The organism is Bradyrhizobium sp. (assembly GCF_047605465.1).
Lineage (GTDB): Bacteria > Pseudomonadota > Alphaproteobacteria > Rhizobiales > Xanthobacteraceae > Bradyrhizobium.
In genome coordinates, this window is sequence record NZ_JASGFS010000006.1 from 114,673 (window position 1) to 197,853 (window position 83,181).

General features: G+C 64.9%; 71 protein-coding genes (1 of these 71 only partly in view). 41 read left to right on the forward strand and 30 right to left on the reverse strand.

Annotated elements, in window-relative coordinates:
• The 3 genes from QM712_RS08735 to QM712_RS08745 all read right to left on the reverse strand — a co-directional run.
• On the reverse strand, positions 1-367 hold the 5' portion of the coding sequence (locus QM712_RS08735; RefSeq protein WP_415022673.1) for a polysaccharide biosynthesis/export family protein. It extends 335 nt beyond the left edge of the window; only the first 367 of its 702 coding nucleotides appear in the window; its start codon is at positions 365-367; its stop codon lies off the left edge, out of view.
• A gap of 359 nt (positions 368-726) precedes the next feature.
• Positions 727-1,383 carry a peptide-methionine (S)-S-oxide reductase MsrA gene (gene msrA, locus QM712_RS08740; RefSeq protein WP_415022674.1) on the reverse strand — a complete coding sequence of 219 codons (657 nt, stop codon included), beginning with the start codon at positions 1,381-1,383 and terminating at the stop codon, positions 727-729.
• A gap of 227 nt (positions 1,384-1,610) precedes the next feature.
• On the reverse strand, positions 1,611-1,928 hold the full coding sequence (locus QM712_RS08745; protein ID WP_415022675.1) for a hypothetical protein: 318 nt from the start codon (positions 1,926-1,928) through the stop codon (positions 1,611-1,613).
• Between the two features lie 384 nt (positions 1,929-2,312).
• Between QM712_RS08745 and rpsT the strand changes: the two genes are divergently transcribed.
• The 12 genes from rpsT (at position 2,313) to QM712_RS08805 (ending at position 19,220) form a co-directional block, all read left to right on the forward strand.
• Entirely contained in the window at positions 2,313-2,579 is a 267-nt protein-coding gene (rpsT, locus tag QM712_RS08750) for a 30S ribosomal protein S20 (protein WP_415022676.1), read from the forward strand.
• 1,301 nt (positions 2,580-3,880) lie between these two features.
• Complete coding sequence (gene dnaA / locus QM712_RS08755) at positions 3,881-5,293, forward strand: chromosomal replication initiator protein DnaA (protein ID WP_415022677.1); 1,413 nt, start codon at positions 3,881-3,883, stop codon at positions 5,291-5,293.
• Positions 5,294-5,549: 256 nt separating this feature from the next.
• The gene (gene dnaN, locus QM712_RS08760; RefSeq protein ID WP_415022678.1) at positions 5,550-6,668 is read left to right on the forward strand and encodes a DNA polymerase III subunit beta; all 1,119 of its coding nucleotides are present in this window, start codon (positions 5,550-5,552) and stop codon (positions 6,666-6,668) included.
• Positions 6,669-6,916: 248 nt separating this feature from the next.
• Positions 6,917-7,282, forward strand: coding sequence for an endonuclease domain-containing protein (locus QM712_RS08765; protein ID WP_415022679.1), 366 nt, complete (start codon positions 6,917-6,919; stop codon positions 7,280-7,282).
• 89 nt (positions 7,283-7,371) lie between these two features.
• Complete coding sequence (recF, locus tag QM712_RS08770) at positions 7,372-8,508, forward strand: DNA replication/repair protein RecF (protein WP_415022680.1); 1,137 nt, start codon at positions 7,372-7,374, stop codon at positions 8,506-8,508.
• A gap of 252 nt (positions 8,509-8,760) precedes the next feature.
• The gene (gene gyrB / locus QM712_RS08775) at positions 8,761-11,196 is read left to right on the forward strand and encodes a DNA topoisomerase (ATP-hydrolyzing) subunit B (protein ID WP_415022681.1); all 2,436 of its coding nucleotides are present in this window, start codon (positions 8,761-8,763) and stop codon (positions 11,194-11,196) included.
• Between the two features lie 235 nt (positions 11,197-11,431).
• Entirely contained in the window at positions 11,432-12,727 is a 1,296-nt protein-coding gene (murA, locus tag QM712_RS08780; RefSeq protein WP_415022682.1) for a UDP-N-acetylglucosamine 1-carboxyvinyltransferase, read from the forward strand.
• 271 nt (positions 12,728-12,998) lie between these two features.
• A complete protein-coding gene (locus tag QM712_RS08785; protein ID WP_415022683.1) occupies positions 12,999-14,393 on the forward strand; it encodes an MATE family efflux transporter in 1,395 nt (464 codons plus the stop codon).
• Complete coding sequence (locus QM712_RS08790) at positions 14,390-14,878, forward strand: DUF2867 domain-containing protein (protein ID WP_415022684.1); 489 nt, start codon at positions 14,390-14,392, stop codon at positions 14,876-14,878. The genes QM712_RS08785 and QM712_RS08790 overlap by 4 nt, the downstream gene beginning before the upstream one ends.
• Positions 14,875-15,525: a 2-hydroxychromene-2-carboxylate isomerase gene (locus tag QM712_RS08795; protein WP_415022685.1), complete on the forward strand. Its 651-nt coding sequence runs from the start codon at positions 14,875-14,877 to the stop codon at positions 15,523-15,525. Before QM712_RS08790 ends, QM712_RS08795 begins: the two co-directional genes overlap by 4 nt.
• A gap of 330 nt (positions 15,526-15,855) precedes the next feature.
• Complete coding sequence (locus QM712_RS08800) at positions 15,856-17,094, forward strand: acyltransferase family protein (protein ID WP_415022686.1); 1,239 nt, start codon at positions 15,856-15,858, stop codon at positions 17,092-17,094.
• Between the two features lie 173 nt (positions 17,095-17,267).
• A complete protein-coding gene (locus tag QM712_RS08805) occupies positions 17,268-19,220 on the forward strand; it encodes a hypothetical protein (protein ID WP_415022687.1) in 1,953 nt (650 codons plus the stop codon).
• A 46-nt stretch (positions 19,221-19,266) separates the two neighbouring features.
• Here the strand turns inward: QM712_RS08805 and QM712_RS08810 are convergent, their stop codons facing one another.
• Positions 19,267-20,382 carry an FUSC family protein gene (locus QM712_RS08810; protein ID WP_415022688.1) on the reverse strand — a complete coding sequence of 372 codons (1,116 nt, stop codon included), beginning with the start codon at positions 20,380-20,382 and terminating at the stop codon, positions 19,267-19,269.
• Positions 20,383-20,504: 122 nt separating this feature from the next.
• Here QM712_RS08810 and QM712_RS08815 point away from each other — a divergent pair, with 122 nt between their 5' ends.
• The gene (locus QM712_RS08815; protein ID WP_415022689.1) at positions 20,505-21,875 is read left to right on the forward strand and encodes an MmgE/PrpD family protein; all 1,371 of its coding nucleotides are present in this window, start codon (positions 20,505-20,507) and stop codon (positions 21,873-21,875) included.
• A 104-nt stretch (positions 21,876-21,979) separates the two neighbouring features.
• On the opposite strand, the gene QM712_RS08820 is transcribed toward QM712_RS08815, so the two are convergent.
• Together QM712_RS08820 and QM712_RS08825 are read right to left on the reverse strand one after the other, a co-directional pair.
• A complete protein-coding gene (locus QM712_RS08820) occupies positions 21,980-23,407 on the reverse strand; it encodes a serine hydrolase domain-containing protein (protein ID WP_415022690.1) in 1,428 nt (475 codons plus the stop codon).
• 452 nt (positions 23,408-23,859) lie between these two features.
• Positions 23,860-24,921, reverse strand: coding sequence for a helix-turn-helix domain-containing protein (locus QM712_RS08825; RefSeq protein ID WP_415022691.1), 1,062 nt, complete (start codon positions 24,919-24,921; stop codon positions 23,860-23,862).
• Positions 24,922-25,179: 258 nt separating this feature from the next.
• On the opposite strand from QM712_RS08825, the gene QM712_RS08830 reads away from it, so the two are divergent.
• From QM712_RS08830 to QM712_RS08840, 3 genes are all read left to right on the forward strand, one after another.
• On the forward strand, positions 25,180-26,097 hold the full coding sequence (locus tag QM712_RS08830) for a pirin family protein (RefSeq protein WP_415022692.1): 918 nt from the start codon (positions 25,180-25,182) through the stop codon (positions 26,095-26,097).
• A 63-nt stretch (positions 26,098-26,160) separates the two neighbouring features.
• Positions 26,161-27,075, forward strand: coding sequence for a phosphoribosylaminoimidazolesuccinocarboxamide synthase (locus tag QM712_RS08835; RefSeq protein ID WP_415022693.1), 915 nt, complete (start codon positions 26,161-26,163; stop codon positions 27,073-27,075).
• A gap of 353 nt (positions 27,076-27,428) precedes the next feature.
• Positions 27,429-29,645 (forward strand): SLC26A/SulP transporter family protein, encoded by a 2,217-nt coding sequence (locus tag QM712_RS08840; protein WP_415022694.1) that lies wholly within the window; start codon positions 27,429-27,431, stop codon positions 29,643-29,645.
• Between the two features lie 76 nt (positions 29,646-29,721).
• Here QM712_RS08840 and QM712_RS08845 read toward each other — a convergent pair whose 3' ends face one another.
• The 8 genes from QM712_RS08845 to QM712_RS08880 form a co-directional block, all read right to left on the reverse strand.
• Positions 29,722-30,492 (reverse strand): aldolase/citrate lyase family protein, encoded by a 771-nt coding sequence (locus QM712_RS08845; protein ID WP_415022695.1) that lies wholly within the window; start codon positions 30,490-30,492, stop codon positions 29,722-29,724.
• Positions 30,493-30,519: 27 nt separating this feature from the next.
• Positions 30,520-31,494: a Bug family tripartite tricarboxylate transporter substrate binding protein gene (locus tag QM712_RS08850; protein ID WP_415022696.1), complete on the reverse strand. Its 975-nt coding sequence runs from the start codon at positions 31,492-31,494 to the stop codon at positions 30,520-30,522.
• A 179-nt stretch (positions 31,495-31,673) separates the two neighbouring features.
• Complete coding sequence (locus QM712_RS08855; RefSeq protein ID WP_415022697.1) at positions 31,674-31,925, reverse strand: hypothetical protein; 252 nt, start codon at positions 31,923-31,925, stop codon at positions 31,674-31,676.
• A gap of 30 nt (positions 31,926-31,955) precedes the next feature.
• On the reverse strand, positions 31,956-32,930 hold the full coding sequence (locus QM712_RS08860) for a dipeptidase (RefSeq protein ID WP_415022698.1): 975 nt from the start codon (positions 32,928-32,930) through the stop codon (positions 31,956-31,958).
• Positions 32,931-32,988: 58 nt separating this feature from the next.
• Positions 32,989-34,062, reverse strand: a complete 1,074-nt coding sequence (locus tag QM712_RS08865) for an ABC transporter ATP-binding protein (RefSeq protein ID WP_415022699.1) — start codon at positions 34,060-34,062, stop codon at positions 32,989-32,991.
• A 45-nt stretch (positions 34,063-34,107) separates the two neighbouring features.
• Complete coding sequence (locus tag QM712_RS08870) at positions 34,108-34,926, reverse strand: ABC transporter permease (RefSeq protein WP_415022700.1); 819 nt, start codon at positions 34,924-34,926, stop codon at positions 34,108-34,110.
• The gene (locus QM712_RS08875) at positions 34,923-35,798 is read right to left on the reverse strand and encodes an ABC transporter permease (protein WP_415022701.1); all 876 of its coding nucleotides are present in this window, start codon (positions 35,796-35,798) and stop codon (positions 34,923-34,925) included. Before QM712_RS08875 ends, QM712_RS08870 begins: the two co-directional genes overlap by 4 nt.
• 55 nt (positions 35,799-35,853) lie before the next feature.
• Positions 35,854-36,903: an ABC transporter substrate-binding protein gene (locus QM712_RS08880; RefSeq protein WP_415022702.1), complete on the reverse strand. Its 1,050-nt coding sequence runs from the start codon at positions 36,901-36,903 to the stop codon at positions 35,854-35,856.
• 364 nt (positions 36,904-37,267) lie between these two features.
• Here QM712_RS08880 and QM712_RS08885 point away from each other — a divergent pair, with 364 nt between their 5' ends.
• Positions 37,268-37,750: a GNAT family N-acetyltransferase gene (locus QM712_RS08885; RefSeq protein ID WP_415022742.1), complete on the forward strand. Its 483-nt coding sequence runs from the start codon at positions 37,268-37,270 to the stop codon at positions 37,748-37,750.
• 7 nt (positions 37,751-37,757) lie between these two features.
• Here QM712_RS08885 and QM712_RS08890 read toward each other — a convergent pair whose 3' ends face one another.
• Positions 37,758-38,486, reverse strand: a complete 729-nt coding sequence (locus QM712_RS08890) for an isochorismatase family protein (RefSeq protein WP_415022703.1) — start codon at positions 38,484-38,486, stop codon at positions 37,758-37,760.
• A gap of 145 nt (positions 38,487-38,631) precedes the next feature.
• Between QM712_RS08890 and QM712_RS08895 the strand changes: the two genes are divergently transcribed.
• The gene (locus tag QM712_RS08895) at positions 38,632-39,552 is read left to right on the forward strand and encodes a LysR family transcriptional regulator (protein WP_415022704.1); all 921 of its coding nucleotides are present in this window, start codon (positions 38,632-38,634) and stop codon (positions 39,550-39,552) included.
• On the opposite strand, the gene QM712_RS08900 is transcribed toward QM712_RS08895, so the two are convergent.
• From QM712_RS08900 to QM712_RS08945, 10 genes are all read right to left on the reverse strand, one after another.
• Complete coding sequence (locus QM712_RS08900) at positions 39,534-41,402, reverse strand: gamma-glutamyltransferase family protein (protein WP_415022705.1); 1,869 nt, start codon at positions 41,400-41,402, stop codon at positions 39,534-39,536. The genes QM712_RS08895 and QM712_RS08900 overlap by 19 nt on opposite strands.
• A 54-nt stretch (positions 41,403-41,456) precedes the next feature.
• Complete coding sequence (locus QM712_RS08905; RefSeq protein ID WP_415022743.1) at positions 41,457-41,861, reverse strand: dihydroneopterin aldolase; 405 nt, start codon at positions 41,859-41,861, stop codon at positions 41,457-41,459.
• A gap of 29 nt (positions 41,862-41,890) precedes the next feature.
• Positions 41,891-43,186, reverse strand: coding sequence for a serine hydroxymethyltransferase (gene glyA, locus QM712_RS08910; RefSeq protein ID WP_415022706.1), 1,296 nt, complete (start codon positions 43,184-43,186; stop codon positions 41,891-41,893).
• A 10-nt stretch (positions 43,187-43,196) separates the two neighbouring features.
• Positions 43,197-44,570: an L-serine ammonia-lyase gene (locus QM712_RS08915; RefSeq protein ID WP_415022707.1), complete on the reverse strand. Its 1,374-nt coding sequence runs from the start codon at positions 44,568-44,570 to the stop codon at positions 43,197-43,199.
• A gap of 13 nt (positions 44,571-44,583) precedes the next feature.
• Positions 44,584-45,171 carry a sarcosine oxidase subunit gamma gene (locus QM712_RS08920; RefSeq protein WP_415022708.1) on the reverse strand — a complete coding sequence of 196 codons (588 nt, stop codon included), beginning with the start codon at positions 45,169-45,171 and terminating at the stop codon, positions 44,584-44,586.
• Entirely contained in the window at positions 45,164-48,148 is a 2,985-nt protein-coding gene (locus QM712_RS08925) for a sarcosine oxidase subunit alpha (protein ID WP_415022709.1), read from the reverse strand. The genes QM712_RS08920 and QM712_RS08925 overlap by 8 nt, the downstream gene beginning before the upstream one ends.
• Positions 48,145-48,462 carry a sarcosine oxidase subunit delta gene (locus QM712_RS08930; protein WP_415022710.1) on the reverse strand — a complete coding sequence of 106 codons (318 nt, stop codon included), beginning with the start codon at positions 48,460-48,462 and terminating at the stop codon, positions 48,145-48,147. Before QM712_RS08930 ends, QM712_RS08925 begins: the two co-directional genes overlap by 4 nt.
• Positions 48,463-48,480: 18 nt before the next feature.
• The gene (locus QM712_RS08935; protein ID WP_415022711.1) at positions 48,481-49,734 is read right to left on the reverse strand and encodes a sarcosine oxidase subunit beta family protein; all 1,254 of its coding nucleotides are present in this window, start codon (positions 49,732-49,734) and stop codon (positions 48,481-48,483) included.
• Positions 49,735-49,911: 177 nt separating this feature from the next.
• Positions 49,912-50,943: a CobW family GTP-binding protein gene (locus tag QM712_RS08940; RefSeq protein ID WP_415022712.1), complete on the reverse strand. Its 1,032-nt coding sequence runs from the start codon at positions 50,941-50,943 to the stop codon at positions 49,912-49,914.
• The gene (locus tag QM712_RS08945) at positions 50,940-52,598 is read right to left on the reverse strand and encodes an amidohydrolase (protein WP_415022713.1); all 1,659 of its coding nucleotides are present in this window, start codon (positions 52,596-52,598) and stop codon (positions 50,940-50,942) included. The genes QM712_RS08940 and QM712_RS08945 overlap by 4 nt, the downstream gene beginning before the upstream one ends.
• A 227-nt stretch (positions 52,599-52,825) precedes the next feature.
• On the opposite strand from QM712_RS08945, the gene QM712_RS08950 reads away from it, so the two are divergent.
• The 3 genes from QM712_RS08950 to QM712_RS08960 all read left to right on the forward strand — a co-directional run bounded on the left by QM712_RS08950 (position 52,826) and on the right by QM712_RS08960 (position 56,504).
• Entirely contained in the window at positions 52,826-54,652 is a 1,827-nt protein-coding gene (locus QM712_RS08950; protein WP_415022714.1) for a CocE/NonD family hydrolase, read from the forward strand.
• 15 nt (positions 54,653-54,667) lie between these two features.
• Positions 54,668-55,177, forward strand: coding sequence for a prolyl-tRNA synthetase associated domain-containing protein (locus QM712_RS08955; protein WP_415022715.1), 510 nt, complete (start codon positions 54,668-54,670; stop codon positions 55,175-55,177).
• A gap of 301 nt (positions 55,178-55,478) precedes the next feature.
• Positions 55,479-56,504 carry a GlxA family transcriptional regulator gene (locus tag QM712_RS08960; RefSeq protein ID WP_415022716.1) on the forward strand — a complete coding sequence of 342 codons (1,026 nt, stop codon included), beginning with the start codon at positions 55,479-55,481 and terminating at the stop codon, positions 56,502-56,504.
• 152 nt (positions 56,505-56,656) lie between these two features.
• Here the strand turns inward: QM712_RS08960 and QM712_RS08965 are convergent, their stop codons facing one another.
• Both QM712_RS08965 and QM712_RS08970 read right to left on the reverse strand, forming a co-directional pair.
• Positions 56,657-58,150: an NAD-dependent succinate-semialdehyde dehydrogenase gene (locus tag QM712_RS08965; RefSeq protein ID WP_415022717.1), complete on the reverse strand. Its 1,494-nt coding sequence runs from the start codon at positions 58,148-58,150 to the stop codon at positions 56,657-56,659.
• 221 nt (positions 58,151-58,371) lie between these two features.
• On the reverse strand, positions 58,372-58,692 hold the full coding sequence (locus tag QM712_RS08970; RefSeq protein WP_194478636.1) for a hypothetical protein: 321 nt from the start codon (positions 58,690-58,692) through the stop codon (positions 58,372-58,374).
• A gap of 344 nt (positions 58,693-59,036) precedes the next feature.
• Here QM712_RS08970 and QM712_RS08975 point away from each other — a divergent pair, with 344 nt between their 5' ends.
• Both QM712_RS08975 and QM712_RS08980 read left to right on the forward strand, forming a co-directional pair.
• Positions 59,037-60,230: a serine hydrolase domain-containing protein gene (locus QM712_RS08975; RefSeq protein WP_415022718.1), complete on the forward strand. Its 1,194-nt coding sequence runs from the start codon at positions 59,037-59,039 to the stop codon at positions 60,228-60,230.
• Positions 60,231-60,373: 143 nt separating this feature from the next.
• Positions 60,374-62,068 carry an AMP-binding protein gene (locus QM712_RS08980; RefSeq protein WP_415022719.1) on the forward strand — a complete coding sequence of 565 codons (1,695 nt, stop codon included), beginning with the start codon at positions 60,374-60,376 and terminating at the stop codon, positions 62,066-62,068.
• Positions 62,069-62,220: 152 nt separating this feature from the next.
• On the opposite strand, the gene QM712_RS08985 is transcribed toward QM712_RS08980, so the two are convergent.
• Positions 62,221-63,222 (reverse strand): adenosine kinase, encoded by a 1,002-nt coding sequence (locus QM712_RS08985; RefSeq protein ID WP_415022720.1) that lies wholly within the window; start codon positions 63,220-63,222, stop codon positions 62,221-62,223.
• Positions 63,223-63,405: 183 nt separating this feature from the next.
• Between QM712_RS08985 and murJ the strand changes: the two genes are divergently transcribed.
• The 4 genes from murJ (at position 63,406) to QM712_RS09005 (ending at position 67,455) form a co-directional block, all read left to right on the forward strand.
• Positions 63,406-64,938 carry a murein biosynthesis integral membrane protein MurJ gene (gene murJ / locus QM712_RS08990; RefSeq protein WP_415022721.1) on the forward strand — a complete coding sequence of 511 codons (1,533 nt, stop codon included), beginning with the start codon at positions 63,406-63,408 and terminating at the stop codon, positions 64,936-64,938.
• Between the two features lie 104 nt (positions 64,939-65,042).
• Positions 65,043-66,095: a tryptophan--tRNA ligase gene (gene trpS, locus QM712_RS08995; RefSeq protein ID WP_415022722.1), complete on the forward strand. Its 1,053-nt coding sequence runs from the start codon at positions 65,043-65,045 to the stop codon at positions 66,093-66,095.
• Positions 66,096-66,202: 107 nt separating this feature from the next.
• Positions 66,203-66,697 carry a universal stress protein gene (locus tag QM712_RS09000; protein ID WP_415022723.1) on the forward strand — a complete coding sequence of 165 codons (495 nt, stop codon included), beginning with the start codon at positions 66,203-66,205 and terminating at the stop codon, positions 66,695-66,697.
• Positions 66,698-66,885: 188 nt separating this feature from the next.
• Complete coding sequence (locus tag QM712_RS09005; RefSeq protein WP_415022724.1) at positions 66,886-67,455, forward strand: NifU family protein; 570 nt, start codon at positions 66,886-66,888, stop codon at positions 67,453-67,455.
• Between the two features lie 95 nt (positions 67,456-67,550).
• Here the strand turns inward: QM712_RS09005 and QM712_RS09010 are convergent, their stop codons facing one another.
• Entirely contained in the window at positions 67,551-69,236 is a 1,686-nt protein-coding gene (locus QM712_RS09010; RefSeq protein WP_415022744.1) for a methyl-accepting chemotaxis protein, read from the reverse strand.
• A 325-nt stretch (positions 69,237-69,561) separates the two neighbouring features.
• On the opposite strand from QM712_RS09010, the gene tsaB reads away from it, so the two are divergent.
• The 12 genes from tsaB (at position 69,562) to QM712_RS09070 (ending at position 80,531) form a co-directional block, all read left to right on the forward strand.
• Entirely contained in the window at positions 69,562-70,257 is a 696-nt protein-coding gene (tsaB, locus tag QM712_RS09015; RefSeq protein ID WP_415022725.1) for a tRNA (adenosine(37)-N6)-threonylcarbamoyltransferase complex dimerization subunit type 1 TsaB, read from the forward strand.
• Positions 70,254-70,739 (forward strand): ribosomal protein S18-alanine N-acetyltransferase, encoded by a 486-nt coding sequence (gene rimI, locus QM712_RS09020; protein ID WP_415022726.1) that lies wholly within the window; start codon positions 70,254-70,256, stop codon positions 70,737-70,739. The genes tsaB and rimI overlap by 4 nt, the downstream gene beginning before the upstream one ends.
• 38 nt (positions 70,740-70,777) lie before the next feature.
• On the forward strand, positions 70,778-71,233 hold the full coding sequence (locus QM712_RS09025) for a Fur family transcriptional regulator (RefSeq protein WP_415022727.1): 456 nt from the start codon (positions 70,778-70,780) through the stop codon (positions 71,231-71,233).
• Positions 71,234-71,312: 79 nt separating this feature from the next.
• The gene (locus tag QM712_RS09030) at positions 71,313-71,993 is read left to right on the forward strand and encodes an HAD family hydrolase (protein WP_415022728.1); all 681 of its coding nucleotides are present in this window, start codon (positions 71,313-71,315) and stop codon (positions 71,991-71,993) included.
• Positions 71,994-72,189: 196 nt separating this feature from the next.
• Positions 72,190-73,587 (forward strand): tRNA (N6-isopentenyl adenosine(37)-C2)-methylthiotransferase MiaB, encoded by a 1,398-nt coding sequence (gene miaB / locus QM712_RS09035; RefSeq protein WP_415022729.1) that lies wholly within the window; start codon positions 72,190-72,192, stop codon positions 73,585-73,587.
• 64 nt (positions 73,588-73,651) lie between these two features.
• On the forward strand, positions 73,652-74,647 hold the full coding sequence (locus QM712_RS09040) for a PhoH family protein (protein ID WP_415022730.1): 996 nt from the start codon (positions 73,652-73,654) through the stop codon (positions 74,645-74,647).
• A gap of 57 nt (positions 74,648-74,704) precedes the next feature.
• Positions 74,705-75,214 (forward strand): rRNA maturation RNase YbeY, encoded by a 510-nt coding sequence (gene ybeY, locus QM712_RS09045; RefSeq protein ID WP_415022745.1) that lies wholly within the window; start codon positions 74,705-74,707, stop codon positions 75,212-75,214.
• 1 nt (position 75,215) lies between these two features.
• Positions 75,216-76,334, forward strand: coding sequence for a hemolysin family protein (locus tag QM712_RS09050; protein WP_415022731.1), 1,119 nt, complete (start codon positions 75,216-75,218; stop codon positions 76,332-76,334).
• The gene (gene lnt, locus QM712_RS09055; protein WP_415022732.1) at positions 76,331-77,944 is read left to right on the forward strand and encodes an apolipoprotein N-acyltransferase; all 1,614 of its coding nucleotides are present in this window, start codon (positions 76,331-76,333) and stop codon (positions 77,942-77,944) included. The genes QM712_RS09050 and lnt overlap by 4 nt, the downstream gene beginning before the upstream one ends.
• A 223-nt stretch (positions 77,945-78,167) precedes the next feature.
• Positions 78,168-78,581, forward strand: coding sequence for a helix-turn-helix domain-containing protein (locus QM712_RS09060; protein WP_415022733.1), 414 nt, complete (start codon positions 78,168-78,170; stop codon positions 78,579-78,581).
• A 115-nt stretch (positions 78,582-78,696) separates the two neighbouring features.
• Positions 78,697-79,824 carry a M20 family metallopeptidase gene (locus tag QM712_RS09065; protein WP_415022734.1) on the forward strand — a complete coding sequence of 376 codons (1,128 nt, stop codon included), beginning with the start codon at positions 78,697-78,699 and terminating at the stop codon, positions 79,822-79,824.
• Positions 79,821-80,531: a tRNA (guanine(46)-N(7))-methyltransferase TrmB gene (locus tag QM712_RS09070; RefSeq protein ID WP_415022735.1), complete on the forward strand. Its 711-nt coding sequence runs from the start codon at positions 79,821-79,823 to the stop codon at positions 80,529-80,531. The genes QM712_RS09065 and QM712_RS09070 overlap by 4 nt, the downstream gene beginning before the upstream one ends.
• A gap of 64 nt (positions 80,532-80,595) precedes the next feature.
• On the opposite strand, the gene QM712_RS09075 is transcribed toward QM712_RS09070, so the two are convergent.
• Positions 80,596-81,678 (reverse strand): DUF2336 domain-containing protein, encoded by a 1,083-nt coding sequence (locus QM712_RS09075; protein WP_415022736.1) that lies wholly within the window; start codon positions 81,676-81,678, stop codon positions 80,596-80,598.
• Between the two features lie 371 nt (positions 81,679-82,049).
• Between QM712_RS09075 and rimP the strand changes: the two genes are divergently transcribed.
• Positions 82,050-82,805, forward strand: a complete 756-nt coding sequence (gene rimP, locus QM712_RS09080; protein ID WP_415022737.1) for a ribosome maturation factor RimP — start codon at positions 82,050-82,052, stop codon at positions 82,803-82,805.
• A gap of 2 nt (positions 82,806-82,807) precedes the next feature.
• On the forward strand, positions 82,808-83,181 hold a 374-nt coding region (locus tag QM712_RS09085; protein WP_415022738.1), incomplete at its 3' end, for a NusA N-terminal domain-containing protein.

Here is an 83,181-nt window from a genome sequence, read left to right on the forward strand (position 1 = left end):
GCACCGCGCCGATCAGCGGCATGGTGATGGCGCCGCCGGCGTCGATCGCGTAGCTGTTGGTGAGACCTTCCTGGCCATAGACCACGACGCGCAGCTTGTCGCCGGCATCGAGATGATAGGAGGCATTGTAGCGGACAGGCGCAGCCATCGGCGCGGAATAGCCGACCGGCACGGGCGCGGGAGCGAAGGAATTGCGCAGCGCGCCGATGGCGCCGCCGCCGTTGTCGGCAACCACGACCGGCTGCGGACCCGGATAGGGCTGGCCATAGGCGATGGCGTCGAGATCGCCGCCCGGCTGCGCGATCGCAATGGGACCGGCGGTCTGCATGCAGCCGCCAAGGGCGAGCGCCGCAGCCGCAGCCAACATCGACAATCGAGACGCGCGCGCAACCCGCACCAGAACCATCCCTCGAAACGAGACAGCTTCAGTCTTGCACCGGGTATGGTTAACAAACGGTTTCGGGAGGCTGCGCCCTTGCCTCGGGCAAGCACAGCCATCGCATATGAGTCGAATGGTTGCCGAACGCGCTCGGCCTGCATGGTTCGAGACGCCCGCCTATGGCGGGCTCCTCACCATGAGGTTTGATACCTCACCGCAGAGCCGGGCCTCATCCGTGAGCGCCCGCCATAGGCGGGCGTCTCGAAGGATGGCCGCAGGGGGATTTTCCCGCCCCGCTTTCCGTCATATGCGATGGTCAGTGACGTGCACCGTCGCGGCGCTTGCGCCTACGCGCTCACGCCGACGCCGATCGGGCAGGACACGCCGGTGCCGCCGAGACCGCAATAGCCGGCCGGATTCTTGGCGAGATATTGCTGGTGATAGTCCTCGGCGAAGTAGAATTCACCCGCGGGCGCGATTTCGGTGGTGATGGTGCCGAGACCCTTGGCCGCGAGCGCCTTCTGATAGACCGCCCTGGATTCGTCGGCCGCCTTCTTCTGCGCATCGCTGTAAGTGTAGATCGCGCTTCTGTACTGCGTGCCGACGTCGTTGCCCTGGCGCATGCCCTGCGTCGGGTTGTGGTTCTCCCAGAACGCCTTCAGCAGCTTCTCGTAGGAGATCTTCTTCGGATCGAACGCCACCAGCACCACTTCGGTGTGGCCGGTTCGGCCGGAGCAGACCTCTTCATAGGTCGGGTTCGGCGTGTGGCCGCCGGCATAGCCGACAGCGGTGACATAAACGCCGTCGCCGAGCTCCCAGAACTTTCGCTCGGCACCCCAGAAGCAGCCGAGCCCGAACACGGCCTGCTCGAGACCGGCCGGATACGGCGGCTTGAGCTGGTGGCCGTTGACGAAATGCGTGGTCGCGGTGGGAATGGCTTGCGCACGGCCCGGCAGCGCTTCGGTGGCGCTCGGCAATGCGGTGGTCTTGCGCATGAACAGCATGATCGGATCTCCGCAGCGAGCCGTCCGTCGCCCAAGTCGACGTGCTGGAGTCAACTACCCAAGCCAGGCGCTCGGGCGGCGTGCTCGCGATCGTGGGAATATAGGCATTTACGCGCGAAGGGGCAGCCCTGTTACGCCGCCGGCCGCGCGAAGTTTCGCCCGGAGCACGATCTCGCCGAACAGCCGCCCTGCACGTCGCGCGCGGCCCTTCGGGTCCGGACCCCGTTCTAGTCGCGCGAATAGCCGATCAAAGGCTTGCGCGGGCGGAACAGGATCATCAGCAGGATGCCGACGACGCCGAGAACGGCGAAAACCGGCTGATCCAGCACGAGGCGGATCACCGAGGTCCAGAGCCAGGGCGCCTTGGCCTCGACCCAGGTGCGGAAGGCCTGCTGGCTCGCCTGGTTGATATCGTTCCAGAACTGGCCGAACCGGGTGAACCGGAGGCTCTGGTCGGCCACCCAGCGGGCGCCGTCATAGACCATGAAGATGAAACCGCCGGCCAGCAGCAACAGCCCAATCAGTCGGAAAAAGCCGCGGATCATGCCTCACCTTCTATGGCCGTGCGGCCCAAAGGCCCTTAAAACGAAGCCAGCCAATACCCGGCTGACGGCAGAAATTCAACCTCATCAGGGCGTTAGGGCTCGGGCCCGGGGCGTCCAAAGCGCGTTTTCCAGCCCGGAAAGCGTTTGACGCTGCCTCAGGCCCCCTCTATAAGGGCGCCAACTGGCGGCGGGCGCAATCCTGCCGCCGCTGTTCTTTGAGCAGTTGCAGGCGATGTCCAGGGCTCAGTGCCACGAGGCCGTCGCTCATGTTCGGGGAACGGCCTTGCACCGAACACCCTAAATCCGAGCGTCGATTACGCGGTCCAGCTGCCGGCGCCACCCGATCAAGACGCGACCGGTCTACCGCAGAGGATATTTGAGACCATGGCCAACACTACTTCCGCCAAGAAGGCGACGCGCAAGATCGCCCGCCGTACCGCCGTCAACAAGTCGCGCCGCACCCAGATGCGTGGTGTCGTCCGCACCGTCGAAGAAGCCATCAAGACCGGCGACCACGGCGCCGCGCTGAAGGCGATGGCCAACGCCGAGCCCGCGCTGATGCGCGCCGCCCAGCGCAACATCATTCACAAGAACAATGCCAGCCGCAAAGTCTCGCGGCTCACCGCGCAGATCGCCAAGCTCGCCAAGTAAGCCCGACCGATCTTCGCGTGCGTCAATCAGCCCGGCATCTCGCCGGGCTTTTTTGTTGTCCATCACATTCGCCGCGACCATCACATTCGCGGATGACATCATCGCCGCTGCGGCCGATTGTCGTCGGCAGGCTCCGATCGACGTCACACAACTTTCCAGCAATTCTCATCAGCTGCGTGAGCTGCGAGCCTGGCGCGCATTTTCAGCCTGCGTTTTCGGGCTGCGTTTTTGCCACAGCGGAAACTTTCACCGCGTTGCGAAAAGGCACTGCGGGACGGGCACAAATGAAATCCCGGCGCAAGCCAGTTGTTCTCACCGTAGATTCACCGGACGGTGCGCCGCGGTGGAGTTACCCTGCGAAACGAGACTCGAAAAACGGAGTTTCGATAATCACTTATCCACATAGCGACGACAAGCATTTGGAAAATGAGCTCGCGCGGCACTCGCGTGAAGGTTTTGTAAAATATTTTTGGCCGCCGTTCGAGATTTGTCACATATCGCGTTTCGTGTTCGATTCTCCACGCGGATTCAAAAACTTGGTCTCGGGCCTGTGAACAAGTCGCGTGCGGCGTTAACGCAGATCAAGTTTTTAGGCGCCTCAAGTGTGAATCAATTTCGTTGCGAGTCTTAGCGCATCGTGTATTTCTTAAGTCGTTCGCGGCGCCCACGATCTTCAGACCAGCGCGGTTTAGGAAACGGGGCGAGCGTGCAAATCGGCGGCGGTCTGCACGTTGGCGGCGCTTTACCAAGCGATTGTCGGTACAAAACCCATAGCGATATGGGAACGGTAGTTCATTGCCTGAATGTCTCCAAGCGAGACCTGTGCGTCTCGTTCGCGTCAAACGCAAAGCGAGACAGGCCAGGGGGCATATTGAAACTATCCGACACGCGCGAAAGCGACGCCGGGTGAACGGTTAGTACAGACGGGCGAGGCGTCCGCGACCGGAGCAATTCCGACGCGGGAGTCTTTTAGACACGCAGGACCTTGCCGTGAGCGATCACGGCAGGACGGGGAGGTATCATGTCTCACGGACTCAACGCGGTATTGAATCACGTTTCCTATTCCAACGATGCCGTTCTAGGTCCGTCCGACCTCCAGCCTCCCGCGTGTGACGGAGCGCCGAGTACGCGCTGACCTCGCGACCCTTCCATCTCTTCTGACATCGCTGATCGGCCCGCGGCATTTCAGCCGAACGGCCGAGCCATGCCTTGAAGATGGACTCGCTTGAGGTCACGCCATGGCAGCAACCCTGCATGGCGCTCACAACGCAACCTTATCTCTCAAGAGAAGTTTTCTGACGATGACGACATTGGAACAGGATCGCTGGTCACGCGTGAAGGGTCGGCTGCGCTCGAGCGTTGGCGAAGACGTCTACACGAGCTGGTTTGCACGGATGGATCTGGAAGGTGTGCAGGACGAAAGCGTGCGGCTTTCGGTTCCGACACGCTTCCTGAAGAGCTGGATCCAGGCCCACTACGCCGAGCGCGTGCTGTCGTGCTGGCAGGCCGAAATGCCGGAAGTTCATCGCATCGACCTCACCGTCCGCTCCGCGGTGCGCCCGGTGGCGCAGCCGAAGGAAGCACCGGCTCCGGTCGAGGTGCGTCGTACGCCCGCACCCGAGTTGCGTTCGACCGCGACCGCGCCGGTCTCCGCCAATCACGACGCGCTCGGCGGCTCGCCGCTCGATCCGCGCCTGACCTTCGCGAGCTTCGTCGTCGGCCGCTCCAACACGCTGGCGCATGCGGCGGCACGCCAGGTCGCGGAAAGACGCCGCGGCGATCCCGTGATGTTCAACCCGCTCTACATCCATGCCGGCGTCGGCCTCGGCAAGACGCATCTTCTACAGGCGGTGACCTGGTCCGGCAATTCCGGCAGCGAGCGCAAGGTGCTCTATCTCACCGCGGAAAAATTCATGTACGGCTTCGTCGCCGCGCTGAAGACGCAGACCGCGCTCGCCTTCAAGGAAGCGCTGCGCGGCATCGACGTGCTCGTGATCGACGATCTGCAATTCCTGCAGGGCAAGTCGACGCAGGCCGAGTTCTGCCACACGCTGAACGCGCTGATCGACGCCGGCCGTCAGGTCGTGATCGCGGCGGACCGTCCGCCGTCCGATCTCGAGAGCCTGGACGACCGCGTCCGCTCGCGGCTTGCCGGCGGCCTCGTGGTCGAGATGGCCTCGCTCGGCGAAGATCTGCGGCACGGCATCCTCAAGTCGCGCGTCGCCGCGGCCCGCGCCCATCACGCCACTTTCGACGTGCCGGAAGAGGTGCTGCTTTATCTGGCGCGCACCATCACCCATAACGGCCGCGATCTCGAAGGCGCGATCAACCGGCTGCTCGCCCACTCCAAGCTCAACAACCAGCCGGTGACGCTGGAGATGGCCGAGCGCGAGGTGCGCGATCTGGTCCGGCCGCAGGAGCCCAAGCGGATCAAGATCGAGGACATCCAGCGCGTGGTGGCGCGACAATATAATGTCAGCCGCTCCGACCTCCTGTCCTCGCGCCGGACCGCCAACGTGGTCCGTCCGCGCCAGGTCGCGATGTACCTCGCCAAGACGCTGACCTTGCGCTCGCTGCCCGAGATCGGCCGCCGGTTCGGCGGACGCGACCACACCACGGTGCTGCATGCCGTGCGCAAGATCGAGGCACTGGTCGGCAAGGACACCGCGCTGTCGGAGGAAGTGGAATCGCTGAAGCGCCAGCTCCAGGAATAAACGCCTACCTGTTTCGCCGTTCTCCCGCCGCCCCGGCCATGCCAGGGCGGCGGGCTTCGTTTTTGCCTGTAAATCGTGGGGAACTGCCCCTCAATCCCTTGAAACGGATGGCTTTCCGCGCCACCTTGCGCGACCCTGGCGGCTTTGGTCATATCGGCTGGATGATCCGGCTTTCCGGGGTCTCGGTGCCGCGTCGTGCTTCCGGCCGCGCGGCTTTTCCATCGCTTTTCCACTTGGGGATCGGGCGGGTAGTGCAATGAAGGTTACGGTCGAACGCGCGCAGCTCCTGAAATCGCTGGGCCACGTCCATCGCGTCGTCGAGCGTCGCAACACGATTCCGATCCTCGGGAACGTGCTGGTGCGCGCCGAAAACGCCAAACTGTCGCTGAAGGCGACCGATCTCGACCTCGAGGTGACGGAGACGCTCGCGGCGGAAACCGCGACCGCCGGCTCCACCACCGTGCCCGCCCACATGTTCTACGACATCGTGCGCAAGCTGCCGGACGGCTCGCAGATCGTGCTGGAAGCCGACGGCGACCGCGCCGTGCTGGCCATCCGCGCCGGCCGTTCGCGCTTCACGCTGCAGACCCTGCCGGAGAATGATTTTCCGGATCTGGCCGCGGGCGATATGTCGCATTCCTTCAGCCTCGCCGCCAAGGACGTCAAGCGGCTGATCGACCGCACCCAGTTCGCGATCTCGACCGAGGAGACGCGCTATTACCTCAACGGCATCTATTTGCATGCCGCCGGCACTGCCAAGGCGGCGACCTTGCGCGGCGTCGCCACCGACGGCCACCGCCTCGCCCAGCTCGACCTGGTCCAGCCCAAGGGCGCCGAGGGCATGCCCGGCGTGATCGTGCCGCGCAAGACCGTCGGCGAGGTGCAGCGCCTGATCGAGGACACCGAGGCAGAGATGACGATCGAGCTGTCGCCGGCGAAGATCCGCTTCACCATCGGCAACGTCGTGCTGACGTCGAAGCTGATCGACGGCACCTTCCCCGACTATGGCCGCGTGATCCCGCAGAACAACGACAAGGAGCTCGTCGTCGCCAAGAAGGATTTCGAGAACGCGGTCGACCGCGTCTCGACCATCTCCAGCGAGCGCGGCCGCGCCGTGAAGCTCTCGCTGTCGGCGGGCAAGCTGGTGCTGTCGGTGACCAATCCGGATTCCGGCAGCGCGACCGAAGAGCTCGAGGTCGAATACGCCTCCGACGCGCTCGATATCGGCTTCAACTCGCGCTACCTGCTCGACATCGCCGCCCAGATCGAGGGCGAGGTCGCGACCCTCAGACTGGCCGACCCCGGCTCGCCCACTCTGGTCCAGGACCGCGACGACAAGAGCGCACTCTACGTGCTGATGCCAATGCGGGTGTGAGGGGCGTGCTGCCTCACCGGCACACACTGTCTTCAGAATCGAACACGATGCGCATTGCTGTGCCCTCTCCCCTTGCGGGAGAGGGCTACTCCGCTGTTGGCCCGGACCTCACTCGGGTGAGGGGTCCTCTCGCCGCATTCCCTATGCGGAGGCAACCCCTCATCCGGCCTCGCTCCGCGAAGCCACCCTCTCCCGGAAGGAGTGAGGGTGAAGGCAGTGCGCTCCAAAGACGTTCGGAATGAACGCCGATGCCGCAAGATCCGCACCATCGGCCAACTGCCAAACATATTCGCCAATTCGCGAAAAACATGCGTCACGATCCGACGGATGCCGAAGCAGCCATGTGGCGCCTGCTGAGGGATCGCCGTCTGTCAGACCACAAGTTTCGCCGACAGGTTCCGATCGAAAACTACATTCTCGATTTCGCATGCTTCGAGAAGCGTCTCGTAATCGAGATCGACGGCAGTCAGCACGCGGAATCGCAGCGTGACGCAACCCGGGATGCCATACTTTCCGCTAAAGGCTTCTCAATCGTCCGCTACTGGAACAATGACGTGCTCCAGCAGTCCACCTCCGTGCTGGAAGACATCCTTGCAAAGCTCGCCGCGCGGTAACATACCCCTCACCCGTCGCCTCACTTCGTGAGGCGCCACCCTCTCCCACAAGGGGAGAGGGGAAGAATGGCGTCCATGACGAACAATCGATGACCCCCTCCCGCATTCATCGCCTGACGCTGACGCATTTTCGCAATTACCGGGCGGCGGGGCTCGAGACGGCGGCCGACATGGTGGCGCTGGTCGGGCCCAATGGGGCGGGCAAGACCAATTGCATCGAGGCGATCTCGTTCCTGTCGCCGGGACGCGGCCTGCGGCGCGCGACGCTGGAAGACGTCGCCGACAATCAGGGCGACGGCTCCTGGGCGGTCTCGGCGCAGGTCGAGGGCGCGCTGGGGCTCGCCACGCTCGGCACCGGCATCGATGCGCCGCGCGCCGATGCCGCGGTCAGCCGGCGCTGCCGCATCGACCGCGAGCCGGTCGGCTCGGCCGCCAGCTTCGGCGACCACATCCGCATGGTCTGGCTGACGCCGGCGATGGACGGCTTGTTCATGGGCGCGGCCTCCGAGCGGCGGCGCTTCTTCGACCGCCTCGTGCTCGCCATCGACAACGAGCATTCCAGCCGCATCTCCGCGCTGGAACGTTCCCTGCGCTCGCGCAACCGCCTGCTGGAGACGCGCAATTACGACGACCATTGGTGTGATGCGATCGAGCGCGAGACCGCCGAGCTCGCGGTCGCGGTCGCGGCGACGCGCGGCCAGACCGCGGCACGCCTGACCGGCATGCTGAACGCGCGCGCCGAAGCCTCCGCCTTTCCGTCCGCCAGGATCGCGCTGGACGGCTGGATGGAGAATGCGCTGCTCGACGAAACCGCAACGTCGGTCGAGGACCGCTACCGCCAGATCCTGCGCGACAATCGCCCGCGCGATGCGATCGCCGGCCGCACCACCGACGGACCGCATCTCACCGACCTTCAGGTCGTCTATGCGCCCAAGAACATGCCGGCGCGCGACGCCTCCACCGGCGAGCAGAAGGCGCTGCTGATCGGCCTCGTGCTGGCGCACGCGACGCTGGTCGCCGAGATGACCGGAATCGTGCCGCTGTTGCTGCTCGACGAGGTGGTCGCGCATCTCGATCCGAACCGGCGCGCGGCGCTGTTCGAGGAACTGCGCAAGCTCGGCGCGCAGGTCTGGCTCACCGGCGCGGACCCCGCCGCTTTCGCCGAGATCGGCCCCGGCGGCGAGGTTTTCGACGTCGAGAGCGGGCGGGTTTCGGCCCGGCGCTAGAAGCCCCCGCGCACATTTCGACCCGCAGAAACGCGGGTCGCGGAGCGCGTCAAACGGGCTTTCGAATCGGGCTTTTCGCAGGCCCGGAAATCGGCCCTCGAACACCTTGAAACGCAGCCAAAAATCCCTATCTGCTCAAAGGGTTGCCCGAGGATACTTTGCGCTAGGCGCAAGCGGTCTTTCGTGGCACAAATGGCCTGCAAATCAGCACCCTTTGCGCCGCTGATTCGGGCGACATCTCGAAGGCCTCTCATGACAGAACCTGCTCGGCAGCCGCGTGCCGAAAACGAGCCCTCCAACGCGAGCGAATACGGCGCGGAATCGATCCGGGTGCTCAAAGGTCTCGATGCCGTCCGCAAGCGGCCGGGCATGTATATCGGCGACACCGACGACGGATCCGGCCTGCACCACATGGTGTACGAGGTCGTCGACAACGCGATCGACGAAGCGCTCGCGGGTCATGCCACGCGCGTCGACGTCGTGCTCAATGCCGACAATTCCGTCACCGTGCGCGACGACGGCCGCGGCATTCCGGTCGACATCCACAAGGGTGAAGGCATCTCGGCGGCCGAGGTCATCATGACCCAGCTCCATGCCGGCGGAAAGTTCGACCAGAATTCCTACAAGGTCTCCGGCGGTCTGCACGGCGTCGGCGTCTCCGTCGTCAACGCGCTGTCGAGCAAGCTGGGCTTGCGCATCTGGCGCGACGACAGGGAGCATTACATCGAGTTCGCCCATGGCGATGCGGTCGCACCGCTGCAGGTGGTCGGCGATGCGCCGGGTCGGCGCGGCACCGAGGTGACGTTCCTCGCCTCGACCGAGACGTTCAAGAACATCGAATATGATTTCGCCACGCTCGAGCATCGTCTGCGCGAGCTCGCCTTCCTCAATTCCGGCGTCAACATCATCCTCTCCGACATGCGTCACGCGGTCGAGAAGCGCGAGGAGATGCACTATTCCGGCGGTGTCGAGGAATTCGTCAAATATCTCGACCGCAACAAGAAGGCGATCGTGCCGGCACCGATCATGGTGCGCTCGGAAGCCAACGGCATCGGTGTCGAGGCCGCGCTGTGGTGGAACGACAGCTACCACGAGAACGTGCTGTGCTTCACCAACAACATCCCGCAGCGTGACGGCGGCACCCACCTCGCCGGTTTCCGCGGCGCGCTGACGCGCCAGGTCAACGGCTATGCCGAGGCCAATGCGAAGAAGGAAAAGATCGCGCTGACCGGCGACGACTGCCGCGAAGGCCTCACCGCCGTTTTGTCGGTGAAAGTGCCCGATCCGAAATTCTCGTCGCAGACCAAGGACAAGCTGGTCTCCTCGGAAGTGCGCCCCGTGGTCGAGAACGTCCTCAACGAGGCGCTCCAAGCCTGGTTCGAGGAGCACCCCTCGGAAGCCAAGATGATCGTCGGCAAGGTGATCCAGGCCGCCGCTGCCCGCGAGGCCGCGCGAAAGGCGCGCGAGCTGACCCGCAAGAGCCCGCTCTCGGTCTCCTCGCTGCCCGGCAAGCTCGCCGACTGCCAGGAAAAGGACCCGGCGAAGTCGGAACTCTTCATCGTCGAGGGTGACTCGGCAGGCGGCAGCGCCAAGCAGGGTCGCAACCGCGAATTCCAGGCGGTGCTGCCGTTGCGCGGCAAGATCCTCAACGTGGAGCGTGTCCGCCCCGACAAGATGCTGTCGTCGGAGCAGATCGGCACGCTGATCACCGCGCTCGGCACCGGCATCAGCGACGAGTTCTCGGTCGAGAAGCTGCGCTATCACAAGATCATCGTGATGACGGACGCCGACGTCGACGGCGCCCACATCCGCACCCTGCTGCTGACCTTCTTCTACCGGCAGATGCGCGACATCATCGACGGCGGCTATCTCTATATCGCCCAGCCGCCGCTCTATAAGGTTTCGCGCGGCAAGTCCGAGCAGTACCTGAAGGACGAGCGGGCGCTGGAGGACTACCTGATCGATGCCGGGCTCGACGACTGCGTGTACGTTCCCGGAAACGGCGGCGACCGCACCGGGCGCGACCTGCGCGCGCTGGTCGACGACGCCCGGGTGGTCCGCAGCATCCTGCGCAATCTGCACAGCCGCTACAATCGCAAGGTGATCGAGCAGGCCGCCATCACCGGCGTGCTGAACAAGTCGATCTACGGCAACCCCGAGAACGCCGCCGCAGCGGCGCAATACATCGCGAACCGGCTCGACAACCAGGCCGAGGAGGTCGAGCGCGGCTGGATCGGGCAATTTGTCGAAGGCCAGGGCTTCATGTTCGAGCGCACCGTGCGCGGCGTCAAGGAAGCAGCCCTGATCGACGATGCATTCCTGGGCTCGGTCGAGGCGCGCAAGCTCGACGAGTACACGACGAAGCTCCAGGACGTCTACGCCCGCTCCGGCAAGCTACGGCGCAAGGACAGCGAGCATATGGTCCACGGTCCGGTCGACCTGTTCGAGGCCGTCACCGAAGCCGGACGCAAGGGCATCACGCTGCAGCGCTACAAAGGCCTGGGCGAGATGAACCCGGAGCAGCTCTGGGAGACGACGCTCGACACCGACGTACGCTCGCTGCTGCAGGTGAAGGTCAAGGAGGTCGACGAGGCCGACGACATCTTCACAAAGCTGATGGGCGACGTGGTCGAGCCGCGCCGCGACTTCATCCAGGAACACTCGCTGAGCGCGACGATCGATATCTGAGGCTTGCATCCATCCTGATCCCGAGGAGCCCGCGTCGAGCGGGCGCCTCGAAGGATGGTCACGGACTCGAGGCGCGCGTTTCGCGCTCCTCATCATGAGGGTCTTGTGACACGGCAGGTCCGGAGGGCCCCGGGACGACGGGCGGTCCCGGCAAGCCCGAATTGCCCCCCCGCGCAATTCTCTGTATTTTCCGCCTTCGATAGCCGCCCCACCCAACAGGATAGCGAGAACCCATTTGGCGCCGATCCAATACATCGTCGAGGGCGGTCACCGGCTCTCGGGCTCGATCGAGCCGTCCGGCAACAAGAATTCGGCGCTGCCGATCATCGCGGCTGCGCTGCTCACCGAACACCCGGTGACGCTGCACAACGTTCCGCGCATCCGTGACACCGAAACGCTGGTGGAGCTGGTCCGCTCCGTCGGCGCGTCGGCCGAATGGACCGCGCGCAATACGCTGGTCATCCAGGCCAAGAGCATCCGCGCCGCCGATCTCGATCCCGATCTCTGCATCCGCATCCGCGCCTCGATCCTGCTCGCCGGCCCCCTGCTGGCCCGCTGCGGCGAAGTGATGCTGCCGCCGCCCGGCGGCGACGTCATCGGCCGGCGCCGGCTGGACACGCATGTGCTCGCGCTGGAGCAATTGGGCGCCAAGGTCACGGCGACCGACCGGCTCGAATTCCGCGCGCCCAAGCTCACCGGCGCGGACGTGTTCCTGGACGAGCCGAGCGTCACCGCGACCGAGAACGCGCTGGTCGCGGCCGTGGCCGCCGACGGCATCACCTATCTGCGCAACGCGGCCTCCGAGCCGCATGTGCAGGACCTCGCCAATTTCCTGGTCGCGCTCGGCGCCAGGATCGAGGGCATCGGCACCAACACCATGATCATCCACGGTCCGGCGACGCTGGGATCCGCGACCTATTCGATCCAGCCCGACCATATCGAGGTTGGGTCGCTGATCGGCCTCGCCGCCGTGACACGCTCTCCGCTGCGCATCGTGCGCGCCGGCGTCGAGCACCTGCGCTCGATCCGGATGGGCTTCGAGCGGCTCGGCATCGTCTGCCGCGTCGAAGGCGACGACCTCATCGTGCCCTCGAACCAGACCATGAAGATCCAGGACGATTTCGGCGGCCATGTGCCCAAGCTGGAGGACCAGCCCTGGCCCGCCTTCCCGGCCGACCTGATGTCGATCGCGATCGTCACCGCCACGCAGTGCGAAGGCGTGATCCTGATGTTCGAGAAGATGTTCGAATCCCGGATGTTCTTCGTCGACAAGCTGATCGCGATGGGCGCGCGCATCGTGCTGTGCGACCCGCACCGCGCCATCATCGCCGGCCCGAGCCGCCTGCGCGGCGCATCGATGATCTCGCCCGATATCCGCGCCGGCATGGCGATGCTGCTCGCGGCGGTCTGCGCCGAGGGCACCTCGACGATCAACAATGCGGACCAGATCGAGCGCGGCTATGAGCGCATCGACGAGCGGCTGAACGCGCTGGGCGCGAAGATCAAGCGCGTGCCGGAGCGGAAGAGCTAAGGCAGTCTTCCTTCTCCCCTTGCGGGAGAAGGTGGCGCGAAGCGCCGAATGAGCGGTTCTCTCCGCGAATTCAATTCTCATTCGAACGCGCGGAGAGAACCCCTCACCCGTCTCGCCGCCGCGCGGCGAGCCACCCTCTCCCACAACGGGAGAGGGTGAGGAAACCCGCAAAGGGAAAGGGTGGGGAAACACACCGCGCCGCGCTTCGCGGCTGCGGGACAGTTGCGCGCAGGGCCATGTTTTCGACGTGTGCCTGTGCTATGGACCGGCCATGCTCGACACGATCCAGCCCCGTCCGCAGCCGCAAGCCGGCGTGCCGCAGAATCACCTCGCCGCAGAGTTCGTCGAGACGCTGCGGCTGGCTGTCCCGCTGATGCTGACGCAGCTCGGGCAGATCGCGATGATCACGAGCGATCTCGCGCTGATCGGCAGGCTCGGCGAGGATGCTGTTGCCGCGGCCGCGCTGGCGCACACGGTCTATTTCGTCAGCTTCACCTTCGGGCTCGGACTGGTGTCCGCGGTTTCGCCGCTGGCCGCGCAGGCGTTCGGCGCCGGCGATGTCGGCCGCCTCCGCCGCTCGCTGCGCGTCGGCCTGTGGGTCGCGCTGCTGATCTCGCTGCCGATGATGGCCTCGCCGCTTTATGGCGACCACATCCTGATTGCGCTGGGACAGGCCCCGCATTCGGCCGCGCTCGCCCAGCGCTATCTGAACGGACTGGCCTGGGGCATCGCGCCGGCGCTCGGCTTCATCGCCCTGCGCAGCATGATGAGCGCCGTGAACAGGCCGCAGGCGCCGCTCTGGATCACGCTCGCGGCGATCCCCGTCAACGTGGCGCTGGTCTATTGCCTGATCCACGGCCTGTTCGGCCTGCCGGAGCTCGGCCTGTTCGGAGCGGGTCTTGCGACCACGCTGGTCAATCTGGGCACTTTCATCGCCGCGCTCGCGATTGCGGCGTGGCGCAAGCCGTTCGCGGACTATCATCCGCTTGCCCATCTCTGGCAGATCGATTGGCCCCTGATGCGTCAATTGATCGCGATCGGCGCTCCGATCTCGTTCTCCCTGCTGCTGGAGTACGGCCTGTTTTCCTCGGCATCGCTGCTGATGGGATTGATCTCCACGACGGCGCTTGCCGCGCACCAGATCGCGCTCCAGATCACGGCCGTGCTGTTCATGGTTCCGCTCGGCGTCGGCATGGCCGCCACCGTGCGCGTCGGCCATGCCTTCGGTCGCAACGAGCCCGGAGGAGTGAGGCGCGCGGGTCTCGTGGCGACGCTGCTCGGGATCACGCTCGTCGCGGCGCTGACCGTCGCGATCATCCTCGGCCGCTACGAACTGGGACGACTGTTCTTCGGCAGCAGCGCGGCCAGCGCGCCGACCGTCGACCTGACCGCGACGCTGCTGCTGGTCGGCGCCACCTTCTTCATCGCCGATGCGCTGCAGACCATCATGGGCGGCGCACTGCGCGGCATCAATGACACCCGGATGACGCTGGTGTTCGCCGCGATCGGCTATTGGTGCGTCGGCTTCCCCGTCGCCTGGATGCTGGGCTTTCACACCAGCCTTGGCGCGGTCGGCATCTGGATAGGGTTGTCGATCGGATCGTTCGTCTATGCCGGCCTGCTGATCTTGCGCTTCAGGATGCTGACGCGCAGATTGGCGGGATGATCGGAACAGTCCGCGAAGTCGCACCCGAAATCGACGCCGGCACGCTTCTGGCCGGCGCGCAGTTCATCGACGCTTTCCGCGTCGGGATCGGCACCACGCCGCTGAACGCCCGCGAAGCCTGCGTCCGGATGGTGCTGCACGGGCCGCGCTGGATCGATGCGCTGCTGCGCCTGCGCAACATCGCGGTGACGCCGCTCGGGCTGAAGACCTCCGGCGAAGGCGCGCCGGCGCCGGGCGGGCTGATCGGCCTGTTTCCCGTGCTGAGCGAGACGCCGGAACGGCTGGTCGCGGGCTTCGACGATCATCACCTCGACTTCCGCGTCGTGATCGACGTGACCGGCCTCGCGGCGGACCGTCAGGTCACCTCGACCACGCTGGTGCGGACGCACAATCTCCTCGGCCGGACCTATCTCGCGCTGATCATGCCCTTCCACAAGCTCGTGGTCCGGAGCATGATGGGGAGCATCGTGGAGCCGGCGCGATGACCTTGTCCGTCGACCTCTTCTTTTCCTTCCGCAGCCCCTACAGCTATCTGGCCCTGCCGAAGACGCTCAGGCTCGTCGAGCAGTACGACCTCGCGGTGAATCTGCGACCGGTCTATCCGATCGCGGTGCGCGTCCCCGGCTTCTTCAAGAAAGCCAGCCCGCAATTCGCACGCTACATCGTGCTCGACTCCCGCCGCGTCGCCGAGCGCGAGGGCATTCCGTTCCGCTTTCCGCGGCCCGATCCGATCGTGCAGGACATGACGACGCTCGACGTCGCGGCCGAGCAGCCCTACATCCACCGCCTGACGCGGCTGGGCGCCATGGCACAGCTCGAGGGGCGCGCGCTGGCATTCGCCTGTGCGATCGCGCCCGTGCTGTGGGACGGTTCGGTCGCGGGCTGGAACGAGGGCGATCATCTCGCCCGCGCCGCCGGGCAGGCCGGCTTCGATCTCGCGGCGATGGATGCCGCCGTCACCGCCGATGCGGATCGCTACGAGCAGGTGATCGCGGACAACGAGAGAGACCACGCCGCCTCCGGCCATTGGGGCGTGCCGACCTTCGTGTTCGAGAAGGAGCCGTTCTTCGGCCAGGACCGCATCGACCTCCTGCTCTGGCGCCTGCAGGGCAAGGGCCTGAAGCGGCGTTAGCGCGTTCGTTCGCGCAGCGTCAGGTGCGTTTTGCTACTCAGACCGGCATCGATGCATGCCGCCCCTGCGCGAGATGCAGGCGTCCCGCGGTCAAAGGCCGCATGCGTTCCGGTATCCGGAACATCGCACCGGTCATGCCGCATAACAGGGACTGAGGACGTCATCAGGATTAATAAAGACTCCATCATCCGATGGCAGTTTTACAACACCCACAATCAGAATCTGCCGCTGCCGGGAAATTACCTCGAAGGCTGCGGAGCTAGGTTCTAACATCAATTCCAATAGTTTACTTTGCCTGCAGTCGATCTCTGCCGTCAGTCGAGTTGCTTCGTGTCAACACTCTCCCCCGCCAGTTCAGCGAGCTTGCACTCTCCGTCAGCCGCGGAGGCCTCCGAGGTCAACGCGCCCCGATTTTCGCTGACCTATGTTCCAGAACTGGACGGCCTGCGGGGAGTTCTGGCGCTCTGCGTGGTCTTCGCCCACACCAACATGACGTGGATGTCGGGTGTCGAGATCTGCATGGAGACGTTCTTCGTTTTCAGCGGCTACCTGATCACGTCGCTCCTCCTCGTCGAGCACGAAAGAACAGGCTCAATCTCGCTCAGCAGGTTCTACCTGCGACGCCTGCGACGTCTCTATCCGCCGCTGGTCGGCATGGTCGTCACTTTCGTGGTGCTGTCCGTGCTGTTGAATCCGCATTACCCGATGGGATTGACCGAAGCTGCGGTCGCGCTGACCTACACCAAGGACTACTATCACTTCTTCGATTTCCCGCAGCAGCTCTACAATACGGGGCACCTCTGGTCGCTGGCCGTCGAGGAGCAGTTCTACCTGTTCTGGCCTCCGATCTTCCTGCTCCTGATGCGAAGATGGGGAGCGACGCGTTCGATCATCGCCATCCTGCTCGGCGTCGCGCTCGTCGTTGCCATGGCGCGCGCCTATGTCGCCTATCTCGGCGTTTCCGGCAGGGACTACATCTATCCCGTCTTCCATTTCCGGATCGATGCGCTGCTGATCGGATGCGCACTGGCCATCGTGCTTCGGCTTTTTCCGCTGCGCAACCATCCGAAAATCGCGGGCTTCCTGAGTGCCTCGATGATTCCGGTCGCCTGCCTGGCAGTCTTCACCCTGTTCTCGCTGGGCCATTTGTCGAACGCCTATTTCTACTACGTGTCGCTGCTGGCCTCCTTGGGTAGCGCCGTGCTCCTGAGCGGCTTCGTTTCGGGCCGCCGATCACTGGTGCACAACATCCTGCAGAACTCCGTCCTGAGAGCCGTCGGACGAATGTCCTACAGCTTGTACATCTGGCACTGGCCCATCTTCATCTGGCTCGTCTACCCCTACCAATTCGACTCGCTGCCGGACTTCGCCATTCGGGTCGCGATCGCGTGGCCGCTGTCGTTTCTTGCCGCGTCGATGTCCTATGTGCTGTTCGAACGGCCCGTCATGCAGGCCAGGCGAGTGGCCCTCGCTTCGCCGGCCCAGCCCTCCGGACAGGCAAGCCGGCTGAACCTCCTGCGCCCGGCGTCGATCCTGCAGAACGCATTCAGACTTGATAAAGCCGTGTAGGCGGCAAGATGCAGACCGGCGAGACGCTTGCTGACGCTGCTCCCTCGATACCGGTCGAAGATGCATCCACAACAGACAGTGCTGTCCTTTCGGGGCGTCGCGTGTTCCTGTCCCGCCCCCTTGTGAAAGGCGCGCGAAGCCTCCTTGCCATCAGTGCGTCGACCTTCGTCGCAATGCTGGTGTTGGGCGGCCTCGCGATCACGGGCTCGCTGCTCTACGTGATCGGCCCCGAGTCGGCTCCGCCTTCGCCCGCCGTGCGGCACGCGCTGCTCACGACTCTCCCCGAGTTGATCCAGCCCGAACCTCGCGAGGCGTTCGTCTATTTCGGCATGCTTCTCGCCTCGCCGCTGATCGTCTACGGCGCCTGCAGATTGGCGCGTCGCTGGAAGCTCCCGTCGGCGCCCCGCTACGGGGACCGGTGCGCACTTCTCGCCTTCGTCGCCGGCGCTGCCGCCGTGCGTCCCTGGAATGTACCGTTCCTGTCGGAATTGCCGCGACACGCGCTGGAATCGGGGCTTCCCTGGAAACCCCTTGTGATCGCCGCCGCCGCGGCTGCTCTGCTTTTTCATGCGCGGGCGGGCACCGGCAAGCTGGCCCGATATCTTGTGGCGGGCGCCATCTGCATTCTGGCGACCCTCCTGATCTTCTCCTGGCTGGTCTTCGGCGCCGCTGCCGTCGAGGGGGCCGACGCGACGTTCGTGTCCCACTGGGACGCGACCCTCTATTCCATAACCCAGATCGCCCATGGCTCGGTCTGCCTGTACGACATCGTGCCGCAATACGGATGCTACGGAGAATTCCTGCGCCCGGTCTTCGCGATCATCGGTCTCTCCGTGACATCGGCGACACTCGTTCTCGCGACGCTGCAATCACTCAGCAGCATCGCGATCATCGGCTTTTCGTTCGTCATCTTCCGGTCGACCCTGCTCGCGGCGGCCGCGAGCCTCTGCTTCCTGCTTTTCTCGAACACGGTCTTCTATGTCAGCGCGGGCCAGTATTTTCAGTACATGCCGATCAGGCTGCTGTTTCCGGCATTTAGCCTGTGGTGCTTCTTCTTCTGGTCGCGCCGCAGCAGCTTCGCCCGCGCCGCGCTGATCGGAATCTTCGGCGGGCTGGCGCTCTTCTGGAATCTCGACTCCGGTGCGGTGGTCGCGACGGCGCTTGGGTTGCTCATTCTTTTCGTCGATGCCGGCGCGGGCGAAGCGCCCCTTCCGGTCCGCCTCCGTCGCGTTGCCGTCTATTGCTGCGCGCTGGCCGCGACAATCCTCGTCGCCTTGCTCTATCTCTGCCTGCGTGCCGGCGCGCTCGTCGATCCCGCCGGGCTCACCTACTATCAGAGCATCTTCTTCGGCCTGGGTTTCCTGATGCTGCCGATGTCGCCGGCTCCGGATTACTGGACGATCGGCGTGGCGATCCTCGCCATCGTGCTTTCCTTCTACGCCGCCGCGGCGGCCGGGCCGCGATCCACCAGCCTGGAGGGGGCCGCCTATCTCGCGGTGCTCGGCGCGGGGCTGTTGTCCTATTTCATAGGGCGCTCACATGTCGTGCTGTTCATGCTCGCGGCGTGGCCGATCGTCATCCTGACGTTCTATGTTCTCGACCATTATCAGGCGAGATTTGCCGCAGTCGGGCAGCACACCGTTGCGGCATTGCTCAGATCCGTCGGCGCCGTCGCATCGGTTCTGGCGCTTGCCGCAATCGCCGGCAGATTGCCGCATATCGAAGGAATGACGACCCGCCAATGGGCGGCTGCCATTCAGGGTGATCCGGCTTCTCCTGTCGTTCAGGACGCGGACTTCATCTCGCAGACGACCGCTCTTGGGGATCGGATCGCTCTCTTCGCGGAAAACCAGGCGTCGCTGCTCGCCGAATCGAACCGGCGCTCCTTCATCAATCCGGGATTCGTGGAAACGCTGCTGCGGACGGACGTCGATAAGACCGTTTCGGCGGTCGAGCAAGACGGACCGAAGCATCTCTTCATAAGCCGGGACCTGCTCGGCCATGACCACCAATTGTTCGTGTTCGAGCCCTGGGTCCGGGACAATTACGAGCGGCTGACGTTGCGCTACAGGCTGTCGGAATCAGGGCCAGGCGACCGTCTGCTTCATTTCGTCCGCATCCCGTAGGTCGAACGAGCGCCGAGGCTCGCCTCGCGGCGGGACACGCCGCCGCTCACTCCGCCACGCGCACCGATTTGTCGGCCGCCGCCTCCGACCATTCGCCGACGACGCGATCGAGGTCACAGAGGTTCTGGTGCATCTGCTCCAGCGAGAAGCCGAGCGCGAAGAAGCGCTCCGCGGTGTCGCCGGGATGGCCGCGGATCAGGCCGTCGTGACGCACGGCGGCGACCGCCTCGGCATAGTGCTGGAGCGCGACGTGCACGGGATGGATCGGCGGCGCACCGGCGCCCTCGCGCAGGGCCGCCGCCGCCGCCCGCAGGAAGTATGCGATCGCGGTCGAGACCTCGGTCAGCGGGGCCGCGAGCCGGGTCTGTACCTCGATCGGCAGCGGCACAACGGTGGCACGGCCGATCATCACGACGTCGTGGCGCAGCCGCAGGATCGTTCGCAGTAGCGGGCCGGTGTCGGGGCCGCCCGACAGCCGCGCCGAGCGCTCGCGCTCGGCTTCGGCGCCGATGGCGTTGAGGCCGACCATTGCCGTGCCGATGCCGTCCTGGATCCGGTGCAGGGCGTCGTTGTCGCGGCCCCGGGTGAGGCCTGCGAGCAGCTCGGCGAAGGCGTCCGCGATCAGTTCGAGCAGGATCGCCGCGCTGGCCCGGATCTGCCGCACCGCGCGCGAGGGCAGCACCAGAAACGAGACGAGCAGCCCCGTGATGGCGCCGACCGCCACCTCGCTCACGCGGTCGATCGCCGAGGCCATGGGATCGGCGTGATGCATGGACGGCAGCACGAGCACGATCACGGCCGTCACCGTCGCGGCACTCAGGCTCGGATAGATCGAGGCGACAAAGGCGAGAGGCGCCACGGCCAGCACCAGCAATCCGAGGAGACCGAGTTCGCCGGAATAGGGGATCAGCACCGCGATGGCGGCGCCATAGAGCGCACCGCCGACGGTGCCCAGCATGTAGTCGCGCGTCGCCTTGAGCGATCGCCCGACGCTCATCTGGGTCACGATGATCGAGGTCAGGACGGCCCAGAGCGGCAAGAGCAGATGGAGCGCGGTGGCGATCGCATAGGCACTGGTCGCCGCCACCGTGACCCGGACCGCCAGCCCCAGTTGCGTCCGCCGCGACCGGATCCGGTCGAACACCTGTTTTGCGAGTGTCATCGTCAGAAGTCCCGGCCCATCCCTCGTAACCGATCCGAAGCATAGCTGATGCCCGCGGCCCGAAGGCCGCTTGAAAGGCCAAATCAGCCCGCCTAACTTGCGCGCCAAAACGAGGAAACACGATGGCCCACGAAACCGCAACGCTCGCCGCTTATGTCGCCAACCTGAAATACCAGGATATTCCGGCGGAGGTGCTGGATCGCGCCAAGGTGCTGACGCTGGACTTTCTGGGCAGCGCCATCCGGGCCCGCAGCGAGGCGGAATCGACCCCGTCGCTGCTGAAGATGCTGGAAGCGCTGGCGCTCGACACCAAGGGCGAGTCCACCGTGTTCGGCGACACCAAGACCTGGACACCGGCGGTCGCCGCCCTGCTCAACGGCGCGCTCGGCCATTCCCTCGATTTCGACGACACCCACGCCGATTCCTCGCTGCATCCGAGCGCGCCGGTCGTCCCGGCCGCGTTCGCCGTCGGCGAGATGGTCGGGGCTTCCGGCCGCGACGTGCTGACCGCGATCGTCGCGGGCTACGAGGTCTGCTGCCGGCTCGGCAACGCGCTCGACCCGACCTCGCATTATGCGCGCGGCTTCCACCCGACCGCGACAGCCGGCACCTATGGCGCCGCCGCGGCCGCCGGCAAGCTGTTCGGCCTCGGCGAGAAGCAGATCATCGCCGCGTTCGGCGTCTCCGGCAGCCAGGCCGCGGGCTCGCTGCAATTCCTGGTCAACGGCGCCTGGAACAAGCGCTACCAGGTCGGCGCCGCCGCGATGAACGGCGTGATCGCCGCCACGCTGGCGCGCAACGATTTCATCGGCTCGACGGAATCGGTCGAAGGCAAGCACGGACTGCTCGCCGGCTACACCGACGATCCGCATCCGGACAAGGCGGTCGCCGAACTCGGCAAGACCTACGAGACCATGAAGATCGGCGTGAAGCCCTATCCGAGCTGCCGCTACACCCACGCCGCGATCGATGCGCTGATCGCGATGCGGCGCGAGCACAATCTGACGCCCGACCAGGTCAAGCGCGTCGAGATCGGACTGCACCGCAACGGCATCACGCTGACCGGCGACGCCGCGACCAAGCGTCATCCCACGTCGATCGTCGGCGGCCAGTTCTCGATGTTCTTCACCGGCGCGCTCGCGCTCGACCAGGGCAGCTTCGGCTGGGACGATTACAACCGGCTCGGCGACACCGCCATCGACGCACTGGCCGACAAGTTCGACGTCGTGCAGGACGACCGGCTGGAGATCGGCCGCACCCATCCGTTCGGCGCCCGCGTCAGCATCACCACCGACGACGGCGTGCATGAGCGGCTCTATGCCGATCCCTCGGGCGAGCCGGCTTCCTTCCCCGATGCGCAGGCGATGCAGCAGAAGTTCCTGACGCTGGCGCGCCCGGTGCTGAACGCGCGCGCGGAGAAATTCGCGGACGCGATCATGACATTGGAGCGGTTCGATCGCGTCGCCAAGGCGACGGAGCTGGGACGGCAGTAGCTGCAAGGCTGGCGCGACGACGCGCCCCTCACCTTAGCTTTGCGAGACGGGTTGGTTTACGAAGCACGCCACCTTCTCCCGCAAGGGGAGAAGGAAGAAGTGCGCTAGTCCGCGCCCGCCATCTTGCCCTTGCCGCGCGTGGCGGCCACCACGTCCCGCACCAGGCCGAATACGCCATCCGCTTCCGGCGGCGCATTCGGCGAGCGGCCGAGACGCGCGATGACCAGCCGCTCCGACGGAATCACAATCAGGTATTGGCCGATCGTCCCCTTGGCGAAGAAGGCGTCACGCGGCCAGCCGTGGGCGACACGGAACTTGGCGCCGAAACTGTCGCCTTGGTTGGTCCAGAAGCCGGCGCCGATGCCGACCCACGCGTTCGGCGTCGCCGAGGCGGAATAGCTCACCCAGCCTTCCGGCAGGATACGCTTGCCGGCGACGACGCCATCGTCGAGATACAGCTGGCCGAAGCGCGCCCAGTCGCGTGCGGACGCCAGCATTTCGCCGGAGCCCTCGATCGTACCGGCGCCGTCGAGCTGCAGTGTCACATGGTGCATGCCGAGCGGCGCGAACAGTTCGCGGCGCGCGAAGCGGAGCGCGTCAGCGGGATTGCCGCCGGACGCATCGCGGATCAGGCGCGAGAGAATGACGCTGTTGCCGTCGTGATAATTCCACGCGGTCCCCGGCGCGGTCGCAAGCGGCGCGCGCGCGGCAAATGCCGCCATGTCGTCTTCCGCATATTTCATCGCATTGACCGGCTCGAGCACGGAGCCGAGCGAGGCCTGCAACGAGCTTCCGAGCGCGAGGCCGGCGGTATGACGCAGCAACTGGTCGACGGTGACGGCATGGCGCGGATCATCCGGATTGCGCCAGGCCGCGACCGGAGCGGGCCCGTCGAGCTTGAGTTTGCCCTGGCGCACCAGAATGCCTGTCAGCGCCGAGGTCACCGACTTGGTCATGGAGAAGCCGAGCAGCTGCGTCTCGGGCCCGATGCCATCGGCATAGCGCTCGGCTATGACGCGGCCCGCCTTCATGACGACGATCGCGCGCGTGCGCCGGTAGGGCGGCTGCGCGGGTTCGGCGAAAGCGCGGTCCAGTGCGGCCGCCAGTTGCTCGCTTTGCGGCGCCACCAATTCCGGGCCGGCGATCTCCGGCAGCAGGGCGGGCTGCTCGTCATCCGGCGGCGTCGCGACGTCGGCGATCCCCCGGCCGTGCTCGAGCGTGCAGCCGAGCCCCTCGCGATAGATCGCATGGCTGCGGCCGATACCGAACAGCGTCACTGTGACATCCTTGCGGGCACGATCGACCTGAAACTCCATCGCCCAGGTGAGCAGACCCGCACCCGGCATCGCGTCGGTGGTCTCCGCGAGGTCGCGCTGAGGATCCAGGCCGGAGACGAAGATCTCCGAGCAGAGCGTATCGGCGATGAATCCGGTAGCGATTTTGGGCACGTCACGCGCCCGCGCCGCGGCGAGCGCGAGGCCGACACAGGCAATGGCGGTGGTGGCGAGAATGATCTGGCGGCGGCGGGTCACGGGCTTTCTCCGGCTTCGAGGCGAGCGCCGCAGAGAAGGCCAGAAGCGGCGGGGCGACCGCTCGCCGGATTTGGAAAATGACCTCGCCGAAACCGGCGCGGGCTGGTCGATTCTGGAATTCTACAATGAAATCAAATAATTGATTTTCGGCGCATTCGCTGCTGGGCAGCGGAGACGGCCGCTCCATTTCAAGGCAGTTTGGCTGGAATCCCGCTTGCGGCCATCCTTCGAGACGCCCGTCTGCGGCGGGCCCTCAGGATGAGGCTGGGTTTCGCGGCGAGATGCCAAGCGCTTCGTGGCGGGATATCCGATCCTCATGGTGAGGAGCCCGCCTCAGGCGGGCGTCTCGAACCATGCAGGCCGGGCAGGTTCGTCAGCCTCTCAACCATCCTGCACGATCGCCCCGCCGTAAGCGGGCAAAGGCGTGGGCTGGGAGAGGCAAAGGCCCCCCATCACGCCGAACGTACCCTCACCCGCCGGTACTCGGTCGGCGTCACGCCCGTGACCGCCTTGAAGGCGCGGTTGAAAGGGCCGAGCGACTGGAAGCCGGCATCCATGGCGATGGTGATGACCGGCACTTCGGCCTGCGCCGGATCGGCCAGTGCGGCCTTGGCCTCCTCGATCCGGTGGTTGTTCAGGAACACATTGAAGTTCCGATAGCCGAGCCGCTGGTTGATCAGCCGCCGCAGCCTGTATTCGGGGATTTTCAACCGCGTCGCCAGCGCGCCGATGGTGATGTTCTCCTGGCGATAGACCCGCTCGTCGGCCATCAGCCGCATCAGGGCATCGACCAGCTTTTGATCGGCAGCGTCATCGGCCGCAGGCTGGCTGAAAACAATCGGCGGTGCAGGCTCCGCGGCGGCCGGAAACAGATCCGCCCCATCGACGCGCATCATGGCATAGGTGATCGCCGCGACGGTGCAGGCGAGCACGCCGGCATTGATGGCCTCGGCGACATCGCCGACGTGATACCCGGCGACGGTGATCTGGAGCACCGCGTTCAGGCCGCCATAGAGCGCGGTTGCGCAGACAATGAAGACGCGAGCGCTGCGGCGGCGCTCGACCAGGTCGGCCCGCCAGGAGGCGATCGTCTGTCCGACCGCCAGCGCGATGAAGGCGAGCACGATCAGATCGACCAGCCTCACTGAAAGCCGGACATGACCGTTGGGAGCGATCCAGACGCAGCCTGCGAAGCTGAAGGCCGTCACCAGCGCCCAGATACACCCGTGCCACCAGCGGAGGCGAAACTCGTCGTCAAACAGGGAGCGCGTGAACAGCCAGAACACCACGATGTTGCCGGTCGACAACGCGATCAGCGGCGCAAGCCCGAGCGGGACGCGCGACGTGACATCGAGCGAATAGCTGACGGCATGCGCGGCCGAGCCCAGCGCGAATGCAGCGCCGAGCCGCCCCGCCGGCACGTTGCGAAAATCCGCGAGCAACGACGTCGCCAGCACGAGCAGCAGCGCGACGCTTGCGGCACGAAAGGCGAGTTCGAGGGTGGCAGGGGTCATCAGTCGGCGCGACCGGTCGCGGTTGACATCAGCCGAACATCGTCGCTCGCGCCGGCGTTTTCAAGAACTTTGCCGTGGCCCGCGGTCACACAGGGTGACTCGGCATGATCGGAGAAACCATCACACGCCCCGGTTTCCAACATTGCTCTCGCGGGCATCCTCCGGCAGCGGCAAATAGGTCATCGCGCCGACGATCCGACCGGCGCGACGCCCCGATCAAATCCTGTTAGGATCGCCCCTATAAAGAAGGAGTTTCCCATGAGCTGGCAACCTTCCAACGATCCCGTGCTCGGCGATCCCATGTCCTGCGACGCGCTCGATCTCGTCATCGTGCCGCGCACCCGCGACCTCGGCGACGGTTTCGCCGTGCGACGCGCGCTGCCGCACGGCAAGCGGCAGATGGTCGGCCCCTTCATCTTCTTCGACCATTTCGGACCGGTGCAGTTCGTCTCGGGCAAGGGCATGGACGTGCGCCCGCATCCGCATATCGGGCTCGCCACCGTCACCTATCTGTTCGACGGCGCGATCATGCATCGCGACAGCGAGGGCAACATCCAGGAGATCCAGCCCGGCGCGATGAACCTGATGACGGCGGGACGCGGTATCGCGCACTCCGAACGGACGCCGGATGCGCAACGCGCGTCAGGCCAGAAGATGCTCGGCCTGCAGAGCTGGATTGCGCTGCCGGCCGGATCCGAGGAAATCGCGCCATCGTTCCAGCATTACGGTGCCGGCGACCTGCCGATGATCTCCGAGCGCGATTTCACCGCGCGGGTGATCGCGGGCTCGTCGTTCGGCATCACGTCGCCAGTGTCGATGGTCTCGCCCTGGTTCTACACCGAGGTCGCGGCCGCCGCAGGCGCCAGCGTTCCGCTCGATCCCGACCATGAGGAGCGCGCGATCTACGTCGTCGACGGCGAGGTCGAGATCGCGGGCGAACGCTACGAGGGGCCGCGACTGCTGATCTTCCGACCCGGCGACCGCATCACTGTGAAGACCCTCAAGGCCACGCGCATGATGTTTCTCGGCGGCGATGCGCTGGAGGGGCCGCGCCACATCTGGTGGAATTTCGTCTCCTCCAGCAAGGAGCGGATCGAGCAGGCCAAGCAGGACTGGAAAACCGGCCGCTTCGCGACTGTTCCGCAAGAACATGAGTTCATTCCGCTGCCGGAATAGGCTATCCCGATCTCAGCCGTGCCACCACGCACGGCTGAAACCTCCCGTCCGAAGGCCCTGCCGATGACCGCCATGCTCTCCAGCGACCTGCCGCTTCCCAAGATCGGGCGAGGCAAGGTGCGCGATATCTACGCCGTCGACGACGACCGCCTGCTGCTCGTCACCACCGACCGCATCAGCGCCTTCGACGTCGTGATGGGCGAGACGATCCCGATGAAGGGCGCGGTGCTGACCCAGATCAGCGCGTTCTGGTTCAGGGAGCTCGAAGGCGTGGTGCCGCATCACATGATCAGCGCCGACACCGACGAGATCATCGCGGCCGTGCCGGCCCTGAAGCCGCACCGTGCCGACATCCACGGCCGCGCGATGCTGTCCCGCCGCACCACCGTATTTCCGATCGAATGCGTGATCCGCGGCTATCTCTCCGGCTCGGCCTGGAAGGAATATGCGGCCAGCGGCACGCTGGCCGGCGAAAAGCTGAAGGCCGGCCTCGTCGAGAGCGAGAAGCTGGAGCCCTCGATCTTCAGCCCGGCGACCAAGGCCGAGACCGGCCATGACGAGAACATCACCATTGCGCGGATGCGCGAGGTCGTCGGCGACGACGTTGCCTACACGCTGGAGAGCATGACGCGCGCGGTCTACACGCTCGGCGAGGAGCTGGCGCGCGAGCAGGGCATCATCATCGCGGACACGAAGTTCGAGTTCGGCCGCGACAAGGACGGCCGCATCATCCTGATCGACGAGGTGATGACGCCGGACTCGTCGCGCTTCTGGGCAGTCGACGCCTACAAGCCCGGTCGGCCGCAGGCGAGCTTCGACAAGCAGCCGCTGCGCGACTATCTCGACGTCGAGCGCCACGCCGGCCGCTGGAACGGCGACGCGCCGCCGCCGCCGCTGCCGGCAAGCGTGGTGGACGCGACCAGCAAGCGATATCTGGAAGCCTATCGGCGCGTGACGGGACACGAGCTGAAGATCTAGCCCGGCACGGCAGTCATCCGGAGCGCGATCGCGCTCCGATGTTGACCCGGGTTCACACGCGATCTCGTGCCGGCGCAGGCCGGGATTCATGCTGTCGTTCCGGGCGGCCGGAAGCGTCGACAGATAATTTTCGCTAAATTAGCCTCAGCGCAGGTCCCGGCCTCAACCGCGACGACGGCGCGGCGCGCCCCCTGACTTCCTCCGGGCAATTTCTGCCTCGGGAACAGGCTGCCGCAATTTCTCGGATCACCGCGGGAACTGTCGGATATTTCATAGTTGCAAGAATCCTGTTGCGCTAGGCTCGCAGTCGTCTACGTCTCAAAGTGGAATTTCTCAGGGGCGAGCGCAGCGGCGTGACCGATCCAGCAATTACCTTCCGTCCGGTTCCACGATCCAATCCGGCTTTCAAGCGCGCACTGAATGACATCCTGGGCGGAAGTGCCGCGAGCGTCCTGACCGTCACGTTCGGACTCTCCTACGCGCTGCTGATCTTCACCGGCCCGCTGTCGCCTTATCTGTCCTACGGAATCGCGGCGACCTTCATCAGCTCCGCGGTGCTCGCGGTGGTGATCGGACTGGGAAGCTCGCTGCCCTTCGCCGTGGCCGCGCCGGACAGCTCGACCGCCGCGGTGACGGGCATTCTGGCCGCGTCGCTGGTCGAGCGCATCGAGGCTGCGAACCACGCGGCATCGCTGCTCTCGCCGGTCCTGGTCACGCTCGCTTTGTCGACCGTCCTGACCGGCATCGTCCTGTGCGGCCTCGGCCTGACGCGGATGGGGCGCGCCATCCGCTACGTGCCCTACCCCGTGGTCGGCGGCTTCCTCGGCGCCACCGGCCTGTTGATCGTGATGGGCGCGATCCGGGTGATCACCGATCATCCCGTGCAGCTCGCGACGCTCATCCGCCTCACCAACGGCGTCGCTCTTTCGGAGCTCGGAGCCGCCTGCGCGATGGCGCTGGTGCTGTACCTGACCTGGCATCGCTCCCGCAGCCCATTCGGACTGCCGATCATCCTGGTCGGCGGCACGCTCACCGCCCATCTGGCGTTCTGGATCACGGGGCTTTCGCTGGACGACGCCCACGCGCTGGGCTGGACCTTCCAGCCGCCGCCGGCCGCCGCCTTCATGGTGCCGTGGCATGTCGAGGGCCTCATCCATTATCCCTGGTTTGCCGTGCCGGACCTGCTCGGCAACCTCGTCGCCGTCATCTTCGTCACCGCATCCAGCACATTGTTCAACACCACGGGCATCGAGGTGGCCGTGCACCGCGAAGCCAATCTCGAGCGCGAGTTGAACATCACGGGGGCCGCCAACATCCTGACCGGCGCGCTCGGCGGCTATGCCGGCTGTATCTCGGTCAGCCGCTCCATCCTGAATTTCAGCAGCGGAGGCCGCGGACGCCTGTCCGGCCTCACCGTCGCGGCGCTGTCGCTGCTGATGCTCGCGGTCGCGCCCGAGCTGCTCGGCTTCATCCCGAAATTCGTGCTCGGCGGCCTCCTGCTCTATCTCGGCGCCGACCAGCTCCACAAATGGATCATCGATTCGCGCAAGCGGCTTTCGAAGCTGGAATATCTGTCGCTGATCGCCATCATCGCGATCATCGTCGTCTGGGGTTTCGTGCCGGGCATCCTGATCGGCGTGATCATCGGCTGCGCCACCTTCGCGTTCAGCGCGGCGCGGGTCGAATCGATCAAGTACAGCTTCGACGGCTCGGAATATCGCTCATCGCTCGACCGCTCACGCGACGACCAGGAAGTGCTGCTGGCCCATGGCGGCAAGATCCAGGGCCTGAACCTGCAGAGCTATCTGTTCTTCGGTTCCGCCAACCGTCTCTACCAGCACGTCAAGCGCCTGCTCCAGGAGCGCCCGGAGTGCCGCTATTTGCTGTTCGACTTCAAGCTCGTCACCGGTGTCGACTCTTCGGCCGCCTACAGCTTCGCGCAAATCAAGCGCAGCGCGGCCGATCTCGGCGTCGAGCTGATCCTGGTGCATCTGTCGGCCGCGGCTGAGAAGGTATTGCGCTCAAGCGATTTCATCAGCGAGGGCGTGAGCATCATTCCCGAACTCGATCGCGCGCTGGAATGGTGCGAGAACGAGATCATCTCGCAACACCAGGGGCTGGCGCAGGAAGAGGCCAGCCTGCGCGACTGGTTCACGCAGCTCCTCGACAGCGAAGACGATGCGGACGCGCTGATCCGCCGCTGCCAGCGGCTCGAGGTCGAGGCCGGCGACATCATCGTGCAGGCCGGCGATCCCGCCGATTCCATGCACTTCATCCTCGACGGACGCGTCGGCATCATGGTCCCCGCGGACGACGACCGCACCACCCGCGTCCGCAGCCTCGGCCGCTACACCACGATCGGCGAGATGGGCCTCGTGTCGCACACCCCGCGCAGCGCGACGATCCAGGCCGAGGTCGACAGCGTTCTGTACGTGCTCAACACGCACCAGTTCGACGCCATCAAGAACGAGGACCCCGCCCTCAGCCACAAGCTGCTGACCTATTTCGTGTCCGTCATGGCCGAGCGGCTGACATTCGCGAACCGGACGATCGCGGTGCTCCGGCGATAGGCTTGTGTGGCTCGGATTTCGGAGCACCGATCCGGGCTTGCGTCATTGCAGTTGATGCGCGCACCGCCTGCGGCGCCTACGTGACGGCGGATCGGAATTGCCCTATCCGGTCCTCGATCCCCTTCCGGAGAACGGCCGCGTCGCTGTCCACCACATACAAGCTCACCCCGTGAGCGCGCCAGTCCCGCGCCGCCGCGCTGTCGGTCAGTGAAATCCCGAGCATCCGGCCTTGCGCCCGCCCAAGCCTGCAGATCCCTTCCAGTCCGGCCTGACGCGCCGCGGGCGACAGCGCCGTGCGCTGGGAGAGCGCGAAGCCGATCGTCCCCAGAAAGAGACCGTCGATCTCGTCGATCGCGGCGACGGCTTCGGCATCGTCGAGACATTCCGGCTCATCGAGCTGGGCGACGACGACGAAGCGCGCCATCATCTCGGCCCTGAACACCTCCCACCCCATCGTTCGTTGCAATGAGGCCCTGCCGGCGCCGGCATACGCCCGTTCGATGGCCTTGCCCTTCGCGAACCGGGCGAGCGGCGCGATATCGTCCGCCGAATTGACGTGCGGGATGATCACGCCCTGGGCGCCGATGGACATGCAGTGCTGGACGGCTTGCAGGTCCGCACCCGGCAACCTGACCAGCACCGGGATGTCGACGGCCTGGGCCGCAAGGAGACACCTGTTCAATCGCTCGCGGTCGAGGCTTCCATGCTCGGCGTCGAGGACAACGAGATCGACAGACGTCAGGCCGATCGTTTCGAACACGTCTTCGTGGCTCAAGCGGACGAAAATTCCGAAGAGTGGGCCGCCAGCCGTCCATCGGCTCCTGAGCTCACGGCGTCTCGCTTGCATGACCGTTCTCCATAAGGGCCGAGCAGATCACTGCCCGACCTGTATCTCCTCCTTGGCGACGATCTCGCCCCATTTGGCGCGTTCCGCGCGCAGGAAATCGGCGAACGCGTCGGCTTCGAGATAGCGCATCTCCAATGAACTGGCGACCGCCTTCTGGATGAAGCTGTCCGAGTGAGCGATCTTCTGCACCTCCTCGACGAGCCGCTTCTTCACGTCGGGCGCCAATCCCTTGGGCGCGACGACACCGTACCAATTGCCGCCGGTAAATCCGGCCATGCCCTGTTCCGTGAATGTCGGCACGTCCGGGACGAGCGGCAGGCGGTTCGCAGAGGCCGCACCGAGAATCTTCAATTGCCCGGATTGCTGCAGGCCGACGGCGCTGTTCGCGCTGACGAAGGCCGCGTCGATCTCGCCCGTGAGCAGCGCGTTGATCACCGGACTCAGACCACGATAGGGAACGTGGAGCACCTTGGCGCCCGAGGCGAGCTCAAACGCGGCCGCCGTCAGGTGCGACGTGCTGCCGATTCCGTAATTGCCGAGCGTGGTCTTGCCCGGCTCGGACTTCGCGAGGGCTATGAACGACTGGACGTCCTTGACGGACAGGCTGGATTTGACCGCGAGCACGAAGCTCGTCTGCGCCAGCAGCGCGATCACGTCGAAATCTCGCTCGGCATCGTAGCCGAGCTTCTTGTAGACGTGCGGATTGATCCCGAGCGATTCCGCGGTCGCGATCTGCAGCGCGTAGCCGTCGGGGGGCATCTTGACGAAGCCCTCGGTGCCGATGTTGCCGTTCGCGCCGGGCCGATTTTCCACCACGACGGCTTGCTTCAGCGAAAGCGCCAGCCGATCCGCCAGAAGCCTTCCGACGATATCGGTGGCGCCGCCCGGAGGCCAGGCAACGATGACCTTGATGGAGTGATCGGGATACTCCGCGCTGGCAAGCGCCGGCCAGGCAAGCCCCATGACCAGGAAGAGGATTCGAAAGAGCCCACATTGCTTCATACGACCTCCCGGATTGGCTGGATCAAATGCGATTTGAACGGAAACTCACTGCATAGGACAGAAATCGCTTCGCGGCTTGCAAGAATCCGCGCTGGTTCTAGAACAAATGCGACACCGCGCACGCCGATGGGATCGGCCTCGCGCGGTGGCTTCGATCCCGGCTTCGCCGGCGCGCGCCGCTAGCTCCGGAGACGGCGATCCAGCCGACTCAGCAACCGCATGACGAGCGATCGAGGCGCCGGCTGGCCGGGCCATCGCGGCCACGAGCTCTGGCCCATCCCGTCGAACGCTTCGTCCTCGTCGGCGAACGACCAGACCTTGTCATCCGACGAAATCGTATCGACGGGGAGACCGGCAGCAGACGACACCAGGGTCGCGTCCTGCCAGCTCCTGTATCGTCCATTGCCCATGCGCGCGACGCGCTCCACCATGAACTGTCCGGATGCGGTTGACGCTTCTGCTCAGGCTCCCCACACTTCGCGCAGGACCGAGAGCCAGTTCGCGCCGATCACGCCCTCGATCCGCTTCGCGCTCCAGTGGCGCCGTTCCATCGCCGCGGTCAGGTTCGGCCAGTCGCCGATCGTGCGCATTCCCTCGGGATTGATGACGTCCCCGAAGTCGGTCAGCCGTCGGCCGTAGCCCTTGTCGTGGGTGATCCAGTCGAAGAACGGCTTGCCGTATCCTTGCGTGAAGTCGGTCCCGATACCGACGCTTTGCTCGCCGCAGATGTTGATGACGTATTCGATGGCTTCGACATAATCGTCGACCGTCGCCTGCGGTCCCCGCTTCAGGAACGGAGGGAACATGGTGACGCCGACGAAGCCACCGCGGTCGACGATGAACTTGAGCTGTTCATCGCTCTTGTTGCGCGGATGCGTCTTCAACCCGGCGGGCAGGCAATGAGAATAGGTCACCGGCTTCTTCGAGGTCAGGATGACGTCACGGCTCGTCTCGGGGCCGACATGAGAAAGGTCGCACATGATGCCGAGGCGGTTCATCTCGGCGACGACATCGCGGCCGAAATCGGAGAGCCCGCCATCCTTGCTCTCGTAGCATCCCGTGCCCACGAGATTCTGCGTGTTGTAGGCCATCTGGATGATGCCGACGCCGAGCTCCTTGAACAGCTCGAGATATCCGATCTGGTCCTCGATGCCGGAAATGTTCTGCCAGCCCAGGATGATGCCCGTCTTGCCGAGCTTCTTGGCCTCGACGATGTCCTTGGTGGTGTAGACCTGTGTGATGAGATCGCCGTGTTCGCGAAACCATTGCTTCCAGCGCACGACGTTCCGCATCGTCGCCTCGAAGCCTTCCCAGATGCAGCACGTGCAGTTGGCGGCCGTCAATCCGGCCTTTCTCATGTCCTCGAAGACGTCGCGGCCGAAATTCGAGATGATGAGGCCGTCAATGACGATCGACCGCTCGTGCAATTCTGACAAGAAAGTTCTCCCTGCTTTGGCGACGGACTTCCGATTCGGCGTTGTGTCGCGAAGCCTGCTACGTCTTTGCTCCCGAGAACTCCTGCGCACGCTTGTCGGCCTCGAAGAGGAAGCAGCATTCCATGGGTATGCGGAGTGTCACGTTCTGCCCGATGTTGACCGGCTCGGTCGTATCGCCGTTCGGACGCTGCACGAGGATGTGCTTCTCGCCCGCGACCCTGACGCGGTATTCGGTCGTCGGACCGAGATAGCTCACCAGTTCGACGGTTCCGCTCATCTCGTTCACAGCGGCGGACCGCGACGCCGGCGCGTTCGACGGCGAAAGCCCGACCTTCTCCGGCCTTATGCCCAGCAGGTTCGCACCGGGAATCCTCGGCAAGACCTTCAGCCACGCATCGCCGTCACCGAACACGAAGCGGTCGCCGCTCAGCTCGCCGTTGAAGAAGTTGGTCTTGCCGATGAAGTCGGCGACGAACGGCGTCGCCGGCCGCTCGTACAGATCGGCCGGCGTGCCGACCTGCTCGATGGCGCCGCCGTTCATCACCACCAGCCGGTCGGCGAGGCTCAGGGCCTCCTCCTGGTCGTGCGTCACGAAGACCGTCGTCAAGCCGAGCGACTGCTGCAGCTGCCTTATCTGGGTGCGGACATCGTGCCTCAGCTTGGCATCGAGCGCGGACAGCGGCTCGTCGAGCAGCAGGACGTGAGGATTGATGACCAGGGCGCGCGCAAGCGCCACGCGCTGTTGCTGGCCGCCCGAGAGCTGCCGCGGCAGACGCTCCGAAAATCGGCCGAGCTGAACGAGGTCGAGAACCTTCGCGACCCGCGTCTTGATGTCCGGCTTGGCGATCCGGCGCATCTCGAGGCCGTAGGCCACGTTCTGTGCGACCGTCATGTGCGGGAACAGGGCAAAGCCCTGGAAGACCATGCCGGTGTTCCGCTTGTTCGGCGGAAGATCGGTCACGTCCTCGTTGCCGAAGAAGATCCGGCCAGCGCTCGCCTCCACGAAACCGGCGATCATGCGCAGCGTCGTCGTCTTGCCGCAGCCGCTGGGACCGAGCAGCGCGAGAAACTCGCCGTCGCCGACCTCGAGCGACATTTCCCTCACAGCGACGAACGAGTCGTACTGCTTCATGACGTTCCTGAGCGTAACTTTGGACAAGCTATTGCCTTTCGCTCTCTAGAATGTTCTGCCGAGCCGGACGAAACGATCCGAAACGATCAGAGCTACCGCGATGATCAGGACCTGGATCGTCGCGACGGCCATGATGGTCGGATCAGTCCGGTATTCCAGATAGTTGATCATCGCGATCGGCAACGTGATCCGGCCCGGCCCAACCAGCAGCAGCGACTTCTCGAGGTCACCGAACGAGGCGATGAACCCGAACAGCACGCCGGCCGTGATGCCCGGACGGATCGACGGCAGGGTCACGCGAAAGAAGGTGGTGAGGCGCGAGGCGCCGAGGCTGAGCGATGCCTCCTCGATGGCGGGATCAAGTCCGGACAGGGACGCCACCAGCAGGCGAAGGACCCAGGGAATGGCAATGAGCGTGTGGGCGAGCGTCAGGCCCTCGACCGTCGCGACGAGCTGCACGTCGCTGCGGATCTGAACCTCGATGTAGAAGAGATAGATGGCGGTGCCCGCGACGATCGCCGGGATCATCAGAGGGGACATCAGGATGGTGTTGATGAACTCCCTGCCCCTGAATTCGTGCCGCGCGATCGCGATCGCCGCCGGCACGCCGAGGCATACCGCGAGGATCGACGCGCCGATCGCCACCTGGAAACTTAGCAGGAAGCCGCTGCGGAAGGCCTCCAGCGTCAGCGCCTGGCCGAACCAGGACGCCGTGTATCCTTCCGCCGGGAACGACAGGATCTTGTTGCTGAAGAACGCGACCCACACGGTCGTCGCCAGCGGAACGAGCACGAAGAAGATGGTCGCCCACACGAAGCTCAGGTACAGCCATCTCGATGGATGAAGCCTCGCAGCGATGCTCATCTTATGATGCCCGTCCGTTTCGCCGCGCGGTCGAACATGACCGCCGAGATGACCGTGAGAAGCACCGTCAAGCCAATGAGCATGAAGGCGAGCGCCGAACCGAACGGCCAGTTCATCGCGACCGATATCTGCTTATAGATGGTCGGAGCCATCATGTAGAACTTCGGGCCGCCGATGAGCACCGGCGTGGCATAGGCGTTCATCGAGAGGATGAAGCACAGGATCGAGCCGGCGAAGATGCCGGGCATGAGCAGCGGCAGCACGACACGGCGGAACGTCGTCAGGGACGAGGCCCCGAGATTGAGCGACGCCTCCTCCAGCGAAATGTCGATGTTGTGCATGACGCTGTTGAGCGTCACGATCATGAACGGCAGCAGGACCGAGGTGAGACCGGTGATCACCGCGCCGGACGTATAGAGAAGCTGGACCGAGCTTTCCGTGAGGCCGAGCTTCTGCAACAGGAAGTTCAGCAGGCCCTTGTTGTCGAGGATGATGATCCAGCCCGCGGTTCGCGCGACGTTGCCCATGAAGAGGGGAAGCACGATCGCGATGATCAGATAGCGCTTCAGCAGCTCCGAGGTCGTCCTCGCCATGAAATACGCGACCGCGAGACCGCCGACCAGGCACAGGATGGTGGTCGCCGTGGAAATCCAGAGCGTGGTCCACAGCACCTGGCGATAGAAATCGTCCTTGAAGAACCGCAGGTAGTTGTCGAGGGTCAGGGCCTCCACATACATCTGCGCCGCGTTGTACTGATAGAAGCTCAGGCGCAGCATCAGGAAGAGCGGCAGCATCAGAAACAGCGAGACGAACGCCAGCGCCGGCCCGGACAGAGCGTAGGGAGCGAGCCGACGGCCATGTTTCTCTTTCACGACCTGACTCGCGCCCTGGACTCGGATGGCCTCGACAGCATTCATCGAGATGCGATCAGCTCTTGAACTCTTTGTTCCACCAGTCGAGCAGATCGTCGCGGTTCTTCAGCCAGAAGGCATGGTTGCGATTGTGGATCGACTTCTTCTCGGCGTCCGAGAATTCGATCTGCTTGGCGGCCGCCTCCGGCAACACCGACTTCGTATTCGCAGGCGAGTAGAATGATTTCTGAACGAGGCCGGTGAGCCCCTCCGGATCCAGCAGCGCATTGCAGTAAAAGTTGGCGGGCTGCGGATTCGGGCGCTTCTTGGGCAGGCACAATCCGAAGATGATGGAGATGCCGCCTTCGTCGGGATAGGCCGAGACGACGTCCACGCCCTCGGAGGCGAACTGCAGGATGCGGGCCTTGTATTCCGGAGCGACGAGAATTTCCTCGTTCTTCAGGGCCTGCTCGATCTGAAGGTGGTTGGGATAGATGCGGGGGCTGGCCGCCTTCTTCCACTCCATCATGCTCGCCTTCACGGCCGGCACGTCGATCTTGTCGAGCGACTTGCCGATCTTCAGAGCCGCGCATTCGATGTGGTGAAACCAGTGGGCATCGCTCAACCCGACGATCCCCTTGTATTTGGGATCCCAGAGATCGGCGAAGCTCTTCGGCGCTTCCTTGAGCTTCTTCGGGTTGTAGCCGATGATCCAGGCGCTGTACTGCCATGGCGCGAAGGTGGGCGTGCGCAGACCGGGCACGACGTCTTTCAGGCGCGGAACGGCCGCCTCGTCGATGGGATCGAGCAGATCGAGAGAAGCGAGCTCGAATGCGGTGGCGTCGTCCATGTGCGCGACGTCCATCGGCGCCTTCGGCAGTCGCCGGCTCGCGATGATCTTCGTTCGTCTCTGGTCGAAACCGTCGAGATCGCGGACGACGGTATAGCCGGCCTTCTCGACGATGGGAGCTTCGAAGAACTGAACCGTACGGTCGTTCCAATCGCCGCCCCAATTGGCGACGATGACCTGGCCACCCTCGGCGCGTGAAGCGCCTGCGCCAGACAGGAGTGCAACGGCCCCGCTGGCCCCCGCAAGAAACGCGCGCCTATTGACCAGATAGCTCATGACTTTCTCCGCCCTCTCGCACACCCCTTTGGGCATCCGCCGGAAGACATCCGGCACTTCCCCAAAGTTTGGCGCTTTCAAACTTGACAAAAATGTATACGTGCCCACGCGCCCGGGGCTTGTAGGAATGCGACATGCAAATTGTAGGGGTTGGAAGCGGGTCGTGACGCAGCGCCGCACGCTATGAGCGCTGTGCAGCACATGGGCAAATGCGAGCCCATCAGCTAGGCATGGTGGCGATTAATCGCCCTGTCCGAGCGAAAGTCAACGCTCCGAATGCCGCATCGCAACGTCTCGTCTCGGACGGCGCGCTTGAATGATACGAAAGTCCGACTTACGACAGCGAATGAGGTACCGAGATATGATCGAAATCAGACCGTGCACGATGGGGGACGACGCATCGATTTGGTCGATCATCGGCCCCGTGATCCGGGCGGGCGAAACCTACACGCTGCCGCAAGACATGACCGAGTCCGATGCCGTACGATACTGGACCGGATCCGACCGTCACACTTTCATTGCCGAGTACGAGGGACGAGCGGTAGGGACCTATTATCTGCGCGCCAATCAGCTTGGCGGAGGCGCGCATGTGGCGAACTGCGGCTACATGACACATTCGGATGCGCGGGCGAAGGGCGTCGCCCGGACGATGTGCGAGCATTCCATGGCCGAAGCCAGGAAGCTCGGCTTTCTGGCGATGCAGTTCAATTTCGTCGTCAGCACGAACGAGCGCGCCGTTCGCTTGTGGCTCGGGATGGGGTTTGCGCAGGTCGGCCGCCTTCCACTGGCGTTCCGGCGACCGACCGGCGATCTCGTCGATGCTCTCGTGATGCACCGCGCGTTGTGAATTCGCTCTATTCCGCGGCCTGAGCGGTTGCTCCGGCGCCTTCGAGATATTTCACGCATGTGTCGACGCTTTCCACGTCGGCAAACTTCGCGTCGATATCATAGAGGTTCCACGCCACTGCACCTGGAACGCGATCGCCGATGCACTCCTTCACCGCGATCGTCCTGAAGCCGTCCGCCAGACCGTCGCAGATGGTGGTGCGCACGCAGGCCGTCGCGGTCACGCCCGTCACCAGGATCGTATCCACGCCAGCCGCCCGCAACAGCCCACCGAGGCCGGTGCCGTGGAAGGCGCTCGCCCGCTTCTTCAGAAGCGTGTATTCGCCCTTCACCGGCGCGATGCGGGAATCGATCGCCCACAACTCCTTGCGCTGGAGATCGACGACTTCGATCGGAATCTTGCATTGCCAGAGGCCCATGTCCGTGAAGGGCGCGTTGGGATCCGTGATCTCGTAGGCGGTCGTCACATGGATGACCGGGTGACCGTGGGCACGGCAGGCTTTCAGCAGCCGCTGCATCCCCGGGATGATTTCGCCGTCCATCGCCCGCTGGTCGCAGGTGAACGGATTGCCGGGACGGGTCCAGGCGTTGGCCAGATCGACGCTGACGAGCGCCGGCTTTTTGCCGAATCCGATACGCCGCTGAAACCCGCGCTGCTGATAGATCTTCGTGGAGGCATCAAAGGCCCGCTGAAGCATCCTGTCCAGTTCGCGCGCATCCACGTCATCGTCTTGCATATGCTTCTCCATCTCTGCGGTAAGGATCGCCGGGAAAAGCGATCGTGCCGCACAATCCCACAGGCGCGCATATACGGAAGTGACGGTTCGCCAATTGTTGTTGCGTCCCGCGCATCAATGGCTATCCTTCCCGAAGGAACCTTATATGCGCTGGGACGGGAGCATCGAGCTCGCACAATCTTTCGTCGTCGTTGCTGAAGAACTCAGCTTTCGGCGTGGTGCCGAGCGCCTCAATCTGGATCAATCGGCTCTGACACGCCGTATCCAGAAACTGGAACACCAACTCGGATTCAAGCTGCTGGAGCGAACGACACGGGAGGTCGCGCTCACGCCGGCCGGCCGCTCGTTCTACGAGGCAAATCTCGGACTCATTCGGGAGTATGGCCGCGCCGTCGAGAGCGCCCGCTTCGTCGCCGAAGGCAAGACGGGCGAGTTGCGGCTCGCCTATATGTCCTTCGCGGCCACGCTCCAGATGCCGCGGCTCGTGTCCAGATATCGCGCGCTTTGCCCCCACGTCGCGCTCAAGCTGAGCTACATCCGAACGCAAGGACAAAAGCTGGCGCTGGCCAACGGCGAGATCGATCTGGGATTGATGATCGGGCCATTCGAGCATCCCGATTTCGAGACGCTGAAGGTCGCCAACGAGCCGCTCTGCCTGATCACGTCGCGTGATCACCCGATCGCCCAGGCCCGCAGCATCAGCCCGCGGGAGCTGGCCGAACACGAGTTCGTGGTCGGCGACATGACCGAGTGGCAGGCCTATCGGTGGCGCCTGACCGACCTGTTTTCGTCGGAAGGGCTGACCATGAAGGTGGCGCTGGAGGCATCGAATCCGATGGCGCTGCTCGGATTGGTCGCCGCGGGTCTCGGCGTGACCATCTATCCCGAGAGCCTGGCCGGCTTCGTCGGGGAAAGGCTCGCGTTCACCCCGATCGACGATCCGCGATTTCGGCTCGAGACCATCCTTGCCTGGAAGCGCGGCACCCCGTCCGAAGCCGCCCGCACATTCGTGGAGCTCGTTCGGAAGGAGAACAAGGCGACGGCGGATTACCGGCCGAAGGCGTAGCCCTGCATGTACCGGGGATTTGCCGCGGCGCGCAGGATCTTTCCCTGCCTGGAGACTGCGGACAATCTGCCGAGCGACCAGCCATCAACGACCTCGATGCGATGCCCCCTGTGCTCCAGTTCTTGCTGCACATCTGGAGCGAAACGGCTTTCCATCGTCAGCGAACCCGGCTTTGCCCGGCGCGGAAAGAACGAGCTCGGCATATGGTCGTTGTGAAACATCGGCGCATCGATCGCGGCCTGCAGATTGAGCCCGTGGTGCACGTGGCGCAGGAAGAAGACGGAGCTCCACTGGTCCTGCTGATCGCCGCCGGGGGTCCCGAAGCTGCTGTATGGCTGATCCTCACGATAGACGAGCGATACTGACAGCGTGGTGCGCGGACGCTTGCCCGGTGCGAGCGACGAGGGAAGGCCGTGCTTCAGCCAGAACATCTGCGCGCGCGTGCCGAGCGCGAACCCGAGCCCGGGAATCACCGGCGAGCTCTGCAGCCAGCCGCCGCTCGGCGTCGCCGAAACGATGTTGCCGAACCTGTCGATGACGTCGAGATGGACGGTGTCGCCGCGCACCGATCCGAGCCGATTGGTCGTGGGCTCGCCGGTCGAAACGGCACGCGCGACCGTCGGCTCGCCGGCTCCAAGCATCGCACCGGCCTCATCGTCGCCACCGACCAGATAGGGCACCTCATGGTCGAACCCGGGAATTGAGCCGGGACGGAACGCGATGGAAGCCGCGCCGTCGACGAGCGCGCGTCTGGAAGCGGAATATTGCTCGCTCAGAAGATGCGCCATCGGCACATTCACGAAATCCGGATCGCCGTAGTATTTCTCGCGGTCGGCGAACGCCAGCTTGGAGCATTCGGTCACGGTGTGCACGAAGTCCGCACCGCAGGGGTCCATGGCCCCGAGATCGAATCCCTTCAGGAGCGCCAATTGTTGCAGGAACACAGGTCCCTGCGTCCAGGGGCCCGGCTTCAGGATTCGAAAATCCCCGTAGTTCAGGGACAACGGATCCTCGTAGGTCTCTTTCCAATTAGCGAGATCCTGCGCGCAGATCAGACCGGCGTGACGTTCGCCCGACGTGTCCATGACCGGCGAGCGCACGAATTTGTCGATCGCCTCGGCTACGAAGCCTTCATAGAATGCTTTCCGGGCAGCCTCGATCTTCTGTTCGCGGGATCCTCTCGCATCGTCGAAGACGCGAACCATCCGCTCGTAGGTCGTCGCCAGCTCCGGGTTTGCGAAGAGTGTGCCGGCCTCGGGGATGCCGTCCTTCAGATAGACGCTTGCCGATGTCGGCCACTCGCCTTCGAACAGCGGAGCCACGGTGCGGATCGCCGCCGCGATGCGCGGCAGCATCATGTAGCCGTCCCGGGCGTATGTAATGGCAGCTTCGAGGACATCGCCAAGACCCATCGTGCCGTAATCGCTCAGCAGCCTCATCCAGGCGCCGAACGATCCGGGCACGCATGCCGCGAGGAAGCCGCTGCCCGGGATGATGTCGAGACCGAGTTCCCCGAACTTCTCGATCGTCGCGCTGGCGGGCGCGACGCCCTGGCCGCAGAGCACACGGGCCCGTCCGGACTTCGCATCGTGGAAGATGACCGGCACTTCACCGCCGAAGCCATTCAGGTGCGGTTCGACGACCTGCAGCGCGAAGCCGATCGCGACGGCCGCGTCGAAGGCATTGCCTCCCTTCTCCAGGATCCTCATCCCCGCGGCGGTGCCCAGCCAGTGGGTCGAAGCGACGACGCCGAAGGCGCCGGCGATTTCAGGCCTCGTCGTGAACTGGCCTTCACCCGCATCGGGCCCATAGCTCAACCGAAAATTTCCAAGCGCCAGATTTCTGGACATGTCTGCCTCGAAGCTGTTTCCGACTAGAGACTGCCGTCCCGATTCAGAGCCGACTCAACGCGCGATGCCGGCGCGCGCGTTGTGCGTTGACTGCCTTTCCTGCTCGCGTGTCCGCGAGATCGAAACCCCGATCCTGCCGGTCGCGCTGTCAGGAACCGTGCGAGGATCGCGCAGCGTCAGCGTGATCCCTTCAATTCTGTGCTCTGCCGCCAGCAGCGCACCGGCAACGGCGTCAGCCGCCTCGGCCAGATCATCATATCGCACGCGCTCCAGAGCGCCCGAGATTTCTCGCGCCAGGTCCGCGTAGTTCGCGGTATCGGCAAGGCTGTCGCTCATAGCGGCCGCTCCCAAATCGATGAAGGCATCGAGATCTATTTCGAAGGCCGACGGCCCGGGCCCTGCCGCGCCGATGCGCGCCAGAACGGCCAAACCACGCAGAAAGATCTTGTCCGGCGACAGCGAGGGGGCGCTCCTTCAACCTGACTCGCCTAGGACAGGACCGGGTAGATCGGGAATGCCCTGGTGAGTTCGGCCACCTCCGCGCGGACGCGCCCTTCCACCTCCGGGACGGTATCGGTGTTCGCAACGGAGACCGCATCGAGCACGTCGGCGATCAGCGAACCTATCTTGCGAAACTCCTCCCTGCCGAAGCCTCGCGAGGTCGTGGCCGCCGTGCCGAGCCTGATCCCGGACGTCACCGTCGGCTTTTCGGGATCGAAGGGAATGCCGTTCTTGTTGCAGGTGATGTTCGCGCGTCCAAGGGCGGCTTCGGCCACTTTCCCGGTGAGGTTCTTGCTCCTGAGATCGACCAGGAACAGATGATTGTCCGTTCCGCCGGATACGACCGAACACCCGCGATCCATCAGCGTGCCGGCCAAGGTCCTGGAGTTGTCGACGACATCCTTCGCGTAGCGCTGGAAGTCGGGCGTCAGCGCCTCGCCGAATGCGACGGCCTTCGCCGCGATCACGTGCATCAGCGGCCCGCCCTGCAGGCCCGGGAAGATCGACGAATCGATCTTCCTGGCAATCTCGGCGTCGTTGGTGAGGATCAGGCCGCCGCGCGGACCGCGCAGGGTCTTGTGGGTGGTCGAGGTCACGACATGCGCGTGCGGAAAGGGCGAGGGATGCGCGCCGCCCGCGACGAGCCCGGCGAAGTGCGCCATGTCGACCATGAGCAAGGCACCGACTTCATCCGCGATCCGGCGAAACGCCGCGAAGTCCCAGAAGCGCGAATAGGCCGAGCCTCCGGCCACGATGACTTTCGGCCGATGTTGCCGCGCGAGCCGCTCGAGGCCCTCGATATCGATCCTCTGGTCCTCCGGGCGCACGCCATAACTGACGGCGTTGAACCACTTGCCAGACATGTTCGGCTTTGCGCCATGGGTCAGGTGACCACCTGCGGCGAGATCCAGGCCCATGAAGGTATCGCCCGGTTTCATCAGGGCCATGAAGACGCCCTGATTGGCCTGGCTGCCGGAATTGGGCTGGACGTTCGCGAACGCGCAGCCGAACAGTTTCTTGGCGCGCTCCCGTGCCACATCTTCCGCCACGTCGACATAGGCGCATCCGCCGTAATAGCGGCGTCCCGGATAACCCTCCGCGTATTTGTTGGTCAGAACCGACCCCTGGGCCTGAAGCACAGCGCGCGAGACGATGTTCTCCGAGGCGATGAGCTCGATCTCCTCCTGCTGCCGCTTCAACTCGTCCGCGATCGCGGACGCGACCTGGGGATCGAGGACCGAGATGTCGGTGGTGAAGAACTTGTTCGACGCCTGTTGACCCATCTTCCTGCCCTCAACATTCTGCCAGATTGACCGCGAGCCCTCCCAGTGAGGTCTCCTTGTACTTCGATTGCATGTCCCGGCCGGTCTCGCGCATCGTCGCGATCACCTTATCGAGCGAAACCACGTGCTGGCCGTCGCCCTGCAAGGCCAGCGACGCGGCGCTGATCGCCTTGATCGCTCCGAACGCGTTCCGCTCGATGCAGGGGACCTGGACCAGACCGCCGATGGGATCGCAGGTCATGCCGAGATGATGCTCCATGCCGATTTCGGCCGCGTTCTCCACCTGCTCGTTCGTGCCGCCCAGGACCGCCGCCAGACCCGCGGCGGCCATGGAACAGGCGACCCCGACCTCGCCCTGGCATCCGACCTCGGCACCCGAGATCGAGGCGTTCATCTTGAAGAGCGCGCCGATCGCCGACGCCGTGAGCAGAAACCGGCGCAGTCCCGCCTGGTCCGCCTGGCCGCAATGATCGCGGAAGTAGCGCAACGTGGCGGGAATGATGCCCGCAGCCCCGTTGGTCGGTGCGGTGACGACACGGCTGCCCGATGCATTTTCCTCGTTGACCGAGATGGCGTAGAGGCTGACCCAATCCATCACCATGTGCTGCGGCCGGTCGTTCGATCCGGCCGCCTTCTGCAACCGGCGAAACAGCGACGGCGCGCGCCGCCGGACGTTGAGGCCACCCGGCAGATTACCCTCGGTCACCATCCCGCGATCGATGCAGGCCATCATGACCGCGATGATATGATCGAGCTTCGCTTCGATCTGCTCGCCGGAGAGCCGGGACAACTCGTTCGCCATGACGATGTCGGCGATGGACATGCGCGAGGCGGCTCCCATCTGGAGCAGTTGCTGTCCCGACCTGAAGGGAAATGGCACGTCTCCCTCCGACGTCGGCGCGGGCTGGCCGACTTCCTCTTCCCGCACCACGAAGCCGCCGCCGACGGAGCACCACCGCTGTTCGAGAAGGCACTTGCCCGCGGAATCGAATGCCGTAAAGGCCAGCGTATTGGGATGCTGCTTCGTCTCCGTCACGCCATCGAACACGACGTCCGTCTTTGGATCGAACGAGATCGAACGCACACCGCCGAGGCGGATCGTGCGGTCCGCGTGAGCCAGGCCGACGATCCGGTCCGCGTGATCAGGATCGACGGTCTCGGGCGTCTCTCCGGCCAGACCGAGAATGACCGCCTTGTCGGTGCCGTGCCCCTTGCCGGTCCAGGCCAGCGACCCAAAGAGATCGACGCGTGCCGCGCCGACCTGCGCGAGCAGGCCTGCCTGCTTCAGGCTATCGACGAACGAGGCCGCAGCCTTCATCGGCCCGACCGTATGCGACGATGACGGACCGATACCGACCTTGAAGAGTTCAAAAATGCCGATCATGGCCCATGGGCTGTCAGGTCAACGCCTGCGGGATCAGGAATTCCTGGCGAGCGTCATCCAGGAATGCCCAGACATACATCGAGAACGAGCGCCACACGTCAATCTGAAAGACCTCGGGAGCCGTTCGCGACAGCACGATGGGCGACTTTCCGAGAAGCGTGCGCGTGCACATGCCCACGGGAAATTGTTGCTCGGACAGATCGAGAGGGCACCCGTGGTTGAGCACGTAGTCGCTCATCGAACCCGAGATCGCAAGGCCGTCCGACCGATGGCTGACATCGACGAGGGAGCAGGCATGGCCGCCCAGCTTCGATGCCAGTTCGGAATGCAGGCGGACCGGATCCTCGGCAACCGCTTCGAGCAGCCATTCGTCCGGACCGAGGCAGTAGGCCTTGCGATCGCCGCTCGCGTTGAAGCGATTGACGGTCTTGGGCAGTTCCACGCGGAACGCCTCACCGATCGCGGACCATGACGACGGTCTCCCGCGAAAGACGAACTTGGCGGCGTCGGGAAGAACAGAGAGCGACGCTTCCCGCACGGACGCGCCGCCGCGGTCGATCCCGGTCAACGAGTTGAGTCTGGCTATCGCTGCCTCAGCCATCGAGACGCTTCCCTTCCGTGTCGTAGAAGACCGGCGATACGACCTCCACCTCGATGGCGCCGCCCGGCATCGGCACGTGCAGACGCGTGCCGATCCGCGCGCGGCCGCCGCGAACGAGCGCCAGTGCGATCGAGCCATCGAGCGCCATGCTCCAGTAGGACGAGGTCACATGACCGATCATCGTCATGGGGATGGGTTCGCGCGGGTCGGCCACGATCTGGGCTCCCTCCTCCAGCACGACCTTCCGATCGACGGTCAGCAGACCGACCAGCTGCTTGCGGTCATCGCTCGTCATCGCAGGTCGCGCGAGCGAGCGCTTGCCGACGAAATCCTTCTTCGCCTTGCCGACGGCCCAGCCGAGGCCGACGTCGTCGGGCGTGACGGTGCCGTCCGTCTCCTGGCCCACGATGATGTAGCCCTTCTCCGCGCGGAGCACATGCATCGTTTCCGTGCCGTAGGGCGTGATGCCGTAGGCTTGTCCCGCGGCGTGGATGGCTTCCCAGACGGCACGTCCATAGCCCATGGGGACGTTCACCTCGAACCCGAGCTCGCCCGTGAAGGAAACCCTGAAGAGACGGGTCGGCACGCCGCAGATTTGTCCTTCGCGGACGCTCATGTGCGGCATGGCTTCGGCGGCGAGATCGATGCCCTGCACCAGCGGCCCCAGCACCTTCCGCGCGTTCGGCCCCTGGACGGCGATGACGGCCCACTGCTCGGTCGTCGACGTCAGCCAGACGTCGAGATCGGACCATTCGGTCTGCAGATAATCTTCCATGAGCGCGAGGACGCGCGCGGCACCGCCTGTCGTCGTCGTGACATGGAAGCGATCCTGCGCCATTCGGCCGACGACACCGTCATCCATGACGAAGCCGTCTTCACGCAGCATGACACCATACCGGAGCCGGCCCGGCTCGAGCTTGGTCCAGGCATTGGTGTACATGCGATTCATGAATTCGGCGGCATCCTTGCCGACGACCTCAATCTTGCCGAGCGTCGTGGCGTCGAAGATGCCGACGGAATTCCTCACGGCGGCGCATTCCCGGCGCACCGCCGCGTGCATGTCCTCGCCCTTGCGCGGGAAATAGTGAGCGCGCTTCCAGAGGCTGACGTCCTCGAATGCCGCGCCGTTCTCGGCCGCCCAATCGTGGATCGAGGTGCGCCGGACCGGATCGAACAGATCGCCCTTGGATTGGCCGGCGAACGCACCGAAGGTCACGGGCGTGAACGGCGGCCTGAAGGTCGTCAGGCCCACACGCGAGACGGGCAGGCCGGTCGCCTGCGAGACGATGCCGAGCGCATTCATGTTCGACGTCTTGCCCTGGTCCGTCGCCATGCCCGTCGTCGTGTAGCGCTTCACATGCTCGATCGAGCGGAAACCCTCGCGCGTTGCGAGCTCGATGTCCTTGACGGTGACGTCGTTCTGGAAATCGACCCAGGCCCTGCCCCGCGGCTTGCCGGCCTTGCCCGGAAGTCCGATCACGCCGTCCTGGCCGAGCGACTGGGCGAAGACCGGAAATTTCTGTTCGGGTGCCGGATTCCTGCCGGCCCGTTTCACTGCTTCAAGACCGCCGGTGAATCCATCCGCGATGGACGCGCCGAGGTCGAACAGCCCGCGGCAGGCGCCGACCGACCGCTCACGCTCGACGGACGTCCCCGGAACATAGGCCTGCAGCGTTTCATCGTAGGCGAGCTTGCCGCGCGACTGCGAGAACAGGTGAACACTCGGCGTGAACCCGCCGGACATCAGCAGCAGATCGCAGGAAACGGACTCCACCGCGCCGCTGATTTCATCCCTGAGATCGACGCCGGAGATACGCAGACGACCGTGAGTGGCCGTGACCGCGGTCGAAGGACGGACATCGATGCCGGCCGCCCGCGCGCGCTCGATCCACGGCCCCTCCGCGGCAGGCCGCAGGTCGGCGATGACAGCGACATCCACGCCGGCCGCCTTCAGCTCCAGCGCCGCACGATAGGCGCTGTCACACGCGGTGAAGACCGCAACCTTCCTGCCGGGAATCGCGCCGTAGCGATTGAGATAGATGCGGGCCGCCTCCGCCATCATGATGCCCGGGCGATCATTGTCCGGGAAGACCAACGGCCTCTCGATGGCGCCTGTCGCCAGCACGACTTCCCTGGCGCGAACCTGCCACATGCGCTCGCGCGGGCATCTGGCGTCGACCTTGCCCAGATGGTCCGTCACGCGCTGGCAAAGCCCGATAAAATTGTGCGGGTACCATCCGAATGCGGTCGTTCGCGACAGCAGCGTCACGTTCGGAAGAGCGCTCAACTCCTTCAACGCGCGCGCCAGCCAGTCCGCGGCCGGCAACCCGTCGATGATCGCCTCGCGCTCGGACAGCAGGGTCCCTCCCATGCGGTCCTGCTCGTCGCAGACGATGGTGCTTGCGCCCGAGCGCCCGGCCGCAAGTGCGGCCGCGAGGCCTGCCGGCCCCGCACCGACAATCAGAACGTCGCAATGGCGGTACACCTGGGTGTATCGATCCGCGTCCGCGGCTTTCGGCGCCCGGCCGAGGCCCGCCGCCTTGCGGATGATCGGCTCGTAGAGCGCGGTCCACGCGCCCGCGGGCCACATGAATGTCTTGTAGTAGAATCCCGCGGTGATGAAGCGGGAGAACAGGTTGTTGAGGCTGCCGAGGTCCAGAGACAGCGATGGCCAGCGGTTCTGGCTTTCGGCGACGAGGCCGTCATACAGCTCGACCTGGGTCGCGCGCAGATTCGGGGTGTAGCGCGCCTCGCTGTCGCCGACACCGACGAGGGCGTTGGGTTCGTCCGATCCGGCCGACAAGAATCCGCGCGGCCGATGATACTTGAACGAACGTCCGACCAGATGAATGCCGTTCGCAATGAGCGCCGATGCCAGCGTGTCACCGGCGAAGCCCGAATACTGCTTTCCGTCGAAGGAAAACCTGAGAGGCTTGCTGCGGTCGACGTGACCCCCGGAAGAGAGCCTGTATGTCACAGCACGGCCCCTCCCTTGGTCGAGCGATCCGCCGCTTCCGGCACGTCTTCCGGCGTTTCGCCGACCTTGTAGGTCGTCAATATCTCGTCGGAGATCGTATTGCGCTTGACGTTGAAGAACCGCGCACAGCCATTGATGTGCCGCCAGCGTTCGACATGCAGGCCTTTCGGATTGCTTCGGATGTAGAGGTATTCGGCCCACGCTTCGTCATCGAGCGACATGGGATCCCTGGGACGGTCGATATGGGCCTGTCCGCCGTAGGAGAACTCGATCTCGGGACGAGGTCCGCAGTAGGGACACTTGATGAGCAACATGCGATCTTCCCGATCAGTTCAGTGGGCCACTGCCGCGGCGGCGGCTTCGTCGATCATGACGCCTTCGCGGAAACGCTCGATGGTGAACGGCGCGTTGATGGCGTCGGGCTCGTCCCTGGCGATGGTCCGGGCGAACACGTCGCCGGAGCCGGGCGTTGCCTTGAAGCCACCGGTCCCCCAGCCGCAATTCACATAAAGGCCCGGGACGGGCGTCTTGGCGATGATCGGGGAGCGATCCGGCGTGACGTCGACGATGCCGCCCCAGCTTCGCAGCATGCGAAGCCGCCTGAACATCGGCGCCAGCTCGCAGATCGCATCAAGGGTATGGTTCGCGATGTGAAGCGCCCCGCGCTGCGAGTATGACGTATAGGCGTCCGTGCCCGCGCCGATGACCAGCTCGCCCTTGTCGGACTGCGAGATATAGGCGTGGATGGTGTTCGACATCACGACGCAGGGAAACGCGGGCTTCACCGGCTCGGAGACGAGCGCCTGCAGCGGGAAGCTCTCCAGCGGCAGACGCACGCCGGCCATGTTCATGACGACGCTGGTATTGCCTGCCGCCACGACGCCGACCTTGCCGGCGCGGATGAACCCACGGCTGGTTTCCACGCCCTCGACGCGGCCGGACGCCGCACGGCGGATACCCGTCACCTCGCAATTCTCGATGATGTCGACACCGCGCGCATCGGCGCCGCGCGCGTAGCCCCACGCGACGGCGTCATGCCGGGCGGTGCCGCCGCGGCGTTGCAATGCGCCGCCCAGGATCGGATAGCGCATCGCGCCGTCGATATTCAGCGGAGGGCAATATTCTTTGCACTCCTGCGGCGACAGCCATTCATTGTCGATGCCGTTGAGCCTGTTGGCATGAACGTGGCGCTTGAAGCTCTGTACGTCATGGATGTTGTGCGCGAGCATCAGCACGCCGCGCGCCGAATACATGACGTTGTAGTTCAGTTCCTGGGACAATCCCTCCCAGAGCTTCAGCGCGTGCTCGTAGAGTCTCGCGCTCTCGTCGAACAGATAGTTCGATCGGATGATCGTGGTGTTGCGGCCGGTATTGCCCCCGCCGATCCAGCCCTTCTCCACGACGGCGACGTTTCTGATGCCGTAGCGTTCGGCGAGATAGAACGCCGTCGCAAGGCCGTGTCCGCCGCCGCCGACGATGACGACGTCGTAGGCCGGCTTCGGGTCGGGCGAGCGCCATTGGCGCGGCCAGGACGAATGCCCGCCGAGAGCCTCGCGAACAAGGGATAAAGCCGAGAATCGCTTCATGAGAGCCCGCCGTGGAATACCAGCCATTTCATAGCCGTCCCGGCTGTGATCGTGCCAGCATCGGAGCGCCGCCGACGTTGGATGGAAGCGACATGACGGCCCGGTACAAATCCGCCATCGTTCCGAACCGTGAGACGACGGTGCGCGCAAGCGGCGTCTCTCGCTTCGGCTTCAGCACTACGACGGCGGCCCCGAAATATCGGCGTCTTTCCAGCTGTCGGAGAAGCCGATCAGAACCACTCGGGATTCCGATGACGGGATCACCGTCTCGGGCGACAATTCGAGAACCTCGCGGCGGCCGACGCGCTGGTAGACATATCGCGCGGCCTCCTCGTTCCTGAACGCGAAGGTGCCCTTGGCCCTGATGATGTATGGCGGAAGATCACGCAGCCAGCGCAGGACCGTATCCCGGTCGACCGGGTCCTTCCACTCCCTCGCGGTCGACGAGAAGCCCACGGCATGATCGGCGGGCGAGCAGGCCATCAGCGAAGCCGTGCGATTGACCGCGCCGAGCACGACGTCCGTCGGAATGTTGCCGTGGGTGGTTTCGAGCACAACCCGCTTGGGAGCGATCGATTCGATCGTGTCGCGGATCTCGTTTCCCGGCGCGTGAACCAGATCGATCTTGTTGACCGCGATCATGTCGGCGGCCGTCAGCTGCGAAACGAACGTGGCCCGCGTTCGCTCGTCGCGAAGCCGTTCCGCGATGGTTTCGGCATCGACGAGGGTGATGATCGCATCGAGCCTCATCGCCGGATTGGCCAGCGCGATCTGGGCGATTCCACGCGGATCCGCGATTCCGCTGGCTTCCAGCACGACCGCATCCGGCGGGTCGTCCCGCTCCACCAATCGCTGAATGGCGTTGACCAGATCGCCGTTGATCGAGCAGCAGGCACATCCATTCGTGAGACCGATGGTATCGCCGCTCTGAAAACGAATCAGCTCCTCGTCGATGTTGACGGCGGCGAAGTCGTTGACGAGGACGGCGATCCGCCGGCCCGCAGGTTCCGACAGAAGGCGGTTCACCAGGGTCGTCTTCCCCGCGCCGAGGAAGCCACTGATGATCGTCAGCGGCAGCACGCGCGAGGGAGACGTTCGCGGCACGATCCGGGCCGTCTCGAAGATGCCCATCAGCATCGACAGCGTCTGCTTCGCAGAGACCGGGTCCACTGCCCCGGCCTCATCCGCGCGCTTCCATTCGGAGGTCATGCCGGCTGCGGCTTTCCACCGAGAACGGTGCCCCAGATCCCGATGTCCTTGAGGGCCATGGGATCGACCTCGAACGGGTTGGCGTCGAGGATGGTGAAGTCCGCGAACTTGCCCGGCTCGAGACTGCCGAGCCGCTGCTCGGCGCCGAGAACATAGGCCGCGTCGATCGTAATGGCCCGCATCGCCCGTTCCACGCCGATCCGCTCTCCCGGAGCCATCACCGTCTTGCCGTCGAGCGCAACGCGATTCACGGCCGCCCAGGCCGCGGTCAGCGGGTGGAGCGGAACCAGCACGAGCGAATAGTCGGAATGGAGCGCGAAGACCACGCCCTCCCGCTCGAGCGAGCCAAGTCTCGCAATCGCCTCCGAACGGTCGGGGCCGAAGCCCTGGTCGCTGTGAAGCTGGCTGCGATAGTGGACGAAGTAGTTGTTGACGCTCGCGCACCCGCCCAGCGCCTTGAGCCGGCGCGCCTGGTCCGGGGTGCTGATGCAATAATGCTCGAGGGTGAACCTGTGGTCGAACTGAGGCTGCAGCTTCTGCAGCTTGGCCAGAGCATTCAACGATGCATCCACCGCCTCGTCGCCGTTGGCATGACAGTGAATCTGGATGCCGGCCTTCCAGTAGGGAAGCATGCGCTCGTGAAGCTCATCCCAGGGGATGTCGTTGCGCACGCCGTTGCTGCCATCGAGATATCCGGGGAAGTTGAGCCTCAGCGACATGGCCGGGAACGACCCGTCGGAGAGAAACTTCACGCCATGGAAGAACAGCTTGTCGTCGCCGCGATTCATCGCCTTCAGCAGGAAGTCGGCACCGCCTGCGCCGTGGTCGGCATGCAGCGCCAGTTCGAGTGAGACGAGGCCCATCCGCATCGGGAAGCTCTCGTCGGGGACGACGTCCGAATAGAGCTTCCATTCGTTTTCGAAGTTTCCCTTGCCGAAGATCATTTCGGCCGTGGTGGTGACACCGGCCTTCTTGGCGATGTCGGCCATTCTCCTGATGCCGTCGGCGCCGCCGCGCACGGCAATCGCCTCACGCATGGCACCCAGAGCCAGCCGTCCGGCCTCGAGTTCGACGAACTGCCCGTTGAGCCGTCCATCCGGGTACCGCATCACACCGTGAACGTTCGTATTCGTCGGTATCTTCGCCCGTTCCAGCGCGATGCTGTTGAGATAGATGAAATGCGGCGCGTAGGAGATCACCCACATCGGCCGCTTGGTCTTGATGGTATCGAGCTCGTCGCGATGCAGATTGCCGCCCTGGGACGCGGGATCCAATCCCCAGACGATCACCGGAGCGTCGGGATCGGGATCGGAATCGGCGGCCTCCTGCAATTTGGCGAGAACCTCCTGGCGCGTCTTGAGGCCCTTGTTCATGCCTTGCGGACTGGGCGAGTCGATCGGCCCGACATAGTGCATCGTCAGGTAGCTCGACGAGAACGCAAAATGCGTATGCGGGTCGATGAAGCCGGGCATGATGAACTTGTCGGCGAAGGTGTCGTCGATCTCGTGCGAGTATCGCTTCAGCCACGGCTGCATGCTCTCGATCGTTCCGGTCGAGACGATGCGGCCGTCACGCACGGCCACGCATTCGGCGAACGGCCGCCCGGGGTCCATGGTGATGACCTTGCGTGCCCGATAGACCTTGATATCCGCCATCTCCATTCCCCTTCAGCTCATTCCGAACGCACGGAGTCGACCAGCAGCTCCGTATCCGCACCAATGTGCACTTTCGGGCTCATTTCGGGTTGGAAGGGTGCGACATCGCTTCCGTAAATAGGCGACACCGTCGATCTCTTGCCTTGCCTCCGCGAGCCGAGACGTGATCATCGCCCCTCGATGCGCCAATCCGCAGCGAACGATCCGAGAGATACGGGACGGGAACGATGGCAGACAGTGATCGAAACGGAAATGCCTGGCGTCTTCCGCCCAGCGACTATATCCGCAAGCGACCGCCCACCTACGACATATCCGCTCCGAAATCGTTCTACCTGACGATGAAGGATGGCTGCCGTCTGGCGGTCGATCTCTACCTTCCCAGCTGGTCGCAAGGCGATGGGCCGTGGCCGACGATCCTGATACAGACGCCGTATTACCGGCGCTTTGCCGTCGACCCGGCGGCCGGACGGATCGAAGCATCGCCCAACATCGCGAAATATCGTGATGTATTCCTGCCTCGCGGTTATGCGGTCGTCGTGGTGGACGTGCGCGGCACCGGCGCAAGCTTCGGCACGCGGGACATCTTCCGCTCTCCCCGAGAACGGGACGACGCCTACGAGATCGTCGAATGGATTGTCGCGCAGGGTTGGTCGAACGGCGCCATCGGCGCGACCGGCATTTCCTATCTCGGTGCGGCCAGCGACTTTCTCGCATCGACATCGCATCCCGCCGTCAAGGCGATCGCTCCCCTGTTCTCGGTCTGGGACACCTATCTGGATAACTACTATCCGGGAGGAATACTCCTGACCAATCTCGCGGATGTCTACGACCGGATGATGGCCGGCCTCGATCAGGACAAGCGCGAATATCTCAAGGAGTTCGTCTACTACTCCAATCCCGCCTTCAGGGGACCTCACCCGGTCGACGATGATCCCGACGGCGCAGCGTGCGTGGCGGCCGTCAAGGAGCATGCGGGCAACTTCCGCATGCCCGATTTGATGCGCAAGCTCGAATTCAGAAGTGAACCACTGGAGCCGGGCAGTCCGTATTCGTCCGACTCGATCAGTCCGTCGACTTACGCCGGCGGCGTGCGTGACGACATCGCGATCTATTCGGTGTCGGGCTGGATGGACGGCGCCGGCTACGCCAACGGCGCCATCAGCCGGTTTCTCACGTTGCCCAATTCGCGAAAATTCCTTCTGCTCGGTCCATGGGATCACGGCGCGCGCATCAATTGCTCGCTCTGGCGATCCGGTGAAGCGCCCGAGTTCGATATCATGGCCGAGATCCTCCGCTTCTTCGACCAGTATTTGGAGGGGCGCGATACCGGCATCGAGGCGGAGAAGCCCGTCCATTATTTCTCCGTTCACGCGGAAGAGTGGCGCGCCGCCGACGCATGGCCTCCCCTCGAAGCCAGCAAGACCCTGTTCCTGTCGCAGAACGGACGGCTTGGCGATGCTGGCGGCACCGCGGGATCGGACGGCCACAACGTGAATTTCGATTCCGGGACCGGTCGATTCACCCGATACGAACGGATCGCAGCGATCGACAGCCGCGAATATTACACCGATTGGCACGGCCGCGATGGCCGCATGCTGAACTATACGAGCGCGGAACTTACCGAAGACGCGGAGTTGACCGGACACGGCCTCGTCAGCCTCTGGATCACGGCGCCGGCAACGGATTTCGCGATCCACGCATATCTGTCCGAAATACAGCCCGACGGACGATCGCTCTATGTGACCGAAGGCAGCCTGCGTGCCATCCATCGCTGCGAGATCGAACCGCCACCGCATCACCGGACGCCTGCGGTATTCCATCCCTGCACGCGCGGACAAGCCAGGGACGTGACGCCCGGCGAGCCGCATCTCTTTCGCTTTTCCCTGTTGCCGATCTCGTGGACTTTTTCGGCGAAGAGCCGGATCCGGCTCTCGCTGGAGGGCGCCGACGCCGACCATTTCCAGCGCATACCCGCTGCGGGTCCATTGCAGTTCGACGTCCTGCGCGGCGGTGGTAATGGATCGCACATCATCCTGCCGCTACGCGCGGTCTGACGAGGAAGCCCTGCCATGACCGAAAGCGACGAACTGCTCGCGCATCTCGAAAAGAACGGAATCAACGCCAAGACGTTCGAACACCCCGCGGTCCACACCGTCGAGGAATCGAAAGCTCTTCGCGGCGACATTCCGGGCCTTCATACGAAGAACCTGTTCCTTCGCGACGGGAAGAAGAACTATTTCCTGTTCGTGACCGACGAGGATGCCGCGATCAACCTGAAGCAGCTCGCCAAGAAGATCGGTGCCAAGGGCGGACTTTCCTTCGGCTCACCCGACGCCCTGCTGGAAATGCTGGGCATACGCCCCGGCGCCGTTTCCGTCCTGGCGATCGTCAATGATGCGGCGGGAAAGGTGAAGCTTCTGCTCGACGCGAAATTGGCGACTGCGACCGCGATCAATTGCCATCCCCTCGACAATCGACGCACGACGTCGCTCTCCCAAGAGGCGTTCGCCGGGTTCCTGACCCTGTCGGGCCGCGAAGCGGTTTATGTGGATACCAGCGCTGACGACGCGAGCGCGTGAGGGGCGCTTCCTCCCGCTGCGGGGCAGCGGGCACCGGCTGTGCCATTTCTGAAGCGCCATTCCACCGATCGTGCGTCGCTGACCGCTGTTGAACGTCCGGTAGACGATCTCCTGCCGCACATCCGCATGTTTCATTGGGGATGAGCGCGGCGCATTAACTTCCTGAAAACACTCCCGCGCGGCGTTGTTCCACAGCAGCGCCCGGCAGTCTGGCCTTGTTTTTGCTTGACCGTTAGGCCCAATATGGTTCGACGACAGAAAAGTCGAGGTCGAACCTTGGCGTGGTACTCGGGAGGATTGGATGGAAAAGGCGGTTCGGCCACTTCGCGTTGGATTTATCCTGTCCAACAACTTCACGCTGACTGCGTTCTCGAACTTCCTGGATGTGCTGCGCCTGGCGGCGGACGATGGCGACAACAGCCGCCAGATTCGTTGCCAGTGGCACATCATGTCGGCGAGCGGCGAGGCCGTCCGCTCCAGCAGCGGAGTCCTGGTGACCCCCACGTCCCGGTTCATCGAGCCGCGCGAGCTGGATTACATCATCGTGGTCGGCGGCCTCCTTCACGAGGGTCCCCAGATCGACGATCGCACGGGGCGGTATCTGATCGCCGCGGCGGAATCGAACGCCTCGATCGTCGGCGTCTGCACCGGCAGCTTCATCCTCTGGCGGCTTGGACTGCTGCGCCAGAAGAAGTGCTGCATCAGCTGGTATCATTACCGGGATTTCCTCGAGGAGTTCGGCGACACGCTGCCGATCGCCGACCAGCTCTACGTGGTGGATGGCCGGCGCATCACGTGCTCCGGCGGAATCGGCGCGGCCTATCTCGCCGCCTACATCGTCGAACTGCGGCTGGGGCGCTCCAATGCGCAGAAGGCGCTCCACATCATGCAGATCGATCAGATGCTGCCTGGATCGACCGCGCAATCCGCGCCACCCACCGAGTTCGTGGGCAACGATGGACGCATCTCGCGAGCGCTTCTCATCATGGAGCAGAACCTCTCGTCGCCGCTTTCGATCGCGAAGCTGGCGGCCAAGGTTCACCTCAGCACCCGGCAACTGGAGCGCCTCTTCAAGGATGAAACCGGTCAATCACCGCAAAGCGCATATCTGCGCCTCCGCCTGAAGCACGCGCGCTGGATGATGAAAACCGACATGACGCTCGCCGCGATCGCGGCGGAAACCGGCTTCGTGGACGGATCGCATCTGAGCAAGGCCTTCAAGGCGGCGTTCGGAACAAACCCGTCGGAGGACCGCCGGAGAACGCTCGGAAGCATCCTCGAATTCACACCGAATGCGGAAGGGCGGCGGGTTTACGACCACGCGTGACTCGCGTTCGATCCCTGCATCACGCGTGCGCGTTGGTCCGCTCCGCGCAAGGGACCGGTCACGACGACGACGCGAACCGCTTTGGCTTCGCCGCGACAGGCCATCAGAAACAGGGCGGCGCTGACCACGTCGGCGCCGCCCTGCTCGTGTGACTACACACCCGCCATCATCACGTATTTGATCTCGACATACTCCTCCATGCCGTGACGCGAACCTTCACGGCCAAGGCCGCTTTCCTTGACGCCACCGAAAGGCGCGACCTCGGTGGTGATGAGGCCGGTGTTGACGCCGACCATGCCGGATTCAAGCGCTTCGGCAACGCGCCAGACGCGGCCGAGATCGCGGGAGTAGAAGTAGGAGGCAAGACCGAACGGCGATGCGTTGCACATCGCGATCACGTCGGCTTCGTCCTTGAAGCGGATCACCGGTGCGAGCGGGCCGAATGTCTCCTCCTGCGACACCAGCGAGTCCGGCTTGACGTCGGCGAGCACGGTCGGCTCGAAGAAGGAGCGCCCGAGTTCGCTGCGCTTTCCGCCGGTGACGATCTTCGCGCCGCGCTTAACCGCATCCGCGATGTGGCGCTCGACCTTGTCGACAGCTTTCAAATTGATCAGCGGGCCCTGCGTGACGCCGGTTTCAGTGCCGTCGCCGATCTTCATCGCCGCGACCTTCTTGGACAGCTTCTGCACGAACTCGTCGTAGATCTTGTCCTGGGCGTAGAGACGGTTCGCGCAGACGCAGGTCTGGCCCATGTTGCGGTATTTCGAGACGATCGCACCTTCGACCGCGGCGTCGATGTCGGCATCGTCGAACACCACGAACGGCGCATTGCCGCCGAGCTCGAGGCCGAGCCGCTTCACGCCGACGGAAGCCTGCTGGTAGAGAATCTTGCCGACCGGAGTCGAGCCGGTGAAGCCGACGAAACGCACAGCCGGATGCTCGCACAACACTTTACCGATCGGCGGCGCGTCGCCGGTGATGATGTTGAGCACACCCTTGGGGACGCCGGCCTTCTCGGCGAGCACGGCCAGCGCGAGCGCCGAAAGCGGCGTCTCATTCGCGGGCTTCAGCACCACGGTGCAGCCGGCCGCGAGCGCCGGCGACACCTTCCGGGTGATCATCGAGTTCGGGAAATTCCACGGCGTGATCGCGCCGCAGACGCCGATCGGCTGCTTGATCGCAAGCAGCCGCGCATCGGGCCGCTGCGACGGAATGGTCTCGCCGTAGACGCGGCGGGCTTCTTCCGCGAAGAACTCGATATAGGCGGCGCCGATGTCGACCTCGCCGAGCGCTTCGGAGAGCGGCTTGCCCTGCTCGGAGGTGAGGATCAGCGCGAGATCCTCGCGGTTGGCGATGATCAGCTCGAACCATTTGCGCAGGATGTTGGAGCGCTGCTTGGCGGTGTGCTTGGCCCAGGCCGGAAAGGCCCGCGCGGCGGCCTCGACCGCCTTGGTCGTCTCCGCCGCGCCAAGCTGCGGCACCTTTGCGAGCTCGACTCCGGTCGCGGGATTGTTGACGGCGAAGACGGGCGCGCCGACCCAGGCCCCGTCGATGTAGCAGGCCTCCTTGAGGAGCGATGGGTCCTTCAACCGGTCGCGCAGGGCGGCTGTGGCTTGCGGGGCGCGGGCGGCGGCGGTCGGGGTCATGGCGTTGCTCCTTGGGGCGATCAGATCGGCCCGGAATATAGGGAGAAGCGGCACGCAATGCACCGTCCCGCAACGCAAATCTGCTCGGAAGCGGACATCGGAGCGGCGCCAGGACGCACCGATTTCATTGACCGAAACAAATGCAGCCACCGGGCCTGCGCACCTCTCCGCGGAGAGGCCTGTCTTGACCGCACACGCAACCCGGCCGGGCTCGTCGCGCTTTAGGCGGCGCCGCTCATGTAGGTCTCGCGCCGGCCGATCATGCGCTCGGCCGCGGCCTTGGCGTCGGCCTTCGAGGAGGTCGCACAGGTCCGGTACTCGAGATCGGGGACGTCGGAGGTGTCGCGGCGGCCGAACCAGGATTTCGAACCGACCGGCAGCAGCGCCAGCGACTGGGCGAGATTGTCGACCGCACCGAACGAATACAGAGCGCCAGTCCCGGCGATGCGGACCTCGTAGATGCCCGGCGAGATCGGCGCCTCCAGATTGTCGCCCCGTCCAGGACGGGGATAGCGCTTCCATTCGCTCCAGGTGGAAATCATCTCAAGCCCCCTCGCGGCCACGGAAGGGCCGCCAACATTTACTTAAAATCCTAGCGTTGGCCGCATTTCGGCCATGTGCTGAACGCCGCAACGCACAAAATGTTTCAAGTGCTTCAAACACCCGAAACATATCGCCTGACCCCATCCGCGGTAATGGCGAGGTGCGGCCATCCACCGCAGTTTGTGGAGGAGTGTTGCAGCCCAGCCTCTTTGTCGTCCTGCCTGGGGCGCAAACCGTCAAGTCACGACATCGCGACCCGCATGGAAGCTGAGATGCTTGCCGCACGCGATCCGCAGGAGGACAATCGATCACTTCAAAAATAATCAAACCGGAGGAAACGCGTATGCAAAGCAAAGCCCAGATCGACGAGCTTCTGCGCCAGAAGAGCGATGCCAAGGAGATCCCCGGCGTCGTCGCCATCGCCGCCAGCGGTAACGACATCCTCTACCAGGGCGCGTTCGGCAAGCGCGATCTGTCCAAGCCCGATGCGATGACGGCCGACAGCGTGTTCTGGATCGCCTCGATGACGAAGGCGGTGACGACCGCCGGCGCGATGCAGCTGGTCGAGCAGGGCAAGCTGTCGCTGGACGCACCGATCGGCTCGTTGCTGCCCGATCTCGCCAAGCCGCAGGTGCTGGAAGGCTTCGATGCCAAGGGCGAGCCGAAGCTGCGGCCGGCCAAGGGCGCGATCACGCTGCGCCAACTCATGACCCACACCGCCGGCTTCTGCTACAACATGTGGAACGGCGATCTCGCGATCTATCTGGAAAAAACCGGCATTCCCGCGATCACGACCTGCCAGAACGCGGCCTTGAAGACGCCGATCGCGACCGACCCCGGCACGCGCTGGGAATACGGCACCAATATCGATTTCGTCGGCAAGGCGGTCGAGGCCGTCAGCGGCAAGCGGCTCGATGCGTATCTGCGCGACAATTTGTTCGCGCCGCTCGGCATGGGCGATACCGGCTTCAAGATCACCGACAGCATGCGCAAGCGGCTGGTCGGCATGCATGCGCGCGGCGAGGACGGCCAGCTCGCCGCGATCCCGTTCGAGCTCGAACAGGCGCCGGAATTCCACATGGGTGGCGGCGGCCTCTATTCGACCGCGGGCGACTACATCAAGTTCACCCAGATGATCCTGAACAAGGGCCGCGGCAACGGCAACCAGGTGCTGAAGGCCGAGACGATCGCGTCGATGGGGCAGAACCACATCGGCGAACTCCAGATGACCAAGATGATCTCGGCCTTGCCGATGTACACCAACGACGTCGACCTGTTCCCCGATCAGGTCAAGAAGTGGGGCCTCAGCTTCATGATCAACACCGCGAAGACGGCGGAGGGCCGCAGCCCCGGCAGCCTGTTCTGGGCGGGGCTCGCGAACACCTATTACTGGATCGATCCGTCGCGCGACGTCACCGGCGTCATCCTGATGCAACTCCTGCCGTTCGCCGACGCCAAATGCCTGGAGGCGTTCGCGGGCTTCGAGCGCGGCGTCTATGCCGGCCTCGATGCCGGCAGCGGAAAGCGGGCGGCTTGAGCAGCACCGCTTTCACCACACGACATGGCCGGGCTCGTCCCGGCCATGCGCGCGTTACACCGCGGCACCCGGACCGTGGATGCAAGGGACAAGCCCGGGCGACGGACGACCACACCGACCAGCTTTGACGAGAGGATTTCGATTTGGCGGACAAGAGCGAAAGTTACGTCTGCGGCATCTCCGACATGCCGCTGCTCGGCGACACCATCGGCCGCAGCCTGGATCAGGCCGTGCAACGCTGGGGCGACCGCGAGGCATTGGTGTCTCCGAGTCACGGCGTGCGCTGGACATGGCGGGAGTTTGCCGAGCGGGTTGACGCCCTTGCCGCAGGTTTCCTCGCGCTCGGTCTCGAGCGCGGCACGCGGATCGGCATCTGGTCGCTGAACCGGCCCGAATGGACGCTGACGCAATTCGCCGCCGCCAAGGCCGGGTTGATCCTGGTGACGATCAATCCCGCCTATCGCCTGAGCGAGCTGGAGTTCGCGCTTCGCAAGGTCGGCTGCGAGGCGATCGTCACCGCGACCGCGTTCAAGACCAGCAACTACATGGAGATGCTGAACACGCTGCTGCCGGAACTCGCCGGCGCCACGCCGGGCCAATTGCGCGCGGCGCGACTGCCCGCCTTGCGCAGCGTCATCCAGATCGGCGGCCCCGCCTGTCCCGGCACGATCCCGTTCGACGAGGTCTCGGGCATGGGCGGCGCCAGGCATCGCGAGCAGCTCGCCGTACTCGGGGCCTCGCTGCAGTTCGACGACCCCGTCAACATCCAGTTCACCAGCGGCACGACCGGTTCACCCAAGGGCGTGACGCTCACCCACCACAACATCCTCAACAACGGCTATTTCACCGGCCGTGCGATGCGCCTGAGCGAACAGGACCGCATCTGCATTCCGGTGCCGCTCTATCACTGCTTCGGCATGGTGATGGGCAATCTCGCCTCCGTCACGCTCGGCGCGACCATGGTCTATCCCGGCGAAGGCTTCGATCCGCTCGTCACGCTGCGCACCATCGAACAGGAGAAGTGCACCGCGCTCTACGGCGTGCCGACCATGTTCATCGCCGAGCTCGATCATCCCGAGTTTTCGCGCTTCGACCTCAAATCGCTGCGCACCGGCATCATGGCCGGCGCGCCCTGCCCGATCGAGGTGATGAAGCGCGTCAACACCGAGATGAACATGCGGGAGGTGACGATCGCCTATGGCATGACCGAGACGAGCCCGGTGAGCTTCCAGAGCGCGGTCGACGACCCGCTCGAACGCCGCGTCTCCACGGTCGGGCGGATCCATCCGCATGTCGAGGTCAAGGTCGTCGATCTCGACGGCAGGATCGTCAAGCGCGGCGAACGCGGCGAGCTCTGCACCCGCGGCTACAGCGTCATGCTGGGCTATTGGGAGGACAAGGAGAAGACCGCCGACGTGCTCGACGCGAACGGCTGGATGCACACGGGCGACCTCGCCACCATCGACGATGCGGGCTATTGCAACATCGTCGGCCGCATCAAGGACATGGTGATCCGCGGCGGCGAGAACCTCTATCCGCGCGAGATCGAGGAATTCCTCTATCGCCATCCCAAGATCCAGGACGTGCAGATCTTCGGTGTGGCGGACAGCCGCTATGGCGAGGAGCTCTGCGCCTGGATTCGTCTCCGCTCGGGCGAAAAGCTGACGGCGGAGGAGGTGCGCGCCTTCTGCGAGGGGCAGATCGCGCACAACAAGATCCCGCGCTACGTGGAATTCGTCGACGAATTCCCGATGACGGTGACCGGCAAGATCCAGAAATTCCTGATGCGCGAAGCGGTGGAGGAACGGCTGGGGCTGAAGGCCGCGAAGACGGCGTGAGCTGACATCGGGCCGCGCGACGGCGGCCGACGATGCAGCGTGTCATTGCCACCCGCTCGTGATTGCGAACGCAGCGAAGCAATCAAGACCTGCCTGCGCGGCAAGACTCTGGATCGCTTCGCTCGCAATGACGGGTGGAGCGAGCCAGAGTGCTAGACCTTCAGCCCGCGCTGCTGCGCGAGTTCCTTCAGCGACACCTGCGGGCGGGCGCCGATGTGCTGGATCACTTCGGCCGCCGCAAGCGCGCCGAGTTCGCCGCACTGCTTGTGCGCCAGGTTGCGCGCCAGGCCGAACAGGAAGCCGGCGGCGAAGAGATCGCCGGCGCCGGTGGTGTCGACCACCTGGGTGACGGGGAACGCGGGCGCGGCGACGGCGTCGTCCGCCGACACCACCACGCAGCCTTTCTCGCTGCGGGTGACCACGCCGAGACCGACGTCGTTGCGCAACTGCTTGAGCGCGGTGTCGAAGTCCGACGTCATGTAGAGCGCGTGCAGCTCGGATTCGTTGGCGAAGACGATATCGACGGTGCCGTTACGCATCAGCCCCAGGAACTCGTCGCGATAGCGGTCGACGCAGAAGGAATCCGACAGCGTCAGCGCCACCTTGCGCTTGGCGTCATGGGCGATCTTCGCGGCCTTGACGAAGGCGTCCTTGGCGTTCTTGGGATCCCAGAGATAGCCCTCGAGATAGACGATGCCGGCGCCGGCAATCTCGGCCGGGTCGATGTCGGCCGGCGACAGATCCTGGGCGGCACCGAGATAGGTGTTCATGGTGCGCTCGCCGTCGCCCGTGACCAGGATGTAGGAGCAACCGGTGGCGGGGCCGTCCTTCGCGGCGGGCGTGTCGAAGGCAACGCCGGCGGCGCGGATGTCATGGACGTAGAGCTTGCCGATCTGGTCGTCCTTGACCTTGCCGACATAGGCGGCACGCGCGCCGAGGCTGCCGATGCCGACGATGGTGTTGGCCGCCGAGCCGCCCGAGACCTCCGTCGCAGGTCCCATATCCTTGTAGATGGCGGCGGCCCGCGCCTCGTCGATCAGGGACATGCTGCCCTTGGTCATGCCGTGCCGGGCCAAAAAGGCTTCATCGGTCCTGACCAGCACGTCGAACAGTGCGTTGCCGATCCCGAGAACGTCATATTTCACGTCAGCCATTCACCTTGATCCTGTTGCCGGATTGCGATTACCGGGGAAATCCGCTTCCTGTCGGCCTGAAATCTGGCTCGCGGCCTATCACGACCGGGCCTTGGCGAGCAAGCAACGAGAGTTGTCCTTTGATGCGTTCTCTATACGCGAACGGGGCCCCTCCGCTCGAAAACGCTATGGTATGACGGCCCGATGATCCGCTCCTTCCTGACAGTCTCGACGGGAACGCTGGCCTCGCGGCTGCTGGGCTTTGCCCGCGATTCCCTGATCGCGGCGCTGCTCGGCACCGGCGCCGTCGCCGACGCCTTCCTGGCCGCGTTCCAGCTGGTCAACGTGGTGCGGCGTCTGCTCAGCGAGGGCGCCCTGAATGCGGCGCTGATCCCGGCGTGGCTGCGCATCCGCGACCGCGATGGCGATGTTGCCGCGGCGGCATTCGCCGGACGCGTGCTCGGCACGGTCAGCGCCGGCCTGATCGTGATCTCGATCGCCATCGCGCTGGTGATGCCCCTGGTCATCACCGTCGTCGCGCCCGGCTTTCTCGGCAGCGAGACACGCGACCTCGCCGTGGAGAATGCGCGGCTGATGCTGCCCTATCTCGCCTTCGCCGGCCCCGTCACGGTGCTGATGGGATTGCTCAACGCGCAAGGGCGCTTCGCCCTCACCGCGTTCTCGCCGCTGCTGTTCAACATCGCGCTCATCGCCACCATCGCGGCGCTGCTGCTCTGGCATGCCGACGCCCGCTTCGCCGCGTGGATGCTCGCGGCCACGGTCGGCGTCGCCGGCCTGCTGCAGCTGGTGATGCTGCTCTCGCAGAAGAGCGCCGGCCTCGCCACGCCGCTGCGCGCGACGTTCGATGCGGAGATGCGCGGCTTCATCGCCAAGGCGGTTCCCGGCATGATCGCAAGCTCCGGGCCGCAATGGCTGATGGTGGCCGGTGCGATCATCGCGTCCGCGACGCCCTCGGCGGTGTCCTGGCTCTACTTCGCCAACCGCCTGATCGAGCTGCCGCTCGGCATCGTCGGCGTCGCCATGGGCACCGTGCTGGTGCCGGAGCTGACGCGCGCGGTCGGCAGCGGCGATCGCGATGCCGTGGCGCACGCGGAATCGCGCGCGCTGGAACTTGCCGCCGGCCTCGCCTTGCCTGCCACGCTCGGCCTGATCGTCTTGTCCGGCCCGATCGTACGGCTGTTGTTCGAGCACGGCGCCTTCGGCGCAGATGACAGCGCGGCGACGGCGAACGCTCTGATGTGGCTGGCGCTGGGACTGCCGGCGCACGTGCTGATCAAGGCGCTGTCGCCTGCCTTCTTTGCCCGTGGCGACACGATGACGCCGCTCGTGGCAACGGCCAAAGGCTTCGTCGTCGCCGTCGCGCTCGCGGTCCTGCTCGGTCACGTCTTCGGCGCGAGCGGGATCGCCGCGAGCATTGCGGCGGGCGCCTGGAGCAGCGCGTTCTCCCTGCTCCGCACAGGGACCGCCGAGTTCGGCTTCTCGGTCGATGCGGCCGCCCGCAGGCGGCTGCCGCGGATCGTGCTTGCCGCCGCCGCCATGGGCGGTCTGCTCTGGTTGACGACGGGTCTCTCGCCTGCCGAAGCGCATGGCCTTGTCCGCTTCGTCGTGCTGGGCCTGCAGATCGGGGCCGGAATCGGGGTCTACGGCCTGCTCCTCCAAATCCTCGGCGCCGCCTCCTGGCGCGAGGCGGCTAACGCCCTGAAGCGGCCTGCCTAGCCCGACCTCGGCATGCGGGCGGTGGAATTACCCTTGACGGGGCAGCGCCGCTGTTGGAAACGACGGCCAATTACCTATGGGAAGGCTTGCCAGGAAAACCAACCATGCCATTCGTTGAACGGGTCTTTTCGGGCGTCCAGCCGACGGGCAACCTGCACCTCGGCAATTACCTCGGCGCGGTCGTCAACTTCGTGAAGATGCAGCAGACCCACAACTGCATCTATTGCGTCGTCGACATGCACGCGATCACGCAGGGCGTGGACGTCTGGGGCGGACCGGCCGAGCTCGCGCGCAACACCCGCGAGGTGACCGCGGCGTTCATCGCGAGCGGCATCGATCCGAACAAGCACATCGTGTTCAACCAGAGCCAGGTCTCAGGCCACGCCGAGCTCACCTGGATCTTCAACTGCGTCGCGCGCATGGGCTGGCTGGGCCGCATGACCCAGTTCAAGGAGAAGGCCGGCAAGGACCGCGAGAACGCCTCCGTCGGGCTGTTCGACTATCCCGTGCTGATGGCGGCCGACATCCTGCTCTACCGTGCCACTCATGTTCCGGTCGGCGACGACCAGAAGCAGCATCTCGAGCTGTCGCGGGACATCGCGCAGAAGTTCAACAACGATTTCGGCGACTCGATCCGCAACCTGGGCGCCAATGACGGACTGTTCTTCCCGCTGCCGGAACCCTTGATCACGGGGCCGGCGACGCGCGTCATGAGCCTGCGCGACGGCACCAAGAAGATGTCGAAGTCGGATCCGTCCGACAATTCGCGCATCAACCTGACCGACGACGCCGACACCATCGCGCAGAAGATCCGCAAGGCGAAGACCGATCCGGAGCCCCTCCCGACCGAGGAAAAGGGCCTGGAAGCGCGTCCCGAAGCCGACAATCTCGTCGGCATCTTCGCCGCGCTCTCCGACCGCTCCAAGGCCGACGTGCTCCGCGACTTCGGCGGCGGCCAGTTCTCCAGCTTCAAGAATGCGCTGGCGGAGCTGTGCGTCACCAAGCTCGCGCCGATCGCCGGCGAGATGAAGCGTCTCGTCGCCGACCCCGGCCATATCGAAGCGATCCTGAACGACGGCTCCGACCGGGCCCGCGCCATCGCCGACGAGACCATGAAGCTCTCGAAGGACATCGTCGGCTTCATCCGCCGGCGCTGATCATTGCGCAGGACGAACGCGGCCGGCGCGACAGTGCCGACCGCTTCCCCCTCCCAAAGCGCAAGGGAGTGTGGCAGCATGCCGGTCGTGCACACGCCGGGACATGCATGACCAGCAAGCGACTTTGCTTCGAGCCGGGTCACAAGCCCAAATGCCTCGTCATCGTTGACGACACCGCCGAGTGGGATCGCGCGGTCTATTACGCGAGCCGCTGGGCGATCCGCGCCGGCGGCGGCGTGGTGATGCTGCGCATCATCGAGACCGATGAGCCGAGCCAGGAATGGCTCGGGGTTGCCGACATCATGCGCGCCGAGGCGCATGAAGAGGCCAATGCCGCGATCGACCGCGCCGCCGGCCGCGCCAACGGCATCGCCGCGATCACGCCGGAACGCCTCATCCGCGAAGGCGCGCCGATGGAACAATTGCTCGCGGTGATCGACGAAGACCCCGATATCGCCATGCTGGTGCTCGCGGCCAATCCCGGCGCCGAGGGCCCCGGACCATGGGTCGCGCTGCTCGCACATGAGCTGGGTGTGTTCCCCATCCCGGTGACGATCATCTCCGGCGCGCTGAGCGATCAAAGCGTGGATTCGCTGTCGTAGCGAGCCATCGTCATCGCCCTTGCCGGGATTTCCGCTTCCCGGGAAGCGGGGGACCAGGAAACGCCGCGCTAACCCGCTGATATAACAGCGGAACGGCCATTCCACCCCTTGATCGTGCGTTCGCCGTCGCCATCTGCTAGTGGATAGCTCACGCGCCGGCCTTGAACCGGCGACGTCCGGAGAAAACCATGTTCATTCAGACCGAAGCCACCCCCAATCCCGCCACGCTGAAATTCATTCCCGGCCGCGTCGTGCTCGACGGCAATCCGATGGAATTTTCCACCCGCGAGACCGCCGTCCGTTCGCCGCTTGCCGAAAAACTGTTCGACGTGCCCGGCGTCACGGGCGTGTTCTACGGATCGGACTTCATCACCGTGACCAAGGCGGACGGTGAATGGCAGCAGCTCAAGCCCGCGATCCTCGGCGCCATCATGGAGCATTACATGTCCGGCGCGCCGCTGCTCGCCGACGGCGCAGCGCAGGGCGATGCCGATCTCGACGACGAGGACGAGTTCTTCGACGAGGCCGATGCGGAGACGGTCGACATGATCAAGGACCTGATCGAGACCCGCGTGCGGCCGGCGGTCGCCAATGACGGCGGCGACATCACCTTCCGCGGCTTCAAGGACGGCATCGTCTATCTCAACATGAAGGGCGCCTGCTCCGGCTGCCCGTCATCGACCGCGACGCTCCAGCACGGCATCCAGAACCTGCTCAAGCATTTCGTGCCCGACGTGGTCGAAGTGCGGCCGATGTGACGTGAAATCGTCATTCCGGGGCGATGCGTAGCATCGCGCCCGGATGCTCGAGTTTCCCGGCTCGGTCCGATCGGACCGCACCGGAATGACGTCGATCAAGCCGCCTGGCCGATGCCGGCGGCTTCCACCGCGGCCCTGCGCATGCTCGCCGACATCTCGTTGGTGACGGTGCTCTGCTCCTCGACGGCGGCGGCGGTGGACGCGACATACTCGTTGACCCCCTGGATCGCCCCCTTGATCGCCTCCAGCGCGGCAACGACGTCGACCGAAATGCCGTTCAGGTTGCTGATCTCCTGCTCGATCCGGTCGGCCGCCTGCTTGGCCTGGCCGGCGAGATTCTTCACCTCGGATGCAACCACCGCGAAGCCGCGACCGGCTTCCCCCGCGCGCGCGGATTCGATGGTGGCGTTCAGCGCCAGCAGGTTGATCTGACCGGTGATGTTGCCGATGAGCTGCACGATCATGCTCATCGATTCCGCCGCCTGCGTCAGCCGCTGCGCCTGCTGGTCCGCCGCCTCGACCCGGACGACGGCGGTCGATGCGGTTTCGCGCGAACGCGTCATCGCCTCCGAGATCTCGCGCACGGACGCATTCAGTTCCTCGGCGCCCGCCGCGACCGATTCCATCATGTCGCGCACCCTCTCGCTGCGCTTGCGCGCGATCACCTGGGCGGTGGTGTCGGAGGCGTATTTCACGACCTTGAACGGACTGCCGTTGAGGTCGCGGATCGGATTGTAGGACGCCTGGATCCAGACCTGGCGGCCGCCCTTGCCGATGCGCCGGTATTCACCCGACTGGAATTCACCGGCGTTCAGCCTGGCCCAGAAGGTGCGATAGTCTTCGCCGTCGCGTTCCTCCTGCGGCATGAACAGGCTGTGGTGCCGGCCCACGATCTCCGAGAGCACGTAGCCGAGCGCGCCGAGGAAGTTCTCGTTGGCGGTCAGGACCTTTCCGTCCATGTCGAACTCGATCACGGCCTGCGACTTGCCGATCGCCTCGATCTGCCCGGCGAAATTCGCGCTGGTCAGCTTCTGCGCGCTGATGTCGGTGGCGAACTTCACCACCTTGAACGGCTTGCCGGTCTCGTCGAGGATCGGATTGTAGGACGCGAGAATCCAGACCTCCTTGCCGCCCTTGCCGAAGCGCTTGTACTCGGCGGACTGGAATTCGCCGCGGGCGAGCTTCGCCCAGAATTCGCGATAGCCGGCGCTGTCGCGCTCATCGGCTCCCACGAACAAGCCATGGTGACGGTTCTGGATTTCGTCGAGCCGATAGCCCATCACGCTCAGGAAGTTTTCGTTGGCGGACAGGATATTGCCGTCGAGATCGAATTCGATCACGGCCTGGGCGCGACCGATCGCCGAGATCTTTCCCGCATCCTCGAGGCTGCGAATCTTGCGCGCGGTGATGTCGGTGGCGAATTTGACGACTTTGACGGGCTTGCCGGCCTCGTCGAAGATCGGGGCGTAGGATGCCTGGATCCAGATTTCGCGGCCGCCCTTGCCGAGCCGCTTGTATTCGGCGGACTGATGTTCGCCCCGGCCGAGACGCAGCCAGAATTCACGATAGGCGGCGCTGTCCCGCTCCTGCGGGGTCACGAAGATGCTGTGGTGCCGGCCTGCGATCTCGTCCAGGCGGTAGCCCATCGCATCCAGAAAGTTTTGATTGGCGGTGACGATGGTGCCGTCCAGATTGAATTCGATGACCGCCTGGGATTTCGAAAGCGCGCTGATCTGGGCCACTGCCTCGCGCTCCGAAGAACCGCTCCGTCGAAAAAACATTAATGAATTCCTTCCCAAATGGGCGGAATGCACTGGCTTGTTCCGCCAAAAATGCATTGCTCAAGTCGCCATTGACCCGCCGTCCCACGCCATGCAGGTTCTCATTTGATTGCTAATGCACCATTAATCACACATACTTTCAATGACTTAGGCCTCCTTGAGGTTGTAATTGTCATGTCCACACGGAAATAATGGAACCCGAATTGCATGCTTTTCCCGAACACGTAGAACTACGGGTGAGATCGATTTGTCCCGCTCCGCGCGAGTTGTGCAGCGTGCGAACTTGCTCTGGTTCAGGACGCCCGGAACCGACTAGATTGCCGCCATGCTGATCCTTGCCATCGATACCGCGCTGGAGGCGTGCGCGGCCGCAGTCCTCGACACCGACGCCGGTGAATTGCGTGCGCAGGAATCGCTTCTGATGAAGCGCGGCCACGCCGAGGCGCTGATGCCGATGATCGCGCGCGTCATGCAATCCGCCGATCTCGCATTCACCTCGCTCGATCGCATCGCCGTCACCGTCGGCCCCGGCAGTTTCACCGGCTTGCGCGTCGGCATTTCGGCGGCGCGCGGCCTTGCGCTCGCAGCCCGGAAACCGGCCGTCGGGCTGACCACACTGTCGGCCTATGCCGCCGCCGTGGTCGGCCAGAGCCGGACGGCACCCGTGATCTCGGCGATCGATGCGCGGCACGACCACGTCTATTTCCAGATCGTCGCCGGCGACGGCAATCAACTCGTGCGGCCGCGTGTCGCCCCCATCGACGAGGCGATCGCCGCCTCGCAATTCGGCGCACCGCATCTGGTCGGCAATGCCGCAGGGATTCTCGCCGAGCGCTGGCCGCAAGATGGACCGCAGCCGATCGCGGTCGAGACGCAAGCCGCGCCCGACATCGGCTGGGTCGCGTGGCTGGGTGCGGCGGCCAATCCCGACACCACGCCGGCGCGCCCGTTCTACCTGCGTGCGCCCGATGCAAAGCCTGCCGCGACACCGCCGCTCGCCGCGCAAGCCGCAACCTCATGATGAAATGGCTGTCGGAATGGTGGCGCGGCGGCACCGCGACCGTCGAGCCCGCTTCCGCGCGCGACGCCGTGCGGCTGGCGCAGCTTCATGGCGAATCCTTCGCGCGCGGCTGGGGCGAAGGCGAGTTCGAGACGATGATCGGCGAGCACAACACGCTGGTGCACCGGCTGCGCCTCGGCCGCAAGACGATCGGCTTCGCCGTGTCGCGCATCGGCGCGGACGAAGCGGAGATCCTGTCGATCGCGCTCGACCAGGCTCATCGCGGCCACGGCCTTTCCCGCGCGCTGTTGATGACCCATCTCGGTCATCTCGCGGGACGCGGCGTGCGCACGATTTTTCTCGAGGTGGAGGAAAATAACCAGCCCGCGCGACGGCTCTATGACCGGACCGGATTCATGGTGGTCGGGCGCCGTGAACGCTACTATAAGCAGCCCAACGGGGAACAATTGAACGCCCTTCTGATGCGACGTGACTTGTCGTAACATTGATGGCACAAAGCGCCCCATCCGGCAGACAACCCATGACCGCACTGAAACCTTCCTCCGCATCCAAGACGACCGGGATCGAGGCGCGCTGCGCCGCCACCGGCATGCGCATGACCGAGCAGCGCCGCGTCATCGCTCGCGTGCTCGCGGAGGCGGTCGATCATCCCGATGTCGAGGAGCTGTACCGCCGCTGCGTCGCCGTCGACGACAAGATCTCGATCTCGACCGTGTACCGCACCGTCAAGCTGTTCGAGGACGCCGGCATCATCGAGCGTCATGATTTCCGCGAGGGACGCGCGCGCTACGAGCAGATGCGCGACAGCCATCACGACCACCTCATCAACCTGCGCGACGGCAAGGTGATCGAGTTCACCTCCGAGGAGATCGAGAAGCTTCAGGCGGAGATCGCCCGCAGGCTCGGCTACAAGCTGGTCGACCACCGGCTCGAGCTCTATTGCGTCCCGCTCGACGACGACAAGCCGACGTCTTGATCGGGCCCGACCTCCGCGCGAGCGCGCTTCGCGCCTGCCGCGCGGAAACCCACGCCACACTTTTCCGGACCAAGCCCTAGTGCCCATCGACCTCATCATCTTCGATTGCGACGGCGTGCTCGTGGACAGCGAGGTGATCTCCTGTCGCGCGCATGCGGATGTGCTGACGCGGCACGGCTATCCGATCACCTCGGAGCAGGTGTTCGAGCGCTTCCTCGGCCGCTCGACGCGGCAGGCCAATCTCGAGATCGAGACCGAGCTCGGCCGCAAGCTGCCCGAGGCCTATCACGGCGATCTGCAGGACGAGCTGTTCCGTTCGTTCGAGGCCGACCTCGAGGCGATCCGCGGCATTGGCGACGTGCTCGATGCCGTCACCCAGCGCGTCTGCGTCGCCTCCAGCGGCTCGCATCAGCGCATGCGCGTCAGCCTCGGCAGCACCAGCCTCTATGAACGCCTCGCGCCCCACATCTTCTCGGCCTCGCAGGTGAAGAACGGCAAGCCGGCGCCGGACCTGTTCCTGTTCGCGGCCCGTGAAATGGGCGTGCCGCCGGAGCGCTGCGTCGTCGTCGAGGACAGCCTCGCGGGGATCGCCGGCGCGCGGGCGGCCGGCATGACCGTGTTCGGCTTTCACGGCGGCAGCCATTGCGGGGACGGGCATGCCGCGACCCTGCGCGAGGCCGGAGCGGACCTGACCTTCGCCGACATGCATCAATTGCCGGAACTGGTCCGCCGGGTCGAGGCGGACGCCGTCGCGGGCTAGCCGTCGCCGCCCTTCCGGGCCGCGCGCCGCACCGGACGGAGGGGCGCGCGCCCCGCGAATCCGGCGCCAAAGCCCCCGAATTCCGGGTTCGTCCGCTCGGCGAGCGCCTGGGAATGACCCTCCGGCGCCCAATCGCTGGATTTTCGGCGGCCCAGCCTATATTTGAGGGCCGTCCTCCACCTCAGTCCCGGGTTCCATGACGCCGCCGCGCAAGCTGCACATCAAATCATATGGCTGCCAGATGAACGTCTACGATGCCCAGCGCATGGTGGACACGCTGGCGCCGGAAGGATTCGTGGAAACCGCGAACGCCGAGGAGGCCGATCTCGTCATCCTCAACACCTGCCACATCCGCGAGAAGGCCTCCGAGAAGGTCTATTCCGAACTCGGCCGCCTGCGCGTCGCCAAGGACGAGGCCGCGCGCGCGGGCCGCGCGATGCAGATCGCGGTCGCCGGCTGCGTGGCGCAGGCCGAGGGCGAGGAGATCGTGCGCCGCGCGCCGGTGGTCGACGTCGTCGTCGGCCCGCAGAGCTATCATCATCTGCCGGACCTCTTGAAGCGCGCCGGCAACGCAGGCCGCGCGATCGAGACCGAGTTTCCCGCGGCGGACAAGTTCGGCTTCCTGGCCCAGCCGAAGCCCGAGGCGATCCGCGCGCGCGGCATTTCCGCGTTCGTCACGGTGCAGGAAGGCTGCGACAAGTTCTGCACCTTCTGCGTGGTGCCCTACACGCGCGGCGCCGAAGTCTCGCGACCGGTGGCCAAGATCATCGACGACGTGAAGCGGCTCGCCGACAACGGCGTGTGCGAGCTCACTCTGATCGGCCAGAACGTCAATGCCTATCACGGCGAGGGGCCGGACGGCACGAGCTGGCCGCTCGGCAGGTTGCTCGAACGCCTGGCGCAGATTCCCGGCATTGCGCGGCTGCGTTATTCGACCAGCCATCCCCGCGACGTCGATGACAGTTTGATTGCAGCCCATCGCGATCTCGACGCGCTGATGCCGTTCGTGCACCTGCCGGTGCAGTCGGGCTCGGACCGGATTCTGGCGGCCATGAACCGCAAACATACCGCCGATGATTATCGCAAGGTCGTCGACCGTTTCCGCGACGCGCGCCAAGACATTGCTTTTTCATCAGATTTTATTGTCGGCTTTCCGGGCGAGAGCGAGCAAGATTTTCTCGCCACACTCGCGCTTGTCACGCAAATCGGCTACGCTGCGGCTTATTCGTTCAAATACTCCGCCCGGCCGGGAACGCCGGCCGCGGATTTGCAGGAGACGGTGTCCCCCGCCGAGATGGACCAGCGATTGGAGCGGCTCCAGGAACTGATCGACAGCCAGCAATCGGCCTTCAACAAGGCCGCGATTGGCACAACGGTCGACGTGTTGTTCGAGCGCGCCGCGCGCAATGCCGGCCAGATCGTCGGCCGCACCGCCTATCTGCAGCCGGCACATGTGATGGCCTCGTCCGACATCATCGGGAAGATCCTGCCGGTCCGGATCGACAGCCTCGAGCGTTACAGTCTTTTGGGTGAACTCGCGACGCCGCTTCATGCGCGCGAGCCCGCTTTATCGCCAATCGCCACTGGAGCCTGAACCCTTGCCAAAAAGCGCATCGGATTCGCCTTCCCTCGCTCCCAGCCGCAAATTTGACCGCGACATGCAAGTTCCGCCCGAGACCCAGGTCGTCATCGACTTCGATGACAACCGCGCCGCTTCCGCGCTGGTCGGCCCCTACGGCCAGAACCTCGCGCAGATCGAGCGGCGGCTCGGCGTCGTCGTGGATTCCAAGGGCAATCACATCACGATCGGCGGCACGCGCGACGGCTGCGACGCGGCGCGACGGGTGCTGGAAATGCTCTACGCCGAGGCGGTGAAGGGGCGGGATCTCGATCAGGGCGAGGTCGAAGGGGCGATCCGTGCCGTGATCGCGCAGGGCTCGCTGTTCGAGTTCGATGCCAAGTCGGCCAAATCGACCTTCGAGAGCATCAATCTTCGCAAGCGCCCGGTCCGCGCGCGCACGGCTGCGCAGGATTCCTATATCCGCGCGCTCAAGCGCCACGAGCTGGTGTTCGGCATCGGCCCGGCCGGCACCGGCAAGACCTGGCTCGCCGTCGCCCACGCCGCGCAATTGTTCGAGCGCAAGGAAGTCGACAAGATCATCCTGTCGCGTCCGGCGGTGGAAGCGGGCGAGCGGCTCGGCTTCCTGCCCGGCGACCTCCGCGAGAAGGTCGATCCCTATCTGCGCCCGATCTACGATGCGCTCTACGATCTCATGGACGCGCGCATCGTCGAACGCGCGCTCCAGACCGGCGAGATCGAGATCGCGCCGCTCGCCTTCATGCGCGGCCGCACACTGACCAACGCCGCCATCATCCTCGACGAGGCGCAGAACACCACGTCGATGCAGATGAAGATGTTCCTGACCCGCCTGGGCGAGAACAGCCGCATGATCGTGACCGGCGACCCCTCGCAGATCGACCTGCCGAACGGCCAGACGTCGGGCCTCGCCGAGGCGACACGCCTGCTGAACGGCGTCGAGGGCATTGCGCAAGTTCATTTCACCGCCGAGGACGTGATCCGCCACGAGCTGGTGGCGCGGATCGTCGCCGCCTATGAAGGCTCGCCGCAGCGGCCGGCCTCCGCTAAATCCTGACGAGAGAGCAGCGGGACGATGCGGGCACGCGAAGTGCCCATCGTCCCAAACAACACCATGTCGCATCCGAACCTTCCCATCACCGAGGTCCTCGCCGTCGCCGATTGCTGGCAACGCGAACCCAGCGCCGATTCCGTGATTCAGCGCGCCGTGGCTGCCGCCGCGGAAATGATCGACGACGACGTCGCGGACGCGGAGGTGGCGGTGATGCTGACCGACGACGCGGGCATCCGCACCCTCAACAGCAACTGGCGCGGCATCGACAAGCCGACCAACGTTCTGTCGTTTCCCGCGCTGCAGCCGGAAGGCGAATGGAAGCCGGGCGATGCACCGCGCATGCTCGGCGACATCGCCATCGCCTATGAGACCATGCGGCGCGAGGCCGACGACGAGCAGAAGCCGTTCGACCACCATTTGAGCCATCTCGCCGTGCACGGCTTCCTGCACCTGATCGGCTACGACCACGAGAACGACGGCGACGCGGAGGAAATGGAAGCGCTCGAACGGCAGATCCTGGCGCATCTCGGCATTCCCGATCCCTATGCAGACCGTCCGGGGACGCACTGAGATGCCGGATTCGGAACCAACCCACGACAATCCGCGCAACACCGCCAATTTGCCGGCCGTGGTGACGCCCGGCGAGGTCCTGCGCCCGAGCGCCGAGGGCTGGCTGCTGCGCGCCATCCGCACGCTGTTCGGCTGGAAGGCAGGATCGGTGCGCGACGACCTCCAGGTCGTGCTCGACGCCACGACGCCGGATGACACCGGCTTCTCCACCGTCGAGCGCACCATGCTGCGCAACATCCTCGGCCTGCACGAGCGTCGCATCGCCGACGTCATGGTGCATCGTGCCGACATCGTCGCGGTGAAGCGCGACATCCCGCTCGGCGAATTGATGGACCGCTTCGAGAGCGCCGGCCATTCGCGCCTCGTGGTCTATGACGAGACGCTCGACGATCCCGTCGGCATCGTTCACATCCGCGACCTGCTCGCCTTCATGACCGCGCGCGCGCGCGTGTCGGACGCCGTCAAGACCAAGCGCAAGAAGCCGTTGCCGGCCGGGCTCGACCTGCGGGCGGTCGACCTGGCGCTGCCGCTCGGGGATGCGCACATCATCCGCAAGCTGCTCTACGTGCCGCCGTCGATGCGGGCGATCGATCTGCTCGCGCAGATGCAGGCCACCCGCATTCACCTCGCGCTCGTGGTCGACGAATATGGCGGCAGCGACGGACTGGTTTCGCTCGAAGACATCGTCGAGCAGATCGTCGGCGAGATCGACGACGAGCATGACAGCGACGAGCCGCCCTCGATCGTGCGGCTGCCGGACAACGCCTTCATCGCCGATGCCCGCGCCAGCCTCGACGACGTCCGGACCGTGATCGGCGCGGATTTCGTCACCGGCGAAGCCGGTGAAGAAGTGGAAACGCTGGGCGGCTATCTCGTCAGCTTCGTCGGCCGCCTGCCGGTGCGCGGCGAGGTGATCTCCGGCCCCGGCAATTACGAGGTCGAGGTGCTCGACGCCGATCCGCGCCGCGTCAAGCGGCTGCGCATCTCGACGCGGAAGGAGCGTCCTGCCCCTCGCACCCAGCGCGAGAGCCGACGCCGCGAGAGCACGCCGGAGAGCGGCCAGCCGCCGGCCGGCGACACACCGACCCCGCCACCTGGTGACGGGGCCGGCCCGCAGTGACACCATTCCAGCGACTTCGGCAGATTGCGCTTGCCATCATCCTGACCTGGGGATGGAAGCGCGCGCTCGTCGCGATGGCGGCCGGCGCGGTGTCGGTTCTGGCACTCGCGCCGTTCAACGCCTGGCCGGTGCTGTTCATCACGTTCCCGGTGCTGGTCTGGCTGATCGACGGCGCCGGCGCCGGACGGCTCGGCGGCGTCCCCGCAGCGGCGCTGACCGGCTATTGGTTCGGGCTCGGCTATTTCGTCCCGGGCCTGTACTGGATCGGTTACGCGTTCTTCGTCGACGCGGACGTGTTCGCCTGGCTCACACCATTCGCCGTGCTCGGCCTGCCCGCTTATCTGTCGATCTTCACGGCGATCGGCTTTGCACTGGCGCGCCTGCTCTGGACCAAGAACGCCACGCGCGTGCTGGCACTCGCCGCAAGCCTCACCATCAGCGAATGGCTGCGCGGCCACGCCCTGACCGGCTTTCCCTGGAACGCCTTCGGTTATGCGCTGTCCGAGCCGTTGCCGCTGGCGCAGACGGCTTCCCTGATCGGCCTGTGGGGCATGACGTTCCTGACCGTCGCGATCTTCGCGAGTCCCGCGGCGCTGATCGACCGCACGGCCGACCGCCGCATCGCGTGGCGCGCGCCCGCCGCCGCGGTCGCGCTGCTGATCGTCATGGGCATCTTCGGCGCGATCCGCCTGTCGCTGCATCCGACCACGATGGTCGCCGGCGCCAAGCTGCGGCTGATGCAACCGAACCTGCAGCAGGACGCGAAGTTCAACTACTCCGCCAAGGCGGAGGTGATGAAGAAATACCTGGCCCTGTCGGACCGCGCCTCCGGACCGCAATCGACCGGCGTGCGCGATGCCACCATCCTGATCTGGCCCGAATCCGCCTTTCCGTTCTTCCTCACTCGCGAAGCCGACGCGATGGCGGAGATCGCCGAACTCCTGCCCAAGGGAACGGTGCTGATCACGGGTTCCGTGCGTGCCCCCGACCTGCCGCCGGGTGTGCCGATCACCCGTGCCTACAATTCGATCTATGTGATCGATCACGACGGCACAGTGCTCGCCGTCTACGACAAGCTGCACCTGGTACCGTTCGGAGAATTTCTTCCCTACCAGGGCCTGATGGAGAAGCTTGGTTTCGAGCAATTGACGCGCGTGCGCGGCGGCTTCATTCCGGGCACGGTTCGGCACGCGCTGCCGGTGCCTGGCGCTCCGTTCGCACTACCGCTGATCTGCTACGAGGCAATCTTTCCCGGCGAGATTGGTGGACGCGATGAACGTCCGGGCTGGATCGTGAACCTCACCAACGACGGCTGGTTCGGTATCTCGACCGGCCCTTACCAGCATCTCGAGCAGGCGCGGATGCGTGCCATCGAGCTCGGCCTTCCGCTGGTCCGCTCCGCCAACACCGGCGTCTCGGCGGTGATCGATCCGGTCGGCCGAACGGTCGCCAGCCTCGGCCTCGGGATCGAAGGCATTCTGGATGCAAGGCTGCCCGCGGCGATCCCGCCGACGGTCTACGCGAAGGTCGGCGACATCCCGGCAGCCATGCTCGTCGCACTGGGCGTGATCCTCGCGGTGCGCCGACGTGTTGCCAAACGGCATCCCTGATCGCACCGCCCGGCCGAAGCGGGCGGAAACCTTTGACAACCGCGGCTCCCACGGTTGACAGACCAGTCACGGCCTCCTCATTCTTCGTTCCGCTGCGATAAGACGGCGGGCTTGCTAAATTTCTCCGCAATGTTCCCCAATAACGGAGACTGATTTTGACGATGCTGACACCCAAGGCATACTTTTCATTGCGCCGGAGCGGGGTGTTTGGAGGGCTGAGGAAATGTCGAAAGCGCCCAACCCTGTTGACAAATATGTCGGCAGTCGCGTGCGTATGCGCCGCATCATGTTGGGCATGAGTCAGGAAAAGCTCGGCGAAGCTTTGGGACTGACTTTCCAGCAGATCCAGAAATACGAGAAGGGCACCAACAGGGTCGGCGCAAGCCGCATCCAGCAGATTGCCGAAATTCTCCAGGTCCCCGTGTCCTTCCTGTTCGAAGGTGGACCGAGCGGCACCACCAGCCCGGACGGTTTCAGCGAGGGCGCTTCGCCCTCCTACGTCTCCGACTTCCTCGCGACTTCCGAAGGGCTCGCCCTGACCAAGGCCTTCACCCGAATCACCGATTCGAAGCTGCGCCGCTCCATTGTCGACCTGGTCGAGCAGATCGCCGCCCGCGAAGGCCCGGACAAACGCTGACGCGCCGCTTCATTCCGATTTGAGACCGCGTCAAATCTGGCCTATGTCGTCACCTGCGGGCGCGCTTTTGCGTACGTCCTCTCCGGTGATGTGATTCGAAGGCACAGATAGGTCCATGGCCAACTCCAATCCGTTCGATACCCGAACCATTCTCGACGGCATCCGCCGCTGGGTGGAGATCGAGACGCCGACGGAAGCACCCGACCAGGTCAACAAGCTCGTCTCCCTGGTTGCCGATCAGTATCGCGATCTGCCCGTCACGCTCGAACGCATCGCCGGCGTCGATGGCTGCGGCGATCATCTCGTGGTGCGTTCGACCTGGGGGCAGGACCGGCCGGGCATCCTCGTGCTCAGCCACCTCGATACTGTTCATCCCATGGGCTTCATCGAGCGCCTGCCGTTCAAGGTCGAAGGCGACAGCGCGTTCGGTCCCGGCATCTACGACATGAAGGGCGGCGCCTATATCGCCCATCACGCCTTTCGCGCGCTCTGCGCCACGAGCGATCGTTCGCCGCTCGGCATCACCCACATCTTCACTTCGGACGAGGAGATCGGCAGCCCGACCTCGCGCGCACTGATCGAGAAGGAAGGGCGCAAGGCCAGATATGTGCTGGTGACGGAACCGGCGCGCGACGGCGGCAAGATCGTCACCGGACGCAAGGGCGTCGGACGCTTCCAGGTGTTCATCAAGGGCGTGCCCGCGCATGCCGGCACGCGGCCCCAGGACGGCCGCAGCGCCGTCCGCGAACTCGCCAACGTCATTCAGGCGCTGGAAGGCATGAATGACCTGAAGCGCGGCGTGACCGTCAATGTCGGCGTGGTGAGCGGCGGCACGCGCCCCAACGTCACGCCGGAAGAGGCCTATGCCGAGGTCGACCTGCGGGTGCCGAGCTTTGCCGATGCCGAGGAGTTCGTCGGCAGGATTCTCGGACTGACGTCGAAGACCGACGGCGTCACGGTCACGGTCAAGGGCGATCTCAATCGTCCGCCTTACGAGAAGAGCAACGCGGGCGCCTCACTGTACGAGCATACGAAGGTACTTGCCGCGGAGCTCGGCTTCGACCTGATCGACATGCACACCGGCGGCGGCTCCGACGGCAATTTCACCGCCGCGCATACCGCTACGCTCGACGGGCTCGGCGTCGACGGCAAGGGCGCGCACACCCATTATGAGCAGCTCTACGTCTCCTCGCTCGAGCCGCGCGCGCGGCTGCTCTATCGCCTGTATCAAACGCTGCAATGACCGAACGCAAATCCGATCCCGATCGCGACGACAGCGAGCGCGCCTTCTTCGGACGCCGCAAGGGCCACAAGCTCAGGCAGCACCAGGCCGACCTGATCGATCATCTGCTGCCGCATCTCGCGCTCGACATCGACGCTGACGCACCGGCGAATGCCTGCGAGATCTTCGATCCCGCAACGGAAGATTTGCGGCTCGAGATCGGCTTCGGCGGCGGCGAGCATCTCGCCGCCGAGGCGGCCAGCCTTCCGGCGACCGGCTTCATCGGCTGCGAACCCTACGTCAACGGCATGGCGAAGATCCTCGCGCAGATCGAATCCGGCAACATCGGCAACATCCGGCTGTTCGCGGGCGATGCGGCCGAACTGCTCGCGTGGCTGCCGAAGTCCTCGCTGTCCCGGATCGATCTCATCCATCCCGATCCCTGGCCGAAACGGCGGCACTGGAAACGGCGCTTCGTCCAGGACAGAACCATTGCCGCGATGGCCCGTGTCCTGAAAGCCGGCGGGGAGTTCCGCTTCGTCTGCGACATCGACGATTACTGCGCCTGGACATTGTCGCATCTGGCACGCGCGCCGGACTTCGTCTGGCTCGCCGAGCGCGCCGATGATTTCCGCCGGCCATGGGACCGCTACACCATGACACGCTACGGCCGAAAGGCCGCGCGTGAAGGGCGCAAGGCGGCCTATCTGCGGTTCAGGCGCGTGTAGGTGCGTCACGCGATCCGGCAGCGAGCGTCACGCCCGGACTCGTCCCGGTCGTGTTGCCCCGATGTCAGATCGTCTGGCGGTTGCGCCAGAAAGTCACCACGCGTTCGGCGGTCGCGGGCATCAGGCGGGTGAAGTTCGCGCGCGCCGCTTCGAGATCGGCATCGGCCGGCGCGCGATGCGGGCCGTACCACAACAGAATCAGCGCCCGCACCGTGGGCCAGCCCAGCTTCAACACGCGTCCCAGGATCAGGATCGGATCGTAACGGTCGCCCGCGATCAGCCGGTCGAGAATGGCGAGCCTGACGCCCGACATCGCCGACAGCGAAGCGACCGACTCCTCGTATTTGTGCGCCTTGGCGAAGCCGAGCAGCGCGCTCTCGCCGAGATGCCCCTCGCGATACAGGCCGAGCACCGTCCGCTGTGCCGCCGAGAAATCGCGCCGCGGCCCGGGCGGCAGCGCGGCCTCCTCGATAGACGCCATCGCGCGCTTGATCTCGACCTGGCGGTTCGGATTGACCACGCTGGACAGGCGGCGGCGAATGACGTCGAGCGTGCCGCTCAGCAGTTCTTTCAAGTGCTCGCCCGAGAGGTCGTCGCGCTGGCCGATCTTGAGTGTGAGCACGCCATCCTGCGCGGCACGTTTGATCAGTTCGGAATAGCTGTCCTGCGAGAACACCGCGCCGGCATTGCCCGCGGCACGACGCACCACGTCACGATCGCCGCGTTCGACCAGCACGTCGGTCACCATCGCCGACAACAGAGGCCGCTCCGTCATCGCCAGCAGATGGCCCTGGCCCTTCAGCCGCGCGATCTCGACCAGGGCGGCGTCATCCAGCACGGGCGAGCGCCGCAGCACGGGGCCCGCCACCATGATCTCGTTTTCGCGGGCAAACTGCCCGACCAGATGGGGCGGCGCGTTGTTCAACCGCGAGAAGCGCTCGGCGAGATCGACGCGGGATGCAAGCTCGGCATGAGGAACGAGATCGATCAGCAGATTGTCGAAGAGATCGACGAGATCGGGACGGAGCCTTGCGGCGTCCTGGAAGAACAAGGCGGCGATGGCGCGCGCGATTTCGCCGCGACGCCTCGGATCGCCGCGTTTGACGATGGCGTCCAGTCCGGGAATGAGCGACGTGGCAACGGTCATGGAACGCAACTCGAATCGGGCACGCCGCGGGCGTACTTTTCGCTCAAGCAGCCCCACGATGCGGAAATCTAGGCTCCCCGGGTGAATGAAGCGTTAGGCCTCGGCGCGCCGAAACTGGCCCAAAAAGCCCGGCCGGCGCCCGTGATGGGGTCTTGTCGCGGAGGGGGGAAAGCGCTATATCAGCGCCGACTTCATCTTCTCATACGATCCGCGTAGTGAGAGTGGGCCCGAAAGGACCCGCTCTTTTTTATTACCTTGAACGCGGCGCGGCGGAAGAAGCGCGACCCGACGGCCTGTCGGGACGGAGAGTTCCGAAGCAGGCTTTGAAGGCCGTAACCAAGCCTTAACCATCGAGCGCCTTGACCCTGGATATGACCGAACCGAACACTGGTTCCACGGATGCCGAGTTGCTGGCCGAGCCGAGGCTCGTGGTCGAGCCGGGCGTTGCGGCACGGGTGTCCGCGGTCGCCGGACCGGTGCTCCAGGGCATGGGCTACCGCCTGGTCCGGATCCGGATTTCCGGCGAGGCAGGCTGCACCGTGCAGATCATGGCCGAGCGCCCGGACGGCTCGATGCAGATCGAGGATTGCGAGGCGATCTCGCGGGCGCTGTCGCCCGTGCTCGATGTCGCCGACCCCATCGACCGTGCCTACCGGTTGGAAATTTCCTCGCCCGGGATCGACCGGCCGCTGGTGCGGCGCTCCGATTTCGAGCGGTATGCCGGCCATCTGGTGAAGGTCGAGATGGCGGTCGCCCATGACGGACGCAAGCGGTTCCGCGGCACCATCGGTGCCGTCGAGGGCGACCGCGTGCATCTGCATCGCGACGACGTCAAGACGGGCGACGATCCCGACGTTCTCCTGACGATGGAGGACATCGGAGAGGCTCGGCTGGTGCTGACCGACGAGCTGGTCGCGGAATCGATGCGCCGCGGCAAGGCCGAGGCGCGCGAGATGCGCCGCAATCTCGGCCTGGAGCCGCCGCAGGCGCCGCACGCGAAGATCAGCGAAAAGACGACCAAGAACACCAAGCCGAAAAAGAAGCCGGCCCCGACCAATACGAAGAAACATCGCCTCGCCGCCGAACGCGCGCGCCGTGGCGAGATCGAGCCTGACGAAGGAGACTAGCCATGGCAGTCAGCGCCAATCGACTTGAGTTGCTGCAGATCGCCGACGCCGTTGCGCGCGAGAAATCGATCGACCGCGGCATCGTCATTGCCGCGATGGAGGACGCGATCGCGAAAGCGGCGCGGGCCCGTTACGGCAGCGAGACTGACGTTCATGCCGAGATCGACCCCAAGAAGGGCGAGCTGCGGCTGTCGCGCCACATGCTGGTCGTCGACAAGGTCGAAAACCACTCCAACCAGATTTCGCTGGTCGACGCGCAGCGCGCCAATCCGGGCGCCCAGGTCGGCGACACCATCGCCGACACCCTGCCGCCGCTGGAATACGGCCGCATCGCCGCGCAGTCGGCCAAGCAGGTCATCGTGCAGAAGGTGCGCGA

What these genes read in the sequence shown, in the direction of transcription:
- QM712_RS09060 (WP_415022733.1), top strand. Translation starts at nt 78,168, where the DNA reads ATGTCGAAAGCGCCCAACCCTGTTGACAAATATGTCGGCAGTCGCGTG.
- QM712_RS08945 (WP_415022713.1), bottom strand. Translation starts at nt 52,598, where the DNA reads ATGGCGGATATCAAGGTCTATCGGGCACGCAAGGTCATCACCATGGAC.
- QM712_RS08935 (WP_415022711.1), bottom strand. Translation starts at nt 49,734, where the DNA reads ATGAAGCGATTCTCGGCTTTATCCCTTGTTCGCGAGGCTCTCGGCGGG.
- QM712_RS08765 (WP_415022679.1), top strand. Translation starts at nt 6,917, where the DNA reads ATGCCGCAAGATCCGCACCATCGGCCAACTGCCAAACATATTCGCCAA.
- QM712_RS09025 (WP_415022727.1), top strand. Translation starts at nt 70,778, where the DNA reads ATGACCGCACTGAAACCTTCCTCCGCATCCAAGACGACCGGGATCGAG.
- QM712_RS08890 (WP_415022703.1), bottom strand. Translation starts at nt 38,486, where the DNA reads ATGCAAGACGATGACGTGGATGCGCGCGAACTGGACAGGATGCTTCAG.
- QM712_RS08785 (WP_415022683.1), top strand. Translation starts at nt 12,999, where the DNA reads ATGCTCGACACGATCCAGCCCCGTCCGCAGCCGCAAGCCGGCGTGCCG.
- QM712_RS08865 (WP_415022699.1), bottom strand. Translation starts at nt 34,062, where the DNA reads ATGAAGCAGTACGACTCGTTCGTCGCTGTGAGGGAAATGTCGCTCGAG.
- trpS (WP_415022722.1), top strand. Translation starts at nt 65,043, where the DNA reads ATGCCATTCGTTGAACGGGTCTTTTCGGGCGTCCAGCCGACGGGCAAC.
- msrA (WP_415022674.1), bottom strand. Translation starts at nt 1,383, where the DNA reads ATGCTGTTCATGCGCAAGACCACCGCATTGCCGAGCGCCACCGAAGCG.
- QM712_RS08895 (WP_415022704.1), top strand. Translation starts at nt 38,632, where the DNA reads ATGCGCTGGGACGGGAGCATCGAGCTCGCACAATCTTTCGTCGTCGTT.
- QM712_RS08805 (WP_415022687.1), top strand. Translation starts at nt 17,268, where the DNA reads ATGCTGGTGTTGGGCGGCCTCGCGATCACGGGCTCGCTGCTCTACGTG.
- QM712_RS08975 (WP_415022718.1), top strand. Translation starts at nt 59,037, where the DNA reads ATGCAAAGCAAAGCCCAGATCGACGAGCTTCTGCGCCAGAAGAGCGAT.
- QM712_RS08915 (WP_415022707.1), bottom strand. Translation starts at nt 44,570, where the DNA reads ATGATCGGCATTTTTGAACTCTTCAAGGTCGGTATCGGTCCGTCATCG.
- QM712_RS09005 (WP_415022724.1), top strand. Translation starts at nt 66,886, where the DNA reads ATGTTCATTCAGACCGAAGCCACCCCCAATCCCGCCACGCTGAAATTC.
- QM712_RS08845 (WP_415022695.1), bottom strand. Translation starts at nt 30,492, where the DNA reads ATGCAAGCGAGACGCCGTGAGCTCAGGAGCCGATGGACGGCTGGCGGC.
- QM712_RS09075 (WP_415022736.1), bottom strand. Translation starts at nt 81,678, where the DNA reads ATGACCGTTGCCACGTCGCTCATTCCCGGACTGGACGCCATCGTCAAA.
- QM712_RS08930 (WP_415022710.1), bottom strand. Translation starts at nt 48,462, where the DNA reads ATGTTGCTCATCAAGTGTCCCTACTGCGGACCTCGTCCCGAGATCGAG.
- rimP (WP_415022737.1), top strand. Translation starts at nt 82,050, where the DNA reads ATGACCGAACCGAACACTGGTTCCACGGATGCCGAGTTGCTGGCCGAG.
- QM712_RS09070 (WP_415022735.1), top strand. Translation starts at nt 79,821, where the DNA reads ATGACCGAACGCAAATCCGATCCCGATCGCGACGACAGCGAGCGCGCC.
- miaB (WP_415022729.1), top strand. Translation starts at nt 72,190, where the DNA reads ATGACGCCGCCGCGCAAGCTGCACATCAAATCATATGGCTGCCAGATG.
- ybeY (WP_415022745.1), top strand. Translation starts at nt 74,705, where the DNA reads ATGTCGCATCCGAACCTTCCCATCACCGAGGTCCTCGCCGTCGCCGAT.
- glyA (WP_415022706.1), bottom strand. Translation starts at nt 43,186, where the DNA reads ATGGGTCAACAGGCGTCGAACAAGTTCTTCACCACCGACATCTCGGTC.
- QM712_RS09040 (WP_415022730.1), top strand. Translation starts at nt 73,652, where the DNA reads ATGCAAGTTCCGCCCGAGACCCAGGTCGTCATCGACTTCGATGACAAC.
- QM712_RS08745 (WP_415022675.1), bottom strand. Translation starts at nt 1,928, where the DNA reads ATGATCCGCGGCTTTTTCCGACTGATTGGGCTGTTGCTGCTGGCCGGC.
- rimI (WP_415022726.1), top strand. Translation starts at nt 70,254, where the DNA reads ATGATGAAATGGCTGTCGGAATGGTGGCGCGGCGGCACCGCGACCGTC.
- rpsT (WP_415022676.1), top strand. Translation starts at nt 2,313, where the DNA reads ATGGCCAACACTACTTCCGCCAAGAAGGCGACGCGCAAGATCGCCCGC.
- QM712_RS09010 (WP_415022744.1), bottom strand. Translation starts at nt 69,236, where the DNA reads ATGTTTTTTCGACGGAGCGGTTCTTCGGAGCGCGAGGCAGTGGCCCAG.
- QM712_RS08790 (WP_415022684.1), top strand. Translation starts at nt 14,390, where the DNA reads ATGATCGGAACAGTCCGCGAAGTCGCACCCGAAATCGACGCCGGCACG.
- QM712_RS08815 (WP_415022689.1), top strand. Translation starts at nt 20,505, where the DNA reads ATGGCCCACGAAACCGCAACGCTCGCCGCTTATGTCGCCAACCTGAAA.
- QM712_RS09000 (WP_415022723.1), top strand. Translation starts at nt 66,203, where the DNA reads ATGACCAGCAAGCGACTTTGCTTCGAGCCGGGTCACAAGCCCAAATGC.
- QM712_RS08880 (WP_415022702.1), bottom strand. Translation starts at nt 36,903, where the DNA reads ATGAGCTATCTGGTCAATAGGCGCGCGTTTCTTGCGGGGGCCAGCGGG.
- tsaB (WP_415022725.1), top strand. Translation starts at nt 69,562, where the DNA reads ATGCTGATCCTTGCCATCGATACCGCGCTGGAGGCGTGCGCGGCCGCA.
- gyrB (WP_415022681.1), top strand. Translation starts at nt 8,761, where the DNA reads ATGACAGAACCTGCTCGGCAGCCGCGTGCCGAAAACGAGCCCTCCAAC.
- QM712_RS08920 (WP_415022708.1), bottom strand. Translation starts at nt 45,171, where the DNA reads ATGGCTGAGGCAGCGATAGCCAGACTCAACTCGTTGACCGGGATCGAC.
- QM712_RS08960 (WP_415022716.1), top strand. Translation starts at nt 55,479, where the DNA reads ATGGAAAAGGCGGTTCGGCCACTTCGCGTTGGATTTATCCTGTCCAAC.
- QM712_RS08850 (WP_415022696.1), bottom strand. Translation starts at nt 31,494, where the DNA reads ATGAAGCAATGTGGGCTCTTTCGAATCCTCTTCCTGGTCATGGGGCTT.
- QM712_RS08985 (WP_415022720.1), bottom strand. Translation starts at nt 63,222, where the DNA reads ATGGCTGACGTGAAATATGACGTTCTCGGGATCGGCAACGCACTGTTC.
- QM712_RS08795 (WP_415022685.1), top strand. Translation starts at nt 14,875, where the DNA reads ATGACCTTGTCCGTCGACCTCTTCTTTTCCTTCCGCAGCCCCTACAGC.
- QM712_RS09050 (WP_415022731.1), top strand. Translation starts at nt 75,216, where the DNA reads ATGCCGGATTCGGAACCAACCCACGACAATCCGCGCAACACCGCCAAT.
- dnaN (WP_415022678.1), top strand. Translation starts at nt 5,550, where the DNA reads ATGAAGGTTACGGTCGAACGCGCGCAGCTCCTGAAATCGCTGGGCCAC.
- recF (WP_415022680.1), top strand. Translation starts at nt 7,372, where the DNA reads ATGACCCCCTCCCGCATTCATCGCCTGACGCTGACGCATTTTCGCAAT.
- QM712_RS08810 (WP_415022688.1), bottom strand. Translation starts at nt 20,382, where the DNA reads ATGACACTCGCAAAACAGGTGTTCGACCGGATCCGGTCGCGGCGGACG.
- QM712_RS08965 (WP_415022717.1), bottom strand. Translation starts at nt 58,150, where the DNA reads ATGACCCCGACCGCCGCCGCCCGCGCCCCGCAAGCCACAGCCGCCCTG.
- QM712_RS08825 (WP_415022691.1), bottom strand. Translation starts at nt 24,921, where the DNA reads ATGACCCCTGCCACCCTCGAACTCGCCTTTCGTGCCGCAAGCGTCGCG.
- QM712_RS08900 (WP_415022705.1), bottom strand. Translation starts at nt 41,402, where the DNA reads ATGTCCAGAAATCTGGCGCTTGGAAATTTTCGGTTGAGCTATGGGCCC.
- QM712_RS08830 (WP_415022692.1), top strand. Translation starts at nt 25,180, where the DNA reads ATGAGCTGGCAACCTTCCAACGATCCCGTGCTCGGCGATCCCATGTCC.
- dnaA (WP_415022677.1), top strand. Translation starts at nt 3,881, where the DNA reads ATGACGACATTGGAACAGGATCGCTGGTCACGCGTGAAGGGTCGGCTG.
- QM712_RS08835 (WP_415022693.1), top strand. Translation starts at nt 26,161, where the DNA reads ATGACCGCCATGCTCTCCAGCGACCTGCCGCTTCCCAAGATCGGGCGA.
- QM712_RS08950 (WP_415022714.1), top strand. Translation starts at nt 52,826, where the DNA reads ATGGCAGACAGTGATCGAAACGGAAATGCCTGGCGTCTTCCGCCCAGC.
- murJ (WP_415022721.1), top strand. Translation starts at nt 63,406, where the DNA reads ATGATCCGCTCCTTCCTGACAGTCTCGACGGGAACGCTGGCCTCGCGG.
- QM712_RS09065 (WP_415022734.1), top strand. Translation starts at nt 78,697, where the DNA reads ATGGCCAACTCCAATCCGTTCGATACCCGAACCATTCTCGACGGCATC.
- QM712_RS08955 (WP_415022715.1), top strand. Translation starts at nt 54,668, where the DNA reads ATGACCGAAAGCGACGAACTGCTCGCGCATCTCGAAAAGAACGGAATC.
- QM712_RS08970 (WP_194478636.1), bottom strand. Translation starts at nt 58,692, where the DNA reads ATGATTTCCACCTGGAGCGAATGGAAGCGCTATCCCCGTCCTGGACGG.
- QM712_RS08940 (WP_415022712.1), bottom strand. Translation starts at nt 50,943, where the DNA reads ATGACCTCCGAATGGAAGCGCGCGGATGAGGCCGGGGCAGTGGACCCG.
- QM712_RS08870 (WP_415022700.1), bottom strand. Translation starts at nt 34,926, where the DNA reads ATGAGCATCGCTGCGAGGCTTCATCCATCGAGATGGCTGTACCTGAGC.
- QM712_RS08855 (WP_415022697.1), bottom strand. Translation starts at nt 31,925, where the DNA reads ATGGTGGAGCGCGTCGCGCGCATGGGCAATGGACGATACAGGAGCTGG.